Source organism: Nocardia sp. NBC_01730 (assembly GCF_035920445.1).
Taxonomy (GTDB): Bacteria; Actinomycetota; Actinomycetes; order Mycobacteriales; family Mycobacteriaceae; genus Nocardia.
The window spans coordinates 4,196,131-4,311,473 of record NZ_CP109162.1 but is presented as its reverse complement, the minus strand read 5'-3'; the positions used below and the strand labels follow the sequence as shown (position 1 = coordinate 4,311,473).

The window sequence follows — 115,343 nt, the reverse complement described above, 5'->3', positions numbered from 1 at the left end:
TGCCTTCATCTGCCACACGGTCGGCAACTCGTGCCGCACGGTCGACGACCTGGTCCAGGTCGTCGGCGAGCCGGACAAGAACGGCGGTGGCTTCGAAGGGATCCAGGCCCAGCAGTCGTACCGCTGCGGTGGCTGGGCCGCTGACGCTCTCGTAGGCGGCGGCGTACGCGGCGTCCAGTGACGTCAGGCCGGCCACGCGAGCAGTCAAGCCCAGCACCACGGGTTGGTGAGTACCCTGCGGGCGGTCCCGGGCGAGCTTGTCGAGTTCGGGTGCCGGCCACACGGCACGCGCGGCGCGCATCATCTGCCGTCCCTGTTTGCGGGCGATGTCGCGCAACGCGAGGACAGGGGTGCGAGCATCAGCGGCCTCGTCCAGTGCCAGTGGGTCGGCGCCGGCGGCCGTCGCGGCCGCCAGGGCCGCGGCGACCAGACCCGTGGTGTGCAGCCGTCCCTGGCAGAACGTCTGCAGACAGTCTGCGTCACGGATCGCTGCGCGGGCAATGGCAGCTTCCATCCCGCCGGAGTGCGCGTGTCCTCCGGCGGGGAAGCGGCCATCGGCCAGGATGAGCAGGGTTGCGCGGCTCATCGGTCAGAACAGGAAGTAGCGCTGGGCCATCGGCAGCGCGGTGGCGTGATCCTGCTTGGGGAGCATCTTCTGCCCGTCCACCTCGGTCATGTTGTCCCCTGTCGATTTTCCGCCGATTTCCACCGTGAAGGTCTCGGGGTCCACGTCGATTTCGGGCGTGGCGTTGTTTTCCAGCATGCTGCTCTTTCCGCGGCCCCGGGTGTCTTCGATGGCGCGGAACTGCTTGCTGACGCCGAGCCTTTGGGCCAGCCCCTTGTCCAGGGCCCGCTGTGTGACGAAGTTGAACGAATTGGCCGCGGGGGCCCGGCCCTGAGCTGCCCACACCGCACGCGGCAGGATCGGCTGCGGCGTGGGGATCGACGCGTTGGCGTCTCCCACCTGGGCGTAGGCGATCTGGCCACCCTTGAGGACCAGGTGTGGTTTGACGCCGAAGAACTTCGGCTCCCACAGCACCAGATCAGCGAGTTTGCCGACCTCGACCGAGCCGACCTCGTGGTCGATGCCGTGGGCTATCGCGGGATTGACGGTGTACTTCGCGATGTAGCGGCGGGCGCGGTGATTATCCGAGCCGTTGTCTCCATCCAGGAAGCCGACACGGTTCTTCATCACGTGCGCGGTCTGCCAGGTACGGATGATCATCTCACCGATGCGGCCCATGGCCTGGGCGTCGGAGGACATTATGGAGATCGCGCCCATATCGTGCAGCAGGTCCTCGGCCGCCATGGTGGAAGGGCGGATCCGTGAGTCGGCGAAGGCCAGATCTGCCGGGATTTCCGGATTGAGGTGGTGGCAGACCATCATCATGTCCAGGTGTTCTGCGACGGTGTTCACCGTCAAGGGTCGGGTCGGGTTGGTCGAAGCAGGCAGGACATTGGGGTGACTCGCCATCTTGATCATGTCGGGGGCATGGCCGCCGCCGGCGCCCTCGATGTGGAAGACATGCAGGCAGCGCCCGCCGATGGCTTTGATCGTGTCGTCGACGAAGCCGGCCTCGTTCAGCGAGTCTGCGTGGAGTGCGAGCTGCACGCCGGTGTCGTCGCAGACCCGAAGGCACGCGTCGAGGACCGCGGGGGTCGCTCCCCAGTCCTCGTGGATCTTGAAGCCGAGAACACCGGCGTCCACCTGGTTGTACAGCGAGGTCTTGGATGTGGTGCTGCCCTTGCCCAGCAGACCGATGTTGACGGGGAAGTCGTCCAGCGCCTCGAACATCCGGGCCAGATGCCACTTGCCGGGCGTCACGGTGGTGGCGGTGGACCCCTCGGCGGGACCGGTTCCGCCGCCGATCAACGTGGTCACACCGGCCGCGAGGGCTACGTGAATCTGTTCCGGACACAGAAAGTGCACATGGGTGTCCACGCCGCCGGCGGTGAGAATGCGGCCCTTGCCCGAAATGACCTCGGTTTCCGGACCGATCACGATGTCGGAGGGAGTCCCATCGTCACCGTGCATCGGGTCCATCGTCTCGGGGTTGTATGCCTTGCCCAGCGCCTGGATCCTGCCGTCGCGCAGAGCCACATCCGCTTTGACCACCCCCCAGTGGTCCAATACCACCGCGCCTGTTATGACGGTGTCCGCAGGCCTGCGCGTATCGCGCGGGCCGGGATCGCGGGGGATGCTGGACTGGCCCATCGACTCACGAATCACCTTGCCGCCGCCGAAGACGACCTCGTTCCCGCTACGGCCGGGCCCGCCGGCCCAGTCCTCGGTGATCTGGATGGATAAGGCGGTGTCCGCGAGCCGGATCCGGTCGCCGGCCGTCGGCCCGAACAGCTCGTTATACTCCTCGCGGGTCAGTGGATTCTCGTACGCTTCCCTTTTCATGGTCATCGAGAGGTCCTCCCGTTTCGTCGCGTGGACGCAGGATCGAGAGGGCCGCTCACTTCGCCGCGCAGGCCCAGCACGACACGCTCACCCTCGATAGGCACGAGCTCGACCTCGACGGGGCCGCACTCGGGTTCGAAACGCTGGGAGGTCCCGGCCGCCACGTTCAGCCGCATGCCGTGGGCGTCCTGACGATCGAAGTCCAAGCCGGGATTGGCCTCGGCGAAGTGGTAGTGCGAGCCCACTTGGATCGGACGTTTTCCGGGGTTGGACACATCCACCTTCCTCGTCGAATCCTTCAACTTCTCATTGAATTCGATCGGCGGCTCCCCGTCTGGGTACTCCACCTTTCCCGGATGCACCGGTTGCACCGTCGTGTCCTGAACGGGTTCGACCTTCAGCATGTGTACTGGCCCAGAGGGGTGAGCCGCCTGGTGTGGCTGGATAGGGTTGGTGATCGTCACGAGTTTCGTGCCATCAGGGAAGGTCGCCTCCACCTGGACGTCCTTGATCATCTCCGGGACACCTTCCATCAGCTGATCACGACATAGCTGCTGACGACCGGAGTCCATGATGTCCTGTACGAGCGTCCCCGCCCGCGCCTCTTCGTAGACGTACACCGTCAGCAGCGCCATCGCTTCCGGGTAATTCAGCTTCAGGCCACGTTCTTGGCGTCGGCGGGCCACGTCCGCCGCTACATGGATGAGCAGGCGCTCCTGCTCGTGCGGAGTCAGATGCATGTCGTCCCTCCTTACTTCTTCCTTGACCGGCAGCACACCCACACGACATACGCCCAGACGGCACCCGTATCGGGGTCGCGTCCGCTGCGGTGGCACATGACGGCTACTGGCGAACTACTGGCTGGCGATCGATGGCAGGCTGGGCAGCACATCGGCAGGCAGTGCGGAGATGCTGGACTGTCACTCGATAGTCGGGTCTGTCACTCGACAATCAGAATGAAGACTCGGTCTTGGTCAGCAGCTCGAGGCCACGGAAGAGACGGCCCCGCGCGATCAACGGAATAGCGGATAATTTGTGCGGCAACGGTTTCGCCCTGCCGAGCGCCCCGCAAGCGGCATGAGCGCTCACTCGAATCGTGGCCAGCACCTGGCGGGGAAGACTGCCAAATCGCACGCTCTGCAGGCCATCACCTGACGACCGGACATCTCATCGCGCAACCGGTCAGAGGTGGTCTCTGAAACGGGGAACGCGGCGACTGATGTCGGCATTGGTCATAGAACAGGGACTGGCGATAATCGCCTTGCCCCAGAACGACTTTCGCATTTCCATAGTGTGGAGTGAGTGAAGACTTCGGCATAACCGATGCTGGGAGACATCTAAATCCCCTGTCCCGTTCGGCGTGGAAAGAAGGTGTGCGCTCTGCCTGCCGTACTCGAACTCGTTGCCGTACAAAATTCTACAGTGCGCAACGGGGATCGGTACTGAGATTCCGCAGCACCAGCCAACATCGACGCCTGGCACCAGCTCTGGCAGATCGAGAACAGCTTCCCAGAAGCCCACCTGACAGATGTTCGCCAACTTAACCGTCAGCAACCAGATCGGAGATCAAACCTACTGGAGCATAGAGACATCCGGCCTCGAGTACCCGATGAGCGCCGAATTCCCGTCGTCGCGGCACGCGCGGGAGATGCAGTCCTTCGACGCGGACATCCACAACCACGCGTCGATCTGGACGCCCGGACCGGCACACGATCACTCGATTGTTACGTAACACCCTGCGCTGCAAGCGATCTCGTAACGAGCTTGTCCTTGGCGTACCACCGCATGCCGACCCATCAGCCCTGTCGAGGTCACCGACGGGTTTGGCATCACCCAAGCTCACTGCGGCATAGCTCGAGTGGCTGTTTGCCCCCTGACACATCTGAACTGACACACCTATGGAAGCGGCTTCAAAATCACTCGCCGACCTCGAGGTTCCCGTGCTGCGACTCGAACAACAGCAGGCGATCGCGGTTGTGTTGGCAGAACGCGAGCAGCGCATCGTATCCCTGCGTGCGGCACTTCGGGCTGAAGAAGAGGGGCGTGATGTGCTGGCAGAAGCATTGGTCACAGGTGTTGTCAGGGTCGACGGGATGTAGTCGGCGGCATCCTCGGCAGGCGCCGCGCGTGAAGAAGCCGGATCGTTCACCCGAGGCCGGCCCAGTGCTGCTACTCGGATGGAGGGCACGGTCATGCGCCCGCTACCGAGGTCTTCCGTGAGTGTCGCGGGTGGGTATTCCGTGTTGGCGGAGTGTGGTCAGGATGGTGGTGTGGGCTACGCCGAGATGCTGTCCGACGCGGGTGAGGGACCATCCGAGCTGGTAGAGGTGGACGGCTGTCTCGACCTGGTCGGGGGGCAGGCCGCGGCGCGTGGGAAACAACTCAGGACTGGACTGGGCATTGGTACTTTCGCGAGCCTATCGACGTGCCGCATTGGCAGTTGCAAGGCAGCCACCCCTAACCGATAGGCGGCTTCGATCCAACGGGGAGCTATAGCCGACCACGACGGCCGGAGAGCAGGACTATGAACAACGGCACCGCTAGGTAACGGGGCCAGTCGATCTCAGCCAGGTCGGGATCGGCGGTCAACAGCAGCACCGAGTCGAACTGCCCGGTCTCTGCGTACCGCACGAGTTGCTCCTGCACGCCCTCCAGCGACCATAGACCCGCGGCCTTGATCTCGACTCCGACCCTGTGCCCATCGTCGTAGTACATCCGGAAGTCGATTCTGCTCCCCTTGGCTTCCGAACTTCCCACCGAGAGCCCCTGCTCATGCTCTACGGTGACGTCGTTGTTGATGCCGGCATCACGCCACACCTCCCAGATGAGTTCGTGAAACTCCTCCTCGTCGCAGAAGCGAAAATCGTTGTGGTCGTCGGTGAACGGGTCCACAAGCGGCTGAATGTAGGTGCTCCAGATCGGCGACTCATGCACCTCACCCGCCGATACACACCCGGTGCGCGAAATGCCTATCGACGTAGTCCGGGCCGTCCTCCCCGTTCCCGTCGTCCTGCATGGCATCCCCCTTCATAGGTGTCGATGTCACCGCCTCTGCGGGACACGGAAATCGGCAAGAGCGCGCACAAATGGCCCGAGATGATCTGGAGCCATTGATCTTTAGGTCAGACCGCGTCGCCGCCGAGTTCGCGACCATAGGTGGATTGGCGCATGTGAGCGGGTCAGGAATATGGTGTCATAGCCCGAAGGAGCCGGTGGATGGCTGGGTTGCGCCGACGGTCACGCTGTAGTCGTCGCCCTTCGCCTGATCTCCGGCGGTGTAGTTGGAGCCGCAGAACCCCGACAGCCGGTAGGTGCCCGAGGCCAGGCCGGAGCGAACAGGGGTGACGGTTTGGTCGGGTCCGGCCGCGCCGGACGGCGAGTACTCGGTGAACTCGTGCACCGACTGGTCGATGTTGATGGTGGCCCAGCAGATGCCGGTGCTGTTCGGGTTGTGGATAGTAGCGGTGATTTGGTCGGTGCGGGTGGCGTTGAACGACAGGTCCGGCGGCTGATCGGTCGCTGCGGCGGCGTGACCGGTGAGTGGCGCAGTATTGAGAATGCCCATCGCCACGACGGCGGCGGCCCCCCTTTTCATATATGACATGGCGGCGATTCTGGCACGCCAGGTTCCGTATAGCACCCGATCGCACGGAACTCGGCATTGCGTACGTTGGGAGGCCGTGCCTACCAACATATCTGGACGATCGACCAACGGGCGCTCCGCAGCACTATCGGATGTCTGGCCAACCAGACGCCGGTTCGGTATCGACGTGTGCCTTCCGAGAGCTTCAAACGTCGAACTTAAAGATCTTTCGGTAATTCAGTGAGTCGTACCGATCGGATTGTGCTGTGGCGTAGGACAATCGCAGGGTGTCAGAGCGGGTGCCACCATCGGGTGGGCGGGAGAGTGGCCGAAAGAGTAAGCGCGCCCGGATGCGTCGTGATTTCGACGCGTTGCGGGAGCGTCGTATGCGGGCGGTGGAGATGTTCGAGGCCGGTAGGCGGCAGGTCGATGTGGTGGTGGAGCTCGAGGTGTCGGCGCAGACGGCGTCGCGCTGGCACAAGGCGTGGGTCGAAGGTGGACGAGACGCTTTGGCGAGTGTGGGCCGGGCGGGTCGTCGGCCACGGTTGAGCGATGAGCACGTTCGCGAGGTCGAAGCCGCATTGATGAAGGGCCCCAAGGTGAATGGGTTTCCAACCGACATGTGGACCTTGGCGCGGGTAGCCGAGGTGATCGAGCGCGTTACCGGGGTGCGGTATTCACAGACGCAGACCTGGACGATCCTGCGTGAGCGGATGGGATGGAGTCGGCAGCGTCCGGCGCGCCGCGCGGTCGAGCGCAACGACGAGGCGATCGCGGTGTGGCGCAAGACCGAGTGGCCGCGCATAAAAAGCGCTCGGCGCCGAGGTGCGTGGATCTGCTTCCAAGACGAGAGCGGATTCTCCCTGCTGCCCGCAGTGAGAGCGACCTGGGCGCCCAAAGGTGTCACACCGACGCTGCGGCACCGGTTTTCGTGGAAACGACTGTCGATGGCCGGGGTCCTGGCCTATCGGTCCGACCGCAGTGGCGCGGCGTTCGTGTTCCAGATCAAAGAGGGTGCTTACAACACCGAGTCGCTGATCGAATTCCTCACCGCATTGGGTAGGCACTTCGCCGGTGACGCGGTCACCCTGATCTGGGACGGGCTGCCCTCGCACCGCTCCAAGGCCATGAAAGCCTGGATCGCGACCCAACGCATGTGGCTGCGCGTCGAGCAACTCCCGCCCTACGGCTACGAACTCAACCCCATCGAAATGGTCTGGGGCAACATCAAATCCACCGAACTGGCCAATCTGTGTCCCGACACGATCGATGAAGCCCGCGCCGCTACCGAAACCGGGCTCGAACGCGTCGGCACGAACTACGATCTGTGTTTCAACTTCCTCGACCACACCGGGCTTCTCCTTTGACAGCAACTCACTCTATTACCGAAAGATCTTTAATAGTGTGTCATTCACTCGAATGACACGCAGAGCCATAGGCATATCCCGCCGCGTGGCGAACCCCAAGGGCTCGTAACATCTTTGGAAGCCAGACCTATGTAGGTGGGGCGGTTGCGGATACCTGCGCACATCAGAGCGCGGGCCGGTGACAGGCGAACAGTGTCGTACTTCTCGTGTGTGCGTGCTGAAAACTTTCGTATCTTCGGGTCGGGGCGCAGTCGGGCGGTATACGAATTGGTCGACTTCCATCAATAGCAGCGATTCCCCAAACGGGGCATGCTTTCTCGGCAGCAAGACTATGATCTTGAGATCGGCTGTCGCCGTAGCTGTTCCGGCACGATGTTGTCGCTGAGCCACGCCGCTCAGGCATCGGGGACGGTTCGGCGGCGCATCCCGAACAACATGTACCGGTCGACGTCGTCCACGCTCGCCGCAGCAGTGCGGTTCAGGGCTGTGCCTGGCGGCCCCATGACCCGGACCGTGGAAGCGGGTACGCGACAGGGGATCTCGGCACCCGGACGTCGCGTCATTACTGTCGACATTCGGTCATTATTGATCGCGTCGGTTGTGGCGTTGTGTCGTAAGCGAATTCGAGCCAGTGCCCGGTGCGAACGTGGCCGTCGTCTGGTTCCGATAAGGGGAGTCCCCGATGTCCAGTTCTGTGTCGGTGCCGTGGTGGGCCGCGATCCTCGTGACGTTGATCGGCCCAGCCATCGGCTTTGCTGGCAGCGTCGTTGCAGCGCGGCTGCAACGACGGACGGGCAGCGACACCGTTAGAGCAATGCGGGAAAGCATCCAGGTCACCAAGTCCTCCGCGCTCGCGTCCACACGCTCAGCCGAGGCCGCCGAGCGTGCTGCCCGCACTGCGGAACAGGCCGAGCGGCATGTCAACAACTTCCGTATGCACGACGACACGATGCGCACGCTGTACTGGGCGGCCGATCACGCAATCGCGCCCGAAAGTCATCGGGCACTGCTTGGTCTGGAGGTACTTGCCAGGCTCGCGGAACAAGCACGAGCGGACGCGAACAACCGTGCCGGTCGGATCGTCTCGGCGACTGACACCGCCGTGCGGAAAGTGGCCGTTCCGACATTCCTGGCCAGGACACCTATCGCGAGCTCGTGGCGCCCGGGATCTACGACAGCCGCGTCCGGTCCGCTGCGACCTGCCTGGGGCCGCACTACGCCGGCGCGGAATACCCACCCGCAGACGATCGTAGCGAGCCCGGGCATCTGGAAGGCGACCTGGTATTCGGAACCAGGCCGTCGGCGGTCGCGACTTTGGTGGATAGGCAATCCCGTTTCACGCATGTGGTGGCGTTGCCGGACGGGTACCGGGCCGAGACGGTAGCCTATGCGCTGATCACCTATCTGAGCAGGTTGCCGGCGCATCTGCGTCGGTCGCTGACCTGGGATCGCGGACGGGAAATGGCCGAGCACAAGCGCATTACCACAGCTCTCGACATGCCCGTCTACTTTTGCACCCCGCATCATCCGTGGCAACGCGGGACGAACGAGAACCCGAATGGGCTGCTTCGGCAGTACCTTCGCAAGAAGGCTGACCTGCGCAGTTTCACCCAGGACGACCTGAACATGATCGCCGCCAGACTCAACGATCGGCCTCGTCGAGTGCTCGACTGGGACAGCCCACGCCAGCGAGAAGAACAGGTGCTCGGCACCTATGCAGCCGGATAGCAAAGCCGGCCATCAGGGGTGGTTGGCATGATGGCCGGCATGGCTACCACAGGGCTTCCCGAACTCGATGTCGCCCGGATCGTGAAGTACTGCGCCAGTAGAGTTCCCGAACAATATCGCCACGAGATTCGGGTCGAATGCGACGTCTCGCCGCGCCATGTCACGATCTGCGAATGCCGACCACCATGGCGCGAGGACTTCGGCCCGGAATGGACACGATTCCCGATCGCCCGCCTGCACTACACGAAGAAAACAGGGTTGTGGACGCTGTATTGGCGGGACAGACACCTCAAATTTCACCGCTATCGGTTCTTGGAGCCGAGCCCTCACGTTCAGGACCTGCTCGATCACATCGACAACAGTGGCGACCCGATCTTCTGGGGTTGATCAGTTATCGTCGGTGATGCGTTGACCTATTGAGACCAAGATCGTTTCCGGAACGATGACCGGTATGGCCGCGGCCTGCTCCATCCGGGCGTCGATATCGGCCAGACTCCGATGCGGTAACCGCGACACCGACATTCGCAACGCGTCGACCCAACCCGGTCGCATCGGTTCGGGAACCAGCATGCGTGCCAGCAATAGCGAGGCATCCACCGCTTTCGTCCCGACCGGGCGCAGTACTCCCGCCCCGATCGTGCGAGTGGCGACATCGACCACCGCGTAAGAGCAAGCGTTAGCTGTCGGCGGTGGACTTGAGCCGAATGCGCGATGGGCTAACGTCCATCAACCTGCGGCGAAACAGAATTTGTCCCTCGACTCTTCGTATCATCGGCTCGCGAGGGGCGCCTCCACGAACCCCTGGGCGACCTCCTCGAAGGTCCTCAGGAGTGTGTTCGCGGCCGGAGTGAGACGCTGCTCTGCCATGTGCGCAAGCAGAATTCGCCGGGACGGGGCCCCGCCGGTCAGCGGAATGACGCGGACGTCCTCGCGCAGGTTCGACAGCGCAAGTCGGGGCGCCAGCGATACGCCGAGGTCGACCGCCACCATGGCTTGGGCTTCCTGGTAGTCGTTTGCCGCAAATGCTACCGAGGGGGTGAATCCTGCTGCGTTGCAGGCCTTTTCCAAGGCTAGCCCGACCGGATGGTTGTCCTCGCGGGTGATCCATTGCTCATCGGCGAGTTCGTCCATCGCGATTGTCTTCCGATCGGCGAAGCGATGGTTGACCGATACGACGAGCGTCGGTGGATCGATCAGGAGTTCATGCACCGCGAGCTCCTGATCGTCGACGCGAGCCCACGCGTAGTCCCAGAGCAGCGACAGTTCGACTTCGCGCGTGTCGAGCATCGCGCGCAACTGCGCGAATCGGGAGCTGCGCACGGTCAGGGCCACGGCCGGATGGCGGGCCTTGAACAGCTTGACCACCGACGGCAGCAGACTCGATCCGGCCGTGGGAAAAGTCCCGATCCGCACGGTGCCCGAGCGGAGTCCGGCGATGTCGTCGAGCTCCCTGCGCGCGGCAAGCAGTTGAGTCTCGATGCGCTCGGCACGACGAGTCAACATGGCCCCCGCCTCGGTCAGCCGAATGCCGCGCGCGTGCCGTTCCAGCAGCGGTTGGCCGGCCTCGGTCTCGAGCTTGGCGATCTGTTGGGAGACCGCCGAGGTCGTGTAGTTCAGCTGTGCCGCGGCTGACGTGATGGAGCCGGCGCGCACCACATCGATCAGCAACAACAGGCGACGAGGGTCGAGCATGGTGCGGCTCCAGGGTTTAGTAGAAGTTAAACCTCCTCAAGGTTTTCGAAATTGTACTCCAGTGTCCGAGGCTGCACGCTTGTCTGTGTCACCGTGACCCGGCTCACGAACAGCTGGGAGTCGCGCGGTGGTTCACAGATCCTCTTCACGAGCGAAAGGCGGGCCGGACGGGTGTTCACACTCCGCGGAACCTGGATGCGCGGAGGGACCAGCAAATGCTGGCTCTTCAACGCGGTTGACGTCGACCCCTTGATCGGACGGGCCGGCGGGCTCGACGCCATCCTGACATCCGCCTTCGGCTCGGGCGATCCCCGCCAACTCGACGGTGTCGGCGGCGGCAGTTCCACTACATCGAAGGCCGCGGTCGTCCGACGCTCCAGCACGCGTGGTATCGACATCGACTACCTATTCGCACAGGTGGCGATCGGGGACCGGCGAGTGGAATGGGGCAGCAACTGCGGGAACTGCGCGACAGCGATCGGTCTGTACACGCTGCAGGCAGGGCTCGTCGCGGTCGACACCGCGACCACGACGGTGCGCATGCGCAACCAGAACACCGGAGCGATCCTCACCGCGGAGATCGCCACCCCGAATGGAATCGTGCCCGCCGAGGGCACTGCCGCCGTCCCGGGCACGAGCGCTCTCGGCGTCCCGGTCTCGCTGACCTTCACCGATCTGGCCGCCGACCACCGATCATTGCTACCGACCGGTGCGGCGTCGGATCGGATCACGGTCGGTGACAATAACTATCGAGCCACACTGGTGATCGCCGGCGCCCCTGCCGCCCTGTTCCACGCCACCGACCTAGGACTGACCGGCACCGAGGACAACAATCTGATCGCCGAGCGCCTACCCCTGCTCATCGCGCTACGCACCGCGTCCTCGCTGCGGATGGGGCTCAGCCGCGCCGGTGATCCCGTCTCGCACGCGATCCCGAAGGTCGGCATCGTCGGGCCGCCACACGACTACCGCACCAGCACGGGGGTATATACCACCGCGGAGGAATACGACGTTTCGGTCCGGATGGTCTCCATGCTCGCGCCGCATCCCGCGATCGGACTCACCTCAGCCGTCGCCGTGGCAGCCGCGGCGACCGTGCCCGGCAGCATAGTCGCCGACAACGCCCGCATCGGGTGGCCCGGATCCCTGCGACTGGGCACCCCGGCCGGCATCCTCGAGCTCGACATGACCTCGACACCGGATGGTGTCCCCGAGTCCGTCACCTTGTATCGAGCCGCCCGGCGCATCGCTACCGCAGAGCTCTTCATCACGCCGACGACGGTCCTGGCCGGATCCGCATGACGGCCAGGCACCGGCGGACGGCCGAGAAATCTGATCCGAACCGCCGAATCACCAGAACTCGATGCGGTAGTCGACCACAATCGCCCCCAGGCAGACCGCATAGCCCGAGCGGAACCAACACGAACGGGCGAACAGTCGGCCACCCCGTGGACATCGCTGTCCAGGATGAAGGAAACAGATGAAAGTCACGATCGACAACCTGACTCTCGCGTACGCGGGCAACATCGTGGTACGCGACCTCTACCTCGATATCGCCGACGGCGAATCACTGGTTCTGCTCGGGCAATCCGGATGCGGTAAGACCAGCACCATGCGATGCGTCGCCGGCCTCGAAACCCCCGACGCCGGACGTATCGCCATCGGTGATCGAGTCGTCCACGACTCGACGAAAGGCCGCACCGTTCCGCCCCACAAACGCAATGTCGGGATGGTGTTCCAGTCGTACGCGGTGTGGCCGCACCGCACCGTGTTCGAGAATGTCGCGTTCTCGTTGAAGATGCAGAAGGTCGGAAAGCAGGAGATCCGCACGCGGGTGCTCGAGGCATTGAACTTGGTAGGCCTGCGGGAGCTGGCCGACCGAGGTGCCAGCCTGCTCAGCGGCGGGCAGATGCAGCGGGTCGCGCTCGCGCGAAGTCTGGTGATGCGCCCGAGCGTGCTGCTGCTCGACGAGCCGCTGTCCAACCTCGACGCTCGCCTGCGCGAGCGCCTCCGGATGGAGTTGCGCGAGCTGCAACTGCGACTCGGACTGACGACCGTGTACGTCACCCATGACCAGGTCGAAGCGTTCGCCCTGGCCGACCGCATCGCGCTGATGCATCAGGGGCGCATCGTGCAGATCGGTACTCCGGAGGAGATCTACACCAAGCCGACATGCGCCTCGATCGCGGACTTTCTCGGTGTCGGCAATATCTTCCGCTGCACGACCGGCACGGGACAACGCGGTGCGGTCGAGCTGACCGACTACCCGTCCATCGCGGTCCGGGTGGATGCCACCCCAACCGAGTCCGGCTCGATCATCGTCTGTCTGCGCCCGGAGGATCTGCTGGTCACCGCGGCCGACGACACCAGGCCCGACGGGCAGTCCTGGACCGGCCGCGTCGAAGTCGCCAGTTATCAGGGCGCGTCGATCCGGTACCGGGTGACACTGGATGACGGTCCCGAAGTAGAAGCCATCGCCACCGGCCACACCAGCCGGGTCCTGGGGATCGGCGAGCGCGCGGTGGTCACCGCCGTCCCGGGCGGAGCCCAAGTCCTGCGCGATGACCGCGTCGAGACGACGGCGGTGCCCGCATGAGTGCCCTCGCCACCGGGCCGACCACGGATCAGCCCCGCTCCGAAAGTATCGAGCCCGCAGGGAAATCCACAGCGTCCCGATACCGGCGGCCCCGAGTGCGGCGCTGGCTCCCGGTGCTGCTGCAATTGGCTCTGCTCGCCCTCATCGTGCTGTGCCCGATGTTCTTCATCGTCATGGGCGCGTTCACCGACAAGTCCGAACGCACCTCGCTGTTCGACTTCGGCGACTTCACCCTGGACAACTTCCGGGTGCTCGGCTCCGGTACCGCACGGTCGGCGATGCTGAACTCGGCCGCCGTCGGGATCGGCGCGTCGCTGCTGGCGCTGGCGATCGGTTGCACGCTCGCCTTCTTGGCAGCCCGCACCGATATCCCCGGCCGGAAACTCATCTACGGCATCGGAATCGCTCCACTGTTCCTGCCCGCACTCGTCGGCTCGCTGGCGTGGGTACTGTTGGGAGGGCCCGCCACCGGCTACCTCAATCTGGCTTTGAACAGCATCGGCCTGCCCAATGCGATCAATATCTACAGCTTCGGCGGGATGATCTTCGTCCTGGGCCTCTATTACGCGCCGTACCCGTTTCTCATGGTGCACTCGGCGCTGTCGCTAATGAATCCCGATCTCGAGGATGCGGCCAGTCTGCACGGGGCCAAACTCACCCAGATGCTGCGCAAGGTCACGTTCCCGCTGGTCATGCCTGCCGTCGTCGGCTCGGGCATCTTGGTCTTCGCCCTGTCCGTCGAGAACTTTCCGGTCGGTCAGGTCATCGGTGTGGCAGGCGGTATCGACACGCTGCCGACCATGATCTACCGACTGATGAACGCCTCGCCCGCCCGTTCCAATGACGCGGCCGCCGTCGCCGTCGTGCTCACGGTGCTGCTGGTCGTCGTGGTCGCGTTCCAACAGCGGGCGATGGCCGGCAAGCAGTACACGACCGTCACGGGCAAAGGTGTGCGGGCCCGCAAGGTTCCGCTGCGCGGTTGGCGCCGTCCCGCCGCTGTCTTCGCCTGGGTGTACTGCGCCCTGGCGGTGGTGCTCCCGGTGTTCGCGCTCATTCTCGCGAGCCTGCAAACCAGTCCCTATGTCGCCGACCTCGGGCAGTTGGGCCGCCCCGGCGCGTTGTCCCTGTGGGGTATGGGACAGACACTGAGGAGTTCCGATTTCCACCACGTCGTGGTCAACAGCGTCACCGTCGGTGTCGCGACCGCCGCGATCGGAACCGCGCTCTGCTTCGCCCTCGCCTACACCCGGTATCGCACCAACGCACCCGGGCGCAAGCTACTCGAATACGTTGCCATGCTCCCGCTCGCCGTACCCGCCGTCGTGCTCGGACTTGGTCTGCTGTGGACCTGGCTGGCTATGCCGATACCGCTCTACGGAACCCTCGCCGTCCTGGTCATCGCCTTCGTCGCGGTGTTCCTCCCGCAGGGATACCGCGGCGTGTCGGCCTCGATCATCCAGCTCGACAAGGACCTCGAAGACAGCGCGGTGATGCTCGGCGCACGCAGGTATCGAGCCATCAGCTTCGTCACCGCACCACTGCTGCGGGTCGGACTCTCCTCCACCTTCCTGCTGCTGTTGATGCTGTCCATGCGGGAACTGACCGCGGCGCTGTTCTTGTTCACCTCGGACACGCGATTGCTGTCGATCGCGATCTTCGACGCCTACGACAACGGATCCTTCCAAGCCGCAGCCGAACTCAGCCTGCTGTATTGCGTCGTCATCGCCACCCTCGCCGTGCTGTCGCGCCGCCTCGGATCCAAGGAAACCGTCTGATGAAGAAGATCGTGATCGGGCTGAGCGCCGCCTTACTAGCCGCACTGACCGCCTGTGCACCGCCCCCGGGAGGCCAACCATTGGCCCGACCGGCCCAGAGCATCCAACGAGACGACGCGCTGATCATCAACGGCGAGCAGATCGCCGACCAGAGCCTGTGGAAACAAGCCAGGGCCGAGGGCAAGCTCACCCTCTACAGCGGCTACACCCAAGCCAGCGAAGCCACACTTCTGCACCAATTCGAAGCCGATACCGGTATCAAGGTCAAACAGATCCGGCTGACCCCCAACCGCCTGTACGAGCGAATCGTCGCCGAGCACGGCGCGGGCAAACTCAAGGCCGACATCGTTCGCATCTCCGACGCCGGATTCGCGCACGGCCTCGCCGAACGGGGCGTCTTTCAGCCATACCAGCCATCGACCGCGACGAACCTACACGACGACGTGATCTTCGACGGTGGCTCGTACTACCGCACCTTCGACCCTGTTTACACCTTCGGCTACAACACCGCGCTGGTCCACGCTGACGCGGCGCCGACCAGTTGGCGATCACTACTGGACAACCGGTGGTCCAACAAGCGGGGCATCGCCCAAGCCGGCGCCGGTGGCAGCGCTCTCGCACTGACCCGGTTCCAGCGGGCGACGCTCGGTGACGGCTACCTCCGTCAATATGCTTCCGGGGCAAGGGTTTTCGATTCAATCGGTGCCCAGCTCGACGCGCTGGCCCGCGGCCAGATCGACGCGGGCACTGTTGTCGTCAGCGCCGTCAATATCGCGAACAACGCGAACGCGCCGGTGAAGTTCGTCGTCCCGGAGGAGGGCGTCACGGCATACGACTACTACACCGGGGTCGCCTCCACCGCGACGAACACCGCTGCCGCCAAGCTGTTCCTCAACTGGAACCTCGCCAAACGCGGCCAGCAAGTCTTCGCCGACATGGGTGAGTATTCGGTCCGCACCGACATCGCCGCGCCCAATGTGCGCGGCGTGCAACTGCCAGATTTCACCGACCCCAGGGTGCACCGGATCACGCCCGCCGAGTCGATCAGCAACGCCGCCACCGACCAACGGGCCTGGAACGCAATCTTCGGCTACAACCAATAGATGCGACCATGACCGCCCACCGCGTCACGATCTGACGCGGTGGGCGGTTCCGATGCCGGAAGCTCCGGTTGATCCCGCTTCGTGCGCTGCCCTCCAGTCCGCAGTCCAGGTGGCTGAGCTGGCCTGCTGGTGGCGAGCTAAACGCTAACTTCGCCTGGCTGCAGGCCGCGCTGTAAGCAAGAGCGGAGCAGGGGGCGGGCATCGGTGCTGATGTCGGTATCGGAGACGACGTCATCGGATGAACATGAACAGTCGGTCCGCAAGGAGTTGGTGGACCGGGGCGCTGGGCGCGCGGTCATTCGCTTGTCGAGGGACCTGTTCTCGGTGTCGTCGGTGGATACGACGGTGTGGGTGCTGGAACATCGGCGCCGCCGAGGACCCCAACCGCGCATTGTGATGGTCGATGCGACCTCGCTGAAATTCAAATCACGCGAGCGTGAGCGGCCGGTCCTCGCGGGTGCAGAACAGATCTCCGCACTGGTTCGGGATCCCTTCGATCTGGTTCCGGCGGGAATCTCGCAGCGTCGTAGTCGAGCACGCGATCGGGCTGGCCCAGTGCTGTTACTCGGATGGAGCGCACGGTCATGCGCCCGCTACCGAGGTCTTCCGTGGGTGTCTCGGGTGGGTATTCCGTATTGGCGGAGTGCGATCAGGATGGTTGTGTGGGCTACGCCGAGATGTTGTCCGATCCGGGTGAGTGACCAGCCGAGCTTGTAGAGGTGGACGGCGGTCTGGACCTGGTCGGGGGACAGGCTGCGGCGGCGCATCGGCACATCGTGCCGGTGGAGGATATTGCTGACCGTGCGTCGTTCGATGCCGAATCGGGACGCCAGTTCATACACTGTGGACCCGGCCTGGTATCCGGCGATCAGTTCCGCGATTCGGTCGGCGTCCAGTTGGCGTGCCCGCCGTGGAGCGGGCCGTTCCGCAGGCGGCTGGGTGGTTGTCGTGGTGTCGGGCAGCTTCTTGATCAGGGCTTCCAGGGCTTCTACCTGCGTGTTCGTGTTCGAGTAAGGTCCCCCAAGGTCCGCTTATTTACGCAGGTAGGGGCTGTTTTCGTATCGGCCGTCTTCTTGTTTCGCGGCTCAGTGTGCCAACGGGCGGGAGAACTCTCGATTCTCGACTGTCCCGGATTGCCTCAGACGGCCTTATCGGTACCGAACATGGCCGATGTGGCAGCGGTCAGAACTTTGTTGTAGACCCGGTTGTAGACGGGCGTCGTCATCGGGACGTCGTGCCCGTGCCAGGCAGCCACGGTGGGCGCCGGAATGCCCGGGTGGAGCATCACCGAGACCGACGTGTACCGGAGGTTGCGCAGAGTGATCCGGGGGAGTGTGGTCGCGATGCGGATGCGGTGGAACTATTTGGTAAACGTTCGGGGCAATACCGGCTTGCCGTCGATGGTGGCGCACACGTGTGTGCCCTCATCCCACGGCATACCCAGCGCCAGCCATTCGCGCTTCTGTCGTTCACAGCCTGGGTGATTTGTTCAGCCATGGTGTTCCGGTCGAGGATGGACGGCCGGTTTCGCTTGCGGAGTCTGGTCTGGTGGGGCTGGTGGCGTCGATCGGGCGGGTCGGTTCCTGCCGTATCGGGCTCGACTGCGTAGCACCGCTCACGTGGGTGTACGACCGAATGTCTGGTTGTGGCGGAAGGCGAAGGTTTCTAGCACCCGCCTCGGACAGAGCACACAGAACGCTGTAGCGCAACCTATCACCATCCCGACCAGGTGACGTCAAAATTCGCCTGTACCAACATTTCATATCACCAGTGACGTTCAGATCCACCTGTAACTGTCCGTTGCCAATGGATCTGAGGTATTGCCATCGTTCTGCCGCAACGGAGGCGGTTCTGCCACTAACCTGACGCAGGTTCGTCGTCCGGGTTGGTCTCGGGAGTCCTTGATCAATGGACCGATGTGGCAAGGATGTACCGGGCGCTGCGGATGCGCGGGAGGATGCAGCAGGGATGTCGGAGTTTCCGGAGTGGTCGACACAATCGTCGGCAGGTGTCGGATTCGATTGGGGGTTGGCCGGCGCCCGGGCGCTCGGTCCGAAGTGCGTGGCCGTTGTGGTGGTCGACGTTCTGTCGTTCAGCACAGCGGTTTCGGTGGCGGTCGATGGCGGCACGCATGTTCTGCCGTATCCATGGTGCGACGGAGGCGCGGCGGAATTCGCCGCAGAGCATGACGCGGAGCTGGCTGTCGGCCGCAGCGCTGTCTCGGAGCGGCAGCCGTGGTCGTTGTCTCCTGCCGCTCTGCGTCGCGCTCCTGCTCCGGCGCGGCTGGTGTTGCCGTCACCGAATGGATCCGCTATTTCCGCTGCTGTCACTAGTATTCCGGTGATTGCCGCATGCCTACGCAACGCCTCGGCGGTCGCGGACTGGATTGTCGGACAGGGCTGGGGAACAGTGCAGCAGCCCATTGCGGTGATCGCCGCTGGTGAGCACTGGCCGGGTCGAGACGTCCTGCGTCCCGCGGTAGAGGACTGGATCGGTGCGGCCGCGGTCATTGCCGCGCTCGCCGCGCGGGGGGTTGGTGCCCTATCACCGGAGGCATTGGCCGCCATGGCTGGTTACGGTGCTGTCGGCGATATTCGCGCGTTGGTCTGCGACTGCGCGTCGGGACGAGAACTGGCTACCCTCGGGTTCGGCGATGACGTCGCCGTCGCGATCGAGCTCGACTCCAGTCGGGCCGTGCCGGTCTTGGTCGATGGGCGCTTCGCTGATGCATCCTGACCACGGCTGGTTAGCAGGCCCTGGTGCCGATGCCTGTTGGGTGGAGTTCGTCGGTGCCGCCGGTCGGCGGGAGCGGTTGCCGCTGGCGGCCTGCGTGGCAACCCGGTTCGAGGACGCTGCTCCGGCGCGGGGGTTTCCGTCGTATCGGGGTCAGAGGAATTTCACCGGTTCGTGGTGGTCGTCGACCACCGGCTCGCATATCGGTTACGAGTCGTGGTTGGAGCGGGACTGGCTGATGGATTTCGACTCCGCACCGGCGGTGAAGGGTATTGCCTCCCAGCCGTTCCAGCTGTCGTGGCCCGATGGCGAGAAGACGATCCGGCATGTCCCGGACTATTTCCTGCGCACCGACGAGGGGCAGGCGGTGGTGGTCGACGTGCGTCCCGATTCCCGCGTCGACGCCGATGACCAGGCGGTGTTCGACCGGACGGCACGATGGTGCGCGTCGCTGGGGTGGCGGTATCGCCGGGTGGGTGAGATGCCGCTGGTCAGAGCGGCGAATCTGCGCTGGTTGTCGGGTTACCGGCATCCGCGGTGTCGTCGTCCGGGGCTGGTGGCGCGGTTCGGGGAGGTGTTCGCCGCGCCGCGGCGGCTGGCGGACGGGATCGGCGAGGTCGGTGACCCGATTGTGGTAACGCCGACGTTGTTCCATTTGCTCTGGCACCGTGAACTGGCCGCGGACATCGATGCCGCGCTGCTGGGTCCCGACTTCGTCGTCGGAGGTGGCACGCCGTGAGGACCCGGGTAGATGCTCTCGAAGCGGCGAGCAGATTCCGTTGCGGCGGGCGAGAATACGTGGTCGTCGAGGTGATCGGGGCCGAGATGAGAGTGGCTGACGTGACCGGTGTCGAGGTGACGGTGGCCGTGTCGCAGGTGTTGTCCGATCCGGGTTTCGAGCTTTTGACCGGTCGGCGGCAGTCGCCACTGCCGCCGGCGCAGCGGATCGCCGATCTGCCGGAGGAAGTGGCCGAGACGGCGCGATGGTGGGAGGTTCATGTCGTCGAGCTGCTCACCGGTCGTCGCCCGGACTCGGCGCCGTCGGCGCGGGTCAACGCGGAATACGATCCCGCGACGACCACGCTGCGGCAGCGGGAGCTGGCCAAGGTCCGGGAACTGGCCGCAGCCGGTCGGCCGGTGAGTTTGAGCACGGTGCAGCGAATGCGCGGCGCCTACGAGCAGCGAGGGCTCTGGGGCTTGGTCGACGGCCGGTTCGCCCGGCGGGCGGTGCCGACCGGCAGGACCGATGCCCGAGTCGTGGAGGCGATCATGTCGGCGATCGCTGGGGAGACCGACCGCTCGACCGGCACCGTCGCCCGGCTGCGTCGCCGGGTCGGCCAGCTGCTGGTCGAACTGCATGGCGCCGACGCTCCACCACTGCCGCCGGAACGCACGTTCTATCGGCTGGTGGCTCGTCTGTCGGAGGGCAAGCACACGTTCGGGTCCGCGCGCACCCGCCGGTCGCTGGCCAAACAGCCCGAGGGCCCGTTCGGCACGGTCATCGCGGCCCGGCCGGGTGAGGTCGTGCAGATCGACTCCACTCCGCTGGACATCCGGGTGGTGCTCGACGACGGCACGATCGACTCGGTCGAGCTGACCGGCATGGTCGACCTGGCCACCCGCACGGTCCCGGCGGCGGTGCTGCGGCCGAGCACCAAAGCGGTCGACGCAGCGCTGTTGCTGGCGCGGGCGTTGACGCCGGAGCCGATGCGGCCCGGCTGGAGCGACGCGCTGGCGATGTCGCGGTCGGTGCTGCCGCACCACAGCCTCACCGAGGTCGATCAGCGACTGGTCGACGCCGCGGCCCGGCCGGTGATCGCGCCGGAGACGATCGTGGTCGATCACGGCAAAGCGTTTCTGTCCCAGGCGTTCCGGTCGGCATGCCGGTCGCTGGGCGTCAGCCTGCAACCGGCACACCCCGACACCCCGACCGACAAGCCGGTCATCGAGAAGACCCTGGGATCGGTGGGCACTCTGTTCGCCCAATACGTCGCCGGCTACGTCGGATCGTCGGTCGAACGCCGCGGCCGCCGCGCCGAGCAGGCCGCGGTCTGGTCGATGATCGAACTCCAGGCGCTGCTGGACGAATGGCTGGTCGCGGTCTGGCAGAACCGGCCGCACCAGGGTCTGCGCGACCCGGTCACCCCGGACGCGGTGCTGACACCGAACGAGAAATACGCCGCCCTGGTCCGCATCACCGGATACGTTCCGGTTCCGCTGTCGGCCGACGACTACATCGAGCTGCTGCCCGCCACCTGGCGGATGATCAATTCCTACGGCATCCGGATCAACCACCGCACCTACGACCACGACCGTTTGAACCCCTATCGCCGCCAGCACTCCGGGGTCACCGCGCACAACGGCCGCTGGGAGGTCCATTACGACCCCTACGACGTCTCCCGGATCTGGGTCCGCAACCACCACGACGGCGGTTGGATCACCGTCGGCTGGACCCACCTGCGCACCACACCGGTTCCGTTCGGGGAGCTGGCCTGGCAGCACGCTCGCGGCATCCTCGCCGCTCGCGGCCAGCGCACCGCCACCGAAGCCGAGATAGCCCGCACCGCAGCAGAGCTGCTCGACCGCGCCGAGCAAGGCCCGACCACAGATACCCCGCGCTCACGCCGCGACCGCAAGGTCATCGGCCGCACCGCAGCCACCCGGCGCAGTCGATCCACCCCGGCGCCGATGCCGATCCCGGCTGACGACGGCGACACCACCGATCCAGCCGAGGCCGAGAACACCGAAACCACGGCGAAGGTGATCCCGATGGGGATCTTCGATCCATTCGAGGAAGCGAGAAAACGCTGGTGACAGCCACCGCGGACAGTGATCCGGCCATCGAACCCACCCGCCAGCTGACCACGCTGTCCGGATGGCGGCACTTCACCCGCGACCAGCCGCTCACCCCGGACCTATTACCGCACTCCGACTGGATCGCGCTGAACGACGAGGCCCGATGCCGTTACGACGAGCCCCGCATCGACTACCACACCCGTCTCACAGTGGTCGCGACATCGACAGTGAAAGCCGTTGCCCAGAAAGGGCGCCGACTCACGTTGCTCAACCGGCACGCGGTCAGCGCCCGCCGCGGAATGATCCTGTCCGGCGCCGCCGGCACCGGCAAGACCACCGCGATCACCCAGTTCGGCAAGATGCACGAAGTCGCCGACCGGCAACGACATCCGCACCGATCCGACCGCATCCCGGTCCTCTACGTCACCGTCCCGCCCGCCGCGACACCACGAATGCTGGCCGCCGAGTTCGCCCGCTTCCTCGGCCTGCCCGTCACCCAGCGCGCCAACCTCACCGATATCATCGAAGCCGTCTGCGGCGTCTGCTGCGACACCGGCACCAGCGTCGTGATCTGCGATGAACTGCACAACATCTCGCTGGCGACCCGCGCCGGGGCCGAGGTCTCCGACACACTGAAATACTTCTCCGAACGCATCCCGGCGACGTTTGTATATGTCGGCATCAACGTCCAACGCGAAGGCTTGTTCACCGGCACCCGCGGCGAACAGATCGCCGGCCGTCACACCCTGATCCACACCGTCGGGTTCCCCGACACCGACGACTGGCGTGGCGTCGTGGCGTCCCTCGAACACACCCTGCGCCTGCACAATCATCAGCCCGGCACCCTCACCGACCTTGCCCGCTACCTGCACCACCGCACCGGCGGCATGATCGGCAGCCTGTCGGCGCTGATCCGTGAAGCAGCCCTCGACGCCATCCTCACCGGAACCGAGAAGATCACCCGATCCAGACTCGACGCCATCGACCTCGACCACGCAGCACACACCAAATCCCGCTGAACACACCACCATTCGCCAACGCCAGTGACGATCGATAATCATCCTGCCGCACTGCCGGTCCGGCTCCGGCCACAGCCCGGGGAGACCGCCGAATCATTCGTGCTCCGCCTCGCCGTCGCCAACCACCTGCGCCCCAGCTACCTGCGCCGTCACCTCACACCCGGGCGCCGAGGAATGGGCTCCATCGACCCGGGCAAACTCGCCACCGCCAGCGGCCGCACCACACCGGTCGTGCTGCGTATGTTCCCCGAACTGGCCGCACGCAGGCAGCCGCCACGACAACCCGGCCTGGCTGCCGAACAGCGAAAACGCAAGCAACGCAACGACGACACCAAACGGCAGCTCTACGCGACCATCAGACGCGATGCCCTCGCCGGCCTGTCGGGCCGGGAGATCGAACGCAAGCACCACGTCGGCTGGCGCACCGTCCAGGCCGCGCTCGGATCACCGACTCCTCCGGTCCGCAAGAAATACCCCGCCCGCCAGCGGCCCCGCCTCATGGGACTCGAACCGCACATCGACGCACTTCTCGCCACCACGCCCAGCGCTCCCGTCCGGGAGATCTGGGAACGCCTGCTCGACGAACACCACGCCGCTGTCACCTACGAATCCGTCCGCGGCTACGTCGCCAGCCTCCGCGGACCGGCACCCCGCCCTGCGCAGCCGGTCATCGGCCCCGTCGAACCCCCAGTGACCGCGGACAACACCAATGCCCCCACCGCGGACAACACCAATGCCACCACCGCGGGCATGCACGTCTGCCTCCGCGTCACCGCCGACCCCGACACCATCGTCAGCCAGCTGACCGAACTGGCTCTCGAACTGAACTTCTGACCCAGCACCACACACCGGATTGCCTCAACAATCTGGCAAGAACTCGACGCCCCGATCTGCCATCTATCTGACGCACCACTGCTCACGACCCACCTGCTGCATCATCTCAACTGGCAACGGACACCTGTAACTGATGTCGTAGATGATGACCTGTAGAACCACCGCGACCGCCGCCGCGGTCGATCAGCCGAATTTCCGGGCGAGCATCGCCGGGTTGGATCGGGCTCGGGCAGGGGTGACAAATTTGTCGAGCGGTTGCCGAAGTGACGAATTTCTTACGGATGGCGAATCACCGCGTTCGGTGGGAGAGGAACTGGGGGTGAACGAGGAGACTCGGGGCATGACTTCTCCTTTTTCGACGGGGGGCTGACGCTGTGCGGGTACTGCTCACCGGCGCGGCCGGGTTCATCGGTTCTCATGTGCGGCAGGCATTGGTCGAGGCGGGCGACGAGGTGGTGGCTATTGATGCGATGCTGGCCGCCGCGCACGGCGCGCGGGCCACGGTTCCTGACGGCGTACACCAGGTCGACGTGCGCGATCCCGATGCGCTGGCCGGGCTGCTACGCGGGGTTGAGGTGGTGTGTCATCAGGCTGCCGTGGTGGGGGCGGGGGTCAGCGCCGTCGACGCTCCCGCGTATGCCAGCCACAACGACCTCGGTACCGCGGTACTGCTGGCGGTGATGGCCGAGGTCGGGGTGCGGCGGTTGGTGTTGGCGTCGTCGATGGTGGTATACGGCGAAGGTCGTTATCGCACAGCTGATTCCGGCCCGATCGTTCCGCCACCGCGTCGGCGCGAGGATCTGGAGGCGGGTGTGTTCGATTATCGCGATGCGGCGACCGGTGCGCTGCTGGACTGGATGCCGGTCGGTGAGGACAGCCCGCTGTTGCCGCGCAGTCTGTACGCGGCCGGCAAGGTGGCGCAGGAGCATTACGCTTCGGCCTGGGCCACCGTGACCGGCGGGTCGGTTGCCGCGCTGCGTTATCACAACGTTTATGGCGAATACATGCCCAGGGACACACCGTATTCTGGGGTGGCTGCGATCTTCCGATCGGTGCTGGCGGTGGGCGAGGCGCCGCGGGTGTTCGAAGACGGCTGTCAGATGCGCGATTTCGTGCACGTCCGCGATGTGGCTGTGGCAAATGTGGCTGCGGTGCACGCCGCCGTGCCCGGTTTCGTGCCGTTGAACATCGCCTCTGGCACCCCGATCAGCGTCGGGGCGGTCGCCGAGCTGCTGGCCCAGGCGCACGGCGGCAAGCAGCCAGTCGTCACCGGGGAATATCGACCGGGCGACGTTCGCCACATCGTCGCCAGTCCCGATCGAGCCCAACGTGTCCTTGGTTTCCGCGCGGCCATCGCGCCTGACGCAGGACTCGCCGAATTCGCGACCGCGCCGTTGCGAGCGGTAGCCGGTGCCGGTGCGCCCCAGTGGCGGTAAGAGCCGGCGCACACCTCGAGCCGCCTACCACGGCGGGTGCATGCCGGCGGATCGGGCCTTTGGGTGTGTGATCTCGTCTGATGCGGGTGCGCGCTCTAGTCGGGCAAGGTCTGTAGTACACGGGCGTGACGTGGGATGTCGCACCGTGGGATGGACGATCTATTCGTCGTCTTGCGGGTCCAGGAGCGGAAGCCGGATTTCGAAGCGGCAGCCCACTTCCCGGTTGTGGGCGGTGATGTCACCGTGGTGGGCCTGCACCAGCCCGGCAGCGATCGCGAGCCCCATGCCGCTGTTGGTGCCGGTGTCGGTGGCGGCCGGGGAGCGGGCGGCGGTGCCGCGGTAGGCGACCTCGAAGATGCGGGGCAGGTCGACCGGGTCGATGCCTGGTCCGGTGTCGTCGACATAGGTCCATGCATGCTGGTCGGCGGTGCCCGCGGACAGGTCGATCCGACCGCCGGGGGGCGTGTGTTCGATGGCGTTGGCGACGAGGTTGGTCAGTACTCGGGTCAGGGCGCGGTCGCTTCCGGCTACCAGGATCGGCGTCTGTGGCTGTCGTGCGTGCAGGGTTACCTGTGCGTGGTCGGCGGTCGGCTGGTTGGCGGCGGTTACTTCATCGATCAGTTCGCGTAGGTCGACTGGTTCGAAGCTGAGTCGCAGGGCACCGGAGTTGATCTTCGACATTTCGAACAGGTCGTCGACCATGGCCGACAGTCGGTGGGTCTCGCGGACGATTTGGTGCGCGTAGCGTTCGATCGTTTCTGGCTGCGCGATCACGCCGTCCACGAGCGCCTCGCCCATAGCGCGGATGCCTGCCAGGGGGGTGCGCAGGTCGTGGCTGACCCATGCCACCAGTTCGCGGCGGGAGCGTTCGGCTGCTCGTTCCTGCTCGAGCATCTGTCTTTCCCACACCGTCTTGCGGGCTTGGGCGCGGCCCAGGGCGATCGCTGTGGGGACAGCCACTGCGGTGACGACAGCAAGTACGACACCGATGCGGCGCAGTTCGTCGGTGAACATCATCCCGCTCACCGCGATCACCCCGGCCAGGGTCGCCAGCGTCGGAATCAGGACCAGCACCACCATGCTCGTGGTGAGGCTGCGATTGTGGGTCAGACGCATCGCCAGAGCGCCCAGCATCATGACCGGCACCGACCCGGCCAGCGCGTATCCGATCAGAGCGAAGATGTCATTCGGCATTGTCGGCCTCCCTGCCGGGACGGCCCCAGGCGTAGCCGCGGCCCCAGACGGTTTCGATCCGGTGTGCGGCACCGAGTTTCGCGCGCAGGCGTTTGATGTGGACGGTGACAGTGGATTGGTCGCCGAAGGTCCAGCCCCACACCCGCTTCAGCAGCTCGCCGCGGTCGAACACCTGCTGTGGATGGGCGAGCAGGAAGGCCAGTAGGTCGAATTCGCGGGCGGTCAACTCGACCCGCTGCCCGTCGATCAACACAGTCTGGGAGCCTGGCCGCAGTTCGATCGTCCCGCTGCACAGTATCTGCTCGATGGCGGCGGGCCGGTGGGCCCGCCGCAGCACCGACGCTACCCGTAGGGCGAGTTCGCGGGGGCTGAATGGTTTCACGATGTAGTCGTCGGCCCCGGACTGTAGGCCCAGCACTCGATCCTCCTCGTCGCCGAGGGCGGTGAGCAGGATGATCGGAGTCTCGGGATGCCGTCCGGCCCGGACCGCGCGACACAAGTCGATACCATCCGGCGGCGGCATCATCACATCCAGGATTGCCAGGTCGATATCGTTGCGCGCCAATACTTCCGAGGTGCTGCTGCCGTCGGCCGTCTCGACCACGGTGAGGCCGTCGCGTTCGAGATAGCGCCGCACCACCTCACGCACGACGGGGTCGTCGTCGGCTACCAGAATCCGCATAGGGTCACCAGTTCGTCATAAGGAGACTATTGATCAGGAGAGCGGCCAGCGCCTGCACGGCCAGCCAACTACGAACAGCGGGTTGCGGCAGTAAGGCGGTTGCACCGAGCAGCCACATATCGAACGGCAGCCAGATTCGTTCGGTCTCGGCTTTGCTCAATCCGCTCAGATCGGCGGCGAGGATGGCGACCGCGGCCGCGGCCGCCAGCAGTGCTACCGGGTCGACCGCCGCCCGCCAGCTGTCTAGGCGCTCCCGGAGCTGCGTTGTCATCGGTGTCCCGGCAAGAGGGGCCGTGAGGTCAGGTATAGCCAGTCCCCGTAGTGCTGCGGGCGTCGCCGCGGCAGTGGCCAGCCCGACAGCGCACACGGTCGCGGCCAGATTGCCCCACACCCAGTAGGAATATGGTCGCTCGGCGGCGATGCCCTGGTAATACCGTTGCACCACCAGGTGGTAGCCGTCGGGCCACCAGAATCCCGCCACGCTGAAAGCAGCGACCACCAGTGCCACGCCGAGGAGCGCAGGCACCGCCGGCCGGAATCCACGGGCCACAAGTACCGCGCCGGCGGGAATCGCCATCAGCACCAACCCGTAGTTGAGATAGAGCCCGAAGCCGAGCAGCAATCCCGCCGCACCTGCGATTACCGGCCATCCCGGACGCAAGCGGGTCGCCATCGCCAGCAAGGCGACTCCCCACGCGGCGACACCGGTGAAGAATGCGTCGGCCGACACCGCGACCCAGACCGCCGCAGGCGCCAGCACCAGGAAAGGCGTTGCGGCGCGGGCATGTTCGGGCGCACCGAGGGCCTTCAGCGCCACCGGGACCGCGGTCGCTGCACTACAACCCACCAGTACACACAGCCAGCCCGCCCACGCGCCGCCGCCCAGCCCAACCCGGTCCAGCAACACGAACACCAGTAGCGCACCGGGGGGATGCCCGGACACGTGGGTAGTCCACGAGTCCGGTTGGAAATCCAGGATCCGGTCGGAAAATCCACGCAGCATGGCGGGAATGTCATGCACGCCGGGCACCTCGTAGAGGTATTCGTGTTGCCGGGTGAGCCGGCCGGCGAAACCGACCTGCCAGCCGTCGATCATCGACAGCGCGAACGTCCACGCCACCGCGGCCAGCCAGGACCCCGCCAGAAGCTGCCGCCACGGCAACCGTGTGGCCAGATCCGGGCCGATCAGGACCACCGCTGCGGCGATCGCCATCGCCGGGCCGGTGCCCCAACCGAGGTGCGGGTCCCAGATGCCGAAGATCGGTGCGGCGGCCGCGTATAAATGCTGCCTCCACTCTTCGCTGAGTATTTGCGGCACCGCGAATGCGATGGTGACCAGCGCGGCAGCCGCGGCTGCGACTGCCGCCTCGGTGCGGGCCCGCGACCGCGTGCGGGCCCGCACGACCGTTATCTGTTGCACATCGCTCACCCTAGGTCGGACCTGGGTCTGGGACTGCTTGAACAGCCGACGACCCAGGTCTCGTCATACTTTTGTCACCGGTTCGCTGGGGCAGGTTTCCACGCTGCAGGCTTACGGTCGGATCCGTGACCGAAACACACAACGCATGCGACATCACCGTGGTGATCCCGTGTCACAACGAAGCCGGAGCGTTGCCGGGCGTGCTCGCCGCAGTGCCGACCGGTTACCGGGTGATCGTCGTGGACAACGCATCAACCGACCACACCGCCGCGGTCGCCCGGGCGGCGGGCGCCACCGTCGTCACCGAGCCGGTCCCCGGGTACGGCTCGGCGGTGCAGGCCGGGATCGGTTCCGCGGACACCGAGGTGGTCGCCGTGCTCGACGGCGACGGGTCCATGGATGCGGGCGAGTTGCCAGTGCTCGTGGGCGAACTCGCGCCCGGCGTGGACATGGTGGTCGGGCGACGTCGCCCGGTCGCGACAAGCGCCTGGCCCTGGCATGCCCGGCTGGGAAATCTGGTGATCGCCGCGCTGTTGCGACGCCGGCACGGGCTACTGGTGCACGATATCGCCGCTATGCGGGTCACGCGCCGCGCGCAGCTACTGGCGCTGGGCCCGCTGCACCCGAGGTCGGGATATCCGCTGCAACTGTTGATCGGCGCGGCCCGCGCCGGATGGCGGATCGTCGAGTGCGATATCAGCTATCGACCAAGAACCCACGGAGTGTCCAAGGTGTCCGGCTCGCTGCGCGGCACCGTGCGGGCGGTCCGCGACTTCTGGAGCGTGCGATGAACATCGTCGATGCCACCGCCCTCGTGATCGCCAAGGCGCCCATCGCCGGTTTCGCGAAAACTCGTCTGTCCCCGCCATTTTCCCCCCGCGAGGCGGCCCAGCTGGCCGCCGCTGCGCTGCTGGACACGCTGACCGCCGTGCGGCACAGCGGCATCCGGCATCGGATCGTGGCCTGGACGGGCGAGCTCGCGCACGCCGAACACGCCGACGAACTGTCTGCTGCGCTGGCCGATTTCGAACTCGTTCCCCAGCGGGGTGCGACCTTCGGGCAACGCCTGGCCAACGCGCACGCCGACGCCGCCCGGGCCGGGCTACCCGTGTTGCAGATCGGTATGGACACGCCACAGGCCGATTCCGCGCTACTGGCCACGTGCGCCGAACGACTGCTGGCCTGCGGCGACACCGTACTCGGTCCCGCCGCCGATGGCGGCTGGTGGGCGCTGGGACTGACCGATCCGCGCCCGGCCCGAGCGCTCACGCAGGTGCCGATGTCCACCAGCGCGACCGGCGAGCTGACACACCGGGCCATGGCACGCTGTGGGTGCTGCGTCCACTGGCTGCCGATGTTGCGCGATGTCGACACCGTGACCGACGCACTCACTGTTGCCGCGCAGTACCAGGGATGGTTCCCCCGCGCCCTCGAACGCCTGCATCCCATCCGGGTACGGGCGGGTTCCGAGCCTCGGCGGGGCGACGACATCGCGGGGATGCGACCGGACCCCGGCATGGCTGTGGTGTCCGAGCCGCTCGACCAGGACCCGATGCCGTCGAGATCGGATCGGTGGGCCATCCGATGACCTTCCACTCGGATCTGTATGCCCAAGCGCTGGCCGGCGAGGAGTGCTGGTGGCGGCGCACCGACGGCAGCCGCGTGCCGATACCGGTGCGGCAATGGTTCCATGGCGCCGACTCGCGTGTGGACCACGCGTTGGTCTGCTGCTGTGACGGGCCGACCGTGGACCTGGGCTGCGGGCCGGGTCGTCTGGTCGCAGCACTGACGCACCGAGGTGTGGCAGCGCTCGGGATCGACATCTCGCCGATGGCGGTGGCCGTCACCAGATTCCGCGGCGCACCGGCGCTGCAACGGGATGTGTTCGACCGTCTGCCCGCAGTCGGCCGCTGGGAGTACGCGATCCTCGCTGACGGCAACATCGGCATCGCAGGCGACCCCGTGCGCCTGCTCGGCCAGACCCGGCGCCTGCTCGCCCGAGGTGGGGTGGCAATCGTCGAATTCGACTATCCTGGAACTGGTTTCGTGGAAGAGCAAATACGACTGGAAACCCGGGCCGGGGCCGGTGACTGGTTTCCCTGGGCCAGGGTGGGCATCGACCACGCCGATCGGATGGCCACAGCGGCCGGACTGCGCGTGCTCACCTCCGCCGAGGTGTCCGGCCACTACATCGCCTGGCTGGCGCGATCATGAGGAAGAAGACGACCGCCATGGCGGGATCCGGCGACAACGATTCGGACGCGCAACTGGCTGTTCCGAGAATCATTGCCGCGCAGGTGTCGTCGGCCAGGTCGCCGGCGGTGGCAGCCCGGGTCGGGATCGCGCTCGGGGCCGCGATCACCGTGTGCTTCCTGACCGGACTGCTCAGCCACTGGATCCAGCACCCACCGAGCTGGTTCTGGTGGCCGCCCCATCCGGTGTGGTTGTACCGGGTCACCCAGGGCGCACATGTACTCTCCGGTGTCACCGCGATACCGCTGCTGCTGGTCAAACTGTGGTCGGTCTATCCGCGGCTGTTCGCCAAACCACTGATCGGCAGCCCGATCCGTGCCCTGGAACGTGGCTCGATCGCGGTGCTGGTAGGTGCGGTGATGTTCCAGCTGGCGACCGGACTGCTCAATACCGCGCAGTGGTATCCGTGGAAATTCTTTTTCACGACCACCCACTACGCCATCGCGTATATCTCATTCGGCGCGGTCGCGGTCCACCTCGCGGTGAAACTGCCCGTAGTGCGCGCCGCACTGAGCAGACCGGTCACCGAACCGGCCGACACCGATCGGCGGCCGTCGCCCAACATTGTCCCAGCCGATCGAGAGCGGGACGCTGGAATGTCCCGCCGCGCTGTGCTGGGGATCGCTGGAATCACCGCGGCCGTGGCATGTCTGGCGACGGCGGGTCAAACCATACCGTTCCTGCGCTGGCTGTCGGTGCTGGCGCCCCGGACCGGCCAAGGGCCGCAAGGTGTTCCGGTCAACCGAACCGCCGCCCAGGCCGGGCTCACCGCGCTCGCCTCCGACCCCGCATACCGGTTGCATGTGACCGTCGGATCTCGACAACGCGCATTCACCGTCGCCGACCTGCACGTGCTGCCGCAGAGCGAAGCCGCCCTCCCGATCGCCTGTGTCGAAGGCTGGAGTGCGTCCGCGCGCTGGACCGGAGTACGGCTATTGGACCTGCTCACCGTGGTCGGCGGCTACCCCGGCGGCAGCGTCCGATTCACCTCACTCGAGCAGAGCGGGTTGTACCGGGTATCGGTGCTACCACCCTCGCATGTCGTCGACTCCGATAGCCTGATCGCGCTGCGGCTCAACGGCGAAGAACTCGACATCGACCACGGCTATCCCTGTCGGCTCATCGCCCCTAGCCGCCCCGGCGTGCTGCAAACCAAATGGCTTTCGAGCATCGAGGTGCTGGCATGAAGTTCCTGCGAGTACTGCTTCTGCTAGCCGGCCTGTGGCTGGCGTGGTACGGCATCAGCCTGTTGCTGAAGATGAACATCGCCGATCTGGAGTCGGTCGCCCTCTGGTCCCTCGGCGGAATCGTGCTGCACGACGTCGCCTTCGCACCGGCATGCGCAGCAGCAGGGCTCACCGCACGTAAGCTCCTGCCGGCCACCTCATGGGCTCCGCTGGCCTGCGGCGCAGCTTGCACCGTTTCCCTATCACTGATCGCTGTCCCCGTGATCGGACGTGAACACGCCGTCACCGGTAACCCCAGCGTCCTCAACCGCCCCTACACATGGGGACTGGTCGCGGCGCTCGCCGTCGTCTGGGGAGTCGTCGGCCTGATCCTCATACAACGCAGCGGTCTGTTACGAATACACCGCCGCCGAACCCACCCCGCCCCGAGATGACCTTCGGCGCAACCGAACCGCTCAGGTCAGTCGCGAGAAACTCCCATGGCCGACGACCAGAAGGCGGCTTCTTCAGCAAGCCGCGAAAGACGGTTCACCATGCGGTGCGATCGCGGTTGTCGAACGCGACCCAGAAGTGTCCGGCACTGCAGAGCGATGAGCTGGGAGTTTCACTCCCGCACCGAGTCAAACGCCCCAGCCACTCGGCTCCGCGTCGGCGTCACCAAGATCACGGCCGAATTTCACCTGGATTCATCGACTGCGTTGCGGGCCCATCGCCACAGCGCGGCAGTGAGTACGAGCGCGGCCAGAGCGCCTGCTGGAAGGGTGATCGCGGCGGGGGCCATCGCGTATCCGGGCAGGGCCGCGACGGGCCATAGCGGCGGGAGTGGCGCTAGTGCCCAGGCCCATGTGGGGCCGAGCGTCCAGGCGGCTACTGGTACCAGGGTGAACAGCGCCCCTGCCACTTTGGCGAGGGCGAGCGCGCGGACGCGGTTCGCGGCTGCTCCGGCGACGATCAGCACGAACGCGGGGGCAAGTGTGGTGGCGAGAAGTGCGGCGCCCGTCAGCCGCCAGGCCGGACCGTCGGCGAGCCCGCTGAGCGGTAGGGCTGCTGCCAGGCCGATCGCGGTGAGAGCGGCGGCGGTGGCGGCCCGGTAGGCGAGGTAGCGGCCGATGCCCAGCGGGGAAGTGCTGAGCAGCGTAACCGCGCCTTGTTCGCGGTCCTCGGCGGTGCGTAGTGCCACCATCCCACCCACCATGAGCGGCAGGTGGAGTAGGACCAGCGCCGCGAGCAGCACAGGGTGTAGCCGGTCGAGGTCCAAGCCGGTTCGTATGATGACCGGCGCGTCATCCAACAGCGGCAGACCGTACCGCAGGCCCAGGGCGGTGAGGGCAGGCCCGGCGAGCAGGGCCCAGGTCATCGGGTCGCGCGCGGCGCCGATGAGATCGATGCGGGCGAGGGTGCGCAGCGGCGACGCCGTGGGCCACAGCTTTGTCCTCGTAGGGTGCGGTCGGCGCCGAGTGCGGCGGTCGGGCGTTTCCAGGGTGCTGGCGCGGGCCAGTGCCCAGCGTGCCAGCGCGCACGCCCCAGCAGCGCAGGCGGCGGCGTACCCGGCTAGGGCCGCGACCGTCGCCCCGGATAGCGGCGCCGCGGCGGGGTCCAGTCCCCACAGGACTAGTGCGTGTGCAGCCGAAGTGGGTGCGGCGTACAGCAGCGGGCGCTCGGCCAGGCCGGAGGCGACGACCAGAGCTGGAACCAGCAGCGGCCCGAGCGCCACCGGGACCGCGGCCACCACGTCGGACAGGCTGTGGGCGCGGGCACACGCGGCCAGAGACAGCGCGCACAACAGGACGGTGAGCAGGGCGGTTCCCGCGGCGGCAGCAGCTACCCCGGCGACCGGCATGGCCGGGCGGGCAGCCAGCGCGATGGGAACCGTCGACGCTATGGACAACAGGGTGAGCACGGTCAGCCGTGCGGCCACGTACTCGCCTGTGCCGAGGGGGCTGACCCGCAGCGCGGCCCATGCCCCACTGGTGCGTTCCCCCAGCAGGAGAAAGACGGCGAACAGCACACCAAACCCCGCGGTGTCGAGGAACAGAATCAGGCTTGCGAAGGGGCGTGCTAGATCTGCCGGGAGGAGCGCGGCAGCGCCCGCCCACAGGGCAGCCAGTCCTGCGGCGAGCAGCGGCACACGCAGGCGTAGCTGGACGCGCCACTCCAGGGCGAGGGCAGCGCGCGGGCGGTGCAGCATCGTTGTTGTGGTCATCGTGGCGCCTCGGGTTCAGCGAGTCCGGATCGGTGTCCGGTGACGGCGGCGAAGACGTCGTCCAGGGCGGCCTCGCGGCTGTGGATGGTCTCGATCGCTCCCGGCACGAGCGCGGCCACGGCTTCCAAGGGCAGCTGGCGCTGTTCGAGGTGGCCGTTGCGGCGATACTCGACGACCACCTCGGGGTGGCCGTGGGCGATTTTGAGGCTGCGCGGGGTGTCCACGGCGGCGATGCGACCGTCGACCACGAACGCCACCCGGTCGCACACGCGGTCGGCGGTGGGCATGTCGTGCGTCGTGACAAGCACGGTCGCACCGGCGTGAGCACGGTGACGCAGGATGCCACGGACGCGTTCGGCGCGGACCGGGTCCAGCCCGGAGGTGGGTTCGTCCACCAACAGCAGCTCAGGCCGGTTGATCAGGGCCCGTGCGAGGTTGAGCCGGATGAGCATGCCCTTGGAGAACTCGGCGGTCGGCCGGTCGGCGGCAGCGGTCAGATCCACCGAATCCAGCACCGCGTCCGGGTCCTCGGTCGGGCCGCGGTAGAACGCGGCGAAGGCGGTGAGGTCCTCGCGGGCAGTGAGCCCGGGCAGACGGGCGGGCAGTTCGAAACCGACACCGATCCGCTCGAAGAAATCGCGGTCTCGCCCCTGCCCCACCGGTCGACCGAGGACGTGAACCTTTCCGGAGAAGCGACGCAACTGGCGGGTCAGGACACGGTGCACGGTGGTCTTGCCCGCCCCGGACGGACCCAGGAAGCCGAACACTTCGCCACGGTCGACGGTGAAACTCATATCGCGCACGGCAGGGGTGTCGGCACCTGGGTAGGTGACGGTGAGGTGGCTGACCTCGATCGCCGGCTCAGGCACGGCGGTTCCGCTCGAGGGCGGCGAAGGCAGCATCAACGGTGGCAGCGAGGTCGGCGCCGTCGTCCTCGGCCCAAGCGGTGACCGCCGTGGCCAGCGCGGCCGTGCAGGCGGCGGCAGTCACCCGCAAAGCCAACGGAACCGCCCCGGACGCGTCGCCGCGCAAAACCTCTTCCAGCAGGCGCTGGGTGGACGCCCGGTTCTCCCACTGGCGAGCACGCAAGGCCGATGCGGAAAGCATCAGCCGGGTGCGCTCGCGAACGACGACCATCTCATGCTCATCCAAGAGCGCGAGAGCTTCGGCGATACCACGGCGGACCCGCTCGACCGGGTCGGCCTCGCCGCGAGCGGCGACGAACCGGGCAATCAGGGGATCGTAGTTGTCGCTGAGGACCACGTCCTCCTTGGTGGGGAAATACCGGAAGAAAGTGGTGTGCGAAACCCCCGCCTCGGCAGCGATGCGCTCCACAGTGACGCCGTCGTAGCCATGCTCAGCGAATAGACGCAGAGCAGCCTGTTGAATTGCCTCGCGGGTACGGGCGCGCTTGGCGGCCCGCCAGTCGGTTTCCATCCAACCTCCAACATGTTATCGACTAACATATTAGTAACTAAGGTCATGAAGGGGCAAGGCGTGATCGGTCCTGAGGTTTGTGGTCTCGGGATGCGGACCATGCGTCGTAGGCACTTTGCGCCGATCGCGCGCCGGTTTCAGTCGTCATACCGATCGACTTGTCCACTCGGCGCAGCGGTAGTTCGCGCTTTGAGTCAGTTCTGAGAGTGGTTCTTTGTGCCGCATCAGCAGTGCGAGACAGACGAAGATTCCGATGAGAGCGAGTGCGATGATCTCGTCCATGGCGGGTACTCCGCTATGGCGTGGCAGGACATCCGTCGCGGCGTACGGATCGGTGGTCTGTCCGGCCGTGGCCCCGACAGGAGAGTACCCATTTACATCGCTGGCCCAGCAAGAAATTTCGTCACCTGAGCTCCCGAGAGATATAGGGTCGGTCGCAGGGCTGCTTACGATTCCAGACGCGCCAGCTTGGCCGGTTCGCACAGAGTGATTCTCGGCTGTGTGCAGGGCCGGCTTCCCGTTCGGAGGCACTTCGGTGAATCCGCCCGCAGCGCGCGGCCACCGTAATTCGCTGGAATAGTGCAACACGACAGGCAGCCTGACTGCAATACCGCGCAAGTCCCGTACCCGCGGCTGCCACGGCCGAATTGTCCGCGATCGCGAGCAGAGGCTGGTACCGCGCCTGCGACTAGGTCAAGAAAGGTGTCAGCTGTGAGACCGCCTCGACCGGATGTTGTGCGTGTATCGCTTGGCCGATCTCGTCGAATTGCCAGCCGTCGCTGGAGCGGACCAGTTTGCCCATGACCAGGCCGGTGTGTGAACCGCCGCCGCCGAGGTCGTAGCGGGTGATCTCGGTGCCGGACATGCCGTCGATTACGCGGCAGAAGGCGTTTTCGATCTGCTCGAAGGTTTGGCCTGAGTAGCACGTGACGATGAAGACCGCGGTGGTGATCTGGGGTACTAATCGGGTGAGGTCGACGGTGATGATTTCGTTGTCGCCCTTACCTTCACCGGTCGTGCTGTCGCCGAGATGGCGTACCGAGCCATCGGTGGAGCTGAGCTGTTGGTGGTAGACGACATCGACGAGGCGATCCGCGGCGAACAACAGCGCTGAAGCATTGAGATCGATGTCCTTGCTTCGTCGGCCGAACCAGCGCCGCTGCTTGACCGGGTCCCATCCGAGAGCCATACGGACGTAGTCGAGTCCCGCCCCACTCGCATCGCGCAACGTCACGAACATGGGTTACCCCCTACTTTCTATCAGCGACCGAGGGCACTGATGTGCTGCTTCGCCGAATCATGGCCGGTGTCCCACTCAGGGACGTCGTGTTTCTGATAACCGCACGCGTTCCACTACCGCGCAATGCGGCGAGCAGCCGGAAGAAGCTGCCGGTTCCGATGGGGTTCAGCTGAACACAAAGTAGCGCAACCATAGATATGGTGCGGCGATCGCGATCGTGATTGCGGTGACTGTTGCGCCTTTGCGGGTGAACTCCCAGAACGACACCGGTGTCCCGGCGCGTGCCGCGATGCCGAGCATGACGACGTTGGCGCTGGCGCCGACCGCGGTCAGGTTGCCGCCGAAGTCCGCCCCCAGGGTCAGTGACCACCACAGCGCATCGGCGTGGACGGGGTTGTCGATTGTGCCGGTGAGGTCGGCTACCAGCGGGCTCATCGTGGCCACGTAGGGGATGTTGTCGATGATGCCTGACAGCAGCGCTGACACCAGCAGTATCAGCATCACCGCCACGAGGGCGTTGCCGCCGGTGGCGTCGGTCGCCCACTGCGCCATCGTTTTCACGACTCCGGTCTCGACGAGCGCTCCGACCATGACGAACAGTCCGGCGAAGAACAGCAACGTCTCCCACTCGACCCCGGAGAGGTATTGCTCGGACTCGACTCCGGAGATGAGCACCAGCACACCGGCGCCGAGCAGCGCCACCACCGACGGATCGATATGCATCACGGAGTGGGTGATGAATGCGGTGAACACGGCGAGCAACACGGCACCGCATTTGATCAGCAGACCTCGATCCTGGATTGTTTCGCGCTCGTCGAGAGCCATCACATCGGCGATGCGACTGGGTTCGGCGTCGAAAGAGCCACGGAACAGCAGCGGCAGGATCAGGGTGAAGACCGCCAGCTCGAGGGCCACGATCGGGGCCATGTGCACGAGGAAGTCGTTGAACGTCAAGCCGCTTCGGCTGGCGACGATGATATTCGGCGGGTCGCCGATCAACGTCGCGGCGCCGCCGATATTGGATGCCAGCACTTCGGCGATGAGGAACGGTACCGGTCGGATCCCGAGTCGGTCGCACACCAGCAGGGTGACGGGAGCGATGAGTAGGACGGTGGTGACGTTGTCCAGGAAAGCCGATGCCACCGCCGTGATCAGCGTCAGCAGGATCATGATCCGTACCGGAGATCCTTTGGCGCGCTTGGCTGCCCAGATCGCGGTGTATTCGAATATGCCGGTCTGGCGCAGGATCCCGACGATGACCATCATCCCGAACAGCAGCAGGATGACATCCCAGTCGACACCGGTGTCGTGGGAGAAGAACGCCTGTCCCGAGTCGAGTACACCCAGCGCGAGTACCACTGCGGCACCGCCCAGCGCGGCCTTGGTTTTGTGGATCCGTTCGGTCGCGATCAGCAGATACGCCACCACGAACGCGACGACGGCAACCGCGGTCACTGCGGATCACCCGGGTTGCCGCCGACTGTCAGGTGGCGAGTGTGACCTGCAGCAGGCGGGACGCGGTGATCACTCCGATCATCCGAGTCCCGTCGACCACCGCGACCAGCGGGCACCGGCAGCGGGCCATCAACGCGGCAACCTCCACTATTGTGTCGTCGGCTCGGGCGACCGGCAGTACCGACTTCGGTTTCGGCTCCGGGAGCAGTTCGCCGACGGTTTTGCCGCGCAGGGTATCCGCGATTCGATCGGCCACCGACTCCGAGAGCACACCGGCCAGCGACGGGTCGTCCTGCACATACCGGGGCACCAGGAACCGCACCACCTGGGAGGCGGGCAATACAGCACGGGGCGCCGAGTCGCCATCGGTCACCACGATGCCCGGCAGCCGATGCTCGGCCAACAGCTTCGCCGCCGCCAAGGCATCGGAATCCATCGTCACCGACGGATAGTCCTCGGCTATCTGACTTGCCTGCACACCAGCACGATACGACTCGCGCGGACTTCGCCGACATGTATCCGCCCGCGTGGGCAGGAATTGTGTGTATAGACATCGTCAAAGACGACACTCGTATGTGCGCCATGCAGCTTCCCATCGCCGGACCGCCCGACCCGCAACCGAGCCGGGTATGCCGACCAGACTTCCCGGCGCACCACCCGTAAAGATGCCGTAAATGCCGGTACGAGGCAAACCGGGCCACACCGTGACGGCACGAGCCCCCATCGCTTCGTCCTCGCCGCCGCGCCTTGCTTCGAGCGCGGACGATCGACCGACAGCAATGCGGGCGAGAACCCCCCCGGGACCGAGCTCATTGCCCGACGTATAGGGCCTTCGGCACGTCAGCAGAACGGAAAGGCCGTGAATGAGCCTGCCCGCGACCGTGGTGTGCCGTCGCCGAAAGCAACGATTACTGCTCGTAGACCGCGGGCGATACCTCGAAGCGCGAGATGGCCGCCGACGGCGAGGGCTTGCTCATCTTGGTCGACGAGCAACGCCGCTCCCGATGCTCACGATCACCGAGTGTGTTCGAGAAATTGCGGTGGCTCCCAGGTCCATACCGGTGCGAGCGCGCGTTCGGACAAGGCCGGCCAGCGGGAGGCTGGGATCATGCGCAGCATCAGTTTCTGGAGGTTGTAGCTGAGTGGGTTCGCCGACGTCCCGCCCAAGCCTTTCTTGCGGGCTTGCTTCACGATGGTCTGTGTTCGTGGCCGGCGGGCGGCGTCGTACTGCCTCAGCGCTGCGGGGACGTCGCCCGCCGCGGCCAGCGCGGCCGCGAGCACGACAGCGTCTTCGATGGCCTGTCCGGCGCCTTGGCCCATGTCCGGGTGCATCACGTGCGCGGCGTCGCCGAGCAAGGCCACGTGACCGTGCACGTAGGTCGGCAGTGAGTCGAGGTCGGCCAGGTCGTGGTGCAGCACGACATCGGGCGGGGTGGCATCGAGCAGCGCCGGGATCGGGTCGTGCCAGCAGCCGACCCGACCACGCACCTCGCTGAGCTCATCATCGAAGCGGATACCTGGCCCCTGTGCCCGGGCCACCAGCGCCCAGTACACCCGGCCCCGTCCGACCGGCATAATCAAGAAATACTGGCCACGGCTCATAGTCATGCTGGCGTCGACCCCATCCAGCTTCGCGATGGCCCGCCACACCGTGTTGCCCCAAAACCGCGGTCGCGGCGCATCCGGCCAGAGCAGCCGCCGGGTGGTGCTGTTCGCCCCGTCGGCGGCCACCACCAGATCGGCGGTCGACTTCGCACCGCCGCAGGTCACGGTGACCTTCCCTGCGGTTTGCTCGATGCCGGTCACCTCGGAACTCGTGCGTACGCACTCGTCGGGGACGTGTCCGAGTAGTGCGCGGTGCAGATCGGCGCGGTGAAATCCCAGTAGCGGTGTACCATCCTCCGGGGTCTGCGCATTGATGAGGTAGCTGCCCGATGGGGTGCGCAGGTGGTTGGGGGCGTGGAACGGTACGCCGGCTCTGCGTACTTCCTCCCCGACACCGAGCGCGTCGAGCGCGCGTAAAGCATTGGGCGACTGGGACATTCCAGCGCCTACTTCACCGAGCTCCGAGGCCCGTTCCAAGACGGTGACGTCCCAGCCGATCCGCCGCAGGGCGATGGCGGCGGTCAGTCCGCCGATTCCGGCACCGACCACAATGGCTGATCCGTTCATGGTCACACTCCTTTGCTGGATGGCCGTGGGGGTGCGTTGTCGAATACCTTCGCCATCCAGTCGAAGGTGTCGTGTGCCTCTTGGATCCGCGCGGAGCGGGCGCTGCCGGACCCGAGCAGTGCCATGCCGTCGGCGGCCAGATCGCGAAACGAAGCCAGCGAAGCGACTTGCCGCTGAACCACTTTCTCCCACGCGTTGTCATCGACGCGGTAGTACGCGGTGCGCTCACCGGCGCGCATGCGCTTGTTCACGAACCCCATGGCCATCAGCACCCGCAGATTCGTGGTCAACGACCCGCGGCTGGCGCTGATCGCCACGCCGATCTGCGCCGCGGATTGCTCGGGCGGATCGCAGACCATGAGCCAGCCCAGGCACCGCCCCGCGATAGGCGGCACGCCGTCCTGAGTGAGGAACATCGCCAGCCGCTCGACCCAATCCATCAGCCGGTCGTCGTCAAGGCCGGTCACATCATGCCCCTTTCGCCTTCCGCTGCAAATTTTAGTATTAACTAAAATTAGCGTACATGACGGCAGGGCGAGGGGAATGGGGTGCGGGACTGTTGCTCGAGATAACCACGACCGACCGAAGGTGATCGCCGAGTCCTGAGAGATGAGGGACTGAGGGCTGACGGATCGAGGGTGCCGCTGCAGTGCGGCACCCTCGACTACTCAGGAGGTGAGGTCGCGGCGGTCGAACCGAGTCAGGCCCGCGATGACCAGGATCGCCGAGATCGCGAACAGGATGGCGGCGTCGGCCCATTGGATTCCGTTCCGCAACGGTTCCCCGCCGATGTAGTAGTGGAACGGCGACAAATACTCGAGCCACTCGGCGCCGATGACGCCGCCGAGGCTGTGGGCGGCGTAGGTGAGTACACCGATCGCCGCGGCGCCAGCGAGGACTGGGCCGCGCCGCCCGGTTGCCGCGCCGAGGCCGATCGCCAGCGCACCGAAGCTGATCGCCAGCAGTGTCAGGTTGAGGCATTGTGCCGCGAACTCGCCGACGCTGATCGAGTCGAGGTCAGCGGAGGAGCGGATCGCCAGCATGCCGAGCAAGACCAGCAGCCCGATCGCGGCAGCGCCGGTCACCAGGGCGGCGAAGCGCTGCAGTGCGAGCCGGATTCGGCTGATCGGATACGCCAGCAGAAGGTCGAGGTATCCGGATTCCTCGTCGCCCGCGATAGCGCGCGCGCCGAAGCTGACGCCGAAAATCATCGCCAGCAGCGGTAGCAGCAGCCCGAAGACACTGGAGCCGAGATACCCTGCGGCTGAGGACATATCGTCGAGACGCAGCGCCTCCCGCATCGCTTCCGGATAGTTCTGCACGGTATCGGCCATGTCGCCGCTCGATACCTGGGGATAGAACCCGGCGTACATCAGCCCGACTGCGGTGATCCCGGCCGACCAGGCGATCAGGGGTCGGCGGTTGTCGGAGATGGTCTGGGTGTAGATGTCAGGCAGCATCGGATTCTCCGGTGTAGTAGCTGTGGAACAGGTCTTCGAGCGCGGGTTCGGTGACCGACAGCGCGACAACATGGTGCGCCACCACCGCCCGCAGCAGCTCGTCCGGGCTCCCGGCGACCTGGCAGCGCAGGGTTGTGTCATCCATACGGACGTCGGTCACGTTCGTCAGCGCGGTGAATTCGACGATGCTGACCGGCTCGGTGAAGGTGATCTCCACATCGCGAACGGCGTTGGTGCGCAGCCCCGACACCGTGTTCGAGGCGACCAATCTGCCGTCTCGGATGATCGCGACCCGGTCGGCGACTGTCTCGACCTCGCTCATGATGTGACTAGACATGAACACCGTCTGCCCGTTCTGGGCGGCCTCGGCCGTCATCTCCAGGAAGGTCTGCTGACCGAGCGGGTCCAGGCCCGAGGTCGGCTCGTCCAGGATGAGCAGTTCGGGGGAATGCATGAACGCCTGGACCAGGCCGAGCTTTTGACGGTTGCCCTTGGACAGGCTCTTGACCTGAGCGTTCTGATCCAATTCGAGCCGCTCGCAGAGTGCATCGATCCGTTCAGCGGCGACTCCGCCGCGTAGAGCGCCCAGTAATCGCAGCGTCGCGCCGACGCTCCGGCGGCCTGGTACGACGAAATCCCCGGCGAGATAACCGATCCGCGTGTGCAACTGCACCGCGTCTTCTCGAGGGTCGAGGCCCAGTACGCGAGCACTGCCACTGGTCGGTCGAATCAGGTCCAGCAGCAACCGGATGGTTGTCGACTTACCTGCCCCGTTCGGGCCCAGGTAGCCGAACACCTCACCTCGGCGGACCTCCAGAGACAGCTCGACCAGACCGCGGGCGGAGCCGTAGGTCTTGCTGAGCCCTTGAAGCTCAATCACGTTCACCATGAGGCGAATGTACTGAATTTTCAGACATCTGTAAATATTCTGAACTGATGGAGGTTTGCTACGGTTTTGGGTGTGGGTACCAATGAGCGATTGCGGGCCGCCGCGGAGAAGCTGGCCTTGACCTTGTCCGACGGGGGAGGGATGCAGCGGTCCACGGCTCGGGTGATGACGGCGTTGCTCTATGCCGAGCAGGACACGATGACTGCCGCGGATTTGTGCGAGGAGTTGTCGATCAGTTCCGGCGCGGTCTCCACCGCCATCAAACAGCTCATCCCGGTCGGCCTGATCGAACGAGTCCCCGCACCGGGCAGTCGGCGCGACCACTACAGATTCCGCAGAGGCGCTTGGGCGGCTTTGATGTCGCAGCAGAACACGATGCTGGCCACCATGCGCGACGCCGCCCAGGAAGGTATCGATGCGACCGGCGAGGACACGGTCACCGCGCGCCGTCTGCACGAGATGCAGGACTTCTACACCTACATGACCAACGAGCTGGTCCCTCTCATCGATCGCTGGCGCGAGCAGTACGCCGCCGAACACGACTGACAGGATCCGCTGGTGACAGCGTTGCGGTGCGCATGCCGTAGACGGCATCGGGATCGGCGATGCGTACCGCGTGGGTCGTGGCTATGAGACGCCCGCCATTTCCTGCTCGGGCTCGTCCGGTACCTGATTCTCCGGCCCTCGTAGATCTTCGTCGGGCCGTCGCGGCCGGAGGTGTCCCCATGGCAATGCGCAGATTCCCGCGATCGCCGCCAGCGCCACCGTGACCGCGACAGCCAGCCCGCGCAGCCTTGACCGCACTCGCTCCTACGGCGCGCAGCGGATCATCGACTACACCGAAACCCCCGTCGTGCAGGCGGTGGCCGGACAGCGGTTCGACGTGGTGCTGAACCTGGCGCCCAGCAGTCCGGAGGAGAACACGGAGTTGGCGGACCTGGTCGCCGACGGTGGGGCATACGTCAGCACGACCACTCCCGTCCCGGAGGATGTCGGACGCGGGGTGCGGGCAGTGCGGCCCTTCGCGTACAGCGACGCCGCTCAGCTCGCCACGCTGGTCGCTCGCGTCGACGCCGGAGAGCTGGAGATCGCGGTGGCCGAACGACTGCCACTGTCCGAATTGCCCACTGTCCATACCCGCGCCGCCGAACGGATCGCCCATGTGGCCGAGCTAACCGCCCGAGTCGAGGGCCGAGAGCTGGGTTTCGAAGTGGCCGCACAGCTTCGGGCCGAGGCGGAGCGCTGAGAGCTGCTGAAGTGATGCCGTCGTCGCTGCGGGCACGTGGCGACGGTGTGGGAATTACGTTTGCTGATACTCCTTTCGAATTGCACGTTCAGGGTTCGAGGTGGCCCGGTGTGCGCGCAGGCCGCCGATCAGGCACAGCGCTGCCCCGAGTGTGGCCCAGACGACCAGGACGGTGATGGCGGGGGTAGCGCCGCGGCCGTCGAAGAAGGCGGTCGATCGCAGTAGCCGACCACCCGCCCCGGGCGGCAGCAGCTGCCCGAGAGCGCCGGACCAGCCGGGCAGCATTTCGGGGGCGGTGGCCGTCCCCGAGAGGGGGTTGCCGATGAGCATCATGATCACGGCGCCGATCCCGATTCCGGCGTTTCCGAACACCGATTCGAGCCCGAGAACGGTCAGTGAGGTGGCCGCGATGCTCAATGCGACGGCACCTGCGTTGGTGGGGTAGGAGCCGCTGAGCGAAGCGAACCAGAACTGCAGGATTCCCGCCACGGCTAGGCCGCAGGTGACCGCGAAGGCCAGTGTCCCGGAGACGCGGCGGCCGGTGCCGCGCACGAGCCTGGTCAGCAGCACTGCGGCGAGCAGGCCGCCCATGACCAGTGGCAGGGCACCAGCGGACAGGCCGGCGCCGCGCAGGTCGTCGGTGGGCAGGGCGGCGAGGTCGCGGACCGCCACCGGTGTACCGGCATTGCCGTTCTGTCCGAGTCCGGTCGCCATAGTCTGCAGGGTTTGGGCGACCGCGGTGCTGGCGGCGGAGGCGACGATGACCTGCGGGGTGCCGGAGCTGAGATCTATAGCTCCATACGCCTGCCGGTCGCGGATGAGTTGTTCCGCGCTCGCAGTGTCGGCGACTTCGGTGATGTCGAAGCCGCCCGGCGCACGCTGCTCGAGCGCGGTCCGGACCTGGGCGACCGCGGTGGTCGGCCCGGCTAAGGCGATCGGCACATCGTGCACCGAGGACCGCACCGACGGCCAGGCGAAGGCGATGAGCAATACACTGGTGATCGTCGTGAGCAGGACGACGGCTCCGGCCACGGTCGGCCATCGTGACGGAAGCGTGTCGGTGGCGAGCGGTGCCCGCGTGGTCATGTCTTTCTCCTTTGGACGGTCGGGTCGTGTCGGTTCGTGGCCGGTGTCAGCGCAGGGTGAGTGGGGTTTCGGTGTCGATGTGGGTCAGCTTGTGCGGGTTGCGGACGAAGTAGAGACCGGTGATGCGGGTGTCCTCGACCCGCACCGCGATGACACCGTCGAGTTCCCCGTCGATGTGCAGCGCCAATGCGGGGCTGCCGTTGATCGCGGTCGGTTCGACGGTGAGCGCGATGTCGTGCTTGGTGAGGCCCCCGACCATGAACCGCGCCACCTTGTCCGCGCCGATGACGGGCCGTGGGGTGGCCTGCTTGATGCCGCCGCCGTCGCTGATCGCCACCACCTCGGGGGCGAGTACGTCGAGCAGGCCCTGCAGGTCTCGGGTCTCGAGCGCGCGCCGGAACGCTTCGACAGTCGCTTGCGCCTCGCGCGCGGTGACCGCGCGGCGCGGTCGGCGGGCTTCGACGTGGCGGCGGGCGCGGTGGGCGATCTGGTGCACGGCGGCGGAGGATTTCTCCACCGCGGCCGCGATCTCGGCATAGTCCAACCCGAACGCTTCGCGCAGCACGAATACCGCTCGTTCGGTTGGAGTCAAGGTCTCGAGCACGACCATCAGCCCCATCGACACGCTTTCGGCGAGTTCCACATCGGCGGCCACATCCGGAGTGGTGAGCAACGGCTCCGGCAGCCAGGAGCCCACGTACGCCTCCCGGCGGCGCTTCACCGAACGCAGCCGGTTGAGCGCCTGCCGTGTGGTGATTCGAACCAGATAGGCGCGCGGGGAGTCGACGTGCGCCGCGTCGACGCCTACCCAGCGCAACCAGGTTTCCTGCAGGACGTCGTCGGCGTCTGCCGCGGATCCGAGCATCTCGTAGGCGACCGTGAACAGCAGATTGCGGTGCGCGACAAACGTTTCCGTCGCTGCGAGGGTGGCGTGGTCACCGTCGCCGAGGCTCGCGGCCTCGCCCTCGGCCTGCCGTCGCGCACCGGATTCACCTGTCGTGTGCATGAATTCCTCTCCTGGAGGTGGTTGTGGGGGCCAGTACGGGCGCACGATGCGCGGCGTTCTCGATTCGAACGCTTCCGCACACCGTGCCACTGGTGATAGCGGCGGAACCGGCGTCTACGCGCTCGGTGTCGTCACGTTCTCATTCCGGGCTCGTAGCAGGGCGGGCCGATGTTCACCATCCTTCGGCCAGTGGTGCGACCCGGGCTTGTGCGCCTCGGTCACCAGGTGCTTGACGCTGGCGGTGCAGGAGAACTCCTTGAGCTTGCGGCCCATGAACCCGGTGAAGTACAACCGCTTTGCCGTGTCGTCCTTCTGAAGGAGTTGGAAGATCCCGGCACCGCGGCCGAAACTGAAGCACATGGCCTGGAATGCCAGGTCGATCGGCGCCGGCCGCTCGTCCGCGATCCGGGCCAGCACTGTGTCGGCGGCGTGGGCGCCCAGGCATCCAGCGATGTAGGCACTCATCCGGAACGGCAGGTCCGACGGCGCCGACGCGTCGCCCGCCGCGATGATGCGATCGCTGTCGATGCTGGTTAGTGTCTCGTCGGTGAGCAGCCGCCCGGCGGCGTCGGTGCGCAACCCGCTGCGGTCGGCCAGATCGGGCACACCGAAACCCGCAGCCCAAATAATGACCTGACTCGCCAGGGTGCGGCCGTCGCCGAGTTCCACGGTTCCCGACCTCACCGCGGTGACCGACGTATCCGGGCCTTCGATCACCTCGACGCCCAGGTTGGTGAGGTATTTGCGGGCTGTGCGCCGAGCGCTGGGGTGCAGGTACGGGCCGACGGCATCGCCGCAGACCAGCCTGACACTGCGACCTTGTTCCGCGAGTTCCGCAGCGGTCTCGATACCAACCGGACCGCCCCCGACGACCGTCACCGTGGCCGTCATAGGCGTGTCGAAGAGCACCGACCGCAGCCGCTGCGCGGCCTCCAAAGTCGCGACCGGATAAGCAAATTCGGCCGCGCCCGGCACCTGCGGTCCGCCGCTGAGGCTGCCTACCGCGTAGATCAGGTAGTCGTAGCCGATGCTGCCACCCTCGGTGAGGGTCACGGTGCGCCCGGTCGCGTCGATGTGCGTCGCATTGTCGACCACCAGCTCGACGCCCTCGGCGAGTACCTCCTGGTAGTCGACAACCGCATCGTGGGTCCCGCTCACCAGCTGGTGCAGCCGCAGCCGTGGTACGAAGACCTGCCGCGGATTGATCACGGTCACCGTCACGTCGTCGCGCTGCCTCACACGATTGGCCGCCATCACTCCGGCGTATCCGCCGCCGACCACGACTACCTCGATGCTCTCGCCCATGATGTCTCCTTCAATCCGAGTGGGTCGAGAACAAGACACCGCATCGACGAATATCCTGACATATTGTGAAGCAGATCACAGTCTCGTTCGGGCTGTGGGCTCGCCGTGCGATCGGCGCACCGATGGTTCCGTATGGAGATCGTCGGCCGGATGAGGCTCCGGCAGTGATCCATATCACTGGTCGAGGCTGTCAGAAAATCGCGACTGGCGGTGTCTCGTTCAGCAAGCACGCGAACCAGACAGGAGTCTCAACCATGAAGCACCGCATCGTCGTTCTCGGGGCCGGATACGCCGGAGCCTTCTCCGCCACATTCCTGGCACGCCAGCTCCACTCCGACGACTTCGAGATCACCGTCGTCAACGCCGAACCCGATTTCGTCGAGCGGCTGCGCCTGCATCAGCTCGCCGCCGGGCAGGATCTCCGCCACCGGCCGCTGGCGAAGGTGTTCGCGGGCACCGGCATTCGGCTCCGACTGGCGCGGGTAACCAGCGTCGACGCCGAGCACCGGACTGTCACAGTCGTCGACGGGGAGGGTGTCGACCGGCTCGAATACGACACCCTGCTCTACGCGCTCGGCAGCACCATCGCAGACCATGGCGTTCCCGGCGTCGGCGAGCACGCCTACCATGTGGCGGCGCGGCCGGCCGCGCTGCGCCTGCGCGCACGCCTGGACGAGCTGGGCGAGGGCGGGAAGGTGCTGGTGGTCGGCGGCAATCTGACCGCGATCGAGGCGGCCACCGAGCTCGCTGAATCCCGTCCAGGGCTTCGGGTCAGCCTCGTCACCCGCGGCGAACTCGGCGCCTCGCTGGGCGCTAAGGCCCGCCGTCACATGCGGCGCGCCTTCGACCGGTTCGATATCACGGTCCATGAGCACACCGCCATCGAGCGCGTCGAGAAGGCTGCGGCGACCGCCGCCGACGGCACCGCGTTCACCGCCGACGCGACCGTGTGGGCCGCAGGCTTCGCCGTCCACCCGATCGCTGCCACCAGCGGCCTGCTGGTGGAACCCAACGGACAGATCACGGTCGACCAGCAGATGCGGTCGGTCTCACACCCGAACGTCTACGCCGCCGGTGACAGCGTCTTTGTCATCGGCGACAACGGCCTGCCGTACCCGATGTCGTGTGCTTCGGCGGGACCCACCAGCAAGGCGGCGACGGCTGCAATCATCGGGGACCTGACCGGCCGCAAAGTCGCGCCAACCACCTTCTCCTATATCGGCAACCACATCAGCCTCGGCCGCAACGATGGGCTCTTCCAGCTGGTCGACGGTGACGCGCGAGCGAAACCGGGAGCCCTACGCGGCCGGGCGGCTGCACGCGTCAAGTCGGCGATCATCAATACCGCCGGCTGGGCTGTGAGCCACCCGACCTTCGGAAAGCCGAATCATAAGCACCGCTTGACCGCCACCCGGAAGCACTCACCCAGCGGGGCTGCCGCATGTTGGACCAGAACAGTGGGCTCATTGCGCGGCGTTCATTGTCGCCGACCAGGTCGTGGAACTGGGGGTCTTCCAGGACGGTTTGCAGAAGCAGGGTATTGATGTGCACCATCGCCGATTGCAGCAGGTGTAAAGCGAGCATCGATACCTCGGCGTGTTCGCGGTCAGCACCGGTGAGCTGGGAATCCTTGCCGTAGAACACAACCGTGTTGGCGGAGTTCCAGTTCTCCACCACCTGCAACCCGCTGTTGATCTCTCTCCTGAGTTCTTCCGACGCCAAGTAGTCGCAGGCGAAGATCGTGCGTACTGCCCGCCCCAACTCCTCCAGGGCCTGGTAGGTGGGGTGTTTCGGGCCGCCGCGGGTAAACCGCCGCAGGATCGACTCCGATTCGGCGGTGCCCAGGCGCAGCGCGGTGGCATATTTCACCATCTGGTCGTACTGATGGGCTATCAATTCCCACCGGATCGGGCGGGTCAGCACCGGTCCCAGCTCACCGTAGACGCCCGCGTCGTCGGGCCGATACAGGCGGATCGAGCCGATGTTCTTCAACCGGGGCAGCAGCTTGAACCCAACAATTCGGTGAAGGCGAACCTGACGACCGAGGCACCGTGGGTATGCCGCCGCCGCAGCGAAATCGCGAGTGTCGTCCAGAACATGCCCGCAACGCAACGGCATGGACTGGTGGAAGCCCTGAATGCATTCATCTCGACCGGACCACCAGCGCTGTCGCACAGGTCCTCGCCGCGAAAATCCCACGCCTGAACGACGTGCCGGATCCGGTGTCCTCGCAGGTCATCGGCAGCTTTCAGTGTGCCGACAGCGTGCCAAGAAATGCAGATCTCGGCTGTACGAGGCAGTACGAGCCGGACTGATCAGGCCCGTGAACTGGACGGGAGGGATGGGGCGACACCCGTTGGGCAGCCTCGGCGACACTGGCAGTGTGGGGGTCGGGGGTTCGAGTCGCCTTAGCTCCACTCATTTACGCAGGTCAGGGCCGTTATTTGTAACGGACCTTTTTCTCGTTTCACGGCTCAGTGTGCCAACGGGTGGGAGAGTCGCGCCTCAGCTTGACTCTGTTGGTGATCTGGACGTGGGCCTTGTGCTGGCCGCAATAGCGACATTGCATCATGCCGTGCCCGCGCGCGAATTCACAGACGGGGCCCTCGATTCCGGAACGCACGGGATACCGCTGCCGCCAGGCGGTGCCCTGTTGCTCGGCCCGGGCTCGTACTTGCAGGTCGAGGAGTTCTCAACAGGGCCTGACCTGTTTGCTCGAGAATTTCCCGGGCTTTCCCCGCGTTTTGGTCCCCCACGGTTGGGACGTGGCTGCCGAGGGATCGGGGTGTGGCGGGAGGGTCTCGACGAGAGGCTGTGATAGCCGACGTTGAGATCGGCTGGTGGTGGAGGTATCTGGCGTGAACCGTTTGGGACAGGCGTCCGGGCGATCGACATGCTGGAGCAGGCGGTAGAGGCCACCCCGGCCGACGCGGGGCGGCGGATCGGTTCCCGCCCGGCCGCGCGCCCAGTGTCACTGCGGGTTGTGGTGTAGTCGGTCGCGTTCGGCGGTGAGCGCGGCGTTGGTGTGGCGCAGTTCGGTGTTGGCGTCTTCGAGGTCGAGGATGCGGGCGATCGCGGCGAGGTTGACTCCTTGCGCGGTCAGGGCGGCGATGCTATGTCAGATGGCACAAGTTATCTGAGTTCCCTTCGATCGAGAATGGAGTGAGTAGGAGGTGGCGACCATGCTGATGCGCACCGATCCGTTCCGGGATCTGGATCGTTTGACACAGCAGGTGTTCGGCACGCCGGCCCGTCCGGCGGTGATGCCGATGGACGCCTGGCGCGAGGGAGACGAGTTCTTCGTCGAACTCGACCTGCCCGGCATCGACCCGGACTCGCTGGATCTAGATATCGAACGCAACGTGGTGACTGTGCGGGCCTCGCGCCCGGAACTGGACCCCGAGCGGTCGATGATCGCCGCGGAGCGCACCCGTGGGGTGTTCAGCCGCCAGTTGTTCCTGGGGGAGAACCTCGACACCGACGCGATCCGCGCCGACTACCGAGACGGGGTGCTGCGCCTGGTGATCCCGGTCGCGGAGAAGGCCAAGCCCCGCAAGATCGAGATCAGCCGCCACGACGAACGCGAGGCCATCAACGCCTGACCCGGCGGCCTCACGGGAGTCCTGTGATGTGCCCGCGATGAGGTGCGCGACCGGTCACGCTGCGACCGAGGCCGGCGAGCTGTCGGGCCTGGATGCCCGGCTGCTGGTGTTGGACGCCGATCTCGAGGAGCTGTTCGCCGAAATCGACCAGGTCTTGCGCGAAGCCCGGGATCGGTGGAGGTCCCCGCCACCGCGCGGACCTCGCGCACCCTGGCCACGGCCGGGCGCGCGGCGCCCGGGAGGGCGGACCGCCCGGCTGCACGGACGCCGACCGGGCGTCGGGCCGGCGCGCCAGCGCGGCCCGCCCCCGGCGCTGAGAGCCTCGGTGCGGTACCCGATGACGAGTGAGAGCGAGGTGATGCCCGTCGAAGACAACGAAGACCACACGAAACCGTTCTCGCGCAGAAGTGTTTTCGCGATATACGGGCCGGCGGCCGGGCCTGGTTCCTGCACACCGGCACCCGGACGCCAGGACACCCCGTCCGGCGCGTGCACAGCCACTGTCGTGGCACAGCAGGCGGGCACGGCGTGCCGCCCCGCCGTGACCGCCACCTGGACCACCACCCCCGCAGGCAGCGACTTCGACCGCGCCGGCCAGAACGTTCCCCTCCGCGACAGCGACCTCGACATCGGCCTTGACACCACCACGCTGCCCCCACTCGCCGAGGCCCTGCGCGCAGCGATCGAGCCTGCCGACCTCACCGACCGTATCGACCAAGCCTGGATCACCCCACATGATGATGACGACTACGACTACCTCGCCCGCTGACCACAGCGCCCGGACCCGCACTACCCGCACCGATCCCGCACGGCTCGCCCCGGCGACTGCGACAGACCCGGCCGATCTCGGCGTCCCCGTCGTCTACTGGCCCGCCCCCAGCGGTCTCGAGCAGTGGTGGACCGAAGTCATGGACGGCGCCCTCACACCGACACCTGCCTGCATCGGTCCAATCAGCGTGTAGCGCCTTTCGTGGTGGAGGCGACCCGTGGTGTTCTCGTCCCACGGCCGGTTCGTTCGGCGATCGGCCAGGCCATCCCACAGGTCGACTCCGAGTCTGCAGCGCTGATATCAGGTCTCGCCTGGGAGGTGTACGGCGGAAAGGAATTGCCAGACGCGGGTCGCGGCTTGCAGGTTGAAGCGGGTGTTGACGTCGCGCAGGTTGAAGCCGGTGAGTTCCCGGATGCGCCCGAGGCGATAGCGCAGGGTGCTGCGGTGGATGTGCAGTGCGGCGGCTGAATCGTTGTAGTTGCCGCCACATTCGAGGTATTGGCTCAAGGTGTGGACGAGGTCGGTGTTGCGGGTTCGGTCATAGTCGAGGAGCGCGCCCAGCCATTCACGCATGAATGCTTCGATCTGGCCGTCGGTATGGGCGGTGTCGATCAGGCGGTAGAACCCGAGTTCGTCGAATGCGGTTGCGCCGTCGGGTATTCGGGATCGCAGCCGGATATTGATGGCGCGGTGCGCGTCGGTGAAGGCACCAGCGAAATGGCTCGGCTGGTCGCAGCGGCCGCTGATGCCGATGGCCACCGGTGTCGTGTCGAGGTGTTCGCGGATCGCGTGGTGCAGGGCGACCGGATCGGGTCTGCGGTCGGTGATCAGCACCACCATCCCGGCGTGGCGTCCCGGAATGTAGTGCAGGTCCAGCGCGGTCGCAGCGCGGCCTACCGCCTCGGCGACCGCGCTGTCGGTGCTGTGTACCAGGACGAGGTAGTGCTGACCGTGTAGGTCGTGTCCCAATGCCTCGGCTCTGGCGAAGGCGCTGTCGTTGTCGTTGTCGGTACCGGACAGCAGATCGTCGACCAGGTCGCGGCGCAGGCGCAGCTCGATCTCGGCGACGTTGCGTTGATGCGAGAGTTCGAGCGCGAGAACGGTACTGCCGTAGCTGAGGGCGAAGAGGTGCTCGTCGGTCACCCGATGGTCGGGGTCGACCAGCGCGAGTGTGCCGAGGATTTCGGCGCGCGGTTTCACCAGGATGATTACCCGGTCGCAGACGCGCAGAGGTGCGTTGGCTGTGGCGAGGCGGTGCAGCAATTGCTCACGTTGCTGCGGTGAGGGTTTCGGGTAACGGTCCGGCAGATCCGGCCCGGACCAGGCCCTCAAGTTGCCGAAGGGGTCTTCTATCGCTACGGGTAGCCCGGACAGCTGAGCGAGGGCGTCCGCGATCCCGTGCTCCCCGCCGCCGTAGGCCGCGGCGCCGGCGAGCACTTCGTGTACCCGCATCTGGCTCTCCAGTCGGACCACACTGGCGGATAGGTGCTGGTTGGTCTCGGTCAATTGGATGGCGTGGGCGACCGACCGTTCGCGCAGTGCGGCATTCGCCAGCGCCGCACCGGTCAGCTGAGCCAGCACGGTGAGTAGGAAGATCTCGTCCGGCCGGGGTTCGTGGTCGGCAGCGACAAGCAGCGAGCCGCGTGTTCCGGTCACGCTCGACAGGGTGAACGCCCAGCCCCACTGGCTGTCGGACAGGTCGACTTTGCCTGCACCGTCCTGCGCGCGGATCTGGGTGTCGAGGTCGGGCCGCACAGGTAGCGGCGGGTAGGGCAGAAATTCGCCGTTGACGGTGTGATAGCTCGCCAGCGTGCGGCAGCACCCGAGCGAGGGCACCGCCTCCGCGGCGATCCGCAGGATGTCCAGGCCCTGATGTTCGGCGAAGAGCATCATCGACAGGGCGCACAGGGCGTGCATCGACGACAATTGGGTGCGGGCGAGCGAGTCATCGACGTGTGAACTCAACGGTTGCTGGTTCATGTGGATCGAGTCCGTGGGGTTAGGCGGCCGAGGTCGCGCGCCGACCTCGAAACCGCGACGGCTTCGGTGCCCGATCCCGAATACTGACCGATCGCGTCTGTCTACCGCGAGCCCGTGACCTGCTTAGATCCTTGGTGTCCCACGTGCCGATGCGATGCTGCGGCCGTCGATCCTTGATGTTACACCGATCGGCGTGTCGCGCGTGGGCCGAATCGTCGGGTGGAAGACGTCGGATCGCTGTGACACCGACCTGGTGCCGGCGCGCTCGAATAGAGCGTCTGGTCACGGGACGTGCGTGAGGGTGAGCTGGTTCATCACTCCGACAGGGGTTCGACCTACATGGCGTTCCGCTTCGCTAATCAGTTGGCCGACAACGGGATTGCTCAATTCATGGGATCAGTCGGCGACAGCTAGACGATGCGTTGATGGAGAACTTCTTCTGCACCCTGAAGGCCGAACTGGTCTATCGCAACTCGTGGCGCACCCGCGAAGCCGCCGAAAACGCACTGTTCGGCTATATCGACTGCTGGTACAACACCCAACGTATCCAAAAGAAACTCGGCTCGCGATCACCCGATGAATACGAAGCCAGCTATCATCAACCGGTACCAGCCGGAACCAGGTAATTCGCTCTCCCGCTCAGCGGGGGAAGCTCACCCGGCCGCTCGGCGCCTCCCTGGGCGACCTGCTGACGCAGGATCGTGACAACGGCGGACTCGGTTTCGGACCGGCCGTCACCACCGGGTTGTTCCTGGTGGTCATCGTCGCGCTGGTAGCCTATCCTGACGATCTCCAATATCGATGTCGAGCGTCGGCAGCTGGCTCCTCAACCGGCCCGCGAACTCGATTCGATCTGACCGAATCCTGCTCGTATCGGACAAATCGAACAAATCGGGCAGTGATCATGGTGCCCGCGGTGCCGAGGAGCAGCGCCACCGGAGGGTTGCAGGTCGACCCGATCCCACTGCTCGACGGCGTGGTCGATCGCTGCGCCAACACCTTCGCGATCCGTAGTTGATTGCCTCTGTTCCGGCAGGACCAATCGGTGTGCGTTTTTCGCCTTGTCGGACCGTGTCGTGCCTTTGGCGCGGTCGGAAGGATTGGTGGTGTCGAATATCCGGCGGCCGGCCGGTCGCGCCGATCCGAAGGAATTGATATGGCAACTGCTGTAGGAATCGATCTGGGAACTACGAATTCTGTCATCGCGACCTGGCAGGGCGGGGAGCCGGTGGTGATCGCCAATGCCGAGGGCGCGCGCACCACACCGTCGGTGGTTGCCTTCACCGAAAGCGGTGAGCGACTTGTCGGTCAGCTCGCCCGCAGACAGGCGATTTTGAATCCGAAGGGCACGATCTATTCGGCGAAACGATTCATCGGCCGCCACTTCGACGAAATTTCGGAGGAAGCCAAGGCGGTGAGCTTCGACGTCGTCGAGGGCGAAGGCGGCGTTGCCCGATTCGATGTGCGGGGCAAGATGTATGCGCCCGAGGAGATCAGCGCGCTGGTGCTGCGGAAGCTGGTCGATGACGCGAGCAAGTATCTGGGGGAGCGGGTCAAAGAAGCGGTGATCACCGTGCCCGCCTACTTCAACGACGCACAGCGCAATGCCACCAAGGACGCAGGCCGGATCGCGGGACTCGACGTCCTGCGCATCATCAACGAGCCGACCGCCGCCGCATTGGCGTACGGATTGGACAAGCAGACCCACGAGACGGTGCTCGTATTCGACCTCGGCGGTGGCACTTTCGATGTCAGCCTGCTCGACGTCGGTGACGGCGTGGTCGAGGTCCGCTCCACCGCGGGCGATTCCCATTTGGGTGGCGACGACTTCGACCGTCGCATCGTCGACTATCTCGCCGACGAATTCCAGCGCGAAGAACACATCGACCTACGTGCCGATCCGCAAGCGCTGCAACGACTTTTCGAGGCGGCAGAGAAGGCCAAGGTCGAGCTGTCCTCGGTGACACAGACACAGGTGAACCTGCCCTTCGTCACTGCCGACGCGAACGGACCCAAGCACCTCACCACCACGATCATGCGCTCGAAGTTCGAGGACCTGACCGCGGATCTGGTGCAGCGCTGCCTCGGCCCGGTGGAACAGGCCATGAAGGACGCCAAGGTCACCGCCAATGACATCGACGAGGTGATCCTGGTCGGCGGTTCCACCCGCATCCCGGCAGTACAGGCGCTGGTGCGCAGGCTGACCGGCGGCAAGGACCCGAACATGAGCGTCAACCCGGACGAGGTCGTCGCGCTCGGCGCGGCCGTCCAGGCCGGCGTGCTCAAGGGCGAGGTCTCCGATGTGCTGCTGCTGGACGTAACGCCGCTGTCGCTCGGCGTGGAGACCCAGGGCGGGGTGATGACGAAGATCATCGAGCGCAATACCACCATCCCTGCCCGGCGCAGCGAGGTGTTCTCCACCGCGGAGGACAACCAGCCCGCGGTCGATGTGGTAGTGCTCCAGGGCGAACGCGAGCGCGCCTCCGACAACCGCGTGCTCGGCCGGTTCCGGCTGGAGGACATCCGGCCGGCACCACGCGGCCAGGCGCACGTCGAGGTCACCTTCGACATCGACGCCAACGGCATCCTCAATGTCACCGCGCGCGACAAGGACACCGGCAAAGAGCAGAGCATCACGATCAGCGAGCAGTCCAATCTGGACCAGAGCGAGGTCGACCGGATGCTCGCCGAGGCCGAGCAGCACCGCCGCGAAGACGAGGAACTGCGCAAGGCCGTCGATGCCCGCAACGCGTTGGATTCGGCCGCGTACCAGGTGGAACGGCGCCTGGCCGAACTCGGTGACAGCGCGCCTCCGCACGAGAGAGCACGCGCCGAGATGCTGGTCGCCGACGCCAGACAGGCCGTCAAAGAAGAAGCGCCGCTGGATCGGGTGCAGTCGCTCACCTCGGAACTGCAGCAGTTGCAGTACGGGTTGCAGCCCGCGCAATCCGGCGGCGACGACGGACAATCGAGCTATGCGGGCGCGGGCTCGAGTGGAGGCGCTGGCGCACCCGGTGACGACGACGTGATCGACGCCGAGTTCGACCGGAGCTGAGGGATTCCCGATGGAAACCTCCGCAGACCAGTCGACCACCGACACCTCCGATCCGGATGCGGCGCCGGAACAACCCGACGCCCAGATCGCCGAGTTGGAAGACCGTTGGCGCCGCACCGCCGCCGATCTGGACAACCTACGCAAGCGCTACGCCAGGGATCTCGATCGAGAGCGAGCGGCCGAACGATCGAAGGTGGCGGGTGCCTGGCTACCGATGCTGGACAACTTGGAACTGGCGCTGGCGCACGCGAACAGCGAGGCGGACCCACTCGTCGCGGGCGTCCGCGCGATCCGGGACCAGGCGGTGCAGGTACTGGAACAGCTCGGCTATCCGAGGCATTCGGAGGTGGGGGTGCCGTTCTCCCCGGAAATGCACGAGGTGGTCAGCGTGGTCGACCGGCCCGATTTCCCGCCGGGGACCGTGGTCGAGGTGCTGCGCCCCGGATACGGCGAGAACGGACGGCAGCTGCGTCCGGCGGCCGTGATCGTCAGCAGACGCGAGGGGTGAGCGTCGATGGCGCGCGACTACTACGAGGTCCTCGGGGTTTCCCGCGACGCCGGCAAGGACCAGATTCAGCAGGCATATCGCAAGCTGGCACGGCGATATCACCCGGATGTGAATTCCGATCCGGCGGCGGAGGATCGGTTCAAGGAGGTCAGCGAGGCGTACGAGGTCCTGTCCGATCCGTCGACGAGGAGTCGCTACGACCGCTTCGGTGAGGACTTTCGGCGGGTGCCAGAAGACTACGACGAACGGGTCGGCGCGGCCACCGGCGGATTCGGCGGCAGAGGTGGTTTCGGTGGCGGGACCCGCGTGCACTTCGGTCGCGGTTTCGACGGCGACGTCGACTTCGGCGACATATTCGGCGATATCTTCGGTGGCCGTGGCGGCGGATACGGACCGATTCCAGGTGCCGATCAGGAGGCGGTCCTGGAGCTGACTGTCGAGGAGGCATACCGCGGCGGCAAGCGCAAGCTCGGGCTCGACGGGCGCAGCTACGACGTTGACATCCCGGCCGGGGTGATCGACGGCCAGCGGATCCGGTTGGCCGGGCAGGGCGGCAGGGGCAGTGGTGACGCGCCTGCCGGGGATCTCTACCTGGTCGTGCACATCAAGCCGCATCCGCGCTTCCGGTTGGTCGGCCGCGACATCTACGTCGACCTGGCCGTCACCCCGTGGGAGGCGGTGCTCGGCGCCACCGTCGCGGTTCCGACTCCGAGCGGCGAGGCGAAAGTCAAAGTGGCGCCGGGCTCCTCGACCGGACGCAAGCTGCGATTGCGTGGCGCGGGCATGCCCAATGCCCGCGGCGCCAACGGCAACCTGTACGCCGAGGTCAAGGTCATGGTGCCGTCGAAACCGACCGCGCGGGAACGGGAGCTGTTCGAGCAGTTGGCCGCCGAATCGACCTTCGATCCGAGGAGAGAGCAATGAGCGCGCCCACACCGCAATATGTGATCGTGCGGCGACCGGGGCTGCGGCTCGACGAGGTTTCACAGCAGTCCGGTCTGCATCCGGACATGGTGCGCAGATTGGTTGCGCTCGGACTGCTCGACGGTGCCTACGAAGGTACCGAACTTCGCTTCGAACCGTCCGCGGTGGCCGTTGTCGCCCGAATCCAGCGCTTGCGGTCCGGGCTCGGATTGAACTATGCGGCAATCGGGTTGGTGCTCGATCTGCTGGACCGAATCCAAGAACTCGAAGCCGATCCTCGTCGAAGGAGGACGTCCCGATGGACACCAGCAAGTTGACGGAGAAGTCTCGGGAAGCCTTGAGCGAAGCGCAGAACGCGGCGACGCGATTGGGGCACAGCGAGGTCGACGGCGAGCATCTGCTGCTCGCGTTGATCGACCAGCACGACGGGCTGGTGCCCCGGCTGCTCGACCAGGCGGGCGCGGATCTCGACGCGTTGCGCGCCGACCTGAATCGCGAGTTGGCCCGCCGGCCCAAGGTCAGCGGTCCGGGCGCCGCGCCGGGGCAGGTGATGGTAACCCGGCGATTGGCGGCGCTGCTCGAATCGGCCGAACGAGAAGCCAAGCGGCTAAAGGACTCCTATGTTTCGGTGGAGCACCTGGTTATGGCGCTGGCCGAAGAGGGGTCGGGCACTGTGGCGGGTCGGATCCTCGCGGGTCAGGGCATCACCAGAGAGTCGTTCCTGCAGGCGCTCACCACGGTTCGTGGCAATCAGCGGGTGACCTCGGCGACCCCGGAGGGCGCTTACGAGGCACTGGAGAAATATGGCCGCGACCTCGTCGCCGAAGCCAGGGCGGGCAAGCTGGACCCGGTCATCGGCCGAGACGCCGAGATCCGGAGGGTGACACAGATTTTGAGCAGGAAGACCAAGAACAATCCGGTATTGATCGGTGATCCCGGCGTCGGCAAGACCGCGATCGTGGAGGGCCTGGCCCAGCGCATCGTCCGTGGCGATGTGCCAGAAGGCCTGCGCGACAAGACGATCTTCTCCCTCGATATGGGTTCGCTGGTCGCGGGGGCGAAATATCGAGGCGAGTTCGAGGAGCGCCTGCAAGCCGTGCTGTCGGAGGTGAAGGCGGCCGAGGGTCGCATCTTGCTCTTCGTCGACGAGCTACATACCGTGGTCGGCGCGGGATCGGTCGGCGGTGAGGGATCCCTCGACGCGGGCAATATGCTCAAGCCGATGCTCGCCCGCGGCGAGCTGCACATGATCGGCGCCACCACCCTGGACGAGTATCGCAAGCACATCGAATCCGATGCGGCACTGGAACGTCGATTCCAGACTGTGCTGGTGGACGAGCCCAGCGTGGAGGACGCGGTGTCCATCCTGCGCGGCCTGCGCGAACGCCTCGAGGTCTTCCACGGCGTGAAGATCCAGGACGGTGCGCTGGTGGCGGCCGTGACCCTGTCGCATCGCTACATCACCGACCGCTTCCTGCCGGACAAAGCCATCGACCTGGTCGATGAGGCGTGTGCTCGGCTGCGCACCGAAATCGACTCGATGCCAGCAGAACTCGATGAACTCACCAGGAAGGTGACCCGGCTGGAAATCGAAGAGGCGGCACTGTCCAAGGAGACGGACGCGGCAAGCAAGGCTCGTCTCGAGGAGCTCCGAAAGGAACTTGCCGATCTGCGGGCCGAGGCCGACTCGAGGCACGCCCAATGGGAGGCCGAACGGCAGGCGATCCGGCGAGTACAGGAATTGCGTGGACAACTCGAGCAGCTGCGCCACGAAGCCGAAGAGGCCGAACGCAATTACGATCTCAATCGCGCGGCCGAGTTGCGCTACGGCGAGATCACCAAGCTGGAACGCAATCTGCAAGCGGCAGAGGAACAATTGCGGGCCAAGCAGGGCAAGCAGCCGCTGCTACGCGAGGTTGTCACCGAGGACGAGATCGCCGAAATCGTCGCCGCGTGGACCGGAATCCCGGTAGCCCGGCTACAAGAGGGCGAGCGGGAGAAGTTGCTACGGCTCGATGAAATCCTGCACGAGCGGGTGGTCGGGCAGGAAGAGGCGGTGCAACTTGTCGCGGACGCAGTGATCCGGGCCCGGTCGGGAATCCGCGATCCACGCAGGCCGATCGGATCGTTCATCTTCCTCGGACCCACCGGTGTCGGCAAGACGGAACTCGCGAAGACCCTGGCCGCGGCGCTTTTCGACAGCGAAGACAATATGGTGCGCCTGGACATGAGCGAGTACCAGGAGCGGCATACGGTCAGCAGGTTGATCGGTGCGCCACCCGGCTACGTCGGCTATGACGAGGGCGGGCAGCTTACCGAGGCGGTGCGTCGTAAGCCGTACTCGGTGGTGCTGTTCGACGAGATCGAGAAGGCGCACGCCGACGTGTTCAATACTCTGTTGCAGGTGCTCGACGACGGTCGGATCACCGATTCGCAAGGCCGACAGGTCGATTTCCGTAACACCGTGGTCATCATGACCTCGAATATCGGCTCCCACCATCTACTCGACGGTGTCACCGCCCACGGCGAAATCAAGCCGGACGCACGGGATCGGATGCTCGCCGAGCTGCGGGGACACTTCCGCCCCGAGTTCCTCAACCGCGTCGACGACATCGTGCTGTTTACGCCGCTGACGCTGCCACAGATCGAGCATATCGTCGAGCTGCAACTCGAAGAACTCCGACATCGCCTGGCGGAACGGCAGATCAGGCTCGACATCACCCCGGAGGCGCGCAGGCTCATTGCCCAGCACGGATTCGATCCGGTCTACGGTGCGCGGCCGTTGCGCCGCTACATCGCGCACGAAGTCGAGACGAAGATCGGCCGGGCGATGGTGCGCGGCGATATCGGTCAGGGCGGCACCGTCACTGTCACCGTGGACGGTGACGATCTCGCAGTCGCGTATACCGCGCCCGCGATCGCGGCATGAAAACGAGGTACGACCATGGAAGCCGCGAAGATCAAGTGCCCCAACTGTGGGAAGTTCAACCGGGTTCCAGCCGCGGCAGAAGGCACACCGCGCTGCGGCAACTGCCACAATCCGCTGCCGTGGATCGTCGCGGCGGGGGACGACGACTTCACCGAGATGACCGAAAAGTCTTCGGTGCCGGTCCTTGTCGACCTGTGGGCGACCTGGTGTCGGCCCTGCCTGATGGTCAGCCCGGCGCTCGAACAGCTCGCGACCGAACGTGCCGGTCGGCTGAAGCTGGTCAAGGTCGACATCGATGCCGCACCCCGCACCGCCGAGCGGTTCGTCGTGCGGGCGGTGCCGACCTTGCTCGTGCTCGACCACGGCGAGGTGCTGGCCCGGCAGGCGGGCGCCGCTCCGGTACCGGAACTGCGGAGGTGGCTGGACCAGGCCCTCTCCGATCGAGCGGATAAGGGGGTGACCGCATGACCTCCATCTATACCGATCCCCACGTCACGGCGATCCGGCCGGTGGCGCCGCGGACACCGCAGGGCTGCGAAGAGTGTCTTCAGCTCGGCACGCCATGGCTGCATCTGCGGCTGTGCCTGACCTGCGGGCACGTCGGCTGCTGTGACTCGTCCCCGATGCGGCACGCACGAGCGCACGCCACCGGGACCGGCCACCCCATCGTCCAATCGATGGAACCCGGCGAGAATTGGCGCTGGTGCTACGTCCACCAGAACTTCGTCTGATGAACGTCGAAACCCCGGACGATGTCGGCGCGTTTCCGCGACTGTCGGACGCGCAGGTGGCGACGCTCGCCGTCGGCGGCGCCCAGCGAGCGGTGCGCGCCGGTGAGACGTTGGTTCGCGCCGGGGCGCCGAGCGACGAGTTCTTCGTGATCCTGTCCGGCACCGTCGCGATCGTCGACGACGATGCGGGGGAACGCCGGGTGCTGCGCATCCACGGGCCCGGCCGATTCCTCGGCGAGCTGGGCCTGCTGGAAGGTCAGGTCGCGTTCTACACCGCTGAGATGATCGAAGACGGCGAGGTGCTTGTCGTCCCGGTCCAGCGGATACGCGCGCTGGTCGAACACGATCCGGTGCTCAGCGACCTCATTCTGCGCGCGTATCTGATCCGCCGCTGCCGGCTGCTCCGTATGGTCTGCGGTTTCCGAATCATCGGTTCCTGCTACTCGCCCGACACCCGTCGGCTACGCGAGTTCGCCGTGCGAAACCGATTGCCGCACACCTGGATCGACCTCGAGCGCGACAGTCGGGCCGAACAACTCCTGCGTGATCTCGGTGTCGCACCCGAGGACACTCCGGTCGTCATCTGGCGTGGCGAGCGGGTGCTGCGCAATCCGACGAATGCCGAATTGGGGCGCCTCATCGGCCTACCGGTGCCGGACACGCTGCGCGAGGTGTGCGACCTCATCGTGGTGGGTGCTGGCCCGGCCGGCCTGGCCACCTCGGTGTACAGCGCCTCGGACGGGCTCGACACCTCGGTGCTGGAGGCGATTGCGGCGGGTGGGCAGGCGGGCACCTCCTCACGCATCGAGAACTACCTGGGCTTTCCCGCGGGTATCTCCGGCACCGAGCTGGCCGAGCGGGCGGTCATCCAGGCCGGAAAGTTCGGTGCTCGGTTGCTGGTGTCTGCGGAGGTAGTCGGGCTGGACGCAGAGGATGGACACCATCTGCTGCGGCTGGCCGGTGGCGGCGTGCTGCTCGGCCGCACCGTCGTCCTGGCCACCGGCGCCCGCTATCGCAGACTCGCCGTGACCGGTATCGAGCGCCTCGAAGGCACCGGCGTGTACTACGCCGCGACCCATCAGGAGGCGTCGATGTGTGGCGTGGACCCGGTGGCGATCGTCGGCGGCGGTAACTCCGCAGGGCAGGCAACGGTGTTTCTCGCCGGTCGCGTCGAGCGCGTGCACCTACTCATCCGGGATGGCGATCTCGGCAAGAGCATGTCCCGGTATCTGGTCGAGCAGATCGAGCAGCACCCGCGTGTGATGGTGCACCGCAACACCGAGGTGCGCGAAGTAATCGGCATCAGCGAACTCGAAGCAATCGTGGTCGAGAACAATCGCACCGGGGAGCGGGAGGAGCTCGCGGTGCGCGCACTGTTCGTTTTCATCGGGGCCATGCCGTGGACCGCGTGGTTGACGGACACCGTCGCGCTCGACGCGCACGGATTCGTCCGCACCGGCCCGGACGCGGTGTACCCGGCCGAGAATCAGCGCGATTCCGGCCGCCGACCGCTACCGCTCGAAACAAGCAGGCGGGGCGTCTTCGCGGTGGGCGATGTCCGTAGCGGCTCGGTCAAACGAGTCGCGTCCGCCGTCGGTGAAGGCGCGATGGCGGTGCGCCATATTCACGAATACTTCGAGAGGAGCTGAACGAAATGCCGGTAATGGGCGTCGTCAAATTTCAGCGTTTCTTCCGTGCCGCGGCCGGGCTGCAGGTGGACCGCAATGATCTCAAGCGCTACACCGAATTCATCGACGACAAGATCTATGACCTGTTCGTCGTTGCCAAGGCGTCGGCGAAGGTGAACTCGCGCGATGTGATCGAACCGTGGGATCTGCCGATCACCGCGGGACTGCAGCAGAGCATCCATCGGTTCGAGAAGCTGGATGAGGAGATCGAGCTACAACCGCTGTTCGACCAACTCGCCGCGCGCCCGCCGCTCGACCTAGCCCTCTCGGAGGACACCGAGCGCCGGCTGCCGCTGATCGCCGGTGGCTTGAGCGTGGCGCTCGCGCAGACGTTCGTCGCGATCGCACCGAAGGTCAAGAATCCGGGAACAGCCGAATGGTCAGTGGTATTCGATATATTTCATCTACTGCTTTGAAGCAGCAATGGTGCCTATTCGTCATGGGCTGCAAACGCCGGATTCACCGATGTACTGTCGGTAATGACCGCCCACAGAATTGATCCGCACCTGGATGTTGTCATTCGAAGTGGATCGGTGCGGGTGGCGGCGATTTGAGCGACCGAAAAGTTCAGGGTGGGCGTGGCCGAGGCCGCCGCACCGCCGGGTCCGATGTCGAAACCTGCTGCCATGGACCAGACCCGCCATGAATCAGCAATTCGCGTGCTTTGGCGAGCCACTACCGCACTATGTTGGGGCGGGGCTGTTTCCTCGGGTCCGGCTCGATGCAGGCCGCGATGTATTGCGGGATCGGCTGGCCGTGGTGGTGGGCTTCGCGGGCGTATCCGGCTATTTTGCGCAGGTATTCGTCGGTGAGTTTGCGCGGGCGTCCGCGTCCGCGTGGCTTACGCTGGCTAGATTTGGCTGCGGCGGTGTGCAGTTCGGGCGCGGTCAATCGGTCTGGGACCGTGTCGATGTCGTGCATGGAGGTAAGTAGGCCCGATCCGGCCGCGGCGGTGATTCGTGCCAAGGGAACGGACTCGAGGTCGGCGTTGGTGATGGCGACGTCGCCAAACCATGGGGGTGAATAGATTCGTAGATCTACGACCTGGGGCGGCTTTCCTGGTTCTTCCACCACGCGTACTTCAAATCGGAACGGTGATCCGGCGAGCTGAATCACGCGCTTGGTCGGATCCGTGCACCGGCTGACGCCGCTCGCCCGCCGGATCGCTACGGCCGGGGCGTCGCAGCGCCGACTGTCGCGACACGACGGCGCTGGTCGTGCTCGACGCCATTCCGAAGAACGCGGTCGGCAAGATCGACAAAGCCGCGTTGCGGGCGGCCCACGCGGCCGCCCCTGGTTCAGGCGGTCACTTCCGTTGATCCCGCAACGTTCAGCTCTCGTTCAACGCGACGAGATGCGCTTCTGCCAGGCGATCATCACCGGCATCCCGACGGTTTCGAGGACGATCGCGGCAACCGTGACGGGGTGCGGTCGCCCGCGTTGTTGCCATGACCTCAGGCGGGCGAGGCCGCCGAGAGCGACGGTCGAGAGCGCGAATGTCAGGGCGGGCGATCGTTCGGCACGGGCGAGCTGTGACCAGATGACCGGCCCCACTGCGAACTTGAACACGTTGGCGTAGCGGAGGGCGCTGTCCACTGTCGGTGTCACGTCCGGCGAACCGCCGGGCACTCCCTGAGGGCCGCGGATGATCTCACCGGCCGCGCTGGCCATGGGTATCGCCGCCAGCGCCGCCAGAGTCCACTGCAAACGTCGCCGGCCACCGCCCGGGTACGCCGCCGGCTGCCCGTTCACTAGCGAGGACCCGGCTTGGACGTGGTGGCCCCGGCCAGGACTGCGTCGCTGATGGCGGTGGGAGCGAGCGAGACGAATGCTTTCTGCGCACGGCTGAGGCTGTCGAGCAGATAACGACGTTTCGGGTGGCTCGATGTCAGCGCATGGTTGACAGCTTTGACGACCTTCTTGGGATCGCTCGCGAGTTTCTGCAGCCGCGCCAGGAGTTTCCGGTTCCCGGCGAGGTGGGACGCGTACAGCTCCCGGTGCTGTTCGGCCAGGTGTGCGGTCATGCGGTCGTAGTCGTCGAGCATGTCGCCCCACATGTCGGTGCGGATAGGGCCGGGCTCGATGAGTGAGACGCGGATCTGCCACGGGCGCAGCTCCATGCGGAGCGCGTCGGCCAGCGACTCGATCGCGTACTTGGACGCGGAGTAGGCGCCGGTGCCCGGCGTGGTGATCAAGCCGGAGAGCGAGGACATGAACACCACCCGTCCGCGGGCTTCCCGTAGTTTCGGCAGGACCGCCTGGGTCATGCCGATCTGGGCGGTGACATTGATGTCGAGCTGGCGTGACAAGTCATCGAGGGTCAAGCCCTCCACCGGTCCGTTCACGAGGACGCCGGCGTTGTTGACGACGCCGTTCAGCTCGGCCGGGAGGTGGTCGGGAAGGCCGGCGATCGCGGAGCGGTCGGTGATATCCAGCGGAACCGCGTGCACGTGGGGCAGCCGGTCGAGACTGCGGAGGGCGGCGTCGGATCGAGCGGTGGCGTACACGTCCCACCCTTGTCCGCTCAGGTGCTCGGTGATCGCCAGGCCGATTCCTCGGCCGGCACCGGTTACCAATACAGAAGGCATGAGTTTCTTCTCTCGAACTCGGGTCCACGTCCGAACGACGTGGAGGGCGGAGGTCAGCGCTCGAGGAACTCGAGGACCGCCGGCACGAACTGCTGGTGGTATTGGAAGACGCCGCCATGTCCGGAGTCGGGGTAGATCACCAGATCGGCGGCGGGCAGGCGGCGGGCCAGGTCAGCCGAATGCTCACTGGCGACCATCAGGTCGTTGTCGCCGTTGGCCACGAGGACCGGCTGGTGGATCCTGCTGAGGCCATGGGGCGTCTGAAGGCCGGCGGCCCGGATCGCCTTGAGCTGCGCGCGCATGGCCATGGGCGTGATGCGTTTGTCGCGATTCCCGGTGCGCTCCTTCAGCCGCGCCAGGTAGTCCGTCGCGGCGCGCTTGCCCTCCGGCGTGCGGGGGAAGAAGAGGAAGTGTTTGGGGTCGCGCAGGGTCAGCGCGGCCTCGAGGTACGCCACGACGGCGATCCTCGTGATCTTGTCGATGCCGCCGCCTCCGGCGGGGCCCGTGCCCGCGAGAATCGGCCTGCGGACGAGGTCGGGCTGCTCGAGGGCGATGACCTGGGCCACGCCGCCGCCGAGTGAGAAGCCGAGGAGATCGACCTGGTCGTGGCCGAGCGCGCGGATGAAGGTGACGGCATCGGCGGCCATCTCGTCGATCGTGTGAGGCACCGATCCGCTCGACGCGCCGATTCCGCGGTTGTCAAAGGTGATCACGTGGCGCCGCGCGGCGATCCCGTCGATCACCCGGGGATCCCAGTCGTCCAGGACGGCGGCCAGATGATGCAGGAAGACGAGCGGCGGACCACCCCGTGGCCCGAGCTCGCGATACACGAACTCCACGCCACCTGCCTTGATCGTATGGGTCGTCGCGTGCTTCCACGTCGTGCCCATCGATGCGTGGGCCTTCGTCATCGCTGCTCTCCTTGGACCGCGCCGACCCCGAACGAGGTCTGCTATATGAATCATATAGTGACAGGAGTGAATATGTATGTCAATGACAGTGTGTAGCGGTAGCTACCAGAGATGGTTTTCCTGGCAACCCCGGTGTGCCGATGGGTATATTCGGCAGGTGCCGACGAAGACCTACGGGCAGATGTGCCCCCTCGCTCGCTCGCTCGACGTCCTCGGCGAGCGCTGGACGATGCTGGTGATCCGCGAGCTGCTGCTCGGCCCCAAGCGCTTCAAGCACCTCTTTGCCGCGCTGCCCGCCATCGGCAGCAACCGGCTCTCCGAGCGACTGAAAGGGCTCGAGGATGCGGGGATCGTCCGCAAGAGCATGCTGCCCGCGCCCGCGGCGGTCGCGGTCTACGAGCTCACCGGCCATGGTGAGCGACTGCGCGATCCCCTGATCGCCCTCGGTTTGTGGGGGCTCGACCTGCCCATCGACGAACGCATCGACCCCCGGACCACGCGCGCCGAGCTCATCGCACTGGCACTGGCGGGCACGCAGGCGAAGCTCCTGGACCCCGGTCGCCGCGAGGCGTTCGAGTTCCAGGTCGGTAACGAGGTGTTCCATTTCCAGTTGCGGAACGGCAGGTTCCTGCCGCGTTCGGGCCCGTCGCCGGCCGACCCGGCGCTGAGGGTCGCCTGCGATCTTCAGACTTTCATCGACCTCGCGCTTCGCACGTTGACTCCGTCGCGGGCACTCAAGGACGGCCGGGCGACGGTCCTCGCCGGGCCGCGCACGGCGCTCACCGAAATCTTCCGCGTGCTGGTGTACATCCCGCACGTACCGCTACCGGCGCTCGCTTAGCCGCGGGGCGGGTCCGCGTCGCCGGTTTCGCCCGGCGACGCGATCGGCCATCCGTGACCCGCACCACGCCGAGCGCGGAACCGCGGTCCACCCTTCGGCTTGCACCGCGCATAGAATTATGGTCATAATATAAGCCATGACGACGTACTCGGCCGAAACTCTCGAGAACCACACCGCCGCCGGCCCCTCCGCGGTGTTCACCTACCGCCGCACCGGTCCGCGGGGCGGCGTGCCGCTGGTCCTGCTGCGGCCCCGCGGTGACCGAGGACGCCGCCCAAGGCCAGCTCGCCGCCGTGGGGCGCCTCCTGGCCGTGGAATGGGACGAGCTGAAGTCCCAGCTCCAGGCGATCAGCCAGCCGGTCCTGTACGCCAACGGGCTCCACGACGTGATGATCCCCGCCGTCGCCTCCTATAAGGCAGTCGAACAAGTCCCCGACTCCACGCTCGTCCTCTACAGCGACGCCGGCCACGCCTTCCTGTTCCAGCACATCGACGAGTTCGCCGCCCAGGTGAACCTCTTCCTCGACGACTGACCGAAAAGGACACAGCCATGACCAGCAAACAAGAATCCCGGGACGACGTGGTGGCCTCCTACCAGGACGCCCCGACCCGGACCGTCTCCGCCGACGGCGTCGACTTCGCCTACCGCGAACTCGGCCCGAAGACCGGCGTCCCGGTGGTCTTCCTGACCCACCTGGCCGCGGTCCTCGACAACTGGGACCCGCGCGTCGTCGACGGCATCGCCGCGAAACACCGCGTCATCGCCTTCGACAACCGCGGCGTCGGCGCGTCCACCGGCTCGACGCCGAAGACCATCGAGGCGATGGCAGCCGACGCCGTCACCTTCATCCGCGCGCTCGGACTGACCGAAGTAGACCTCCTCGGCTTCTCCATGGGCGGCATGATCGCCCAGGTGATCGCTCAGGACGAACCGCAGCTGATCCGCAAGATGATCATCGCCGGTACCGGCCCCGCCGGCGGCGCAGGGATCAAGAACGTGACCAGGATTTCCCACTTCGACACCCTTCGCGCGCTGCTGACGCTCCAGGATCCCAAGCAGTTCCTCTTCTTCACCCGGACGTCGAACGGGAAGCGGGCGGGCAAGGAGTTCCTGGCCCGCCTGAAGGAGCGCAAAACCAACCGGGACAAGGCGATTTCCCTCAGGTCCTACGGCGCCCAGCTCACGGCCATCCACCGCTGGGGGTTGGCGCAGCCATCCGACCTCTCCGTCGTCCACCAGACGGTGCTCGTCGCGAACGGCGACCACGACCGGATGGTCCCGACGAAGAACACCCACGACCTGGCCCGCCGCCTGCCCGACAGCGAACTGGTGATCTACCCCGACGCCGGCCACGGCGGCGTCTTCCAATACCACGGACAGTTCGTGACGAAGGCACTCGAATTCCTCGCACGGTAGAGCCGGACTTTGCGGCGGTCTCGTCGGCCGTGCCAGGCCTTGAACATGGCCGATCCCCGTCGGCCCACCTGTCAGTCGTCTCGATTCACCAGGAGCTATCGATGGACCTCTCCGCCGCCACCGTCCTCGTCACCGGAGCCAACCGGGGATTCGGCCGGGCGCTCGCCGCCGAATTGCTCGGCCGCGGCGCCACGGTCTACGCCGGCGCCCGCGACCCCGACCGGGTCGACTTGCCGGGCGTCAAGCCGATCGCGCTCGACATCACCGCCCCCGCCTCGGTCAAGGCCGCCGCCCAGGCAACCGGTGACGTGACCGTCCTGATCAACAACGCCGGCTCGCCACCCAACGCCGATCTGCTCAATAGCGACCTGGACGACATCCGCCTGGAGATGGACACCCACTTCTTCGGCACCCTGGCAGTGGCCCGGGCCTTCGCGCCCCAGATCGCGGCCAACGGCGGCGGCGCGATCCTGAACGTCCTGTCCGGCCTGTCCTGGGTCAGCTTCCCGGACGCCGGCGCGTACTGCGCCGCCAAGTCCGCGGAATGGTCCCTCACCAATGCACTGCGCCAGCAGCTCGCCGGCCGGCACATCCGGGTGGCCGCGCTGCACGTCGGCTACATGGACACGGACATGGTCCGAGACGTCACTTCGGAAAAGTCCGACCCCGCCGACATCGCTCGCATCGCCGTCGACGGCCTCGCTGCCGGCACCTACGAGATCCTCGCGGACAACGCCTCCCGCCAGGCGCAGGCCGCGCTGGCCGGGGGCGTCTCGGCGATCTACCCACAGCTGCCATGAGCGCTTGGCCCCGTTGATCTTGTGCATGTCGACGAGTTCGGCTGTCTAGTTGGCGATGGGTGTCTCGGCGGCTGCACCGCGCCCCTCACCGAAAAGTGTCAGCCGATATCGGCTTCTGGTGGGCCGCACGGTGAGCTGCATCTTCTCGCCGCACCTGAGCCAAGAGAGCGTCTGGCGTGTGCCTGCCGATTGCTTGCTGGCCGTCTTGCCGCGCGACGTCCTCGCTGAGTCGAGGTTGAGCCTCCGGCGCACCGTCGTCCGAGTCCACATCGATAGTCGGCTCCGGCCGCTTTTTGTCGCTTGCGACCGGCATACGACTCGTCGCGCCGATCGCTTGCAGCAGACCAGGGCCGACCTCCGACCAGCCGATCAGCAGGAGTGGCCCTACCGCGTCGAACGCCGCTTTCCCGAACTGGCCCGCCACGAGAGGCTCTGCCACGTTCAGCGCGAGGGTGACCACGCTCGCGAAGATCAGCAGTCGGCGGGCCGGTCCCAGCACTTCGGCAGAGGCGCCAGTGAGCGCGAGGTGCCGAGTTCCGAGCAGAAGTCCGAGGATTGAAAGGCCTACAGCCGGTGCGACGAGTGGAGCGACCCAGGCGGGTACGCCGAGCCGGAGTGCGAGGTTGAGGACGTTGCCGAAGCCGAAGAGGACGGTGAGGCCAACGACGACGCCCATGATCACGGTGACGGCCTGCACGACGGAGGCCCCGTCCGAAGCTGATCGCGTCGACATGGCTGCACGCCTGGTCATCGACCATCACCTGCTTCGACGCGCGGGCGGCCGTGGGTGTCTCGGGTGGGGATGCCGCGTTCGCGGAGCTTGTTGAGCACGGTGGTGTGGTTGACGCCGAGGCGGTCGCCGACTCGTGCCAGGGACCAGCCGAGGTTGTAGAGGTGGATGGCGTCTTCGACCTGTTTTACTTGAGAATTTCCCGCGCTTTCCCCGCGTTTTGGTCCCCACGGTTGGGACGTGGCTGCCGAGCGCTCAGGGTGTGGCGCGAGGTCTCGACGAGAGGCTATTAATAGCCGACGTCGAGTCTGGTGCTCTGGTTGGGCCGTCGATGTAGTGCTGCTCAGTTGTCCGACTGTGTCGATGTCCTGCCTGCTGCTTTGCTTGGTTGGGACCGAACTGTTCGGCAACAGCCGTCAGATTGGTCTTCCTGAACCGCCCCGAGTTTGGTACCCACCGGTTTATCTGTCACCGGCCGGTTGTTCGGCGCGGTGTGCATAGTAGTCGGCTTCATACTCGACCGGTGGTGTGCGACCGAGTCGGTGCATGAGCCGGCTGGTGTTGTACCAGTGGATCCAGTCCGCGGTGAGGGTTTCGACGTCGGCGAGCCTGTTGAGCGGGCCGCGCCGGAACGGTGAGCTATCTCGGATCGCTTCGGTCTTGTAGCGTCCAATTGTCGTCTCTGCCAACGCATTATCGAACGCGTCACCGACCGAGCCGATCGATGGAATCATCCCTGACAGCATCAGCGATTCACCGAACCGCACCGACGTGTATTGCGACCCGGTCGTCTGAATGATGAATTGTATTGCCGGACAATGGGTGTCGTTCACGTTTGCGCATAGCCGCCGCTTGCCGGATCGCTGATTCGACCAAGCTGGTGTGCTTGGACGTCGAGCATTCCCAACCCAGGATCCGTCCAGCGTAGGCATTTGATCACGAATGCCGTATAGACGAAAGATCCGGTCACCAATCTGACATAGGTGAAGTCGGCGACGAGTAACCGGTTCGGTGCCGGAACCCGGAACCCGGAACTGACGATCGACCAGATCCGGTGCCCGCTGCGCCGCCGGATCGGCCACGGTCGTACGCACGTTTCTGGCTCGGGTGGCTCCCTTCCGGCCGTGGACGCGCATCAGCCGCTCCACCGTGGAGCGGGCCACCGGAATCCCTTGACGTCGCAAGTGAGCCCACATCTTCAACGACCCATACAACGACTCCGGCCGCCGCCGCCCGTGGGCGTCGGGCTCGTAATAGCCGGCCAAGATCCCGGTCACCGCCGCGTCCCACAAGGACCGTTTCGACGGTGCCCGCGTGTTCCAGGCGTGGAAAGTTCTCGGGGCGATCTTGCAGCCATGCGCCGACAGTGCACGGCAGATCGGTGCGACCCCGAACCGAGCCCGATGCTCGGCGATGAACCGGCAGATCACCTCTGTTTCGGGTCGCACTCCCGAACGAAGAAAGACGTTGCCGCCTTGAGGATTTCGATCGTCTTCTCCAACTCGGCGTTCTTACGCCTCAACTCACGGATCTCACGCGCCGCCGCCGTCGACACCCCCTCGGAGTCGCCCTCATCGACCGCAGTCTGCCGAACCCACTTCCGCAACGTCTCGGGAGTCATCCCCATCCGGCCCGCGATCGTGGTGATCGCCGCCCACTCCGAGGCGTAATCGTCTCGGTGCTCGCGAACCAGACGAACCGTCCTCGCCTTCGTCGCCGCGTCGTACTTCGTCGGCATGATGTCTACCTTCCCAATCGAGAAGATAAGAGGCTGAGAGCGAGTCGAACCGCATGGCCGAAAGCGTGAGGGAGTTCCCCGAACTTATGCGACGCCATGGAGTCCCTACAACCCCACTCGAGACATGGGTCGACACGGTGGCGGCCAATGGCATTGGGTAGACGACGGTGAGTGCTGGCTGATTGAGGGCGGCTCGTTTGGGTGCAATGCTGCAACCCCAAGCGGCGAATGGATTGCGGTCCACTACGAATGTGGCGAGCGTGAAGCCGTCGACCGCTGGGAGCGAATCTCATCGGGACCAGGACTGACCGACGAAGCTCTCGCGCAGGCGGTCATGCGCCTGCTCGGTGAGATCTGAGTCGCCACAAACCTCGACACGCGCCAGGGCGCCGTGCCGAGTACCTCCGGTCGGCAACCGCGCCATCGTCTACGACGAGCGCCGGCTCGTAGCGTGTGTCGCTGGCATGTGAATTACGTTGCGTCACTACTGATTCAGCTTGGGCAGACCCGTCCGCGAACTACCCGGGGCGTTCGCGGACGAGTCGTGCCGGGTCAGCCGCCGATCGAGCGGATCCACAGTTGCCAGCCGCTGCCTTGCTGGCCATAGACGCAATCGGGCCAGGTGTCGGAGCCGCGGTACTGCTCCCCGGCTGCCACACACTGTGCGTTGGTCTCGTACTCGCCGGCAAACACGCCCTCGGCGGTCGCGTTGCCCGCCGCCGCACCGAGAACAACCATCGCCGTGGCACCGGCTGCCAATACTCCCCACACTGTTCGCATGCCCGACAGCATGCCAAGGGGACACGGCTCCGCTGTTCCCCAAACTGGGGAGCGTTGCTGTCGCGTCCGTCGGTTGCTGGCCGAGCGGCTGGACGAAGCCGGGGTCAACGCCGGTGCCTGAGCCGACGCACGACAGAACTGGGTCCCAACTGGGTGCTTCCCCGGCCCGGCGTGGCCGCCGCGCACGCGCCCTCGGCACCGACAAACCGCCGTCAACCTCGGCCAAGCCCAGATCCCGCGAGCATCCCCAGTCGGCGATTCCTGCCAGCTGCTGTCGTTGTTCGTGAACACAGCCTTCCGCCCACTGTCGATGCCGTCGAGATTCGTGGATAACTGGCGTCAGAGATGACGGACAAAGCCAGGCGTCGCCGTCGGAGGGTGGGGAGTTCGCGATCGCTTATGTCGATGCCGAGTCTGGTGAGTGGCGGTGGACTGTTGACCGAGGCATAGGCGACGCCGCTGGAGGACTGCCTGCCACCGCCAGTGCGCGGGTTCGCGTCCTACAAGGGCCAGCGCAATCACGTCGGTGGCTGGTGAACGGGCACGCCCGGAGGCCACGTCGGTTAGGAGTCGTGACTGGAGCGGGATCGGCTACAGCGAGGAATCGAAACGGTTCTATGACCGAAACTGCTTGGAGGGTATGGCTCATCAGCAGGCTGTGCTCGCGCTGGCGCGGCCGCGTCTGGACGTGGTGTAGGTGCTGTTGCGAGAGCAACGGTGCCCACCAGCCACGTCCAGGGTGCGCGCGAGCGGCCTGGTCAGCCTCGGTGGCGTGGGTCCCCGCGTTCTGCTAGTAGCCGCGGTGGACGCACAGCAGCTGGTCTTGGGTGCCGTTCTTGTCGCGGTAGGCGATGAGTGCTGGGCCCTGGGCGCTGGAATGAGCGCCGAAGCGTGCGTCGTCGCTCCAGCTGCTCCCGTTGAATCGGGTCCACCACAGTTGCTTGTCGTCGGTGGCGCCGCGGTGCGCACAGTACAGGTGGTTGTCGTAGACGGCCAGGGCTGGGCCTTCGGTGCTCTTGTGGGCGCGCAGCTTGCTGTCGCCGTGCCACCTGCCACCGCTGAAGCTGTTCAGGTACAGATCCGACGAGTCGTAGGCCTTGTACATGGCGTACAGGGTGTTCTTGTAGACCGCGAGGGCGGGGTTGGAGTTGGTCTTGCCGGGTATGGTCCCTTCGCCGCCCCAGCTATTGCCATTGCCGGTAAGAGTTCGCCAGTACAGCTGGTTGTTGTTGTAGCCCTTGTAGGCGCAGAACAGGTTGCCGTCGTAGACGGCCAGGCCCGGACCGTGACTGGTCCTGCCGCCGATCCGGACATCATCGCTCCAGTCGTTGCCGTCGAACGTGGTCCACCACAGTTCGGTTTGGCTGCCACCACCCCGGTGCACGCAATGCAGCTTTCCGTTGTAGGCGGCGAGGGCGGGGCCGGCCCCACTGGTATGGGCGCGGAACTCCCTGTCGTCCGACCAGCCGGTATCGGGGTCGTAGGCGGTCCACCAGAGCTTTTCGTTGTTGTCGCCGCGGTGCACGCAGTACAACTTTCCGTTCAACGCGGCCAGAGCGGGATTGGACTTGGATTTGTGGGCGGCGAACTTCTCGTCCTGATTCCAACCTTGCGCGGTCTCGTAGACCGTCCACCACAGGCTGGTGTCATCCCTGGGTGCCAGAGAGATCGGGATGAGCATGCCCGGAGCGATCCACGGGGAGACCAGCCGACATCCGTAGGTTTCGCCCACTGCCTTGATCCAGTTGGCCTTGAGCTTGCAGGATGCATCGATCATCATCGCGAACGGTTTCAGCTTCGGGACCTCCTGCAAGGCCCTACCGATGTATTCGGTGAGATAGGCAGCCGCAAGGGCCCCTTCCTTGTTGAGGACCATCTCGAACCCCCACCACTTCGTGTTGAAGCGGACGTCGATCCCCTTGGCAGCCATCTCACGCTGTGCGTCTCGGATCCGTTCCTGGCTCGCCCGCGGCAGCTCGGCGATCAGCTCATCCTCCAGACGCCGCGCCTCCGCGAGCCGCTCGGCCGCGATCTGCTGCGCCTCCGTCTCGCTCACCGTGTACCCCGGCTCCACCTCCTCCCGTGGAACGCCCTGCTCGATCAACTCCGCGGTACCGGCGTCGCCCTTGCCGTCAGCCTGCTGGGTAGCCTCTGCGGTCGGATGTGTTTTGGACATGGCTCGATTCCGTTCTGTCGGTGGTCGACCAGTGGAACTTTGCGCGAAGAACGGCACCTGGTGTCGCCGGTGCCTTGCCCCCTTGACAAGAGGATATCCGCTTCGAGGCCGTCGATGCTTCGGCTTTGTTCGAAAAGTCCGCATGGTCCGGTTTAGAGGAGCCAACCGAACTGTATGGGAGGTTCAGACCCTACCTGAACTGACACAAGCTGCGGTTGGTTGTCCTGTCCGGGTATAGGTTTCGGCGTTCGTGGTTTGTTTTCGGCGGGTGTTGCGGAGTGTGGACATAGGTTTCGGTTCTGAGGACATGGGGGTCGACACAGGCAGAACTGCTGGCCGTGTCGAGGGCGCTACCGGCGGGCGTGGTCGGGGCCGAGTGGGCTGGTGATGCCGCGCGGGGCTCGCCGACACGCTGGCGTGGCTGGCCGGAATCCATGTGCAGTGTTCGGGGTGGGGAATGATGCGCGAGTGAGTTCGCGCGCGGTCGACGTGCGGAAGGTGTCCCGACCCCAGATCCATCGACTCCGTGGAGGATGAATGCCCCGTTCGCGTGTGATGGTCTTGATAGGTGCTATCGCGACCTTGCTGCTGTCCGCCGTAGCCGTGGCGCCCACCGCCGCCGCCCAAGATGCATTTCCCGAGGGCTTCTTCTACATTCGAAATGTCCACAGCGGCCTTGTGGTGGACATCAAAGACGGCAGCACCGCGGAGGGCGCCCGGGCGATTGTCTGGGACCGGAAGTCCAGTGATAGCGCCAACCAACTGTGGCGATATGACCGCGGGTTCCTCGTCAACAAGAACAGTGGACTGGTCCTGGAAGTCGTCGGACACGAGGGCGGCGGCAGTATCGCGCCTGGTACACCCGTAGCTCAAGCCCGTAAGCGGGAACGGCCGAAGAGCCTGAACCAACAGTGGGCATACAACCGGGAAATGCTGATGCCTTACGACCCTGATGTGGCCCTCTCCGCCCGAGACGGCAACTTCGCGGCCGGTACCGAGGTCGTGGTCGATACGACCCAGATGGGTGACCCCCGGCAGGAATGGATGTTCGACACCGCGGAGTAACTATCACCGGATCGCAATGGTCGACGTCGCTCACCGGGACCGACAACCCCAGCGGGTCGCGGCCCGCCCCATCGAGATGCAAGCATCACGGCTGCGGCCGACAAGATCATCCGTCTTGCCCAGGGTCTCGATGTCGGCCAGCGTCGATAGGAGGTGGACTCGAAGCCGGTGCTTGGCCGCGGACCGCGAGTGGGGATGCGTCAGGGGCGATCCCATGGCCGCTGTCGGCGCAAACTTTCAGTTGATTCGCGTTCCTTCGCATTTTCCCTGGTCAATGGTTATTTTCGGATTTCATTCCCGTAAGGTGTCTTATTTTATCTCGGTGTTGATCAGGTCGGGAGTCGTTGGTATCCGGTCGACTGACTGGGTGGACTGCTCACTTTTGCGCGAATGTCAGGATCGGGTCCGTCCGTGGGTGTCGCGAGTACGGACGCCGCGTTCGCGCAGCCGGTTCAGTACGGTGGCTGGATCGACGGTGAGGTGTCGGGCGACTCGGGCGAGGGACCATCCGAGGTTGTAGAGGTTGACCGCTTCGTCAACTTGGCTGAGGGACAGGCCACGTCGTCGCGTCGGAATGTTGTGTCGATGCAGGATCGCGCTCACGGTTCGGCGGTCGATACCGAATCGATCGCCCAGCTCGGATGTCGTCCAGCCCGCAACATAGTCTTGGATCACGGCCTAGGTTTGGTCTGCACCGAGTCGGTGTGCCCGCCGACGCCGGAGCCGTTCGGCGGGCACCGGTGGTGGCGGTGAACTCGTGTCGCCGACCATCGGCAGATCGTCATCGACGCATGGGGTGTCGACGATCTGCTGTCGTGCGAGTTCGATCTGGAACATAGGTTCCAGCGCTGACGACCGGAGCGGAAGTGCAGTCCGGGCTGGTTAACGCTGAAGATCTCGGCGGTCGCGGTCTGTTGCGGCACTCGTAGGCATCGCGTCGCCGTTACTTTTCCGCGACATTCTTATGGCAAAAGTATAGCAATTGTATAAAATCGGACGGAATGGACCATCCGACCTGTCTGTCGGAGCCTTGGGCCGACTCCCGATTCCAGCGGCCGGGACTGTGGGATTCACGATCCGAAGGAGTCGGGCCGTCATCGCTGAATGTAGTACTATTACATGCGAATTCGGGTGTATATTCACCACCGGCGGCCAACGCGGGGAGAATTCCGGCGAGAGCGCGAACGCCATGCGGGGCGGACGGTGAGGGTGCCCGCGGCCGCTCTTCCGCCTGCGATTCCAAGGCTCTGGCCTGAACATCCGGCTATGACGCCAGGCCGCAGGCCAGGTATGAACGAATGGTCGAGAATTGATAACATTCACTCCGGAGGCCGACGAAGTGCACAAATGCCGAAACGGAAAGAGTATTCCGCCGTCTAATCGAAGGCCGAAAGTCGCCAAGTTTCTGCTGTTCGGCCATGGATATGGAAACTGTTTCAGCGTCCGGCCGTGTACACGAACGTCGTTCGAGTTATGATTGCCGAGGTCGGGGTGAGAAGGACTAATGACTGTTCCGCGACCGCAGCTCGACCTCGGATCGAACGGAAATATCGAGCCGGACGCGTCAGCCGTACAGTCGATACCGCTGTCCGCCGGGCAGCAGGGGTTGTGGCTGGCGCAGAAATTGAGTCCGGATGTGCCGATATCCGAGGCGCAGTACGTCGAGTTCCAGGGCGACCTCGACGTCGATCTGCTGCGTAAGACGGCGATTCGAGCCGGCCACGAGTTCCAGTCGGGGTATCTACGACTGGTAGAGACCGAGGGACAGCCGTCTCAGTTGTACGACCCGTCGCTGCAGGTGGCGGGACCGGTGATCGATGTGCGTAGCGCACCGGATCCCGTCGCGGCAGGCTTGGAGTGGATGCGCCGGGAGTACACCGCACCGTTGGATATGACCCGGGACTGGTTGGTCGCCACGGCGATCGTGCAGGTCGGGGATCGGCATTATCTGCTGTATTGCCGGAGCCACCACGTCGCATTGGACGGCTACGGCGCGATGATGATCGTGAATCGGATTGCGGCGCTGTATACGGCGGCGGTGCAGGGCCGCACGGCAGAGCCCAACCGGGCGGCTGATATCCGCGCCCTGTACGAGGCCGACCGCAGCTACCGGGAGTCGAAGCGGTTCACCGACGACCAGACCTATTGGGTGAACAGACTCGCCGGCGTCGGCGAGGAACTCGGCCTGGCTGCCGGGCACGCCCCCGCGTGCGCGGACAGTGTTGTCGCGATCACCGAACTGTCGGCGGAGACGGTGGGGCGGATCGATCATTCGGCGAAAGCGTTGGGCGCGAGCGCGGCCGCGGTGGTGATCGCCGCATTCGGCTGTTACCTGGCCAGGAAAACCGGCCGGGACGAGGTCCTGGTCAACATTCCTGTGTCGGGCCGCACGACCGCCGTGCTGCGGCGGTCCGCGGGGGTGTTCGTCAATATCGCACCGCTTCCGATCGTCCTTGACCCAGGGGACACCGTCGCGACGCTGGCCCTGCGGGTGCAGTCCGATCTGGTGGGTGTGTTGCGGCACCAGAGGTGCGGCCTCGCCGACATCCGCGCCGCCACCGGGACCCGTGCCACACAGCGGCGCTTCGCGGGCCCGGTGGTGAACGTCATGCTTTTCGCCCAGAAGATCCAGTTCGGGTCGGTGACCGGGGAATTCCACATCCTCAGCTCCGGCCCGGTCGAGGATTTGCTGGTCGATGTGTATCAGACCGGGGATCCGCCGCGGACGATCCTCCAGTTCTTGGCCAATCCCAACCTCTACACCGACCTCGAACTGTCGGCGCACCGCACCGGATTCGTGGAGTTCCTCGACGAGTTCACTGCCGCCACATCGGACACCGAGCTCGGACAGGTCGACCCCGGCAGCGCCGCCGACAGCGCCGGGATCCGCCGCCGCCGCGAGAACCTGGCGTTCTGGCGGGCTGCGCTTGCGCATCTTCCCGAGGAACTTTGCTTGCCGGTGGATAGGCCGCGGCCGGTGGTGATGTCGAATCGGGGCGCCACCGTCGTCCATTCGTTGGGCGTCGGACTGGTTCGGGCGTTGGAAGATGTTGCCGAGCAGCATGATTCTTCGTTGTTCATGGTGGTTCATGGTGCGTTGGCGGTGTTGCTCGCCCGGATGAGTGGCAGCGCTGATATTGCGGTTGGTACGCCGGTTGCGGGGCGTGGTGTGGGGGCGCTCGGGATCGTCGATACGTTGGTGTTGCGGACGCAGATTGATCCGGGCGAGTCGTTCGTCGATTTGCTCGGTCGGGTTCGGCGGGTTGATCTGGATGCGTTCGATCATGCCGATGTTCCGCGGGAACAAGCGGTGGACCCGCCATCCCGGTCGCGACACGCCATGTATCAAGTGATGCTGGCCTTCCGGAACCTGGAACCGGTCGAACCGGGACTACTCGACCTCGAACTGCCGACGCTCGGACTCTCCAGCGAAATATCCTGCTGCGACCTACAATTCATACTCTCGCAGGACCACGACGGCGGTGACTCGACAGCCACGATCGCGTACGCCACCGACTTGTTCGATGAGGCAACGGTCAACTCCCTCACGCAGCGATGGATGCGGATACTCCGATCGGTAGCCACCGACCCGACGATTCCGGTCGGCGCTGTCGAGATGCTCGAGCCTGCCGAGCGAGCCGACCTGTTGTCGCATTCGGGTGACGCCGCCGCGCCGGTGATGACGTTGCCGGAGCTGTTGGCTGCGGCGGTGGGGCGGAACCCTGATGGTTCGGCGGTCGTGTTCGATGGGCGGCGGTTGAGTTATCGGGAGTTGGACCAGCGTTCGAATCGGTTGGCCCGGTTACTCGTTCGGCGTGGTGCGGGCCCCGAGGACGTGGTCGCGGTGGGTATTTCGCGTTGTGTGGATTCAGTGGTGGCGGTCTGGGCCGTTGCGAAGTCGGGGGCGGCTTTCGTGCCGGTCGATCCGGGTTATCCGAGGGAGCGGATCGCTCACATGGTGGCCGATTCCGGGGCGGTTGTGGGCGTGACCGTGGCAGCTGTGCGTGCGCGGTTGCCAGATGATATCGATTGGCTGATTTCGGACAACCTCGACGAAACCTCGGGTGCTCAGCCGATCTCCGACAGGGAACGGACAACCGTACTTCGCCCGGAGCATCCGGCATACCTGATCTATACCTCGGGCTCCACCGGTGTACCGAAGGGGGTGACGGTGACGCATGCGGGGTTGGCCGCGCTCAGTTGCGAACAGCGGGAATGCTATAGGGCAACTGAGGTTTCGCGGACCCTGCATTTCGCATCGCCGAGTTACGACGCCTCGGTCTGGGAGTTGCTGCTTGCGGTAGGCACCGGGGCGACGATGGTGATCGCCCCGCCCAGCACCTACGGAGGCACCGAGTTGGCTGATCTGCTGCGCCGCGAGCGAGTGACGCACGCGGTGGTTATGCCGGTGGTGTTGATGTCGGTGGATCCGGCCGGGCTCGATGCTCTGCGAGTCGTCGTCGTGGCCGGTGAGGTGTGCCCGCCGGAGCTGGTACAGCGCTGGGCCGGCGACGGTCGTGAGGTCTTCAATGCTTACGGTCCGACCGAGACCACGATCATGACGAACCAAAGCACCCCGCTGACTGCGGGTGGTGCGGTGACGATCGGTGGTCCGATTCGTGGTGTGTCGGAGTGGATTTTGGATTCGCGGTTGGAGCCTGTGCCGGTCGGTGTCGTGGGTGAGTTGTATGTTGCGGGTAGTTTGTTGGCTCGTGGGTATCACGCTCGGGCGGGTACGACGGCGGAGCGCTTCGTTGCTTGTCCTTGGGCGCCGGGTGAGCGGATGTACCGGACCGGGGACGTGGCTCGGTGGACGGACGAGGGGGCGGTCGAGCATGTGGGTCGTTCGGATTTTCAGGTGAAGATTCGAGGTCTGCGTATCGAGCCGGGGGAGATCGATTCGGCACTGATGGCTCATGATGCTGTGGGATATGCGACGACTGTCGGTTGTCGTGGTCATGCGGGGGCGCAGTTGTTGGTTTCGTATGTCATTGCGGCGCCGGGGTGTTCGATCGATACGGCGGTGTTGGCCGAGTATCTGGGTGATCGGTTGCCGTCGTATATGGTTCCGGCGTCGATCATGGTGCTGGATCGTTTTCCGTTGACGCCGGCGGGGAAGGTGGATCGTCAGGCGCTGCCGAAGCCGGTGTTCGCTGGTGACAGGCCTTTCCGGGCGCCTGGGACGTCGACCGAGCGGATCGTCGCCCGGTGTTTCGCAGATATTTTGGGTGTCGACAGGGTCGGTGTGGACGATTCCTTCTTCGCCCTCGGCGGAGACAGCTTGGTAGCGACGCGGATTGCCGCGCGGCTCGGGGCCGCGCTCGATACCGAGATTCCCGTGCGACTGTTGTTCGAGGCGTCCACGGCCGCGACACTCGCAGCTCGTGTAGAGCGGAATGCCGGCACGGGGCGCGGCCCGCCACTGATCGCTGGGCCACGCCCTGCGCTCGTGCCGTTGGCACCGGCCCAACAACGGATGTGGTTCCTCAATCAGTACGAACCCGGCTCCGGGGCATACAACATGCCGATCGCCATTCGGCTGCGCGGCGAGGTGAATGTCGACGCCCTGCGATCGGCCATGGTCGACGTGCTGCGCAGACACGAGTCTTTGCGAACGCGGTACCCGGACCATGATGGAGTACTGATCCAGCTGATCGAATCGGCCGACGACGTCGACCATGAACTGACTCCGGTAGCGGTTCTGCCGAGCCAGTTGATCGCAACGGTAACCGAATTCGTCATCGAGGGCTTCGACGTGAGCACTCAGGTGCCGGTGCGTGCCCGATTGTTCCGTGCGCTCGGCAGCAAGGAACCCGAATACGTACTGGCTGTCGTGGTGCATCACATCGCCGCGGACGGCTTCTCGATGACACCCTTGGCCCGCGACGTGGCAACTGCGTACACCGCACGGATTCGCGGTGAAGCCCCGTCGTGGACACCACTGCCTGTCCAGTATGCGGACTACGCACTATGGCAACGAGCCGGCCTCGGCTCGCCCGACGACCCGGAATCGTTGTGCGCCCAGCAGATCCGATACTGGGCCGAAAATCTGGACGGAGTTCCCGAGGAGCTTCGTCTGCCGATCGACAGGCCGCGGCCCGTGGTGATGTCGAATCGGGGTGCCACTGCGAGTTTTTCGTTGCGCGCCGGGATGGTCGGAGAATTGAAAGAGTTTGCACAGCAACATAGCTCGTCGTTCTTCATGGTGATCCACGGCACGCTGGCGGTCCTGCTCGCCCGGTTGAGTGGTAGCAGCGACATTCCGGTCGGCACGCCGATCGCCGGGCGTGGTGCAGCAGCGCTCGACGACGTGATCGGCATGTTCGTCAACACCCTGGTGTTGCGGACCTTCATCGATCTCGATGAACCGTTCACCGATCTGCTCGACCGGATCAGGCAGGTCGACCTGGACGCCTTCGGGCATGCCGCTGTTCCGTTCGAGCAGTTGGTGGACCACCTTGCTCCGCAGCGTTCTCAGGCCCGGCACCCGTTGTTCCAGGTGCTTCTGGCATTCCAGAATCTGGAACAGGTGAAGCTCGAGCTGCCCGGTCTCGCGGTGTCGGTGGTCGATCTGCCTACCGAGGTGTCTCGCTTCGACCTGCAGTTCGTGCTGTCGGACAACCATGACAGCGGCGATATCGCGGTAGCGGTCACCTATGCCACGGATTTGTTCGACGCGACGACCATAGATTCTCTTGTGCATCGGTGGATCCGGGTACTGGAGTCGGTTGCCGCCGATCCCATGGTTCCGGTCGGGACGATCGAGATACTCGAGCCCGCCGAACGAGCCGATCTGCTGACACGTACCGGTGCGCCGACCGTGGCGCCCACCCCCCTGGCCGACCTGCTGAGCACGGCGGCCGCGCAGCATCCCGACGCCACGGCGATCGTGTTCGACGGGCAACAGTTGAGCTACCGAGAGCTGGACGAGCATTCGAACCAATTGGCGCGCCTGCTCATCCAACGAGGTATCGGCCCGGAAGACATCGTCGCGATCGGTATTCCGCGCTCTGTGGATTCGGTCCTCGCGGTATGGGCGGTCACCAAATCGGGAGCTGCCTACCTGCCGATCGACCCGACCTACCCCACCGAACGCATCACCTACATGATGACCGATTCGAAGGCAGCCATCGGCCTGACCACGGCATCGGTGCGCTCACAACTACCCGATGACATCGACTGGCTGACACCCGACGACATCGACGAGGCCTGCAGTGCCCAGCCGATCTCCGATCCCGAACGCACAACCGTGCTACGGCCGCAGCACCCGGCCTACCTGATCTACACCTCGGGTTCCACGGGGGTGCCGAAGGGCGTGACCGTGACGCACGGCGGGTTGGCCGCGATCGATTCCGAACAGCGGGAACGCTATGCGATGACCGCGGACTCGCGGACCCTGCATTTCGCGTCACCGAGCTTCGATGCCTCGGTCTCGGAGTTGCTGCTCGCAGCGGGTCCCAGCGCCACGATGGTGATCGCCGCGCCCGGCACCTACGGCGGCGCGGAGCTGGCCGAGTTGCTGCGCCGCGAGCGGGTGACCCACGCGGTGATCACACCGGCGGCCCTGAGTTCGGTGGATCCGGCCGGACTCGACAATCTGCGGCTCGTCGTCTCCGCCGGTGATGCTTGCCCGCCGGAGCTGGTGCGCCGCTGGGCGAGCGACGGTCGTGAGTTCTGCAATGTCTACGGTCCGACCGAGGCCACGATCGTGACGAACCACAGCGCTCCGTTGGTGGCGGGTGAGCTGGTGACGATCGGTGGCCCGATTCGTGGTGTCTCGGAATGGGTGCTGGATCAGCGGCTGCAGCCCGTGCCGGTCGGTGTGGCGGGTGAGTTGTATATCGCCGGTCCGCTGTTGGCCCGCGGATACCATCGCCGGGCGGGCCTGACGGCCGAGCGTTTCGTAGCCTGCCCTTGGCGACCCGGACGGATGTACCGCACCGGGGACAGGGTCCGGTGGACGGCCGACCGAGCGATCCAGCATCTCGGCCGCACCGACTTCCAGGTGAAAATTCGGGGCCTACGCATAGAACTCGGCGAGATCGATGCGACACTCGCTGCCCACGAGACGGTCGGGTTCGCCACCACCATCGGCCACCGCAACGACTCTGGGGCCGAGTCGCTGGTTTCGTATGTCGTTGCCGCGCCGGATCACTCGATCGATGCCGCCACGCTGACCGAACATCTGACCGCCCGGTTACCGTCCTACATGGTCCCGTCCTCGATCATGGTGCTGGACCGCGTTCCGTTGACACCGACGAACAAACTGGACCGCAAGGCGCTGCCAGATCCGGTATTCACCGACAACAAGGCGTTCCGAGCGCCTGAGACACCGATAGAACACACGATCGCTCGAGTGTTCACCGATGTACTGGGCATCGACACGATCGGTCTCGACGACTCGTTCTTCGCCCTCGGCGGAGACAGCATCATGTCGATCCAGTTGGTGACACGGGCCAGGGCGGCGGGTGTCTTGTTCTCCCCCCGCGATGTGTTCGAGCGTAAGACGGTCGCCGGGCTGGCCCAGGTCGGCGCCCGCGACGGCGCTGCGGCGATCGCTCCTCCGACGGAACTGCCCGGCGCGGGTGTGGGGCCGATATCGCTGACGCCGATCATGCGATGGCTGCTCGAGCGGGCGAAGCCGGGGTTCGGCCGCTTGTCGCAGGCAATGGTTCTGGGTCTGCCCGCGGGGATCGACCGACAAGGACTGGCGGGCACGGTGCAGGCGGTACTCGATCGGCACGACATGCTGCGCGCGCGGCTGCGCCCGGGCGGGGACGGGAGCTGGACGTGGGAGGTGCTGCCGGTCGCAACGATTCGGGCCGACGACGTCATCCGGCGTGTGGCGATGAAGGGGAGGCCGGGAAGCGTCGAGTTCCGTGCGTTGGTGGCGGCGGAGTTGGATGCCGCAGCGGACCGGCTCGATCCGGGTGCGGGGATCGTGATGCAGGTGGTCTGGTTCGACCCGGTAGATACGGCAGAGCCGGGCAGGGTACTGATGCTGGTGCACCATTCGGTGATCGATGGGGTTTCCTGGCGCGTGCTGGTACCGGACCTCGCCTTCGCCTGGATGCGGATCGAGTCCGGCGAGCCACCCGATCTGGCGCCGGTCGGGACGTCGATGCGCAGGTGGGCGCACGGGCTGGTCGAGGCAGCCCAACGCCGGGAGCGGGTCGCCGAGCTCGAATTGTGGCAGGCGATGACTGTCGGCGACGACCCGGTGATCGGGTCCCGGCCCCTGGACCCCGTGACCGACGTGGCTGCCACCACCCGCACCGTCGCGGTCGAAGTGACCCCCGAGGTGACCGAGGCGCTGTTGACCGAGGTGCCCGCGGCGTTCCACGGCAGTGTCGCTGACGGGCTGCTGGCCGCACTGGCAGTGGCCGTGACGAAGTGGCGGCGTGGGTTCGAGACGGAGGCATCCGGTGGTTCACTCGCGGACGTGGTGATCGGTCTCGAAGGGCACGGCCGTGAGGATGGTGCCTTACCGGGCTCGGATCTCACCCGGACGGTGGGCTGGTTCACCACGAGTTTTCCTGTGCACCTGGATCTTTCGGGCATCGATCTCGACGACGCATGTGCGGGTGGGCCGGCTTTGGGTGCGGCGGTCAAATCTGTCAAGGAGCAACTTCTGGTTGCTCCGGACCACGGGATCGGCTACGGCTTGTTGCGGTATCTCAATGAGGACACCGCACCGATTCTCGGGAGTCTGCCGGTGCCGCAGATCGGGTTCAACTATCTCGGCCGTGCGCCGGGGATTCCCGACGGGATGGCGGCGGTCGGATGGATGCCGGTGGACGGTGGTGGTGACCTCGGCGGTGGCGAGCTAGCCGGTGCGCGGGATCCGGATATGCCGGTGTCGGCGGTACTCGACATCAATGCCCTCACCCTCGACGACGGTGACCGACCACGGTTGCGGGCGATCTGGTCGTATCCCGCCGGGGTCCTCACCGACGTCCAGGTGCGTGAGGTGGCGGAGTCATGGTGTCGGGTATTGACCGCGTTGGCGGCACATACCCATCGTTCCGGATCCGGAGGCCGGACGCCCTCGGATCTGGATCTGGTCCGACTCGGGCAGTCCGAGATCGAGCGACTCGAGGACAGGTATCCGGCGTTGAGCGACATCTGGCCGTTGACTCCGTTGCAGAAGGGGTTGTTGTTCCATGCGCTGGTGTCCGAGGAGGCTGTGGACGCCTACGTGATGCAGCTGGTCCTCGAGCTGCGCGGGTACGTCGATCCGAAGCGGCTGCGCCGAGTCGCGCAGATGCTTCTCGACCGGCACGCGAATTTGCGCACCGCCTTCGACGCGGACATCGGCGCCGAGCCGGTGCAGGTGGTCCTCGAACACGTCGGGACTCCGTTGACGGAGCTCGACCTGTCCGAGCTGGACGACGGCGCACGCAATCGCGAGTGGGATCGGCTGATGGCAGCGGACCGCTCGACCCGGCTCGACCCGGCTCGCGCCCCGCTGCTGCGCTGGATGCTGGTCACCATGGGGCCGGAGCACTACCGGCTGGTGCTGACCAACCATCATCTGCTGCTCGACGGCTGGTCGACGCCGCTGCTGCTGAAGGAGTTGCTGGTGCTCTACGCCACCGACGGCGACACCTCGATGCTGCCTCGTGTTCGCCCCTACCGGGACTTCCTGGCGTGGATCGCCGGGCAGGACCCGGCTGCGTCGCTGGCGGCCTGGGCCCGCGCGTTCGACGGCGCCGACGAGCCGACCCTGGTGGCTCCGGGCGATCCCAGCCGTCGATATTCCGAATCACGTGAGGTGGCAGGCGAACTGACCGAGGCGCAGACCACGGCGCTGACCGGCCTCGCGCGGTCCCGTGGAGTCACCCTCAACACCGTGCTCCACATGGCGTGGGCGATTGTGTTGGGCGGGTTGACCTCCCGAGCGGATGTGACGTTCGGTAATACGGTCTCCGGGCGGTCTCCGCAGCTCGCGGGCGTCGAATCGATGATCGGGCTGTTCATCGACACGCTGCCGGTGCGCGTCCGGCTCGACACCACCGAGAGTCTGGGGCAACTGCTCGACCGAATCCAGGCGGAGCAGGTCACGCTGCTCGATCACCAGCTCGTGGGTCTGACCGACATCCAACGGGTGGCCGGGCAGGGTGCGGTGTTCGACACGATGACGGTGTTCGAGTCCTACCCGGTGGATCGTGGCGGGCTGACCGCGGACACCGATATCGCTGGGATGCGGCTGATCGACGTGACCGGGATCGACGCCGTGCACTATCCGCTGGGAGTGGTTGCCCATATCGACACGCGACTGCGCCTCAAAATCATGTACCTGCCCGAACTCTTCGACCACGACACGATGGATGCAACCCTGCAGCGGGTCCTGCGAGTGATCCGCGTCGTTACCGCCGACCCGGATCTGCCGCTGGCCCGGCTGAATCTGCTCTCCACGCCGGAATACCGGGAGTTGACACCGGTGTCGGGTGATCAGGCCGTACCGGGGCGAGTCCTGCCGGAGTTGTTGACCGCGGCGGTGCAAAGGAATCCAGGGGCGGTCGCGGTGGTGTGCGGGGATCGCCGGTGGACCTACGGCGAGCTGGATGCCGAGTCGAATCGGCTGGCACGACTGTTGATCGGTCGGGGTGCGGGACCGGAAACAACCGTTGCAGTGGGGCTGGCGCGGTCGATCGAGTCGGTACTGGCGGTATGGGCGCTGGCCAAGTCGGGGGCAGCGTTCGTACCGATCGACCCCACCTACCCTGCCGACCGGATCGCGTTCATGCTGACCGATTCCGGCACCCGGATCGGTATCACGGTATCGACGGTAGTGGCAGAGCTGTCCGGCATGATCGACTGGCTGATACTCGACGCCCCCGAGCTTCGAGCCGATCTCGCCACCACCTCCGCGGCGGCCATCACGCCGGCTGAACGAAAAGTACCGCTGCATGTGGCCCACCCGGTGTACGTCATGTACACCTCCGGATCCACCGGGCGGCCCAAAGGCGTGATCGTCACCCACACCGGACTGGCGAACTTCGCTGCCGAGCAACGTGACCGGTACGCGGTGGGGCCGTCGGCGCGGATCCTGCACCTCGCCTCACCGAGCTTCGACGCGGCCGTGCTCGAACAGTTGATGGCGATCGAGGCCACGGCGACACTGGTGATCGCGCCGACAACTATATACGGCGGAGAAGAGCTGCGGCGCTTGGTGATCGAGCAGCGGGTGTCGCACGCCTTCATCACCCCGTCGGCGTTGGGGTCGGTCGACCCGACGGGCCTGGATGGCCTGCGGGTGCTCGTCGCCGGCGGCGAAGCCTGCCCGCCGGGACTGGTCGTCCGGTGGGCGCCGGGCCGAGCGTTCCACAACGGATATGGCCCGACCGAGACCACCATCATGACGAATATCAGTGCGGCGCTGGACCCGTCGGCGGCGGTGACGGTCGGCGGGCCGATACGCGGCGTCGGTGAGGTTGTGCTCGACGCGTGCTTGCGGCCGGTACCGGTCGGGGTTGTGGGTGAGTTGTATCTCGCGGGTCCGGGTCTGGCTCGCGGCTACCACAACCGGATGGATCTGACGGCGTCGCGGTTCGTCGCCGATCCGTTCGCAGCCCCGGGACAGCGCATGTATCGGACCGGGGACCTGGTGCGCTGGCGGCGGCAACCGGACGGGGACCTGGTCCTGGACTATGTGGGCCGCTCGGATTTCCAGGTCGAGATTCGTGGTTTCCGCATCGAGCTCGGTGAGGTCGAATCGGGTCTGCTGGCCTGCGCGGGTGTGGCCCGCGCGGTAGCGACCGTGGACCGAGGCCCGGGCACCGGCGAGCGGTTGATCGGGTACGTGGTGCCCGAGTCCGGCGCCGACCTGGACCCGGCTGCCGTCCTCGCATTCGCGGCGCAGCGGTTGGCCCCGCATATGATGCCCGCGACCGTGGTGCTGCTGGACGCGCTGCCGATGACGAAGAACGGCAAACTCGACCGTGCCGCACTGCCCGAGCCCGAATTCCACAGGAGCCGAGCCGGATTCCGGGCACCGGTCACCGACGTGGAGTCGACGCTGGCGGGACTGTTCGCCGAGGTACTGGGTGTCGACACGGTCGGCCTCGATGATTCGTTCTTCGCTCTCGGCGGTGACAGTATCGTGTCGATCCAGTTGGTGACCTATGCCAGGGCGGCGGGTCTGGTGTTCTCCGTGCGTGATGTGTTCGAGTGTAAAACGGTCGCCGGGCTGGCCCGGATCGCCGTGCGCGACAGCGCCGCGGCGACCGCCCTTCCGTCGGAACTGCCCGGCGGGGGTGTGGGTCCGATGCCGGCGACGCCGATCATGTGCTGGTTGTTCGAGCGCGGCGGATTCGACTGCTTCTGCCAGTGGGTGATGCTCACGCTGCCGACCGGCATCGACATCGCCGGAATCAGCGCCACCGTGCAAGCGGTGATCGATCACCACGACATGCTGCGGGCCCGATTGCACCCCGACCCCGAGTATCCATCGGGTTGGGCATTGCAGGTACCCCCGGCCGGGGTATCCGCTGCCGGGCTGATCCGGCGCGCGTCGGTGGATGCGGCACCGGACAGCAGCGCGTTCGCCGCGATTGTCGACGCGGAGGCGAATGCGGCCGCCGAGCGCCTCGACCCCGGGGCGGGAGTCATGCTCCAGATGGTGTGGTTCGACTCGCCCGGGCAGCCGGGGCGGCTGCTCGTCGTCGTACACCATCTGGTCACCGACGGCGTGTCGTGGCGGATCCTCGTGCCCGACCTCGCTGCGGCATGGGCCCAGGTGAGTGCCGGGCAACCGCCGCGGCTCGCGCCGGTCGGTACGTCGATGCGACGCTGGGCGCACAGCCTGGACACCGCCGCAGGGAACCTCGATGAACTCGACTGGTGGCGGTCCACGCTCAGTGCTGCTGATCCGGCGATCGGGGCCCGCCCTCTCGACCCGGTCGTGGACGTGCAGGGCACCGTCGCCACTGTCGAGGTGCGGTTACCTACCGCGGTGACCCGCGCCGTACTCACCACACTGCCCGGGGCGTTCCACGGCAACGTGGACGATGCCCTCGTCGCCGGGCTCGCGCTGGCGTTGACTCGATGGCAGCGGCGCCACGGCAACACCGTCACCGAGACACTGCTCACCCTCGAAAGCCACGGTCGCCACGACACGGTGCTCCCGGGTGCCGACCTCACCCGCACCGTCGGATGGTTCACCACCACCTACCCGGTGCGGCTCGACCTGGCCGACATCGACATCGACGACGCGTTCACCGCCGGAGCTGCCGCCGGGACCGTCATCAAATCGATCAAGGAACAACTCCGCCAGATTCCCGGCCACGGGATCGGCTATGGGCTGCTGCGCTACCTCAACGCCGATACCGCCCGCATTCTGGGTGCCCTGCCCGACCCTCAGGTGAGCTTCAACTATCTGGGCCGGTTCGACACCATTCCGGAAGCGTTGCGCGACAGCGGGTGGATGCCCGCCGAAGGCGACTCCAACCGCGGCGGTGTGCAGAATCCCGACGCGGCCATAGCAGCTCTGCTGGCCCTCAACGCGGTCACCGTGGACACGCCGGACGGGCCGGCTCTGACCGCGACCTGGGACTATCCGGCCGGCCTGCTCACTTCCGTCGAGGTCACCGACCTCGCGGACCTGTGGCGCGACGCGGTGACGGCTCTCGCCGCTCACGCGTCCCGGCCTGGGGCCGGGGGCCTGACGCCCTCCGACATCGGCCTCGTCGACCTCGACCAGGCCGCGATCAACCGGCTCGAGGCCCAGCATCCGGCACTGGACGATATCTGGCCGCTCACACCGCTGCAGGCGGGGCTGTTGTTCCACGCCCAGCTCGCCGCCGACGCCCGCGACGGGTACATCGTGCAACTCTGTATCGCACTCGGCGGGCGCGTCGACGCGGACCGGTTACGCCGTGCGGTGCAGACGCTTGTCGCACGGCACCCGAACCTGAGGACCGCGTTCGTGCGCGACGGCGCCAGCGATCCGGTTCAGGTGGTACATCGGCATGTCGAGGTGCCGTTCACCCAGATCGACCTGGCCGAGTGCTCCGACACCGCGGCCGCGCTCGATCGGCTCATGGACAACGACCGCCACTTCGACATGACCGCGGCGCCGCTGCTGCGACTGACACTTGTTGCCACCGGCCCCCAGCGGTACCAGTTGGTATTGACCATTCATCACATCCTGATCGACGGTTGGTCCACGCCACTGCTGACCCGGGAACTGCTGACCCTCTATGCGACCGAGAGCGACTCCAGGACGCTGGCCCCGGTGCGTCCATACCGCGACTACCTGATGTGGCTCGAGGCCCAGGATCAGGACGCGGCGGAAACCGCGTGGGCGCGGACACTCGAGGGCGTCACCGAGCCGACTCTGCTGGCGCCCGAAGCCCGCGGCCGCCAGCAGTCCGCTGCCGCGCGTGAGGTCCAGGTGCGGTTGAGCGAACACCGCACCGCGGCCCTGGTCGCCGTGGCCCACCAGCAAGAGACCACCCTCAACACCCTCATCCAAGCCGCCTGGGCGATTATCCTCGCGAGCGCGACCGCCCGCGAAGATGTGGTCTTCGGCACCACAGTCTCCGGACGGCCGCCAAAGATCCCCGGTATCGAATCGATGATCGGGCTGTTCATCAACACGGTGCCCGTGCGGGTCCGGCTCGACCACCGCGAAAGCCTCGCCCAACTGCTACGGCGAATCCACACCGAGCAAGCCACGATGCTCGACCATCACCACCTCGGACTCGCCCGCATCCAACAGGTGGCCGGTCCCGCCGCGATATTCGACACCGCGACGGTCTTCGAGTCCTACCCGATCGACTCGGCCGGGCTGTCCGAAGACACCGACATCGCAGGAATGCGCGTCCTGGACGTGCACGGCCGTGACGCGGCGCACTTTCCGCTCGGCCTGATGGTCCAGCACGACACCCGACTGCACCTGACTTTCAAATACCTGCCCGGCCTGTTCACACAACAGCAGATCGACGCCATTGCCGACCGGGTGCTGCGAGTTCTCGACACCCTGGCCACACATATCGACCTGCCCCTCAACCGACTACAGCTGCTATCGCCGGTCGAGCGAGCAGCGCTGGTACCCGTGCACGGTCCTCCCGGCGAGGCGATGTCGGTGTTGCCGCAGGTGTTGACGGCCGCGATGACGCTGGACACCGAAGCGGTGGTATGCAGCGGCACACGACTGTCCTACCGCGAACTCGAGGAAACCTCGAACCGGTGGGCGCGGGTATTGATCAATGCCGGGATAGGACCGGAATCGTTCGTGGCCGTGGCGTTGCCGCGCTCCATCGAGGCCATGATCGCCGTATGGGCGGTCGCCAAGACCGGCGGCGCGTTCGTTCAAATCGACCCCGCCCATCCGCACGACCGGATCACCAGCATTCTGACCGATTCCGGTGCCGCCGTCGGGCTGACACTGGGGGCCCACCGAGACCAGCTACCGGACACCGCCAGATGGCTCGTCCTCGACGACCCCTCCTTCGCCGCGGCGACAGCGTCGGCGTCCCCTGCCGCGGTCACCGACGCCGAACGCACAACCACGCTGCGACCGCAGCACCCGGCGTACCTGATCTACACCTCGGGCTCCACCGGGACCCCGAAAGGGGTCGTGGTCACCCACACCGGGATAGCGAACCTGGCCGCCGACATACGGGAACGGTTCGGCCTCACCCCGACCTCCCGAATGCTGGCGGCTGCCGCACCGAGCTTCGACGTCTCGATCCTCGAATGGCTCAGCGCCGCCGCCGCCGGAGCCACCCTGGTTCTCGCCCCTCCACCAGTAGTCGGCGGCCCCGAACTGGCCGGGGTGATCAACACCGAACGCGTCACCCATGCCGCGATGACCCCGACAGTGCTCGCATCGATGCACCCCGACGGACTCGTCGACACCCTCGGCACCCTGGTCCTCGGCGGCGAGACATGCCCACCAGACCTGGCAGCACAGTGGGCACCGGGCCGCACAGTGATCAGCTGCTACGGGGCTACCGAAACCACGATCACGAGCTGCGCGGACACTCCCTCGACCACGATCACAGACAGCCCGATGGCAATCGGGGGCCCGGTCCGCGGATTCACCGCCGTCGTACTCGACCGCAGACTGCGCCCCGTCCCACCCGGAGTAGTGGGCGAACTGTATCTGTCCGGACCAGGCCTGGCCCGCGGCTACCACAAGCAACCCGTGACGACAGCAGCCCGATTCGTCCCCGACCCGTACGGGCCGGCCGGAACACGGATGTATCGCACCGGCGACTTGGTCGCCTGGACCGCCGACCGAACACTGCACTACAAAGGCCGCAGTGACCGACAACTCGAGATCCAGGGCAACCGCGTCGAACCCGGCGAGATCGAAGCCACGCTACGCAGCTACCCGGACGTCACCCACGCAGCCGTCACAGTCCACACCCGACCCAATGGAATCAACCAACTCACCGGCTACGTCGTACCCACCCCCGACACCACACCCGACACCACCGCACTGATCACCCACCTCGCAACCCGACTACCCGCCCACATGATCCCGTCCTCGATCATGGTGCTGGACCGAATCCCTCGCACCGCCACCGGCAAACTCGACTACAAAGCCCTACCCCCACCCGACCGGCGTCCCGCCCGCTTCCGGGCACCGTCCACGCCACTCGAGGCCACCGTCTGCGACGCCTTCACCCAGACCCTCGACATCGATCGTGCCGGTGTCGACGACGGCTTCTTCACTCTCGGCGGCAACTCGCTGGCTGCCACCCAACTGGTGGCGCGGCTGGCGGAGTCGACCGGTGTCGACGTGCCGGTTCAGTGGATCTTCACCGACCCGACGCCGCAGTTACTGGCCCACCGTATCGACACCCGCCAGCACATCATCGACGAACAGGACCCCGGCGAAGCACTCTCGGTCATGCTCCCGCTGCGCGCTGCCGGAACCGGCCCGCCACTGTTCTGCGTCCATCCAGCCATCGGATTGGCTTGGGGTTTCAGCGGACTCGTGCAGTACCTCGGCCCCGACCGTCCCGTCCACGGGCTGCAGTCCCCGGCGTTCACCGAGCCCACCGCACGGTTCGACACGCTCGACCAACTCGCCGCCCGCTACGTCCGGGAGATCCGGTCCGTCCAGCCGCACGGCCCTTACCATTTGCTCGGCTACTCGCTCGGCGGCACCATCGCCCACGCGATCGCCGTCCAACTCCGCAGCGAAGGCGACCCTGTCGCCACCCTGGCCATGATGGACACCCGCGTCGTCACCGCCCGCAGCGTCCGCGCTCCCACGCCGAGCATCGGGGACATGCTCGCCGAGTTCGGCGGCCTCGCCGTACCTCAGGACCCCGCCGACCTCACCATCGAGGCCGCAATCGAGTTGCTGCATCGCCAAGGCGGACTCCTCACCGCCGTGACCCCCGAACATCTCGTGATCCTGCATGAGGACTACACCCGACTGGTCGACCTCGCCTGGAACCACCGGCCGGCACTCTTCGACGGTGACCTGATCTACTTCAACGCCGCCGACCACACGGACGACGACCCCTGTCCGGCGCTCGCATGGAACGACCACATCACCGGCAATATCACCGAACACCACATTCCCACCCGGCACGAACGGATGACTGAACCCGACGCGCTCCGCGCAATCGGACTGGTCCTCACAGAGCACTTCCGATCGACCCTCACCACCTAGCCGGAATCGAATCGTCGAGCAGTGCCCCGGGGCGGGGCTCCCAGCAACATCGTCTACAGAACCAGCCAACCGTGCAAACAAGGCGCAAATCATATGATCTGGCTATCATTACCCATCATGAGCGCGATGTCGGACCGAAAGGCGGTAATGTTGACTCGCGCGTGGATTCGGTGGCTGCTGCTGCACGGCCTGATGCGGTCCTATCTGCTGTGGTCGGCGCGTCGGGGCGATCCGCTCGCACAAATCGCCTTCGGCGACGATCGCTTGCTCGGCGTGTCGCCGTTCATCGAGGAGATCCGACAGCGGGGCCGTCTGCCCAAGCTATCGGGAGCGCACGTCACCACGGACTACGATTTGTGCCGTCTCATCCTGCGAGACAATCGCTTCGGCGTGGTCACGCCCAACCATCCGATCATTCCGAAGCCGATCCGCTGGGTATTGACCAAGACTGACTTGGGACTTCCCAACCTCGCGGAACCGCCCTCGATGCTGGTGACCGATCCGCCGGAACACACCCGGTACCGACGCCTGGTCGGGCAGGCATTCAGCCCGAGGGCGATCGCCAAATTGGAGCAACGGGCCGTTGAAGTGACCGATGGCCTACTCGAACGCCTGGAATCAAAGCCGCGACCGGACCTGATCGAGGACTTCGCCGCACAGGTGCCCGTCGCGATCATCGCCGAGATACTCGGATTGCCCGCCGACATGCATTCGACCATGCTGAAGTGGGGTTTCAACAGTGCGCCGCTGGTCGACCGAGCACTGACCTGGACCACGTATCGCCACGCCACCGACGAGCTGGCCGAGGTCAAGCAGTACTTCGACCAGCGCATCGACAAGCTCACCGCAGAACCGGGCGATGACCTGCTCACTGTGCTGGTGACGAGTGGTGAGCTCACCCGCCGCGAGCAGATGGCCAACGCGGCACTGCTGCTGGACGCCGGATTCTTGACGACGGTGAACCTGCTCGGCAACGGAATCGCGCTGCTGACCAGGCATCCGGATCAGCTGAAGCTTCTGATAGCACAGCCGGAGCTGTGGCCGGGCGCGATCGAGGAAATCCTGCGCTACGACTGCCCCGTGCGGATGACCGGCCGGATCGCCAACTGTGACGTCGACATCGCCGATCAGCACATCAAGCGCGGTTCCCTGGTCTTACTGTCATTGGCGGGCGCAAACTACGACCCCGGCGTCTTCCCCGATCCCGAACGATTCGACGTGACCAGGGCCAACGCCGCGGATCACCTCGCGTTCAGCGGCGGGGTGCACGGCTGCTTGGGATACCGGCTGGCTCGAATGGAAGGCGTCATCGCGCTGCGGACCCTCTTCGAGCGCTATCCGGATCTGCGCTTGGACGGCCCGCCGATCCCGCGTCGCCTGATCAACCTGCACGCCTACCGCTCCATGCCCGCCAAACTCACTGCCGACTAGCTTCTGTGTCGGGCGCCCTATTGGCCAGGATGGGCTACGCAACAGCGCGGCCATGCGACCGGGATGGGTGCTGCGACGTCAGTGGACTGGCCCTCGCCGAATCCTCGCGAAATCGGCCTCCGATCCGATCGGCGCCCTGCATGCGGCGACCGTCGGCGCCGCCCCTGCGGCAGACCGGAGCGCAACGGGCTGGATCTGTCCGGCCCGCGACCACAACGTCAGCAACCGGTGGGTGGTGCTCGATGGCCTGCTGGACAGCGGTGACAGCGACGCGATGGGCGCCGCGCTCGCCGAGCGCCAGTAACCCCTCTGCACACGCCACCGCGATCCGCGACCGCTGCGCCAACGCCCGCGCCGACTACCGGCGACGCGACCACCCTCCGCGGATGTCGCAGGTGATCTACAAGACCTCGATCTGTGCAGGCTCGGGCAGCGTTTGTGGACGCACATCCGTGTACCAGGCGTACTCGATTCCACTGAGCTTGCCGTGCTCGACCCATAGAATGACCTCGCCGATCGGTGCTCCGTTGCGGTCGGTGACCGCTCCACTGGCGAAGATTCCGTCCGTCGAACCGGATGCGGTCTCCACGCCAGAGGGCACCACCACATCAACGCTGGGCGAACCGACACCCCAGGTGGCATTGACCTGTGCAAACGGAATCTGCGCCAGATAGTCGCCAGCACCGGCCTTGCCGGAGGACAGCAGTTTGGTCACGATGCCGGTTTCGAGCTCGGTCAGGGCCCGCGGCTCAATCGGTGTAGTACTCATCGCCTCTCCTCGGTTCTCGCGCTACGTCACGGAATGTCCGCGGTGCCGATCTTGAAGACACCGTTGATCATGGCGCCGCGAATTTCGACGGTCTGGCCGTTGATCGTGCGGACCAGTGGGTTCGCCCCGTTGTACACACCGTCCGGCACCCCTTGAACGCTCTCGATGAGCTTCCTCATCGTCGCTTCCTCGCCACCCAGTGACTTCACCAGACCATCCAGTTTGTGCTTCGGTACGAAGACGTGGCCCATCGCCTCCTTGTCGAGCGCATAGTCCAGCGAGCTCTTCAACTTGTCGCGCGCGAGCCGGGCGATATCGGCCGTGCGCTGCGACATGAGGTCAGCGATACGCTGCGAGCGCGGCTCGTCTTGCCGCGAGATCCTCCCCGGTCTCGGTGACCTTGTCGGCGAATTTGGCGGCCCGTTTGGCAGCCAACACTCGGTCGACATACTTCTTCATCTTCAACGCGAGCTTGCCTGCCTTGGCTGCGGCCACCGCCGCTGCACCGAACCCGGCTGTCAATGCGCCCCGCGATGACACCGAGAACGACGGTCTCGGCGACTTCTTGCGCCAGATCCTTGGCGAGATCGACCAGCAGCTGCCCTAACTAACTGTGTCCGGAACTCCAGAATCGCGGAGCGGTGGTCGCGGCAGGATTTGGCGAGGTCCTTATAGAGGGTGAGCACACCCTCGGCGGAGGTTTCAGCTCCCGGATGTCCTCTTCGACATGGGGAGGCATCGGGAGCGGTTTCGCTATCGAACCTCTTCGCCAGCTGATCGAGCAGTGTCGGTAGATTGCCTACCCCCGATTCGGACGAGGCGAGCTTGTCCCAGGCATCGGCGGCGGTCTGCAGGTCGCGCGGCTCCCCGTCGGGCATCGAAACGCCGAAATCCTCGAGTGCCGACACTGCGAACCCGACATCGTCGAACAGGCCGCTACCGGGCCCGCCTGCCGAGGGCGGCGGCACCAGACACGACGACCAGGCCGGGTACAGATCCGCTGGTTTCGTCGGCTCCGGCCGACCGGTTCCCGCAACGTAATCCGCAAGTGCATGGTTGTACCCGAGCTGGTTCAGGATGCCGGCGTAATTGCCCATCGCGGTGACGAGCAGCTCAGTCATACTCATCGCCGTACGGACGGTCGAATCGTAGGACGTAGCCCATGTCTTGGATTCGCCCACATTCCCGCCCATATTGGCGGTTTCTCTCAGTGCGGCGATCTGCGTGGAGAACGTCCGCTGGTATGTGGTTGCATATAAGTACAAGACTGGCGGTAGGACTTGATCCCGGCCAGGATCAGGTCCAGGTGCCCGGTGAGAAGCTCCCTAATCGGCTGCCCGCCTGCGTCATTGGTGTGGCTCTCTAATGGCTTGCCTCTCACCGGTCACCGTGCCGGGAATGGCTGAAGAGGGGTTTGCCCAGCTCGAAGTAGCGGTGCCTTCCTGCACGGACCTCACACGCCGACACGGGAAGGACGCCACTGGTGGCGGTCATCATCGGAATGGATCGGCACAAACGCTCAGCCACGATCGAGATCATCAACTCCACCGGCCAGATACTGGCCACGGGCCGACACAGCACCGACAACACCGGCTACAGCGAAATGCTGACCGCCGCACAGCGATACGCGGATCGGGTGTGGGCGATCGAGGGCTGTAACGGCATCGGCCGACATATCGCGCATCACCTGGTCCACGATGGTGAAACCGTGATCGACGTGCCAGCGAAACTCTCGGCACAGATTCGGGTGTTCGCGACAGGCAATGGTCGCAAAACGACCCGGTCGATGCGCATTCGGTGGCGTTGGCGGCGTTGCGGTCACCGAATCTGCTTCGTGTCCAAGCAGACTCGGAGCTGATCGCGTTGGGCATGCTCGCCGACCGCCGCGACGAACTCGGCCGCGCCCGCACCGACACCGTCAACCGGCTGCACCGGTTGCTGCTGGAACTATTGCCCGGTGGGGCGAAGAAGTTCCTGACCGCGATGCAGGCACGCCAGCTGGTCGCCACCGTCAAACCCCGTGATCCGGCAGGTAAGGTCCGGCGCCGCCTGGTGGTCGAGTTGATCGGCGAACTCGAAGCCATCGACCGAAAGACCAAGGCTGCGGACAAAGAACTGCGCCAACTCGTCGCCGAACGCGGCTCTACGCTGACCGACCTCCACGGCATCGGACCGGCCGGCGCGGCGCGGCTCCTGGCCGATGTCGGTGACATCCACCGATTCCGAGACCGGGACCGGTTCGCGTCCTGGAGCGGCACTGAATCCCCCCGGCTTGTCTCCGGACTCACCGGGGGGATTCAGTTCGTCGCGGCCGATCGCACCATAGGAGACGATGAGGGCCTCGCCGCTCCTGATCACCATGTCGCCGACGGGTACGTCCTCGGTGGCGAACCGGATGAGGAAGTTCGAGTTCGGTGCGGAGTAACGCAGGGTCTCCTCGACCACCGCATCCCAGCCCACGACGCCGCGGCGGACGAGCGCCAGTTGGTCAGGATGGGTGCAGAGGTTGGCTACCGCGTTGACGATCAGGGAGACCGTCGTCAGCCCGGTCAGGTTCTTCGCGTGGCATATCGGCCGGGTCGGCACGCTACCAGTCTGACGCGACAGGTAGCGGCGTCCGGCTTCGAGCCGGTCGCCGATACCGGTGTCGCATCTCGTCTTTCGTCGGACCCGATATGCACGCTCGTCGGCACTATGGGACATTCACTGGCCGCGTACTCCGCAGCAATAGAGTGTGTTCGCAGTGCGCGGTAGCCGACGACAATGATCCCCGGCGCGAGTTGGTGGCCTACAGGCTGGCCGACGAGGTGATCGGCGGTCCGGCCGGAGCCCCGGAGTCCGGCACCGCTGCGTAGTCGGGCAGCTCGATGCCGTTGATGGCGCGCTCGATCAGCTCGGTGGGCCACTCGACGTCGGGCTCCGTGCTCGGATCGGCGTCCGGCCCGGGGACATCGCGGCTGCGCGCATGCATCCGGCCGATCTCCTGGTTGGCCTCGACGAACGAGCGCATCCGCCTCTCGTAGCCAGCGAACCCGGCCTCCGCGTCCCACCCAGCAGCGGCCAGCTCTCCGGCCAGCAGGTAGGCGCCGACCAGGGCCAGCCCGGTGCCCTGCCCGGACATCGGCGACGAGCTGAACGCCGCGTCCCCGAGCAGCCCGACCCGTCCACTCGACCAGCGGTCCATCACTACCTGGGCGACCTGGTCGAGGTAGAAGTCCGGGGTGTCGTCCAGGTGCGCGAGGATGCCCGCGGTCAACCAGCCCAGGCCGGCCATCCGCTCGCGCAGCAGGCGCTTCTGGGCCTCGACGTCGCGGTAGTCGACGTCGAGGTCGGCCGAGGGGAAGGAGAACATGGCCATCGCCCTGGTGGCATCCTGGATTGGCCGCAGGCCGGCGGAGCGCCCGGCCTCCTGGTACTCGATCAGCCAGCGGTCCAGCCCGAACTCGTTGGGCACGCTGTAGAAGGCCAGCACGTGCCCGAGGTGGCGGACGAACCGCTCGCGCGGCCCGAAGACCATTGCTCGCAGCGCCGAGTGCAGCCCGTCCGCCCCGACCACCAGGTCGAAACGCCGCCGGTCGCCGCCCGAGAAGGTCACGTCGACCCCGTCCGCGTCCTGGGTGAGCTCGGCGATCCGGTCTCCGAAGACGTACTCGACACCATCGCGGGTGTCGTCGTAGAGCACCCGGGACAAGTCCCCGCGCAGGATCTCGATTTCCGCGATGAACCCGTCGCCGCCGTCGTCGTCCGCGCGGAAGGTCTCCAGCACGTTCCCATCCACGTCCACGGTGTACGCGCCGATGGTCTCGGTGCAGGCCGCCCGCACCGCCGCGTCCAGCCCCATGCGTCGGATGACCTCCTTGGCCACCCCGCGCGCGTCCACCGCCTGCCCACCCGGACGCAGCTCGGGGGCCCGCTCCACCACGGTCACCTCAGCCCCCCGCCGGCGCAGCCAGTGGGCCAGCGCGGGCCCCGCGATGCTCGCCCCCGCCACCAACACCCTGATACCACTCACTGAAGCCCCTGCTCACCCGTCCGGATCACTGTCCGGATCGTTTGCTCCTGCTCGGGATCGTCGACACTCATCATGACGTCCCGAATTCCGTTGTCCGCGTCAGCGCTTTCGCTGTCGAGCGAGACGTAAAAGCCCAGAATCGACTTCCGCATCCCAATGCCTCCATGTATTTCTTCCCGCGCTGGGACGGTCCCAGCACAGGCCCACCGCTGTCGGTGTATCCAAAGGTGTCGACGACGGATCCACTCGAAATTCATCGGTGCAGCCGAGATGGTGTCCACGCTCCTGCGAACACCCTGAATTCGGCATGTGCGCGTGTTGAGTTGTTATGTGCCCGAGGCCATGTAGGCGGCGAGGATGCAATTCGGGTGGCGGTCGAGATTGGTCCGAGCACCGTCATAGCGCATGGTGGTGCGAGGGTCAGCGTGGTGGGCAGCGATCTGGACGCTCGTAGGTCGACTCCGGCATCGAGCATGGTGGTGACGAAGGTGTGGCGCAGCATGTGCGGGTGCATCCGTGGTAGGCGAATCGCCGAATCCTGGGTCAGGCGGCGCAGTCGTCGTGTGGCGCAATGCCGATCCATGCGTCGTCCTCGAGTATTGAGCAGGATCGGTCCGTGGTCGCGGTCACCGGTGGCGCGGTCGATCGCTCGTCCGACCGCTGGCGGCAACGGGATCAGAACGAGCTTCGAGCCCGGGTCGCAGCAATAGCGTGCGTCCGGCTGGAACCGGATGTCCGCAGCCCGTTGATCTTCCGAGGTGCCAGGCAGCCGGTCCGGTCAGCGCGAGATGCGGCTGATCAGTACATTCGGGAGGCCTGGAGGCATCCATATCTCATGTCCGTCATGTGTCAGGACTCTGAGATCTTGACCAGCTGCTTGCCGAGGTTACGACCCTCGAAGACGGCACGCAACGCGCTCGGCGCGGATTCCAGTCCACTGCTGACGGTCTCGGCAATGGTGATCGCTCCCTGGGCCTGCCAGTCACGCAATGCCATGAAGGCTTCCGGAAAACGGTCGAGGTAATCGAGGAAGATGAACCCTTCCATACGCGCCCGGTCCAGCGCCAGCCTCATATAGTTCCGCGGCCCACATGCCGGATCGGCGCCCTGATACCCGGAAGAGATGGCCCCGGCCAGGACGACACGCGCACGACAGGCCAGGTGCGCCAAACCATGCTCGAGGATACTGCCGCCCACACCGTCGAAGAAGACGTCGACGCCGTTGGGGGCAAGACGGGTCAAACAGGCATCGACATCGTCGTGTTTGTAGTCGAGGGCGGCATCCAGACCCGCATGCTCGGTGATCCAGGAGCACTTATCCGGGCCGCCGGCGATACCGATAACCGTGCAGCCCAAAACCTTTGCGATCTGCCCCGCGATGGACCCGGTGACACCGGCCGCCGCCGAAACCAGCACCGTCTGGCCGGGCTCGGGACGGCCGATATCCGTCATACCGAAGTACGCGGTCAAACCCGGCGCTCCGAACAGACTCAGCATCGACGTAGGCGGCACACCGTCGGGCACCACGTTCAACCCGAACAACCCGCCCGCCGACCGGACGACATAGTCCTGCCACCCCACCATTCCCGCGACCCAGCTACCCACTGGACAATCCGGATCGTTCGAGCGCACCACCTGCCCGACACCACTACCACGCATCACCGCGCCGACCGGCACGGCGTCAATATAGTTGTCAGCCTCATTGAGCCAGCCCCGCTGGGTGGGATCGATCCCCAGCCAATGCACCCGAATCAAGGCCTCCCCCGGCCCCGGAACCGGCACCGGCACACTCCTCAACTCGAAGTCCTTGTCCCGCAGCGCCCCTACCGGCCGCCGCCCCAACACCCATTGCCTGTTCACCACATCCACCACCAGGCGATACTAGATCGCCTACACCCCGCCGCTCGACCTCATCTACTCCCGCGCGAAAACGCACGACATTCGGCATTTCAGTGCGTTGCGGGGGGCTGAACTGTTGGCCAGCGTTGTTCGCGGGTCCCAGCCGCGCAACTCGATATTGTGGTTCGCGCGAGCCACCGCTCGAGGTCGGCGGTCCCCGGAGCCGTGCTGGACCCTGGGCCGGTGGTGGCTGCCGTTCCGCATGCCACGGCGGCGGCGAGGCATTTCGCCGGCGGCCAGCCGGCGAGCAGGCCATGAACGAAACCGACGTTGAAGCAGTCACCGGCGCTGGTGGTATCCAGAGCCGAAATCGGTGGTGCGGCAGCGTCGTAACGTTCGCCGTTGTGTGTTGCGGTGGCTTCGGCGCTGCCGAGTTTGATCACCACGGTCGGCACAAGTTCGTTCAGCCGCGATATCGCATCGTCCATGGTCGGTGCCCTGGTCAGCCGCAGTGCTTCCTCGGCGTTGGGCGCGAAGATATCGGTGGAAGCCAGCGCGGCCCGCACTCCGGGGGCGTCGACATCGACGGCGACGATGAGCGTACCGGGTGTGAGGTGCGTGACCCGCTGGTGCCGTGGCAACGCTGGATCATCGCCGATGTCGGTGCCAGGGGGAAGTGCGCATCAATAGGGCGTGGAAGGATGGCGGCTCTCGCCTCAAATTCGGTAAACCTAAGTCTGCGAGGGGGATTCGCACCGTTGACGTGCCGCTGGAGACGCTTGATCGGTTGAACCTGCCGCGCCCGAGCGAAGAATTGTTGTTTCACACGGTCAACGACACCCCGATCACCGCGGCCTACTTCCACCGGAAGGCATGGCAGCCGGCGCTGCGCTGATTGGAGGGGCTGGCATGGCGGGATTTCACTTCCTTCGCTAAGAAGGCACTCTGGCGGGGCGCGAATCCCGAGGACCTGCTCGAGCGGCACGGCACCGCTGTCGCCACGCTCCGCACCAAGCATCTGAGCCCCTACATGCTTCGCCACACCGGCATTTCGTGGAAGCTGCAGGATGGCGTACTGATCTTCGTCCTGTCCCGCGATGCCGGGCACGAATCGGTTACCACCACCGACCGCCGCTATGGCCATATCGATCGGGACGCCAGTGAATCGGCTGCGCGGGTCATCGCGGGTCGTTTGCCCCGCGTACGTGCCGGCCTGATTGCCCTTGCCGCCTGACCGTCGCCCATTCGACGTCTGCACCGAGCAAATCCATTCCATTTCATTCCATTCCTGTGCGAACGGAATGAGATCGGAAGGGTTGGAATGGAATTCCGATGCTGAAAGCCGTCGCTGCGGCCGCTCAGCGATGGCATGGCGACCCTGGTTGGGCTACTGGACCGCTACGGGCAATTGGGCGCTGAACTGGCGGCCGTCGCCGACGATACTGGCGATCTGCTCGCCGACCTCACTGACCCGGCCACCGTCGATCGCGAGATCGCCGAGATCCAGCGCGAGGCCACCCGCTGTTGTATCTGAGGCGATTTCGCCGCGGCCGCCTCCGACGCGCTCGCTCGTGTGCTGGCCGCCCCCGATGGTGTGTGGCGGAAGGTGGTGCGCGAACGCTACTACGGCGGAGGGCAGGCGCTGCTGGATCGGTTTGCACGTTCGCGCGAGCGCACCCGCGACGCCGCACGCTACGTTGTGGTCCCCGACGGCGTCCGGATTCAGCCCGGCTACCGCGACGACCTCGCGGTCGTGCAGTTCGCCACCCACGACGACATCGGGTACACGATCTCGACCTGGCCGATGACCTGGATCGACGGTGATTGGCGTGTCCGAGTATCAGACGACATCGGAACACTTTGGGGCCTAAGAACCTGTGGTCTCCCCGCCCCGCGGCTTGGGACGAAGCCACCTTGTTCGACCTTGTCGAGATCTTCCACGACGTCGTCTCCCGGCCCCGCCGACGCTGGTATCACTCCTACGGCGGTTGTGGCTGGCACTATTCGGCGTTCACTCCGCGATCGCACGGCCTTGCTCCGGACCGTGGCATAGATCTGGGCGAGCCTTTTGTTGACGCCGCTGTAGCTGACCTGCAGGCCTCGTCTTCCTCAACATCCCCGCATTTCCCGACGTCGCCAGCCACACATTGTCAGCCCCTTCCACAACGATCGGAGATTCCGGGTGGTCGTGCGGAATCAAAACAAGCAGACACGAACCACATTGGATTCCTGACCGCCGATAAGCGAAGGTTCGAGGCGGGTACCTGACCAGTTTGCACTGCGACGTCTCCTCCAGCGGTGCAAGGGAATTGTGCCGTCAGTGACCGATGGCCCTGCTGAATCAGATCCCCGCTACCGTAGCGAAGGTCGGCGTAACCGATGTCGTGGTGCCCGGTCTCACTCGCTGACGCGGTCTATTCCGCTCACTACCGGACGGTCGGTGACGGCCTTTCTTGTGGGATCGCCCACGATGCCTGACTACTCGGCGCCGCGACTGGTGAAGTCGAAGGATCCGCCGTCGATGCCCCAGGAGATGACCCGTTCGGGGTGAATTCGGATGACCGCGCGTTCCTGGGGTTGGAACGGTGGCTCCTCGTCATCGAGCGCCTTGGCCGTGCCGCGTACCTCGATGCCGCGAATTACGTATGGCTCCAATGAAACCTGTTGGTCGATGACGAACGACACCCGGCTGCCCGCCTCGACATTGCGGTACTTTCGACTGGCACGCATCCGGATGCCCCCGATGTCGATCGTGCCGTCGGCGTTCACCCGATAGCTGGTCGGGTTATTCTGCACAACGCCGTCGGGCGAAACCGTGGCCAGCCGACCGATCCCGGCATCCGCGAGGAACTGCTGTTCGTTGATGGTGAAGGTCATGTCAGTTACTCCTCAGTGAATTCGATATCAGGTGTGCCCCGGCGATCAGCCGGAAGTTGTTGGGTGCAGGAAGCGCAAGCTGTCGCCTGCCGCGTCCCGCGCGTCTTGCGTCGGCGGTTCAGCGGGACCGCGACATCGTGGAGGATGGCTACCTCCTCCGATCTCGATGTCAGCTTCGCTGGTGACGAACTCGTACTGCGGCTGGCCGGCCTCGCCCGCCTGGCTCGCTTCTCCGCGGTCTCGCGACCGCGCACCAAATCCGAGCTGCGCCTGTTTCTGCTGGTGCACCGACCACCCCACCTACTCACGCGCGACACCGCCTACCCCGTGCTCTGAGGTCAGAACAGGATCAGCGCGGCGCACAGTCCGGCAATGGCAATGAACTGCAGGGTGACCCGGTACTTCAGAATGCTGTCCCACTTGTCCTGCAGTGCACGGGCATTGGCCGGAATGATGCCGCTCTGCGCAGCGGCGGTCTGCTGGGAATTGATCGGCTTGGCGATGCGGACGTAGAAGGCGAGCCAGGTGAACAGTGCCGCCACCGTGATCCCCGCCGCGACAGCGGCGCCGATCTGCCCGGCCAACAGCGCGATCAGCAGCGTGAGCACCGCGGTGACCATACCGCCCACACCGACAACCGGCATGCGCTTGTCGCCGTAGTAGTGACCCCATCCCGCACTCATGGTCACGGTCGCGTCATCGAGCTTGCGGTACACCGACCGCATGATCACGGCCCCGCAGACATCGGTGCCGTAGACGACGGCATTGGAGAGAACGGCGGCGGCGGCGATGATCTGGCCGGTGACAATGAGCATTTGGGCTCCCTTTCCCGAATCCTAGCAGAGTTAGAAACTGGAGCAACGGTAACATTCGTCCGCTATTTTGTCTAGCCTTGCTAGATTTTGGATCGCTACCGCGGGATCGCGCTCGGAACAGCAAGCTGCACATGCCCGTTTCGGCCGAGCGGACGCTGTCGCCCGGCAAGCCGGTCACCGAACGCTGGCAGATCTTCGGCCTGCTGGTTCCGCTGGTGGTGCTGGGGCTCATTACGGTTCCTGTCCTCGTCGACCGGGGTTGCGGGCAAACTGACCGCGTCGGGGTCGGCGATCGACGGCACCTGACACCCCCCGCCTTGACGCCGGTGAGCTGACCTGCCGCCCAGTGATGGTGCTGCAGCCCAGGCGGCGGCACCACTGCCACGCACCGAGGCCACCCGCAGAAACGCACTCATCTGCCGCATACCGCGCGATGCGATGGGTCAAAAGTGGTCGCTTCTGACCCAAGCTAGATTCGGTGCACCGGAATCGCGAAACCGCAGCTCGCCGAAACCGCGAAACGGGTCACAACCCGTGTGCGGAATCTACGGGACGAAACCAGGGATGTCGGCCCCTTGGGGGACAGTTCTGGGCATGACTCGGTTCGGATACGCGCGGGTCGGGCAGAAATTACGACTCTCAGATCGATGCGCTCACCACGGCAGAGGTCTACCGGGTCCACTGGTCGACCAATACCGCCAGGCGGGCGTCCCGCTGAGCCGGCCGCAGACGTCCACCGCGGTCCAGGGTCGCCAGGCCGTGCAGGGCGCTCCAGCCGACCTCGGTGAAGGTCTCCGGATCGTGCTCGCCCGCGAACGGTGAGAAGGCGGCGAACATGACGGCGAACGCGTCCCGCAGCGGCTGCGAGGCATTCTCGCCGAACGCGAGGTTCACCTTCATCAGGAACATCGCGTCGTAGAGCGCGGGCCGCGCGGTCGCGAAGTCGAGGTAGGACCGCGCCACCGCCGCCAACGCTGCGCGCGGCTCGCCGCCCGCGGACTCCAACGCCGTGCGGCTCCACGCGGCCATTTCCGCGATGCCTTCCTCTGCGACCGCCGTGACGATCTCGTCCTTGCCCGCGAAGTGCGAATACAGCACAGGCTGGCTGTATTCGATCCGTTCCGCCAGCCTGCGCACAGTCACCGCGTCCCAGCCCTGCGACTCGGCCAACTCCCGAGCGGTGTCGATGATCAGCCGGTGCCGTTCGGCCCGTTCCCGTTCTCGTCGCGTCTGGATCCCCATAGGCCGACTATAGCATCGCTTGATAATCTAGTGTCACTAGATTTGGTGCAATAGCATTGCTAGACACTGTGCCACCGAAGGCGGGTGTTGAGAATCGATCGATTCATGGACACTCCAGCCTGTCCAGCCCGGACAGGGCGCTGCCCGCCCACCTGGAGCGGTGGCCGGGCCACTGGGACCCTGTTCGGTGATCTAACCGCGGAGTTATGCGGCGGTCACAGGGCACCGAGATAGGTCATCACCACCAGGAGGAAAGTGGTGGTGCCGGCGAACGCAACGCCGCCGTCACGGATCACGGTGGTGATGTGCCCCGCCGCCAAAGTAGGTGAGTAGACCGGCGATGATCGCGACGATAACGCCGCACGGCAGCGTGATGGTGATCAGCAGAGCCTTACGAAGGATCTGGGTCATGAGTTGGCCTCCTGGGCTGGTACCGAACTGGTGTCAGAAACCAGCACAGCCGCACCGTGCTGCCGTCCCTGGACCACCCACACCACGCCGGAACGGTATTCCCGAAGCCATCGAATCGTCGGGCCGCGTAGTTCAGCGAACGACATCTTCACCAACGACGAATGGGAGCTGTTCGAGCAGCTACTGCTGGAACGGTGGCGCCCGCAGGCCGAGTTCGGGTTGGTGTCCATGGCGCGGCCCAGCGAGGTCGGCGCGCTGCTGGTGCGCGACATCGACCCCGAGACCGGCGCGGTGCGGATCAACAAGGCGGGGAAGGACGACGGCACCCGCCTGCGGCTGGCAAGCTGAAACCCAAGCGCGGCATCCGCACGGTCAACGTGCCGCTGGAAACCGTGGCGCGGCTAGATCTGGCGCGCCCGGGCGACGCGCTGCTGTTCCGCACCCACAACGACACATCCGTCACCGCCTACCACTACAAGAACGCCTGGCAGCCCGCGCTACGCCGCCTGTCGCGCCGGGACTTCACCCTCTTCACCAAAAGGCCCTGTGGCGCGGTGAGGACCTCGAACTGCTGCTGGCTACAACGGCGACAAGCAACCCGCCATTGAGGCCGACCCGCTGCCCAGCAGCAGCCTGCACGGCGGGCGGCGCGGTGGACAGCTCGTCGAGGAACAGCAGCCCCCGGCCCGCCCGGACCAAACGCGGCAGAAGACAGTCCAAGCGACCCGCGAACCTGCAAACAGCACAAGCCTTCATCAACCGGTGGCTCGAAATCGGTATTCCCGCAACGCAGGTCGACCGTGTCGTCGAGTTTCAGCGGCGGTGGGGCGGGCTGGTCCTGCCGCCGTCTCTGGACTATGAGGGTGCATTGGCCGCTGCGCCGGAGGTCATGCCAGGCGCGCGACTGAGGCCTGGCTGGCCCTACGTGGTCTGTACGGTGAGCCGGTAGCTGAGGGCGATTCCCTTGGTGATGTACGCGGCACCGCCGAGATGCAGCCACCGGGAGTCGCCGCCGCGTGGATCCGCCAGGTACGTAGCCCGCACATATTCGACACCAGACGGAAAGCCGCTGGCAGGTGCGGATACCGTGCTCATGACATACGCGTCGGCCCACACACGGGGTTCGGGCGCGCCGTCGAGCAGCGGCGGGACATCCGGAACAAAGACGCCGAACTCGTCGGCCGGTGCTTTTAGGGACTGGATGAACCTGCCTGTCATTGCGAGCCGCACTGTGCCGGTGTAGATCGTGCAGCTCGGCGTCAACTGCAGCGGCGGGGCGGGTTGTATGTCGAACTGCAATGCCATGCACCGACTGTACGAGCGATGATCAGCGGCTGGCGTCGTCGGCCTTCGGGGTGACGGTGCAGGCGGGACCAGGTTCCATCAGCTTGCGGATCTGCTCGGCGGCGTCGATTTAGAGCGGGCCGAAATCGGCAGAAGAGGACGATTGCCGGACGCGCGATAGGCGGCAGTAGCGGACGTACTCAACGGATGCCAACACTCTCGCGGCGGGGTCGTGCGCATGGAAGGATGTGGATATCGTTGACTGTCACAGTGTTTGGCTCGACTCGCTGGATCCTGGCGGCCCGCACTGATCGGGGGTAGTGATGAACGGGGTGGAGTGGTAGCTCTTCGGAGCTACTGGCCTCATGAATCCGGAGCCATACGATCCGGAGTCCGGTCCGCAACAGGAAAACGTAGCCAAGCGAGCCAGCGAGATTCGGTAAATGCAGCGCGTATTCCTGACTTGGTTGATCCAGATGGCTACAGATCCGCACCGGCCGGTAGTGGACGAGGTCAAGATGCTCCACACAAAGCGAGGGCTTCCCGAATCACTAACGGATGCCTACAAGATCTTGCGGAAGCCAGGGCGGCGCACGAACGCGCCGCCCCGAGGGCATATCCAAGGCGAGATCGTGCTCACGGTCGCCTGGCGACCACGACGCCATCGCCGCACAACTCATTGCGGGATGGCGGTTTTCGGATCTTTCCGGCGTCGATGTCGCGGGCTACCTGGTTGGCTCGAAGCGCACGGACAGGGCCTGCACCCCGGCCCGAGCAGTCCAGATGAGATCGACACCCTCGATCTCGGATCCCGCACCGCACGCGGAATCACCGAACAGGTAGGCCCGATCGCTGGTTCCATTCTCGAAACGCACTGTGGCATCCTGCAATTGGATACAGACGGCGCTGTCCGGCCGTGTGATCGACAAGATCTCTCCCGCCACAGTGACGTAGGAGGCCCGGCCAATGGCCGCCTGTGCGGTACCGGGCAGCAGCGCGAGCAGTGCGAGCGCCGCGACGCCCACACCGGCGGTCCTGCCGAATTCACCTGGCAATCCCATGATTTCCCTCTCTCGGCCCGCCGCCCGGGCGACTACACTGATCGATCACGCTTTAGCGTTTGTCAAATATATTGGCAGACAACGGCTGTCAACAGTATGACTGATGCGCGTATCGCTTGCTTCGATCGCTTCTGTCACCGGGTCCCGGGGGATGACCGCTTGACATTGAACTCTCCTGGTCGACAGTCGTTTCCGCGGCGATCGGAAGCCGTGTGCGGAATAATAATGCCCCGATACCACAAGATCGAACGCTGTGAACGATGAAACACATTGCAGGTAAAACGTTTTCGATGCGAGACAAGGCGGGCCTGGACCTCACTGCCCGCCGACGAAATCGTCGAGATCACCCGCGCGCTCGACGAAGCGCGGCACAGACGCACGGCCGCACCGATGCGGCCGCCGACTCCGCCCGGGTACCAGGCCGACGACAGCGCAACAGAAAACGATCGAGCCACTGCACCGAACCGCCCCGGAGGTGGCCGTCGGAATTCCTGCCACTGCGGCCAGCGACGTCTTCGCCCTCGGAGCGATCTTCGTTTTCGCCGCTACCGGCACCGGGCCGTTCGGCAAAGGGACACCCAGGTTCTGCTGCAACGAGTCGTGGGCACACCGCCGAACCTGACCTGGGTACCGGCGGATCTGCACGAATCGCTCGAACACTGCCTAGCCAAGGACTCGGCCCGGCGGCCCAGCGCCGACGCACTAGCCGACCTTCTCGACGACAGACCGTGCGGTGATGTATGAGCGGCGACCGGCGGTACGCGGCATGGGGCGTTCGGGTGGCAGCCGGGATAGTCGATGGGCTGCTCGTCGTCGCGGTGCTGGTGTTGGTGCGGCTGATCGAGATACCCATCCGTGACGCGTGGGCGCCGCAGAGTGAAGACCTGGGCCGGACGGTTGGCGCCATCGAATACATCGAAGGCAACAGGCGAGTCCTGCGGGCCTTCGGCGTGATCGACGTCGTCCTGCTGACCGCCACCCTGATCGTCAACACCGTGATCGCGCACGGGCGCACGGGCCGAAGCCTGGGCAAGTGGCTACTCGGCATCCGCCTGGTGGACAGAGCCTCCGCGCGTCCGGTCGGTATCGGCCGCGCGCTGGCCCGCCAGCTGGCCCACCTCGTGGACTCCCTGCCCTGCTTCCTCGGCTACCTGTGGCCGATCTGGGACCCGCAACGACAGACTTTCGCCGACAAACTGACCGACACGATCGTCGTGCCTGTCGACGCCTCCGAGCAGCGATCGCCTGAGCCCGGCCGATTGCCCGTAGTGGCGCCGCAGCAGGCGAGTAGACAAGCGGACACTCAGCCCGCGCTCTGGCCTGACTCGTCGTCGACACCGACGGAGAGCGCAGACGCGAGTCGTTCGCCCCGCGACACCGTACCCGTTGCCGAGGACGGAGTTTCACTGCAGCAGTTCGTCGAGTCACACGGCCCGCTGTCGGAGACTGCGGTGCGCGCGCTGGGCGTCCGTGTCGCTCGAAACCTCGCCGACGAGCACGAGAGTGGCCGGACACACGGCAACCTCGCCCCCGACACCGTCTCGATCGGACCCGACCAGCGACCGGCCTCTACACGCAGCACCCTCGTCGGCTACGCCGCCCCCGAAGTCGCCGTGGGAATGCCGGCTACGCCTTTCAGCGACGTTTTCGCACTCGGTGCGCTGTTGGTGTATGCCACCACCGGCACCGGCCCGTTCGGCGACGGTGCACCGCACGTGCTACTGCAGCGCGTGGTAGCCGCCCAACCCGACCTCACCTGGGCACCCACATCACTGCGTGAACCGCTCCTGCAGTGCCTGGCCAAAGACCCGGCACAGCGGCCGAGCGCCGCTGACATCACCGTGCTGTTGGCGGCCGGTGACGCCGCCACGAGGGGGCCGGCCACCACGGCGCCGTCGTTACCGCCGGTCGGCGACCAACCTGTCCAGGACGAAACAGGCAGCGCCCCGTCAACCCCTGGGCAATCCGTCTCGGCGGCTCCGGGCCGACCGCGTATCAGACCGGTGTTCGCTGCCCTGATGACATTCGTTGTCCTCGTGGTCGTCATGGTCGCCTACGTAGCATTGGTGCACGACTCGGGTCATGCGGCCGCCCGCCCGGGCCCCCGATCGCTGTCGACCGACACGGTTCAGTTCACCGTCCGCGCCGACGGCGCCGGTGTCGTCTCCGCGATCGCTGCCGATGACGCCGGTGGCGTCTACATGACGATCAACAACAGCCGCTACTACCCGCCGTACGGGTGGGCCGCACTGAAATTCGGCCCCAGCTCGCCCCACCCGACGCCTCTGCCGCTCCAGGCCGAATACGTGTGGTTCGCGACCGGAACCGCCGTCGACGACAGCGGCGCCGCATTCCTCACCGACGGCCGCCGGATCTGGAAACTGGCTCCCGGAATCCTCTCGACCACCGAACTGCCACTTCACGTCCCGCGACAGCACGACATCAGCCGCAACGACATGATAGAGGTGATCACCGTCGATGCGGCATACAACCTTTACCTCGGGAGTGAATCGTGGGTGCTGAAATTCGCTCCCGGAGCGACGGAACCGATCGCACTGCCATTCCCTCAGGGCAAAATACACGGTGTCGCAGCCGATCCCGCGGGTAACGTTTACGCGTCCATCGACAAGACAATCTTCAAGCTGCCTGCCGGGGCGTCGAAGGCGGTCGAGCTGCAATTTCCCAGGTTGGCTCACGACGGCATCGAAGGCGTCGCAGTCGATGACTTCGGCACCCTGTACGCCGTGGAACGCGGCAACGTCTACCTCACGGACAGCCCCGGCTGGCAGATCGTGGCCTGGCACCCGGAGCCACCAGCGCCGAACCGGTCGCAACCCTGGCAACCCAACCCACAGGCAGTATCGCCGTCGACCGAAAAGGCGCCGTCTACGCCACCACATATGACGTCCGAGACGACAAGGGTGTCATCGACGTGCACAAAATCACCCCGTAAAGCGCAACAGTCAAGTTTCGAGCATGGAAGGCACACAACGGCTTTCAAATCTCCGCATGGTCGGACTCAGTCGGCGACGCCGTGCGGCGGTCCGTGGGGCTCGTGGGTCCACCCTCCGGCTCACCGATAGCCAATGTCGTCGACGCGGCGGCCGACGAAACGGGGCTGGGGCATGTGTATTGGCCGGGCCCGTTCGGCGGACACCCGGCCGCCCATTTCTGGGACGAACCGGCCGGGCCCGCGTCAGCTCCGCGCGGCTACACTCCGAGCTGCGCCGCCAGTGCGGCGGCGGTTGCGGGGAACCGGTCGAGCAAACCGGTTACCTCGCGGTTGCCGGCCTCCTGCCAGCCGCCCGCGACGCCGAGCAGTCCGGCGAGCGCGTCGCAGGCGGCGGGGTGGGCGGCCAGTAGTTCGGTGACCGGCCCGCGCGGTGCCGCAGCCACCGGCGTTGCGGCCGTGGTGAATTCGACCGACCAGGGCGGCACGAAGGTGTCCACGGCGGGCAGTGCGCCGGGGAAGGTGCGGCCCGCTTCCCGGACCAGTCCCGGGATCAGGTCGCCCGCCTGGTCCTTCAGAGTGGTGATGAGCTTCGGCAGCCACGGCAGCAGCACCGCGTCCGGCAGCGTGCCGAAGGCCTTCGACAACAGCTCCACCACAAAGGGTTTCAGCGACGGAGCGGGGTCGATGGCCTGTACGAAACCGCTCACGTACTGCGGAACCGTCGGCAGCACCAGCGGATTGGCCAGCATCCCGTCGCACCGCTCGCGCAGCTCGGCCATGGTCAGCATGCTGAGCTGGAACCGTGCCGCCCACAACAGGGCGACCTTGGAAGGCGCCTCCGGATGCGATTGCAGCACCGCCAGTTCCAGCTGGGTGTGATCGCAGCCCAGTGACAGCGCCAGGTTCTCCATCCCGAACAGGAAGCCCAGCATGGCCGCCACCTGCGCCGGTCCGGTCTCCTCGGCGGCGAAGGCGGTGGGCAGCAGGGTGCAGTAGTGCGCGTACCCGGCCGTCACGAAACGTTCGCACCACGCCGGCAAGCCGCCTTCGGTGGAGCGGAAGTAGTTGAGCAGCATCCGGATACGCCGAAGCACGACGGGCGCATCGTCGACCGTTCGCTCGGCGGCGAGGAGTTCGACCGCGCGATTGCCCAGCTCGTCGGCGAGCCGGACCGATCCCAGATACACCAGCGCGTCCTCGACCGCGCCCAGCGCCACGGCCGCTGTCGTGTCCGGTGCGTCGACCGCACGCCGCAGGCGCTGTTCCAGCACCTGCTCGACCGACACGCCCTCGTAGCCGAGCTCCACCAGCGAGCGCTGGTATTTGCCGAGCCCGATATCCCAGCTCTCCTGGATCGAGGTCTCACCCAGTCCGCGCGAACCCATAATGGGCCGCAGTGCGTCTTGCGGCAGCAACCTGCGCAGCAGCCACAGCAGATCCGAGCATGGACGCAGGTCCGGATTCACCTTCAGG

At 65.8% G+C, this 115,343-nt stretch carries 99 protein-coding genes, 8 pseudogenes and 1 other annotated feature (2 of these 108 only partly in view); of the genes and pseudogenes, 53 read left to right on the top strand and 54 right to left on the bottom strand.

The window, feature by feature from the left end; all coding sequences use genetic code 11:
• The 3 genes in view from OHB12_RS17170 to OHB12_RS17160 are tightly spaced (at most 3 nt apart) and all read right to left on the bottom strand, a layout consistent with a single transcriptional unit that may run on beyond the window.
• Positions 1-586: the 5' portion of an urease accessory protein UreF gene (locus tag OHB12_RS17170; protein ID WP_327120739.1), read on the bottom strand. The gene continues 89 nt to the left of window position 1, outside the view; 586 of the gene's 675 nt are visible here — the first part of the coding sequence; it begins with the start codon at positions 584-586; the stop codon falls past the left edge of the window.
• Between the two features lie 3 nt (positions 587-589).
• Positions 590-2,407: an urease subunit alpha gene (locus OHB12_RS17165; RefSeq protein WP_327121181.1), complete on the bottom strand. Its 1,818-nt coding sequence runs from the start codon at positions 2,405-2,407 to the stop codon at positions 590-592.
• Between the two features lie 2 nt (positions 2,408-2,409).
• Positions 2,410-3,147: an urease subunit gamma gene (locus OHB12_RS17160; RefSeq protein ID WP_327120737.1), complete on the bottom strand. Its 738-nt coding sequence runs from the start codon at positions 3,145-3,147 to the stop codon at positions 2,410-2,412.
• A gap of 1,200 nt (positions 3,148-4,347) precedes the next feature.
• On the opposite strand from OHB12_RS17160, the gene OHB12_RS17155 reads away from it, so the two are divergent.
• Positions 4,348-4,506 carry a restriction endonuclease subunit S gene (locus OHB12_RS17155; RefSeq protein ID WP_327120735.1) on the top strand — a complete coding sequence of 53 codons (159 nt, stop codon included), beginning with the start codon at positions 4,348-4,350 and terminating at the stop codon, positions 4,504-4,506.
• A gap of 391 nt (positions 4,507-4,897) precedes the next feature.
• Here OHB12_RS17155 and OHB12_RS17150 read toward each other — a convergent pair whose 3' ends face one another.
• Together OHB12_RS17150 and OHB12_RS17145 are read right to left on the bottom strand one after the other, a co-directional pair.
• Positions 4,898-5,341: a hypothetical protein gene (locus OHB12_RS17150; protein WP_327120733.1), complete on the bottom strand. Its 444-nt coding sequence runs from the start codon at positions 5,339-5,341 to the stop codon at positions 4,898-4,900.
• A gap of 259 nt (positions 5,342-5,600) precedes the next feature.
• A complete protein-coding gene (locus OHB12_RS17145) occupies positions 5,601-6,011 on the bottom strand; it encodes a hypothetical protein (protein ID WP_327120732.1) in 411 nt (136 codons plus the stop codon).
• Between the two features lie 329 nt (positions 6,012-6,340).
• Here OHB12_RS17145 and OHB12_RS17140 point away from each other — a divergent pair, with 329 nt between their 5' ends.
• Positions 6,341-7,357, top strand: coding sequence for an IS630 family transposase (locus OHB12_RS17140; RefSeq protein ID WP_327120731.1), 1,017 nt, complete (start codon positions 6,341-6,343; stop codon positions 7,355-7,357).
• Positions 7,358-8,222: 865 nt separating this feature from the next.
• On the opposite strand, the gene OHB12_RS17135 is transcribed toward OHB12_RS17140, so the two are convergent.
• Positions 8,223-8,357: a hypothetical protein gene (locus tag OHB12_RS17135; protein ID WP_327120729.1), complete on the bottom strand. Its 135-nt coding sequence runs from the start codon at positions 8,355-8,357 to the stop codon at positions 8,223-8,225.
• Positions 8,358-8,596: 239 nt separating this feature from the next.
• Between OHB12_RS17135 and OHB12_RS17130 the strand changes: the two are divergent.
• Both OHB12_RS17130 and OHB12_RS17125 read left to right on the top strand, forming a co-directional pair.
• Positions 8,597-9,085, top strand: a pseudogene (locus tag OHB12_RS17130) (IS30 family transposase); the annotation flags it as partial.
• Between the two features lie 39 nt (positions 9,086-9,124).
• A complete protein-coding gene (locus OHB12_RS17125) occupies positions 9,125-9,472 on the top strand; it encodes a DUF3024 domain-containing protein (RefSeq protein WP_327120725.1) in 348 nt (115 codons plus the stop codon).
• 21 nt (positions 9,473-9,493) lie between these two features.
• On the opposite strand, the pseudogene OHB12_RS17120 reads toward OHB12_RS17125, so the two are convergent.
• Both OHB12_RS17120 and OHB12_RS17115 read right to left on the bottom strand, forming a co-directional pair.
• Positions 9,494-9,748, bottom strand: a pseudogene (locus OHB12_RS17120) (integrase); the annotation flags it as partial.
• Between the two features lie 105 nt (positions 9,749-9,853).
• Entirely contained in the window at positions 9,854-10,777 is a 924-nt protein-coding gene (locus OHB12_RS17115; protein WP_327101421.1) for a LysR family transcriptional regulator, read from the bottom strand.
• Positions 10,778-10,972: 195 nt separating this feature from the next.
• Between OHB12_RS17115 and OHB12_RS17110 the strand changes: the two genes are divergently transcribed.
• The 12 genes and pseudogenes from OHB12_RS17110 to OHB12_RS17060 all read left to right on the top strand — a co-directional run bounded on the left by OHB12_RS17110 (position 10,973) and on the right by OHB12_RS17060 (position 25,069).
• On the top strand, positions 10,973-12,079 hold the full coding sequence (locus tag OHB12_RS17110; RefSeq protein WP_327120723.1) for a PrpF domain-containing protein: 1,107 nt from the start codon (positions 10,973-10,975) through the stop codon (positions 12,077-12,079).
• Between the two features lie 178 nt (positions 12,080-12,257).
• Positions 12,258-13,373 (top strand): ABC transporter ATP-binding protein, encoded by a 1,116-nt coding sequence (locus tag OHB12_RS17105; protein ID WP_327120721.1) that lies wholly within the window; start codon positions 12,258-12,260, stop codon positions 13,371-13,373.
• Positions 13,370-15,148, top strand: a complete 1,779-nt coding sequence (locus tag OHB12_RS17100) for an ABC transporter permease (protein WP_327120720.1) — start codon at positions 13,370-13,372, stop codon at positions 15,146-15,148. Before OHB12_RS17105 ends, OHB12_RS17100 begins: the two co-directional genes overlap by 4 nt.
• Entirely contained in the window at positions 15,148-16,251 is a 1,104-nt protein-coding gene (locus tag OHB12_RS17095) for an ABC transporter substrate-binding protein (protein ID WP_327120719.1), read from the top strand. The genes OHB12_RS17100 and OHB12_RS17095 overlap by 1 nt, the downstream gene beginning before the upstream one ends.
• Positions 16,252-16,449: 198 nt before the next feature.
• Positions 16,450-16,968, top strand: a pseudogene (locus OHB12_RS36365) (N-6 DNA methylase); the annotation flags it as partial.
• Positions 16,969-16,970: 2 nt separating this feature from the next.
• Complete coding sequence (locus OHB12_RS17090) at positions 16,971-17,450, top strand: hypothetical protein (RefSeq protein ID WP_327120718.1); 480 nt, start codon at positions 16,971-16,973, stop codon at positions 17,448-17,450.
• Positions 17,451-18,219: 769 nt separating this feature from the next.
• Positions 18,220-18,987, top strand: coding sequence for a 2-phosphosulfolactate phosphatase (locus tag OHB12_RS17085; RefSeq protein WP_327120717.1), 768 nt, complete (start codon positions 18,220-18,222; stop codon positions 18,985-18,987).
• A gap of 40 nt (positions 18,988-19,027) precedes the next feature.
• Positions 19,028-19,723, top strand: coding sequence for a TnsA-like heteromeric transposase endonuclease subunit (locus tag OHB12_RS17080; protein WP_327120715.1), 696 nt, complete (start codon positions 19,028-19,030; stop codon positions 19,721-19,723).
• 86 nt (positions 19,724-19,809) lie between these two features.
• On the top strand, positions 19,810-21,798 hold the full coding sequence (locus OHB12_RS17075) for a Mu transposase C-terminal domain-containing protein (protein WP_327121179.1): 1,989 nt from the start codon (positions 19,810-19,812) through the stop codon (positions 21,796-21,798).
• Entirely contained in the window at positions 21,792-22,799 is a 1,008-nt protein-coding gene (locus tag OHB12_RS17070; protein ID WP_442800106.1) for a TniB family NTP-binding protein, read from the top strand. Before OHB12_RS17075 ends, OHB12_RS17070 begins: the two co-directional genes overlap by 7 nt.
• Positions 22,800-22,823: 24 nt before the next feature.
• A complete protein-coding gene (locus tag OHB12_RS17065; protein WP_327120711.1) occupies positions 22,824-23,633 on the top strand; it encodes a TniQ family protein in 810 nt (269 codons plus the stop codon).
• Between the two features lie 374 nt (positions 23,634-24,007).
• Positions 24,008-25,069, top strand: a complete 1,062-nt coding sequence (locus tag OHB12_RS17060; protein WP_327120709.1) for an NAD-dependent epimerase/dehydratase family protein — start codon at positions 24,008-24,010, stop codon at positions 25,067-25,069.
• Between the two features lie 159 nt (positions 25,070-25,228).
• Here OHB12_RS17060 and OHB12_RS17055 read toward each other — a convergent pair whose 3' ends face one another.
• Genes OHB12_RS17055 through OHB12_RS17045 form a run of 3 tightly spaced genes read right to left on the bottom strand, consistent with a single transcriptional unit; the run spans position 25,229 to position 28,365 of the window.
• On the bottom strand, positions 25,229-26,263 hold the full coding sequence (locus OHB12_RS17055; RefSeq protein ID WP_327120707.1) for a sensor histidine kinase: 1,035 nt from the start codon (positions 26,261-26,263) through the stop codon (positions 25,229-25,231).
• Complete coding sequence (locus tag OHB12_RS17050; protein WP_327120705.1) at positions 26,253-26,945, bottom strand: response regulator transcription factor; 693 nt, start codon at positions 26,943-26,945, stop codon at positions 26,253-26,255. The genes OHB12_RS17055 and OHB12_RS17050 overlap by 11 nt, the downstream gene beginning before the upstream one ends.
• Before the next feature lie 4 nt (positions 26,946-26,949).
• The gene (locus OHB12_RS17045; RefSeq protein ID WP_442800055.1) at positions 26,950-28,365 is read right to left on the bottom strand and encodes a hypothetical protein; all 1,416 of its coding nucleotides are present in this window, start codon (positions 28,363-28,365) and stop codon (positions 26,950-26,952) included.
• Between the two features lie 125 nt (positions 28,366-28,490).
• Between OHB12_RS17045 and OHB12_RS17040 the strand changes: the two genes are divergently transcribed.
• The 5 genes from OHB12_RS17040 to OHB12_RS17020 are packed head-to-tail and all read left to right on the top strand — an operon-like array spanning position 28,491 to position 32,239.
• Positions 28,491-29,156: a glycosyltransferase family 2 protein gene (locus OHB12_RS17040; protein ID WP_327120703.1), complete on the top strand. Its 666-nt coding sequence runs from the start codon at positions 28,491-28,493 to the stop codon at positions 29,154-29,156.
• On the top strand, positions 29,153-29,953 hold the full coding sequence (locus OHB12_RS17035; RefSeq protein ID WP_327120701.1) for a TIGR04282 family arsenosugar biosynthesis glycosyltransferase: 801 nt from the start codon (positions 29,153-29,155) through the stop codon (positions 29,951-29,953). Before OHB12_RS17040 ends, OHB12_RS17035 begins: the two co-directional genes overlap by 4 nt.
• Positions 29,950-30,579 (top strand): class I SAM-dependent methyltransferase, encoded by a 630-nt coding sequence (locus tag OHB12_RS17030; RefSeq protein WP_327120699.1) that lies wholly within the window; start codon positions 29,950-29,952, stop codon positions 30,577-30,579. Before OHB12_RS17035 ends, OHB12_RS17030 begins: the two co-directional genes overlap by 4 nt.
• Positions 30,576-31,805 (top strand): molybdopterin-dependent oxidoreductase, encoded by a 1,230-nt coding sequence (locus OHB12_RS17025; protein ID WP_327120697.1) that lies wholly within the window; start codon positions 30,576-30,578, stop codon positions 31,803-31,805. Before OHB12_RS17030 ends, OHB12_RS17025 begins: the two co-directional genes overlap by 4 nt.
• The gene (locus tag OHB12_RS17020; protein WP_327120695.1) at positions 31,802-32,239 is read left to right on the top strand and encodes a hypothetical protein; all 438 of its coding nucleotides are present in this window, start codon (positions 31,802-31,804) and stop codon (positions 32,237-32,239) included. Before OHB12_RS17025 ends, OHB12_RS17020 begins: the two co-directional genes overlap by 4 nt.
• A 242-nt stretch (positions 32,240-32,481) precedes the next feature.
• On the opposite strand, the gene OHB12_RS17015 is transcribed toward OHB12_RS17020, so the two are convergent.
• The 10 genes from OHB12_RS17015 to OHB12_RS16970 form a co-directional block, all read right to left on the bottom strand.
• Positions 32,482-34,008 (bottom strand): hypothetical protein, encoded by a 1,527-nt coding sequence (locus OHB12_RS17015; protein WP_327120693.1) that lies wholly within the window; start codon positions 34,006-34,008, stop codon positions 32,482-32,484.
• Complete coding sequence (locus OHB12_RS17010; RefSeq protein ID WP_327120691.1) at positions 34,005-34,910, bottom strand: ABC transporter ATP-binding protein; 906 nt, start codon at positions 34,908-34,910, stop codon at positions 34,005-34,007. Before OHB12_RS17010 ends, OHB12_RS17015 begins: the two co-directional genes overlap by 4 nt.
• Positions 34,870-35,445 (bottom strand): TetR family transcriptional regulator, encoded by a 576-nt coding sequence (locus tag OHB12_RS17005; protein ID WP_327120689.1) that lies wholly within the window; start codon positions 35,443-35,445, stop codon positions 34,870-34,872. The genes OHB12_RS17010 and OHB12_RS17005 overlap by 41 nt, the downstream gene beginning before the upstream one ends.
• A 688-nt stretch (positions 35,446-36,133) precedes the next feature.
• On the bottom strand, positions 36,134-36,685 hold the full coding sequence (locus tag OHB12_RS17000; RefSeq protein ID WP_327120687.1) for a TerD family protein: 552 nt from the start codon (positions 36,683-36,685) through the stop codon (positions 36,134-36,136).
• 165 nt (positions 36,686-36,850) lie between these two features.
• The gene (locus tag OHB12_RS16995; protein WP_327120685.1) at positions 36,851-38,140 is read right to left on the bottom strand and encodes an ArsB/NhaD family transporter; all 1,290 of its coding nucleotides are present in this window, start codon (positions 38,138-38,140) and stop codon (positions 36,851-36,853) included.
• Between the two features lie 28 nt (positions 38,141-38,168).
• Entirely contained in the window at positions 38,169-38,618 is a 450-nt protein-coding gene (locus OHB12_RS16990; protein ID WP_327120682.1) for a CBS domain-containing protein, read from the bottom strand.
• Positions 38,619-39,154: 536 nt separating this feature from the next.
• Positions 39,155-40,312 (bottom strand): FAD-dependent monooxygenase, encoded by a 1,158-nt coding sequence (locus tag OHB12_RS16985; protein ID WP_327120680.1) that lies wholly within the window; start codon positions 40,310-40,312, stop codon positions 39,155-39,157.
• Positions 40,313-40,314: 2 nt separating this feature from the next.
• Complete coding sequence (locus OHB12_RS16980) at positions 40,315-40,779, bottom strand: GbsR/MarR family transcriptional regulator (protein WP_327120678.1); 465 nt, start codon at positions 40,777-40,779, stop codon at positions 40,315-40,317.
• A 201-nt stretch (positions 40,780-40,980) separates the two neighbouring features.
• A complete protein-coding gene (locus OHB12_RS16975; RefSeq protein WP_327120676.1) occupies positions 40,981-41,772 on the bottom strand; it encodes an ABC transporter permease subunit in 792 nt (263 codons plus the stop codon).
• On the bottom strand, positions 41,762-42,661 hold the full coding sequence (locus OHB12_RS16970; protein ID WP_327120674.1) for an ABC transporter ATP-binding protein: 900 nt from the start codon (positions 42,659-42,661) through the stop codon (positions 41,762-41,764). The genes OHB12_RS16975 and OHB12_RS16970 overlap by 11 nt, the downstream gene beginning before the upstream one ends.
• A gap of 72 nt (positions 42,662-42,733) precedes the next feature.
• Here OHB12_RS16970 and OHB12_RS16965 point away from each other — a divergent pair, with 72 nt between their 5' ends.
• Together OHB12_RS16965 and OHB12_RS16960 are read left to right on the top strand one after the other, a co-directional pair.
• The gene (locus OHB12_RS16965; protein WP_442800054.1) at positions 42,734-43,207 is read left to right on the top strand and encodes a GbsR/MarR family transcriptional regulator; all 474 of its coding nucleotides are present in this window, start codon (positions 42,734-42,736) and stop codon (positions 43,205-43,207) included.
• Between the two features lie 220 nt (positions 43,208-43,427).
• Complete coding sequence (locus OHB12_RS16960) at positions 43,428-43,907, top strand: zinc-binding dehydrogenase (RefSeq protein WP_327120672.1); 480 nt, start codon at positions 43,428-43,430, stop codon at positions 43,905-43,907.
• Positions 43,908-43,961: 54 nt separating this feature from the next.
• Here the strand turns inward: OHB12_RS16960 and OHB12_RS16955 are convergent, their stop codons facing one another.
• The 3 genes from OHB12_RS16955 to OHB12_RS16945 all read right to left on the bottom strand — a co-directional run bounded on the left by OHB12_RS16955 (position 43,962) and on the right by OHB12_RS16945 (position 47,304).
• Complete coding sequence (locus OHB12_RS16955; RefSeq protein ID WP_327120670.1) at positions 43,962-44,993, bottom strand: hypothetical protein; 1,032 nt, start codon at positions 44,991-44,993, stop codon at positions 43,962-43,964.
• A 46-nt stretch (positions 44,994-45,039) separates the two neighbouring features.
• Positions 45,040-45,999, bottom strand: a complete 960-nt coding sequence (locus tag OHB12_RS16950) for an RNA polymerase sigma-70 factor (RefSeq protein ID WP_327120669.1) — start codon at positions 45,997-45,999, stop codon at positions 45,040-45,042.
• Between the two features lie 114 nt (positions 46,000-46,113).
• Positions 46,114-47,304, bottom strand: coding sequence for an NAD(P)/FAD-dependent oxidoreductase (locus tag OHB12_RS16945; RefSeq protein ID WP_327120668.1), 1,191 nt, complete (start codon positions 47,302-47,304; stop codon positions 46,114-46,116).
• Positions 47,305-47,558: 254 nt separating this feature from the next.
• Between OHB12_RS16945 and OHB12_RS16940 the strand changes: the two genes are divergently transcribed.
• Positions 47,559-48,848, top strand: coding sequence for an NAD(P)/FAD-dependent oxidoreductase (locus OHB12_RS16940; protein WP_327120666.1), 1,290 nt, complete (start codon positions 47,559-47,561; stop codon positions 48,846-48,848).
• Here the strand turns inward: OHB12_RS16940 and OHB12_RS36360 are convergent.
• Together OHB12_RS36360 and OHB12_RS36355 are read right to left on the bottom strand one after the other, a co-directional pair.
• Positions 48,805-49,422: pseudogene (locus OHB12_RS36360) on the bottom strand (Tn3 family transposase); the annotation flags it as partial. The gene OHB12_RS16940 and the pseudogene OHB12_RS36360 sit on opposite strands and share 44 nt — an antisense overlap.
• 349 nt (positions 49,423-49,771) lie before the next feature.
• On the bottom strand, positions 49,772-49,984 hold the full coding sequence (locus tag OHB12_RS36355; protein ID WP_442800105.1) for a hypothetical protein: 213 nt from the start codon (positions 49,982-49,984) through the stop codon (positions 49,772-49,774).
• Between the two features lie 502 nt (positions 49,985-50,486).
• Between OHB12_RS36355 and OHB12_RS16935 the strand changes: the two genes are divergently transcribed.
• Both OHB12_RS16935 and OHB12_RS16930 read left to right on the top strand, forming a co-directional pair.
• Positions 50,487-50,906 carry an Hsp20/alpha crystallin family protein gene (locus OHB12_RS16935; RefSeq protein ID WP_327120664.1) on the top strand — a complete coding sequence of 140 codons (420 nt, stop codon included), beginning with the start codon at positions 50,487-50,489 and terminating at the stop codon, positions 50,904-50,906.
• Positions 50,907-50,943: 37 nt separating this feature from the next.
• Positions 50,944-51,675, top strand: coding sequence for a hypothetical protein (locus tag OHB12_RS16930; RefSeq protein WP_327120662.1), 732 nt, complete (start codon positions 50,944-50,946; stop codon positions 51,673-51,675).
• 300 nt (positions 51,676-51,975) lie between these two features.
• On the opposite strand, the gene OHB12_RS16925 is transcribed toward OHB12_RS16930, so the two are convergent.
• The gene (locus OHB12_RS16925; protein WP_327120660.1) at positions 51,976-53,655 is read right to left on the bottom strand and encodes a PucR family transcriptional regulator; all 1,680 of its coding nucleotides are present in this window, start codon (positions 53,653-53,655) and stop codon (positions 51,976-51,978) included.
• Positions 53,656-54,080: 425 nt separating this feature from the next.
• Between OHB12_RS16925 and OHB12_RS16920 the strand changes: the two genes are divergently transcribed.
• From OHB12_RS16920 to OHB12_RS16870, 11 genes and pseudogenes are all read left to right on the top strand, one after another.
• Positions 54,081-54,281, top strand: coding sequence for an IS3 family transposase (locus OHB12_RS16920; protein WP_327120658.1), 201 nt, complete (start codon positions 54,081-54,083; stop codon positions 54,279-54,281).
• A pseudogene (locus OHB12_RS16915) lies at positions 54,236-54,382 on the top strand (hypothetical protein); the annotation flags it as partial. The gene OHB12_RS16920 and the pseudogene OHB12_RS16915, both read left to right, overlap by 46 nt.
• Positions 54,383-54,811: 429 nt before the next feature.
• Positions 54,812-56,710 carry a molecular chaperone DnaK gene (gene dnaK, locus OHB12_RS16910; RefSeq protein WP_327120656.1) on the top strand — a complete coding sequence of 633 codons (1,899 nt, stop codon included), beginning with the start codon at positions 54,812-54,814 and terminating at the stop codon, positions 56,708-56,710.
• 10 nt (positions 56,711-56,720) lie between these two features.
• On the top strand, positions 56,721-57,218 hold the full coding sequence (locus OHB12_RS16905; protein ID WP_327120654.1) for a nucleotide exchange factor GrpE: 498 nt from the start codon (positions 56,721-56,723) through the stop codon (positions 57,216-57,218).
• Between the two features lie 6 nt (positions 57,219-57,224).
• Positions 57,225-58,142 carry a J domain-containing protein gene (locus OHB12_RS16900; protein ID WP_327120652.1) on the top strand — a complete coding sequence of 306 codons (918 nt, stop codon included), beginning with the start codon at positions 57,225-57,227 and terminating at the stop codon, positions 58,140-58,142.
• Entirely contained in the window at positions 58,139-58,459 is a 321-nt protein-coding gene (locus OHB12_RS16895; RefSeq protein WP_327120650.1) for a chaperone modulator CbpM, read from the top strand. Before OHB12_RS16900 ends, OHB12_RS16895 begins: the two co-directional genes overlap by 4 nt.
• On the top strand, positions 58,441-61,071 hold the full coding sequence (gene clpB, locus OHB12_RS16890; protein ID WP_327120648.1) for an ATP-dependent chaperone ClpB: 2,631 nt from the start codon (positions 58,441-58,443) through the stop codon (positions 61,069-61,071). The genes OHB12_RS16895 and clpB overlap by 19 nt, the downstream gene beginning before the upstream one ends.
• Before the next feature lie 15 nt (positions 61,072-61,086).
• Positions 61,087-61,539, top strand: a complete 453-nt coding sequence (locus tag OHB12_RS16885; RefSeq protein WP_327120646.1) for a thioredoxin family protein — start codon at positions 61,087-61,089, stop codon at positions 61,537-61,539.
• A complete protein-coding gene (locus OHB12_RS16880; protein ID WP_327120644.1) occupies positions 61,536-61,802 on the top strand; it encodes a UBP-type zinc finger domain-containing protein in 267 nt (88 codons plus the stop codon). Before OHB12_RS16885 ends, OHB12_RS16880 begins: the two co-directional genes overlap by 4 nt.
• Positions 61,802-63,451, top strand: coding sequence for an FAD-dependent oxidoreductase (locus tag OHB12_RS16875; RefSeq protein ID WP_327120642.1), 1,650 nt, complete (start codon positions 61,802-61,804; stop codon positions 63,449-63,451). Before OHB12_RS16880 ends, OHB12_RS16875 begins: the two co-directional genes overlap by 1 nt.
• A gap of 14 nt (positions 63,452-63,465) precedes the next feature.
• The gene (locus OHB12_RS16870) at positions 63,466-63,906 is read left to right on the top strand and encodes a DUF1931 family protein (RefSeq protein ID WP_327120640.1); all 441 of its coding nucleotides are present in this window, start codon (positions 63,466-63,468) and stop codon (positions 63,904-63,906) included.
• Positions 63,907-64,165: 259 nt separating this feature from the next.
• On the opposite strand, the gene OHB12_RS16865 is transcribed toward OHB12_RS16870, so the two are convergent.
• The 4 genes from OHB12_RS16865 to OHB12_RS16850 all read right to left on the bottom strand — a co-directional run bounded on the left by OHB12_RS16865 (position 64,166) and on the right by OHB12_RS16850 (position 66,989).
• Positions 64,166-64,564 (bottom strand): hypothetical protein, encoded by a 399-nt coding sequence (locus OHB12_RS16865; RefSeq protein WP_327120638.1) that lies wholly within the window; start codon positions 64,562-64,564, stop codon positions 64,166-64,168.
• Between the two features lie 267 nt (positions 64,565-64,831).
• Positions 64,832-65,197, bottom strand: coding sequence for a DUF4345 domain-containing protein (locus tag OHB12_RS16860; protein ID WP_327120636.1), 366 nt, complete (start codon positions 65,195-65,197; stop codon positions 64,832-64,834).
• 44 nt (positions 65,198-65,241) lie between these two features.
• A complete protein-coding gene (locus OHB12_RS16855; RefSeq protein WP_327120634.1) occupies positions 65,242-66,078 on the bottom strand; it encodes an SDR family oxidoreductase in 837 nt (278 codons plus the stop codon).
• 53 nt (positions 66,079-66,131) lie between these two features.
• The gene (locus tag OHB12_RS16850) at positions 66,132-66,989 is read right to left on the bottom strand and encodes an alpha/beta fold hydrolase (RefSeq protein WP_327120632.1); all 858 of its coding nucleotides are present in this window, start codon (positions 66,987-66,989) and stop codon (positions 66,132-66,134) included.
• A 157-nt stretch (positions 66,990-67,146) separates the two neighbouring features.
• Here OHB12_RS16850 and OHB12_RS16845 point away from each other — a divergent pair, with 157 nt between their 5' ends.
• The 4 genes from OHB12_RS16845 to OHB12_RS16830 all read left to right on the top strand — a co-directional run bounded on the left by OHB12_RS16845 (position 67,147) and on the right by OHB12_RS16830 (position 70,047).
• Entirely contained in the window at positions 67,147-67,830 is a 684-nt protein-coding gene (locus OHB12_RS16845; RefSeq protein WP_327120630.1) for a winged helix-turn-helix transcriptional regulator, read from the top strand.
• Positions 67,831-68,087: 257 nt separating this feature from the next.
• Positions 68,088-68,363: an alpha/beta fold hydrolase gene (locus OHB12_RS16840; RefSeq protein ID WP_327120627.1), complete on the top strand. Its 276-nt coding sequence runs from the start codon at positions 68,088-68,090 to the stop codon at positions 68,361-68,363.
• A gap of 17 nt (positions 68,364-68,380) precedes the next feature.
• A complete protein-coding gene (locus OHB12_RS16835) occupies positions 68,381-69,247 on the top strand; it encodes an alpha/beta fold hydrolase (protein WP_327120624.1) in 867 nt (288 codons plus the stop codon).
• A gap of 101 nt (positions 69,248-69,348) precedes the next feature.
• Positions 69,349-70,047, top strand: coding sequence for an SDR family oxidoreductase (locus OHB12_RS16830; protein ID WP_327120623.1), 699 nt, complete (start codon positions 69,349-69,351; stop codon positions 70,045-70,047).
• 85 nt (positions 70,048-70,132) lie between these two features.
• Here the strand turns inward: OHB12_RS16830 and OHB12_RS16825 are convergent, their stop codons facing one another.
• The 4 genes and pseudogenes from OHB12_RS16825 to OHB12_RS16810 form a co-directional block, all read right to left on the bottom strand.
• Positions 70,133-70,780, bottom strand: coding sequence for a hypothetical protein (locus OHB12_RS16825; RefSeq protein ID WP_327120622.1), 648 nt, complete (start codon positions 70,778-70,780; stop codon positions 70,133-70,135).
• A 458-nt stretch (positions 70,781-71,238) separates the two neighbouring features.
• Positions 71,239-72,515: pseudogene (locus tag OHB12_RS16820) on the bottom strand (IS3 family transposase).
• Positions 72,115-72,246: a sequence feature (AL1L pseudoknot), on the bottom strand. Its footprint overlaps the pseudogene before it by 132 nt.
• Before the next feature lie 552 nt (positions 72,516-73,067).
• Positions 73,068-73,295: a hypothetical protein gene (locus OHB12_RS16815; protein WP_327120620.1), complete on the bottom strand. Its 228-nt coding sequence runs from the start codon at positions 73,293-73,295 to the stop codon at positions 73,068-73,070.
• Between the two features lie 790 nt (positions 73,296-74,085).
• A complete protein-coding gene (locus tag OHB12_RS16810) occupies positions 74,086-75,471 on the bottom strand; it encodes a hypothetical protein (RefSeq protein WP_327120618.1) in 1,386 nt (461 codons plus the stop codon).
• A gap of 537 nt (positions 75,472-76,008) precedes the next feature.
• Between OHB12_RS16810 and OHB12_RS16805 the strand changes: the two genes are divergently transcribed.
• Positions 76,009-76,536, top strand: a complete 528-nt coding sequence (locus OHB12_RS16805) for an RICIN domain-containing protein (protein ID WP_327120616.1) — start codon at positions 76,009-76,011, stop codon at positions 76,534-76,536.
• 393 nt (positions 76,537-76,929) lie between these two features.
• Here OHB12_RS16805 and OHB12_RS36350 read toward each other — a convergent pair whose 3' ends face one another.
• Positions 76,930-77,211 (bottom strand): helix-turn-helix domain-containing protein, encoded by a 282-nt coding sequence (locus OHB12_RS36350; RefSeq protein WP_442800053.1) that lies wholly within the window; start codon positions 77,209-77,211, stop codon positions 76,930-76,932.
• A gap of 829 nt (positions 77,212-78,040) precedes the next feature.
• Here OHB12_RS36350 and OHB12_RS16800 point away from each other — a divergent pair.
• The 3 genes from OHB12_RS16800 to OHB12_RS16790 all read left to right on the top strand — a co-directional run bounded on the left by OHB12_RS16800 (position 78,041) and on the right by OHB12_RS16790 (position 96,911).
• The gene (locus tag OHB12_RS16800) at positions 78,041-95,176 is read left to right on the top strand and encodes a non-ribosomal peptide synthetase (RefSeq protein WP_327120614.1); all 17,136 of its coding nucleotides are present in this window, start codon (positions 78,041-78,043) and stop codon (positions 95,174-95,176) included.
• 147 nt (positions 95,177-95,323) lie between these two features.
• On the top strand, positions 95,324-96,607 hold the full coding sequence (locus tag OHB12_RS16795) for a cytochrome P450 (protein ID WP_442800104.1): 1,284 nt from the start codon (positions 95,324-95,326) through the stop codon (positions 96,605-96,607).
• Positions 96,608-96,659: 52 nt separating this feature from the next.
• Entirely contained in the window at positions 96,660-96,911 is a 252-nt protein-coding gene (locus tag OHB12_RS16790; RefSeq protein ID WP_327120610.1) for a hypothetical protein, read from the top strand.
• Positions 96,912-97,007: 96 nt separating this feature from the next.
• Here the strand turns inward: OHB12_RS16790 and OHB12_RS16785 are convergent, their stop codons facing one another.
• The 4 genes from OHB12_RS16785 to OHB12_RS16770 are packed head-to-tail and all read right to left on the bottom strand — an operon-like array spanning position 97,008 to position 98,497.
• Positions 97,008-97,376, bottom strand: coding sequence for a hypothetical protein (locus OHB12_RS16785; RefSeq protein ID WP_327120608.1), 369 nt, complete (start codon positions 97,374-97,376; stop codon positions 97,008-97,010).
• A 26-nt stretch (positions 97,377-97,402) separates the two neighbouring features.
• On the bottom strand, positions 97,403-97,711 hold the full coding sequence (locus tag OHB12_RS16780) for a hypothetical protein (protein WP_327120606.1): 309 nt from the start codon (positions 97,709-97,711) through the stop codon (positions 97,403-97,405).
• A 4-nt stretch (positions 97,712-97,715) separates the two neighbouring features.
• Positions 97,716-97,871 carry a hypothetical protein gene (locus tag OHB12_RS16775; protein WP_327120605.1) on the bottom strand — a complete coding sequence of 52 codons (156 nt, stop codon included), beginning with the start codon at positions 97,869-97,871 and terminating at the stop codon, positions 97,716-97,718.
• 23 nt (positions 97,872-97,894) lie between these two features.
• On the bottom strand, positions 97,895-98,497 hold the full coding sequence (locus OHB12_RS16770) for a hypothetical protein (protein ID WP_327120604.1): 603 nt from the start codon (positions 98,495-98,497) through the stop codon (positions 97,895-97,897).
• Between the two features lie 380 nt (positions 98,498-98,877).
• On the opposite strand from OHB12_RS16770, the gene OHB12_RS36345 reads away from it, so the two are divergent.
• Together OHB12_RS36345 and OHB12_RS36340 are read left to right on the top strand one after the other, a co-directional pair.
• Entirely contained in the window at positions 98,878-99,234 is a 357-nt protein-coding gene (locus OHB12_RS36345) for a hypothetical protein (protein WP_442800103.1), read from the top strand.
• Between the two features lie 125 nt (positions 99,235-99,359).
• A pseudogene (locus OHB12_RS36340) lies at positions 99,360-99,599 on the top strand (IS110 family transposase); the annotation flags it as partial.
• Positions 99,600-99,689: 90 nt separating this feature from the next.
• On the opposite strand, the pseudogene OHB12_RS36335 reads toward OHB12_RS36340, so the two are convergent.
• From OHB12_RS36335 to OHB12_RS16740, 6 genes and pseudogenes are all read right to left on the bottom strand, one after another.
• Positions 99,690-100,079: pseudogene (locus tag OHB12_RS36335) on the bottom strand (hypothetical protein); the annotation flags it as partial.
• A gap of 85 nt (positions 100,080-100,164) precedes the next feature.
• A complete protein-coding gene (locus tag OHB12_RS16755; protein WP_327120600.1) occupies positions 100,165-101,388 on the bottom strand; it encodes an FAD-dependent monooxygenase in 1,224 nt (407 codons plus the stop codon).
• Positions 101,385-101,540 (bottom strand): hypothetical protein, encoded by a 156-nt coding sequence (locus OHB12_RS16750; RefSeq protein WP_327120599.1) that lies wholly within the window; start codon positions 101,538-101,540, stop codon positions 101,385-101,387. Before OHB12_RS16750 ends, OHB12_RS16755 begins: the two co-directional genes overlap by 4 nt.
• 101 nt (positions 101,541-101,641) lie before the next feature.
• Positions 101,642-102,058, bottom strand: a complete 417-nt coding sequence (locus tag OHB12_RS36330; RefSeq protein WP_442800052.1) for a tyrosine-type recombinase/integrase — start codon at positions 102,056-102,058, stop codon at positions 101,642-101,644.
• Positions 102,059-102,237: 179 nt separating this feature from the next.
• Entirely contained in the window at positions 102,238-103,260 is a 1,023-nt protein-coding gene (locus OHB12_RS16745; RefSeq protein WP_327120597.1) for an NADP-dependent oxidoreductase, read from the bottom strand.
• 77 nt (positions 103,261-103,337) lie between these two features.
• Positions 103,338-103,868, bottom strand: coding sequence for a carbohydrate kinase family protein (locus OHB12_RS16740; protein WP_327120595.1), 531 nt, complete (start codon positions 103,866-103,868; stop codon positions 103,338-103,340).
• A 254-nt stretch (positions 103,869-104,122) separates the two neighbouring features.
• Here OHB12_RS16740 and OHB12_RS16735 point away from each other — a divergent pair, with 254 nt between their 5' ends.
• Positions 104,123-104,461 carry a hypothetical protein gene (locus tag OHB12_RS16735; protein ID WP_327120593.1) on the top strand — a complete coding sequence of 113 codons (339 nt, stop codon included), beginning with the start codon at positions 104,123-104,125 and terminating at the stop codon, positions 104,459-104,461.
• A 153-nt stretch (positions 104,462-104,614) separates the two neighbouring features.
• On the opposite strand, the gene OHB12_RS16730 is transcribed toward OHB12_RS16735, so the two are convergent.
• Together OHB12_RS16730 and OHB12_RS16725 are read right to left on the bottom strand one after the other, a co-directional pair.
• Complete coding sequence (locus tag OHB12_RS16730) at positions 104,615-104,998, bottom strand: hypothetical protein (protein WP_327120591.1); 384 nt, start codon at positions 104,996-104,998, stop codon at positions 104,615-104,617.
• A 707-nt stretch (positions 104,999-105,705) separates the two neighbouring features.
• Entirely contained in the window at positions 105,706-106,104 is a 399-nt protein-coding gene (locus OHB12_RS16725) for a PPOX class F420-dependent oxidoreductase (protein ID WP_327120589.1), read from the bottom strand.
• Positions 106,105-106,248: 144 nt separating this feature from the next.
• Here OHB12_RS16725 and OHB12_RS16720 point away from each other — a divergent pair, with 144 nt between their 5' ends.
• Positions 106,249-106,440 carry a hypothetical protein gene (locus OHB12_RS16720; protein WP_327120587.1) on the top strand — a complete coding sequence of 64 codons (192 nt, stop codon included), beginning with the start codon at positions 106,249-106,251 and terminating at the stop codon, positions 106,438-106,440.
• Positions 106,441-106,442: 2 nt separating this feature from the next.
• Here the strand turns inward: OHB12_RS16720 and OHB12_RS16715 are convergent, their stop codons facing one another.
• Positions 106,443-106,919, bottom strand: coding sequence for a DUF1772 domain-containing protein (locus tag OHB12_RS16715; protein WP_327120585.1), 477 nt, complete (start codon positions 106,917-106,919; stop codon positions 106,443-106,445).
• Between the two features lie 131 nt (positions 106,920-107,050).
• Here OHB12_RS16715 and OHB12_RS16710 point away from each other — a divergent pair, with 131 nt between their 5' ends.
• Positions 107,051-107,254, top strand: a complete 204-nt coding sequence (locus tag OHB12_RS16710; protein ID WP_327120583.1) for a hypothetical protein — start codon at positions 107,051-107,053, stop codon at positions 107,252-107,254.
• A gap of 334 nt (positions 107,255-107,588) precedes the next feature.
• Here the strand turns inward: OHB12_RS16710 and OHB12_RS16705 are convergent, their stop codons facing one another.
• Positions 107,589-108,161 carry a TetR/AcrR family transcriptional regulator gene (locus OHB12_RS16705; RefSeq protein WP_327120581.1) on the bottom strand — a complete coding sequence of 191 codons (573 nt, stop codon included), beginning with the start codon at positions 108,159-108,161 and terminating at the stop codon, positions 107,589-107,591.
• A 285-nt stretch (positions 108,162-108,446) separates the two neighbouring features.
• A complete protein-coding gene (locus OHB12_RS16700) occupies positions 108,447-108,572 on the bottom strand; it encodes a hypothetical protein (RefSeq protein WP_327120579.1) in 126 nt (41 codons plus the stop codon).
• Positions 108,573-108,575: 3 nt separating this feature from the next.
• On the opposite strand from OHB12_RS16700, the gene OHB12_RS16695 reads away from it, so the two are divergent.
• Together OHB12_RS16695 and OHB12_RS16690 are read left to right on the top strand one after the other, a co-directional pair.
• A complete protein-coding gene (locus OHB12_RS16695) occupies positions 108,576-108,920 on the top strand; it encodes a hypothetical protein (protein ID WP_327120577.1) in 345 nt (114 codons plus the stop codon).
• Between the two features lie 29 nt (positions 108,921-108,949).
• Positions 108,950-109,180 (top strand): hypothetical protein, encoded by a 231-nt coding sequence (locus OHB12_RS16690; RefSeq protein ID WP_327121818.1) that lies wholly within the window; start codon positions 108,950-108,952, stop codon positions 109,178-109,180.
• A gap of 313 nt (positions 109,181-109,493) precedes the next feature.
• Here the strand turns inward: OHB12_RS16690 and OHB12_RS16685 are convergent, their stop codons facing one another.
• Together OHB12_RS16685 and OHB12_RS16680 are read right to left on the bottom strand one after the other, a co-directional pair.
• Positions 109,494-109,877, bottom strand: a complete 384-nt coding sequence (locus OHB12_RS16685) for a hypothetical protein (RefSeq protein ID WP_327120575.1) — start codon at positions 109,875-109,877, stop codon at positions 109,494-109,496.
• Positions 109,878-110,581: 704 nt separating this feature from the next.
• The gene (locus OHB12_RS16680) at positions 110,582-110,917 is read right to left on the bottom strand and encodes a hypothetical protein (protein ID WP_327120574.1); all 336 of its coding nucleotides are present in this window, start codon (positions 110,915-110,917) and stop codon (positions 110,582-110,584) included.
• 740 nt (positions 110,918-111,657) lie between these two features.
• Between OHB12_RS16680 and OHB12_RS16675 the strand changes: the two genes are divergently transcribed.
• Positions 111,658-114,000 carry an RDD family protein gene (locus OHB12_RS16675; RefSeq protein WP_327120573.1) on the top strand — a complete coding sequence of 781 codons (2,343 nt, stop codon included), beginning with the start codon at positions 111,658-111,660 and terminating at the stop codon, positions 113,998-114,000.
• 127 nt (positions 114,001-114,127) lie between these two features.
• On the opposite strand, the gene OHB12_RS16670 is transcribed toward OHB12_RS16675, so the two are convergent.
• Positions 114,128-115,343: the final stretch of a DUF5682 family protein gene (locus OHB12_RS16670; protein WP_327120571.1), read on the bottom strand. 1,565 nt of this gene lie beyond the right edge of the window; only the last 1,216 of its 2,781 coding nucleotides appear in the window; the start codon falls outside the window, past its right edge — the gene reads right to left on this strand; it ends in the stop codon at positions 114,128-114,130.

What these genes read in the sequence shown, in the direction of transcription:
- OHB12_RS16955 (WP_327120670.1), bottom strand. Translation starts at nt 44,993, where the DNA reads ATGACCACGCGGGCACCGCTCGCCACCGACACGCTTCCGTCACGATGG.
- OHB12_RS17135 (WP_327120729.1), bottom strand. Translation starts at nt 8,357, where the DNA reads ATGACTTTCGGGCGCGATTGCGTGATCGGCCGCCCAGTACAGCGTGCG.
- OHB12_RS16830 (WP_327120623.1), top strand. Translation starts at nt 69,349, where the DNA reads ATGGACCTCTCCGCCGCCACCGTCCTCGTCACCGGAGCCAACCGGGGA.
- OHB12_RS16905 (WP_327120654.1), top strand. Translation starts at nt 56,721, where the DNA reads ATGGAAACCTCCGCAGACCAGTCGACCACCGACACCTCCGATCCGGAT.
- OHB12_RS17160 (WP_327120737.1), bottom strand. Translation starts at nt 3,147, where the DNA reads ATGCATCTGACTCCGCACGAGCAGGAGCGCCTGCTCATCCATGTAGCG.
- clpB (WP_327120648.1), top strand. Translation starts at nt 58,441, where the DNA reads ATGGACACCAGCAAGTTGACGGAGAAGTCTCGGGAAGCCTTGAGCGAA.
- dnaK (WP_327120656.1), top strand. Translation starts at nt 54,812, where the DNA reads ATGGCAACTGCTGTAGGAATCGATCTGGGAACTACGAATTCTGTCATC.
- OHB12_RS17105 (WP_327120721.1), top strand. Translation starts at nt 12,258, where the DNA reads ATGAAAGTCACGATCGACAACCTGACTCTCGCGTACGCGGGCAACATC.
- OHB12_RS17015 (WP_327120693.1), bottom strand. Translation starts at nt 34,008, where the DNA reads ATGACCACAACAACGATGCTGCACCGCCCGCGCGCTGCCCTCGCCCTG.
- OHB12_RS16675 (WP_327120573.1), top strand. Translation starts at nt 111,658, where the DNA reads ATGAGCGGCGACCGGCGGTACGCGGCATGGGGCGTTCGGGTGGCAGCC.
- OHB12_RS16705 (WP_327120581.1), bottom strand. Translation starts at nt 108,161, where the DNA reads ATGGGGATCCAGACGCGACGAGAACGGGAACGGGCCGAACGGCACCGG.
- OHB12_RS16770 (WP_327120604.1), bottom strand. Translation starts at nt 98,497, where the DNA reads ATGACTGAGCTGCTCGTCACCGCGATGGGCAATTACGCCGGCATCCTG.
- OHB12_RS16700 (WP_327120579.1), bottom strand. Translation starts at nt 108,572, where the DNA reads ATGACCCAGATCCTTCGTAAGGCTCTGCTGATCACCATCACGCTGCCG.
- OHB12_RS17100 (WP_327120720.1), top strand. Translation starts at nt 13,370, where the DNA reads ATGAGTGCCCTCGCCACCGGGCCGACCACGGATCAGCCCCGCTCCGAA.
- OHB12_RS17000 (WP_327120687.1), bottom strand. Translation starts at nt 36,685, where the DNA reads ATGTTCGTGACGTTGCGCGATGCGAGTGGGGCGGGACTCGACTACGTC.
- OHB12_RS16925 (WP_327120660.1), bottom strand. Translation starts at nt 53,655, where the DNA reads ATGAACCAGCAACCGTTGAGTTCACACGTCGATGACTCGCTCGCCCGC.
- OHB12_RS17165 (WP_327121181.1), bottom strand. Translation starts at nt 2,407, where the DNA reads ATGAAAAGGGAAGCGTACGAGAATCCACTGACCCGCGAGGAGTATAAC.
- OHB12_RS16800 (WP_327120614.1), top strand. Translation starts at nt 78,041, where the DNA reads ATGACTGTTCCGCGACCGCAGCTCGACCTCGGATCGAACGGAAATATC.
- OHB12_RS16715 (WP_327120585.1), bottom strand. Translation starts at nt 106,919, where the DNA reads ATGCTCATTGTCACCGGCCAGATCATCGCCGCCGCCGCCGTTCTCTCC.
- OHB12_RS17075 (WP_327121179.1), top strand. Translation starts at nt 19,810, where the DNA reads ATGAGAGTGGCTGACGTGACCGGTGTCGAGGTGACGGTGGCCGTGTCG.
- OHB12_RS17050 (WP_327120705.1), bottom strand. Translation starts at nt 26,945, where the DNA reads ATGCGGATTCTGGTAGCCGACGACGACCCCGTCGTGCGTGAGGTGGTG.
- OHB12_RS17085 (WP_327120717.1), top strand. Translation starts at nt 18,220, where the DNA reads ATGTCGGAGTTTCCGGAGTGGTCGACACAATCGTCGGCAGGTGTCGGA.
- OHB12_RS16885 (WP_327120646.1), top strand. Translation starts at nt 61,087, where the DNA reads ATGGAAGCCGCGAAGATCAAGTGCCCCAACTGTGGGAAGTTCAACCGG.
- OHB12_RS17020 (WP_327120695.1), top strand. Translation starts at nt 31,802, where the DNA reads ATGAAGTTCCTGCGAGTACTGCTTCTGCTAGCCGGCCTGTGGCTGGCG.
- OHB12_RS17005 (WP_327120689.1), bottom strand. Translation starts at nt 35,445, where the DNA reads ATGGAAACCGACTGGCGGGCCGCCAAGCGCGCCCGTACCCGCGAGGCA.
- OHB12_RS16710 (WP_327120583.1), top strand. Translation starts at nt 107,051, where the DNA reads ATGCCCGTTTCGGCCGAGCGGACGCTGTCGCCCGGCAAGCCGGTCACC.
- OHB12_RS16880 (WP_327120644.1), top strand. Translation starts at nt 61,536, where the DNA reads ATGACCTCCATCTATACCGATCCCCACGTCACGGCGATCCGGCCGGTG.
- OHB12_RS16805 (WP_327120616.1), top strand. Translation starts at nt 76,009, where the DNA reads ATGCCCCGTTCGCGTGTGATGGTCTTGATAGGTGCTATCGCGACCTTG.
- OHB12_RS16940 (WP_327120666.1), top strand. Translation starts at nt 47,559, where the DNA reads ATGAAGCACCGCATCGTCGTTCTCGGGGCCGGATACGCCGGAGCCTTC.
- OHB12_RS16785 (WP_327120608.1), bottom strand. Translation starts at nt 97,376, where the DNA reads ATGAGTACTACACCGATTGAGCCGCGGGCCCTGACCGAGCTCGAAACC.
- OHB12_RS16970 (WP_327120674.1), bottom strand. Translation starts at nt 42,661, where the DNA reads ATGGTGAACGTGATTGAGCTTCAAGGGCTCAGCAAGACCTACGGCTCC.
- OHB12_RS17025 (WP_327120697.1), top strand. Translation starts at nt 30,576, where the DNA reads ATGAGGAAGAAGACGACCGCCATGGCGGGATCCGGCGACAACGATTCG.
- OHB12_RS17095 (WP_327120719.1), top strand. Translation starts at nt 15,148, where the DNA reads ATGAAGAAGATCGTGATCGGGCTGAGCGCCGCCTTACTAGCCGCACTG.
- OHB12_RS16750 (WP_327120599.1), bottom strand. Translation starts at nt 101,540, where the DNA reads ATGCGGAAGTCGATTCTGGGCTTTTACGTCTCGCTCGACAGCGAAAGC.
- OHB12_RS16835 (WP_327120624.1), top strand. Translation starts at nt 68,381, where the DNA reads ATGACCAGCAAACAAGAATCCCGGGACGACGTGGTGGCCTCCTACCAG.
- OHB12_RS17055 (WP_327120707.1), bottom strand. Translation starts at nt 26,263, where the DNA reads ATGCCGAATGACATCTTCGCTCTGATCGGATACGCGCTGGCCGGGTCG.
- OHB12_RS17145 (WP_327120732.1), bottom strand. Translation starts at nt 6,011, where the DNA reads ATGTCATATATGAAAAGGGGGGCCGCCGCCGTCGTGGCGATGGGCATT.
- OHB12_RS16950 (WP_327120669.1), bottom strand. Translation starts at nt 45,999, where the DNA reads ATGCACACGACAGGTGAATCCGGTGCGCGACGGCAGGCCGAGGGCGAG.
- OHB12_RS16935 (WP_327120664.1), top strand. Translation starts at nt 50,487, where the DNA reads ATGCTGATGCGCACCGATCCGTTCCGGGATCTGGATCGTTTGACACAG.
- OHB12_RS16825 (WP_327120622.1), bottom strand. Translation starts at nt 70,780, where the DNA reads ATGTCGACGCGATCAGCTTCGGACGGGGCCTCCGTCGTGCAGGCCGTC.
- OHB12_RS17125 (WP_327120725.1), top strand. Translation starts at nt 9,125, where the DNA reads ATGGCTACCACAGGGCTTCCCGAACTCGATGTCGCCCGGATCGTGAAG.
- OHB12_RS16870 (WP_327120640.1), top strand. Translation starts at nt 63,466, where the DNA reads ATGGGCGTCGTCAAATTTCAGCGTTTCTTCCGTGCCGCGGCCGGGCTG.
- OHB12_RS16855 (WP_327120634.1), bottom strand. Translation starts at nt 66,078, where the DNA reads ATGCCTTCTGTATTGGTAACCGGTGCCGGCCGAGGAATCGGCCTGGCG.
- OHB12_RS16810 (WP_327120618.1), bottom strand. Translation starts at nt 75,471, where the DNA reads ATGTCCAAAACACATCCGACCGCAGAGGCTACCCAGCAGGCTGACGGC.
- OHB12_RS16985 (WP_327120680.1), bottom strand. Translation starts at nt 40,312, where the DNA reads ATGAACGGATCAGCCATTGTGGTCGGTGCCGGAATCGGCGGACTGACC.
- OHB12_RS16900 (WP_327120652.1), top strand. Translation starts at nt 57,225, where the DNA reads ATGGCGCGCGACTACTACGAGGTCCTCGGGGTTTCCCGCGACGCCGGC.
- OHB12_RS16895 (WP_327120650.1), top strand. Translation starts at nt 58,139, where the DNA reads ATGAGCGCGCCCACACCGCAATATGTGATCGTGCGGCGACCGGGGCTG.
- OHB12_RS16725 (WP_327120589.1), bottom strand. Translation starts at nt 106,104, where the DNA reads ATGACCTTCACCATCAACGAACAGCAGTTCCTCGCGGATGCCGGGATC.
- OHB12_RS16720 (WP_327120587.1), top strand. Translation starts at nt 106,249, where the DNA reads ATGGCTACCTCCTCCGATCTCGATGTCAGCTTCGCTGGTGACGAACTC.
- OHB12_RS17010 (WP_327120691.1), bottom strand. Translation starts at nt 34,910, where the DNA reads ATGCTGCCTTCGCCGCCCTCGAGCGGAACCGCCGTGCCTGAGCCGGCG.
- OHB12_RS16850 (WP_327120632.1), bottom strand. Translation starts at nt 66,989, where the DNA reads ATGACGAAGGCCCACGCATCGATGGGCACGACGTGGAAGCACGCGACG.
- OHB12_RS17140 (WP_327120731.1), top strand. Translation starts at nt 6,341, where the DNA reads ATGCGTCGTGATTTCGACGCGTTGCGGGAGCGTCGTATGCGGGCGGTG.
- OHB12_RS16680 (WP_327120574.1), bottom strand. Translation starts at nt 110,917, where the DNA reads ATGGGATTGCCAGGTGAATTCGGCAGGACCGCCGGTGTGGGCGTCGCG.
- OHB12_RS16815 (WP_327120620.1), bottom strand. Translation starts at nt 73,295, where the DNA reads ATGCGAACAGTGTGGGGAGTATTGGCAGCCGGTGCCACGGCGATGGTT.
- OHB12_RS16920 (WP_327120658.1), top strand. Translation starts at nt 54,081, where the DNA reads ATGGAGAACTTCTTCTGCACCCTGAAGGCCGAACTGGTCTATCGCAAC.
- OHB12_RS16975 (WP_327120676.1), bottom strand. Translation starts at nt 41,772, where the DNA reads ATGCTGCCTGACATCTACACCCAGACCATCTCCGACAACCGCCGACCC.
- OHB12_RS17110 (WP_327120723.1), top strand. Translation starts at nt 10,973, where the DNA reads ATGCGCGGAGGGACCAGCAAATGCTGGCTCTTCAACGCGGTTGACGTC.
- OHB12_RS17035 (WP_327120701.1), top strand. Translation starts at nt 29,153, where the DNA reads ATGAACATCGTCGATGCCACCGCCCTCGTGATCGCCAAGGCGCCCATC.
- OHB12_RS16685 (WP_327120575.1), bottom strand. Translation starts at nt 109,877, where the DNA reads ATGGCATTGCAGTTCGACATACAACCCGCCCCGCCGCTGCAGTTGACG.
- OHB12_RS16795 (WP_442800104.1), top strand. Translation starts at nt 95,324, where the DNA reads ATGTTGACTCGCGCGTGGATTCGGTGGCTGCTGCTGCACGGCCTGATG.
- OHB12_RS16875 (WP_327120642.1), top strand. Translation starts at nt 61,802, where the DNA reads ATGAACGTCGAAACCCCGGACGATGTCGGCGCGTTTCCGCGACTGTCG.
- OHB12_RS16790 (WP_327120610.1), top strand. Translation starts at nt 96,660, where the DNA reads ATGCGACCGGGATGGGTGCTGCGACGTCAGTGGACTGGCCCTCGCCGA.
- OHB12_RS16945 (WP_327120668.1), bottom strand. Translation starts at nt 47,304, where the DNA reads ATGGGCGAGAGCATCGAGGTAGTCGTGGTCGGCGGCGGATACGCCGGA.
- OHB12_RS17030 (WP_327120699.1), top strand. Translation starts at nt 29,950, where the DNA reads ATGACCTTCCACTCGGATCTGTATGCCCAAGCGCTGGCCGGCGAGGAG.
- OHB12_RS36345 (WP_442800103.1), top strand. Translation starts at nt 98,878, where the DNA reads ATGGATCGGCACAAACGCTCAGCCACGATCGAGATCATCAACTCCACC.
- OHB12_RS17115 (WP_327101421.1), bottom strand. Translation starts at nt 10,777, where the DNA reads ATGCTCGACCCTCGTCGCCTGTTGTTGCTGATCGATGTGGTGCGCGCC.
- OHB12_RS16930 (WP_327120662.1), top strand. Translation starts at nt 50,944, where the DNA reads ATGAGGTGCGCGACCGGTCACGCTGCGACCGAGGCCGGCGAGCTGTCG.
- OHB12_RS16780 (WP_327120606.1), bottom strand. Translation starts at nt 97,711, where the DNA reads ATGTCGCAGCGCACGGCCGATATCGCCCGGCTCGCGCGCGACAAGTTG.